The sequence below is a fragment of the Mycobacterium sp. PTI7 genome, assembly GCF_056679845.1.
In genome coordinates this window covers 1,932,689-2,048,031 of sequence record NZ_CM155252.1, presented here as the reverse complement: position 1 = coordinate 2,048,031, position 115,343 = coordinate 1,932,689, and the positions used below count along the sequence as shown (strand labels likewise).

General features: G+C 70.7%; 106 protein-coding genes and 1 riboswitch (2 of these 107 running past the window's edge). Of the genes, 49 read left to right on the top strand and 57 right to left on the bottom strand.

Translation table 11 applies throughout. The annotated features are described in order from the left end of the window. Positions 1 to 714: the 5' portion of a class I SAM-dependent methyltransferase gene (locus AC1MEY_RS09865; protein ID WP_480230463.1), read on the bottom strand. The gene continues 54 nt to the left of window position 1, outside the view; 714 of the gene's 768 nt are visible here — the first part of the coding sequence; the start codon lies at positions 712 to 714; its stop codon lies beyond the left edge, outside the window. 64 nt (positions 715 to 778) lie between these two features. Continuing rightward, positions 779 to 2,707 (bottom strand): flavin-containing monooxygenase, encoded by a 1,929-nt coding sequence (locus tag AC1MEY_RS09860; protein ID WP_480230462.1) that lies wholly within the window; start codon positions 2,705 to 2,707, stop codon positions 779 to 781. A 51-nt stretch (positions 2,708 to 2,758) separates the two neighbouring features. Here AC1MEY_RS09860 and AC1MEY_RS09855 point away from each other — a divergent pair, with 51 nt between their 5' ends. Further along, entirely contained in the window at positions 2,759 to 3,205 is a 447-nt protein-coding gene (locus tag AC1MEY_RS09855) for a hypothetical protein (protein WP_480230461.1), read from the top strand. 50 nt (positions 3,206 to 3,255) lie between these two features. Continuing rightward, positions 3,256 to 4,539: a cytochrome P450 gene (locus AC1MEY_RS09850; protein WP_480230460.1), complete on the top strand. Its 1,284-nt coding sequence runs from the start codon at positions 3,256 to 3,258 to the stop codon at positions 4,537 to 4,539. On the opposite strand, the gene AC1MEY_RS09845 is transcribed toward AC1MEY_RS09850, so the two are convergent. From AC1MEY_RS09845 to AC1MEY_RS09830, 4 genes are all read right to left on the bottom strand, one after another. Then, positions 4,536 to 5,027 (bottom strand): hypothetical protein, encoded by a 492-nt coding sequence (locus AC1MEY_RS09845; RefSeq protein ID WP_480230459.1) that lies wholly within the window; start codon positions 5,025 to 5,027, stop codon positions 4,536 to 4,538. The genes AC1MEY_RS09850 and AC1MEY_RS09845 overlap by 4 nt on opposite strands. Before the next feature lie 95 nt (positions 5,028 to 5,122). Next, positions 5,123 to 6,463: a glutamine synthetase family protein gene (locus AC1MEY_RS09840; RefSeq protein WP_480230458.1), complete on the bottom strand. Its 1,341-nt coding sequence runs from the start codon at positions 6,461 to 6,463 to the stop codon at positions 5,123 to 5,125. Between the two features lie 73 nt (positions 6,464 to 6,536). Next, the gene (locus tag AC1MEY_RS09835; protein ID WP_480230457.1) at positions 6,537 to 7,643 is read right to left on the bottom strand and encodes a glycosyltransferase; all 1,107 of its coding nucleotides are present in this window, start codon (positions 7,641 to 7,643) and stop codon (positions 6,537 to 6,539) included. 94 nt (positions 7,644 to 7,737) lie between these two features. Continuing rightward, positions 7,738 to 8,670: a dienelactone hydrolase family protein gene (locus AC1MEY_RS09830; RefSeq protein ID WP_480230456.1), complete on the bottom strand. Its 933-nt coding sequence runs from the start codon at positions 8,668 to 8,670 to the stop codon at positions 7,738 to 7,740. Positions 8,671 to 8,738: 68 nt separating this feature from the next. On the opposite strand from AC1MEY_RS09830, the gene AC1MEY_RS09825 reads away from it, so the two are divergent. The 3 genes from AC1MEY_RS09825 to AC1MEY_RS09815 all read left to right on the top strand — a co-directional run bounded on the left by AC1MEY_RS09825 (position 8,739) and on the right by AC1MEY_RS09815 (position 12,011). Further along, complete coding sequence (locus AC1MEY_RS09825; RefSeq protein ID WP_480230455.1) at positions 8,739 to 9,674, top strand: SDR family oxidoreductase; 936 nt, start codon at positions 8,739 to 8,741, stop codon at positions 9,672 to 9,674. Between the two features lie 101 nt (positions 9,675 to 9,775). Then, positions 9,776 to 11,563 (top strand): N-acyl-D-amino-acid deacylase family protein, encoded by a 1,788-nt coding sequence (locus tag AC1MEY_RS09820; RefSeq protein ID WP_480231398.1) that lies wholly within the window; start codon positions 9,776 to 9,778, stop codon positions 11,561 to 11,563. A 4-nt stretch (positions 11,564 to 11,567) separates the two neighbouring features. Further along, on the top strand, positions 11,568 to 12,011 hold the full coding sequence (locus AC1MEY_RS09815; protein ID WP_480231397.1) for a nuclear transport factor 2 family protein: 444 nt from the start codon (positions 11,568 to 11,570) through the stop codon (positions 12,009 to 12,011). 6 nt (positions 12,012 to 12,017) lie between these two features. On the opposite strand, the gene AC1MEY_RS09810 is transcribed toward AC1MEY_RS09815, so the two are convergent. The 4 genes from AC1MEY_RS09810 to bfr all read right to left on the bottom strand — a co-directional run bounded on the left by AC1MEY_RS09810 (position 12,018) and on the right by bfr (position 16,554). Then, a complete protein-coding gene (locus AC1MEY_RS09810) occupies positions 12,018 to 13,355 on the bottom strand; it encodes a type I glutamate--ammonia ligase (protein WP_480230454.1) in 1,338 nt (445 codons plus the stop codon). A gap of 29 nt (positions 13,356 to 13,384) precedes the next feature. Then, positions 13,385 to 13,867, bottom strand: coding sequence for a carboxymuconolactone decarboxylase family protein (locus AC1MEY_RS09805; RefSeq protein WP_480230453.1), 483 nt, complete (start codon positions 13,865 to 13,867; stop codon positions 13,385 to 13,387). 53 nt (positions 13,868 to 13,920) lie between these two features. Next, entirely contained in the window at positions 13,921 to 15,981 is a 2,061-nt protein-coding gene (locus AC1MEY_RS09800) for an MDR family MFS transporter (protein WP_480230452.1), read from the bottom strand. Positions 15,982 to 16,062: 81 nt separating this feature from the next. Continuing rightward, the gene (gene bfr, locus AC1MEY_RS09795; RefSeq protein WP_480230451.1) at positions 16,063 to 16,554 is read right to left on the bottom strand and encodes a bacterioferritin; all 492 of its coding nucleotides are present in this window, start codon (positions 16,552 to 16,554) and stop codon (positions 16,063 to 16,065) included. A gap of 423 nt (positions 16,555 to 16,977) precedes the next feature. On the opposite strand from bfr, the gene AC1MEY_RS09790 reads away from it, so the two are divergent. Then, the gene (locus AC1MEY_RS09790; protein ID WP_480230450.1) at positions 16,978 to 17,169 is read left to right on the top strand and encodes a (2Fe-2S)-binding protein; all 192 of its coding nucleotides are present in this window, start codon (positions 16,978 to 16,980) and stop codon (positions 17,167 to 17,169) included. A gap of 1 nt (position 17,170) precedes the next feature. Here AC1MEY_RS09790 and AC1MEY_RS09785 read toward each other — a convergent pair whose 3' ends face one another. The 3 genes from AC1MEY_RS09785 to AC1MEY_RS09775 all read right to left on the bottom strand — a co-directional run bounded on the left by AC1MEY_RS09785 (position 17,171) and on the right by AC1MEY_RS09775 (position 19,160). Further along, entirely contained in the window at positions 17,171 to 17,929 is a 759-nt protein-coding gene (locus AC1MEY_RS09785; protein ID WP_480230449.1) for an enoyl-CoA hydratase/isomerase family protein, read from the bottom strand. A gap of 80 nt (positions 17,930 to 18,009) precedes the next feature. Next, the gene (locus AC1MEY_RS09780; RefSeq protein WP_480230448.1) at positions 18,010 to 18,453 is read right to left on the bottom strand and encodes a TIGR03618 family F420-dependent PPOX class oxidoreductase; all 444 of its coding nucleotides are present in this window, start codon (positions 18,451 to 18,453) and stop codon (positions 18,010 to 18,012) included. Next, entirely contained in the window at positions 18,450 to 19,160 is a 711-nt protein-coding gene (locus AC1MEY_RS09775; protein ID WP_480230447.1) for an EthD domain-containing protein, read from the bottom strand. The genes AC1MEY_RS09780 and AC1MEY_RS09775 overlap by 4 nt, the downstream gene beginning before the upstream one ends. A gap of 61 nt (positions 19,161 to 19,221) precedes the next feature. On the opposite strand from AC1MEY_RS09775, the gene AC1MEY_RS09770 reads away from it, so the two are divergent. After that, on the top strand, positions 19,222 to 21,231 hold the full coding sequence (locus AC1MEY_RS09770; protein ID WP_480230446.1) for an FUSC family protein: 2,010 nt from the start codon (positions 19,222 to 19,224) through the stop codon (positions 21,229 to 21,231). Here AC1MEY_RS09770 and AC1MEY_RS09765 read toward each other — a convergent pair. Beyond that, complete coding sequence (locus AC1MEY_RS09765) at positions 21,209 to 21,826, bottom strand: PaaI family thioesterase (RefSeq protein WP_480230445.1); 618 nt, start codon at positions 21,824 to 21,826, stop codon at positions 21,209 to 21,211. The genes AC1MEY_RS09770 and AC1MEY_RS09765 overlap by 23 nt on opposite strands. Before the next feature lie 52 nt (positions 21,827 to 21,878). Continuing rightward, positions 21,879 to 22,448 (bottom strand): TetR/AcrR family transcriptional regulator, encoded by a 570-nt coding sequence (locus AC1MEY_RS09760; protein WP_480230444.1) that lies wholly within the window; start codon positions 22,446 to 22,448, stop codon positions 21,879 to 21,881. 204 nt (positions 22,449 to 22,652) lie between these two features. Between AC1MEY_RS09760 and AC1MEY_RS09755 the strand changes: the two genes are divergently transcribed. The 8 genes from AC1MEY_RS09755 (at position 22,653) to AC1MEY_RS09720 (ending at position 31,830) form a co-directional block, all read left to right on the top strand. Beyond that, positions 22,653 to 24,071 (top strand): allophanate hydrolase, encoded by a 1,419-nt coding sequence (locus AC1MEY_RS09755; protein ID WP_480230443.1) that lies wholly within the window; start codon positions 22,653 to 22,655, stop codon positions 24,069 to 24,071. Further along, a complete protein-coding gene (locus tag AC1MEY_RS09750) occupies positions 24,068 to 24,766 on the top strand; it encodes a cysteine hydrolase family protein (protein ID WP_480230442.1) in 699 nt (232 codons plus the stop codon). The genes AC1MEY_RS09755 and AC1MEY_RS09750 overlap by 4 nt, the downstream gene beginning before the upstream one ends. Before the next feature lie 11 nt (positions 24,767 to 24,777). Further along, positions 24,778 to 26,370, top strand: a complete 1,593-nt coding sequence (locus AC1MEY_RS09745) for a SulP family inorganic anion transporter (RefSeq protein WP_480230441.1) — start codon at positions 24,778 to 24,780, stop codon at positions 26,368 to 26,370. 276 nt (positions 26,371 to 26,646) lie between these two features. Then, positions 26,647 to 27,249, top strand: coding sequence for a TetR/AcrR family transcriptional regulator (locus AC1MEY_RS09740; protein ID WP_480230440.1), 603 nt, complete (start codon positions 26,647 to 26,649; stop codon positions 27,247 to 27,249). 13 nt (positions 27,250 to 27,262) lie between these two features. Further along, the gene (locus tag AC1MEY_RS09735) at positions 27,263 to 28,360 is read left to right on the top strand and encodes an ABC transporter permease (RefSeq protein ID WP_480230439.1); all 1,098 of its coding nucleotides are present in this window, start codon (positions 27,263 to 27,265) and stop codon (positions 28,358 to 28,360) included. Continuing rightward, entirely contained in the window at positions 28,296 to 29,963 is a 1,668-nt protein-coding gene (locus AC1MEY_RS09730) for a tetratricopeptide repeat protein (RefSeq protein ID WP_480230438.1), read from the top strand. Before AC1MEY_RS09735 ends, AC1MEY_RS09730 begins: the two co-directional genes overlap by 65 nt. 56 nt (positions 29,964 to 30,019) lie before the next feature. Next, positions 30,020 to 30,499, top strand: a complete 480-nt coding sequence (locus tag AC1MEY_RS09725) for a nucleoside deaminase (protein WP_480230437.1) — start codon at positions 30,020 to 30,022, stop codon at positions 30,497 to 30,499. Next, on the top strand, positions 30,496 to 31,830 hold the full coding sequence (locus tag AC1MEY_RS09720; RefSeq protein WP_480230436.1) for an alpha-amylase family protein: 1,335 nt from the start codon (positions 30,496 to 30,498) through the stop codon (positions 31,828 to 31,830). Before AC1MEY_RS09725 ends, AC1MEY_RS09720 begins: the two co-directional genes overlap by 4 nt. Here AC1MEY_RS09720 and AC1MEY_RS09715 read toward each other — a convergent pair. Continuing rightward, positions 31,827 to 32,261 carry a DUF1810 domain-containing protein gene (locus tag AC1MEY_RS09715; RefSeq protein ID WP_480230435.1) on the bottom strand — a complete coding sequence of 145 codons (435 nt, stop codon included), beginning with the start codon at positions 32,259 to 32,261 and terminating at the stop codon, positions 31,827 to 31,829. The genes AC1MEY_RS09720 and AC1MEY_RS09715 overlap by 4 nt on opposite strands. A gap of 98 nt (positions 32,262 to 32,359) precedes the next feature. On the opposite strand from AC1MEY_RS09715, the gene AC1MEY_RS09710 reads away from it, so the two are divergent. The 3 genes from AC1MEY_RS09710 (at position 32,360) to AC1MEY_RS09700 (ending at position 37,382) form a co-directional block, all read left to right on the top strand. Further along, positions 32,360 to 34,552: an adenylate/guanylate cyclase domain-containing protein gene (locus AC1MEY_RS09710; RefSeq protein WP_480230434.1), complete on the top strand. Its 2,193-nt coding sequence runs from the start codon at positions 32,360 to 32,362 to the stop codon at positions 34,550 to 34,552. Beyond that, positions 34,549 to 35,949 carry a mechanosensitive ion channel domain-containing protein gene (locus AC1MEY_RS09705; protein WP_480230433.1) on the top strand — a complete coding sequence of 467 codons (1,401 nt, stop codon included), beginning with the start codon at positions 34,549 to 34,551 and terminating at the stop codon, positions 35,947 to 35,949. Before AC1MEY_RS09710 ends, AC1MEY_RS09705 begins: the two co-directional genes overlap by 4 nt. Positions 35,950 to 36,389: 440 nt before the next feature. Further along, positions 36,390 to 37,382 carry an esterase family protein gene (locus AC1MEY_RS09700; RefSeq protein WP_480230432.1) on the top strand — a complete coding sequence of 331 codons (993 nt, stop codon included), beginning with the start codon at positions 36,390 to 36,392 and terminating at the stop codon, positions 37,380 to 37,382. Between the two features lie 92 nt (positions 37,383 to 37,474). Here the strand turns inward: AC1MEY_RS09700 and AC1MEY_RS09695 are convergent, their stop codons facing one another. After that, positions 37,475 to 38,242 (bottom strand): SDR family oxidoreductase, encoded by a 768-nt coding sequence (locus tag AC1MEY_RS09695; protein ID WP_480230431.1) that lies wholly within the window; start codon positions 38,240 to 38,242, stop codon positions 37,475 to 37,477. 67 nt (positions 38,243 to 38,309) lie between these two features. On the opposite strand from AC1MEY_RS09695, the gene AC1MEY_RS09690 reads away from it, so the two are divergent. From AC1MEY_RS09690 to AC1MEY_RS09635, 12 genes are all read left to right on the top strand, one after another. Next, a complete protein-coding gene (locus tag AC1MEY_RS09690) occupies positions 38,310 to 38,972 on the top strand; it encodes a VC0807 family protein (protein ID WP_480230430.1) in 663 nt (220 codons plus the stop codon). Between the two features lie 28 nt (positions 38,973 to 39,000). Further along, positions 39,001 to 41,322, top strand: a complete 2,322-nt coding sequence (lon, locus tag AC1MEY_RS09685; RefSeq protein WP_480230429.1) for an endopeptidase La — start codon at positions 39,001 to 39,003, stop codon at positions 41,320 to 41,322. 90 nt (positions 41,323 to 41,412) lie between these two features. Continuing rightward, complete coding sequence (locus tag AC1MEY_RS09680) at positions 41,413 to 42,435, top strand: LLM class flavin-dependent oxidoreductase (protein WP_480230428.1); 1,023 nt, start codon at positions 41,413 to 41,415, stop codon at positions 42,433 to 42,435. A gap of 30 nt (positions 42,436 to 42,465) precedes the next feature. After that, a complete protein-coding gene (locus tag AC1MEY_RS09675) occupies positions 42,466 to 42,654 on the top strand; it encodes a hypothetical protein (RefSeq protein ID WP_480230427.1) in 189 nt (62 codons plus the stop codon). A 53-nt stretch (positions 42,655 to 42,707) separates the two neighbouring features. Further along, on the top strand, positions 42,708 to 43,355 hold the full coding sequence (locus AC1MEY_RS09670) for an endonuclease (protein WP_480230426.1): 648 nt from the start codon (positions 42,708 to 42,710) through the stop codon (positions 43,353 to 43,355). A gap of 13 nt (positions 43,356 to 43,368) precedes the next feature. After that, the gene (locus tag AC1MEY_RS09665) at positions 43,369 to 44,115 is read left to right on the top strand and encodes a DUF72 domain-containing protein (RefSeq protein ID WP_480230425.1); all 747 of its coding nucleotides are present in this window, start codon (positions 43,369 to 43,371) and stop codon (positions 44,113 to 44,115) included. Between the two features lie 10 nt (positions 44,116 to 44,125). Continuing rightward, complete coding sequence (locus AC1MEY_RS09660) at positions 44,126 to 44,458, top strand: TfoX/Sxy family protein (protein WP_480230424.1); 333 nt, start codon at positions 44,126 to 44,128, stop codon at positions 44,456 to 44,458. 43 nt (positions 44,459 to 44,501) lie between these two features. Beyond that, positions 44,502 to 45,062, top strand: a complete 561-nt coding sequence (locus AC1MEY_RS09655) for an HhH-GDP family DNA glycosylase (RefSeq protein ID WP_480230423.1) — start codon at positions 44,502 to 44,504, stop codon at positions 45,060 to 45,062. Positions 45,063 to 45,128: 66 nt separating this feature from the next. After that, the gene (locus tag AC1MEY_RS09650) at positions 45,129 to 45,704 is read left to right on the top strand and encodes a hypothetical protein (RefSeq protein ID WP_480230422.1); all 576 of its coding nucleotides are present in this window, start codon (positions 45,129 to 45,131) and stop codon (positions 45,702 to 45,704) included. Then, positions 45,694 to 46,725 carry an endonuclease domain-containing protein gene (locus tag AC1MEY_RS09645; protein ID WP_480230421.1) on the top strand — a complete coding sequence of 344 codons (1,032 nt, stop codon included), beginning with the start codon at positions 45,694 to 45,696 and terminating at the stop codon, positions 46,723 to 46,725. The genes AC1MEY_RS09650 and AC1MEY_RS09645 overlap by 11 nt, the downstream gene beginning before the upstream one ends. Then, positions 46,722 to 47,390, top strand: coding sequence for a hypothetical protein (locus AC1MEY_RS09640; RefSeq protein WP_480230420.1), 669 nt, complete (start codon positions 46,722 to 46,724; stop codon positions 47,388 to 47,390). Before AC1MEY_RS09645 ends, AC1MEY_RS09640 begins: the two co-directional genes overlap by 4 nt. Continuing rightward, a complete protein-coding gene (locus tag AC1MEY_RS09635) occupies positions 47,387 to 50,530 on the top strand; it encodes an ATP-binding protein (RefSeq protein WP_480230419.1) in 3,144 nt (1,047 codons plus the stop codon). The genes AC1MEY_RS09640 and AC1MEY_RS09635 overlap by 4 nt, the downstream gene beginning before the upstream one ends. A 12-nt stretch (positions 50,531 to 50,542) precedes the next feature. Here AC1MEY_RS09635 and AC1MEY_RS09630 read toward each other — a convergent pair whose 3' ends face one another. The 11 genes from AC1MEY_RS09630 to AC1MEY_RS09580 form a co-directional block, all read right to left on the bottom strand. Continuing rightward, entirely contained in the window at positions 50,543 to 50,896 is a 354-nt protein-coding gene (locus AC1MEY_RS09630; protein WP_480230418.1) for a VOC family protein, read from the bottom strand. Between the two features lie 147 nt (positions 50,897 to 51,043). Further along, positions 51,044 to 52,093 (bottom strand): substrate-binding domain-containing protein, encoded by a 1,050-nt coding sequence (locus AC1MEY_RS09625; RefSeq protein ID WP_480230417.1) that lies wholly within the window; start codon positions 52,091 to 52,093, stop codon positions 51,044 to 51,046. Positions 52,094 to 52,130: 37 nt separating this feature from the next. After that, on the bottom strand, positions 52,131 to 53,177 hold the full coding sequence (locus AC1MEY_RS09620; RefSeq protein ID WP_480230416.1) for a substrate-binding domain-containing protein: 1,047 nt from the start codon (positions 53,175 to 53,177) through the stop codon (positions 52,131 to 52,133). A gap of 62 nt (positions 53,178 to 53,239) precedes the next feature. Beyond that, the gene (locus tag AC1MEY_RS09615) at positions 53,240 to 54,274 is read right to left on the bottom strand and encodes an ABC transporter permease (protein ID WP_163799396.1); all 1,035 of its coding nucleotides are present in this window, start codon (positions 54,272 to 54,274) and stop codon (positions 53,240 to 53,242) included. After that, positions 54,271 to 55,842 (bottom strand): sugar ABC transporter ATP-binding protein, encoded by a 1,572-nt coding sequence (locus AC1MEY_RS09610; protein ID WP_480230415.1) that lies wholly within the window; start codon positions 55,840 to 55,842, stop codon positions 54,271 to 54,273. The genes AC1MEY_RS09615 and AC1MEY_RS09610 overlap by 4 nt, the downstream gene beginning before the upstream one ends. Then, complete coding sequence (locus AC1MEY_RS09605) at positions 55,839 to 56,903, bottom strand: zinc-dependent alcohol dehydrogenase (protein ID WP_480230414.1); 1,065 nt, start codon at positions 56,901 to 56,903, stop codon at positions 55,839 to 55,841. The genes AC1MEY_RS09610 and AC1MEY_RS09605 overlap by 4 nt, the downstream gene beginning before the upstream one ends. Next, on the bottom strand, positions 56,897 to 57,697 hold the full coding sequence (locus AC1MEY_RS09600; RefSeq protein WP_480230413.1) for an SDR family NAD(P)-dependent oxidoreductase: 801 nt from the start codon (positions 57,695 to 57,697) through the stop codon (positions 56,897 to 56,899). The genes AC1MEY_RS09605 and AC1MEY_RS09600 overlap by 7 nt, the downstream gene beginning before the upstream one ends. A gap of 11 nt (positions 57,698 to 57,708) precedes the next feature. Next, entirely contained in the window at positions 57,709 to 58,698 is a 990-nt protein-coding gene (locus AC1MEY_RS09595) for an NAD(P)-dependent alcohol dehydrogenase (protein WP_480231396.1), read from the bottom strand. 35 nt (positions 58,699 to 58,733) lie between these two features. After that, the gene (locus AC1MEY_RS09590; protein ID WP_480230412.1) at positions 58,734 to 59,390 is read right to left on the bottom strand and encodes a ribulose phosphate epimerase; all 657 of its coding nucleotides are present in this window, start codon (positions 59,388 to 59,390) and stop codon (positions 58,734 to 58,736) included. Further along, the gene (locus AC1MEY_RS09585) at positions 59,387 to 60,883 is read right to left on the bottom strand and encodes an FGGY family carbohydrate kinase (protein WP_480230411.1); all 1,497 of its coding nucleotides are present in this window, start codon (positions 60,881 to 60,883) and stop codon (positions 59,387 to 59,389) included. Before AC1MEY_RS09585 ends, AC1MEY_RS09590 begins: the two co-directional genes overlap by 4 nt. Next, the gene (locus AC1MEY_RS09580; RefSeq protein ID WP_480230410.1) at positions 60,880 to 61,515 is read right to left on the bottom strand and encodes an SIS domain-containing protein; all 636 of its coding nucleotides are present in this window, start codon (positions 61,513 to 61,515) and stop codon (positions 60,880 to 60,882) included. The genes AC1MEY_RS09585 and AC1MEY_RS09580 overlap by 4 nt, the downstream gene beginning before the upstream one ends. Positions 61,516 to 61,678: 163 nt before the next feature. Between AC1MEY_RS09580 and AC1MEY_RS09575 the strand changes: the two genes are divergently transcribed. After that, positions 61,679 to 62,599 carry a sugar-binding transcriptional regulator gene (locus AC1MEY_RS09575; protein ID WP_480230409.1) on the top strand — a complete coding sequence of 307 codons (921 nt, stop codon included), beginning with the start codon at positions 61,679 to 61,681 and terminating at the stop codon, positions 62,597 to 62,599. A 17-nt stretch (positions 62,600 to 62,616) separates the two neighbouring features. Beyond that, a complete protein-coding gene (locus AC1MEY_RS09570; protein WP_480230408.1) occupies positions 62,617 to 63,378 on the top strand; it encodes a GolD/DthD family dehydrogenase in 762 nt (253 codons plus the stop codon). A gap of 3 nt (positions 63,379 to 63,381) precedes the next feature. On the opposite strand, the gene AC1MEY_RS09565 is transcribed toward AC1MEY_RS09570, so the two are convergent. Both AC1MEY_RS09565 and AC1MEY_RS09560 read right to left on the bottom strand, forming a co-directional pair. After that, the gene (locus AC1MEY_RS09565) at positions 63,382 to 64,857 is read right to left on the bottom strand and encodes an acetyl-CoA acetyltransferase (protein WP_480230407.1); all 1,476 of its coding nucleotides are present in this window, start codon (positions 64,855 to 64,857) and stop codon (positions 63,382 to 63,384) included. Positions 64,858 to 64,894: 37 nt separating this feature from the next. Continuing rightward, positions 64,895 to 67,303, bottom strand: a complete 2,409-nt coding sequence (locus tag AC1MEY_RS09560) for a CoA transferase (RefSeq protein WP_480230406.1) — start codon at positions 67,301 to 67,303, stop codon at positions 64,895 to 64,897. A 110-nt stretch (positions 67,304 to 67,413) separates the two neighbouring features. Between AC1MEY_RS09560 and AC1MEY_RS09555 the strand changes: the two genes are divergently transcribed. Next, the gene (locus AC1MEY_RS09555) at positions 67,414 to 68,181 is read left to right on the top strand and encodes a CPBP family intramembrane glutamic endopeptidase (RefSeq protein ID WP_480230405.1); all 768 of its coding nucleotides are present in this window, start codon (positions 67,414 to 67,416) and stop codon (positions 68,179 to 68,181) included. Between the two features lie 76 nt (positions 68,182 to 68,257). Here the strand turns inward: AC1MEY_RS09555 and AC1MEY_RS09550 are convergent, their stop codons facing one another. From AC1MEY_RS09550 to AC1MEY_RS09535, 4 genes are all read right to left on the bottom strand, one after another. Then, a complete protein-coding gene (locus AC1MEY_RS09550; protein WP_480230404.1) occupies positions 68,258 to 68,557 on the bottom strand; it encodes a GlsB/YeaQ/YmgE family stress response membrane protein in 300 nt (99 codons plus the stop codon). A 115-nt stretch (positions 68,558 to 68,672) separates the two neighbouring features. Next, on the bottom strand, positions 68,673 to 69,656 hold the full coding sequence (locus AC1MEY_RS09545) for an APA family fibronectin-binding glycoprotein (RefSeq protein ID WP_480230403.1): 984 nt from the start codon (positions 69,654 to 69,656) through the stop codon (positions 68,673 to 68,675). Positions 69,657 to 69,854: 198 nt separating this feature from the next. Further along, entirely contained in the window at positions 69,855 to 70,940 is a 1,086-nt protein-coding gene (locus tag AC1MEY_RS09540) for a sulfate/molybdate ABC transporter ATP-binding protein (protein WP_480230402.1), read from the bottom strand. Between the two features lie 6 nt (positions 70,941 to 70,946). Further along, on the bottom strand, positions 70,947 to 71,780 hold the full coding sequence (locus AC1MEY_RS09535) for an ABC transporter permease (RefSeq protein ID WP_480230401.1): 834 nt from the start codon (positions 71,778 to 71,780) through the stop codon (positions 70,947 to 70,949). A 131-nt stretch (positions 71,781 to 71,911) separates the two neighbouring features. Here AC1MEY_RS09535 and AC1MEY_RS09530 point away from each other — a divergent pair, with 131 nt between their 5' ends. The 3 genes from AC1MEY_RS09530 to AC1MEY_RS09520 all read left to right on the top strand — a co-directional run bounded on the left by AC1MEY_RS09530 (position 71,912) and on the right by AC1MEY_RS09520 (position 75,117). Then, complete coding sequence (locus AC1MEY_RS09530; RefSeq protein ID WP_480230400.1) at positions 71,912 to 72,586, top strand: SDR family oxidoreductase; 675 nt, start codon at positions 71,912 to 71,914, stop codon at positions 72,584 to 72,586. Positions 72,587 to 72,661: 75 nt separating this feature from the next. Continuing rightward, positions 72,662 to 73,591 (top strand): LLM class F420-dependent oxidoreductase, encoded by a 930-nt coding sequence (locus AC1MEY_RS09525; RefSeq protein WP_480230399.1) that lies wholly within the window; start codon positions 72,662 to 72,664, stop codon positions 73,589 to 73,591. A gap of 146 nt (positions 73,592 to 73,737) precedes the next feature. Then, complete coding sequence (locus AC1MEY_RS09520) at positions 73,738 to 75,117, top strand: NAD(P)/FAD-dependent oxidoreductase (RefSeq protein ID WP_480230398.1); 1,380 nt, start codon at positions 73,738 to 73,740, stop codon at positions 75,115 to 75,117. A gap of 13 nt (positions 75,118 to 75,130) precedes the next feature. On the opposite strand, the gene AC1MEY_RS09515 is transcribed toward AC1MEY_RS09520, so the two are convergent. From AC1MEY_RS09515 to AC1MEY_RS09480, 8 genes are all read right to left on the bottom strand, one after another. Then, entirely contained in the window at positions 75,131 to 75,757 is a 627-nt protein-coding gene (locus tag AC1MEY_RS09515) for an urease accessory protein UreD (protein WP_480230397.1), read from the bottom strand. Continuing rightward, positions 75,758 to 76,432, bottom strand: a complete 675-nt coding sequence (ureG, locus tag AC1MEY_RS09510) for an urease accessory protein UreG (RefSeq protein WP_480230396.1) — start codon at positions 76,430 to 76,432, stop codon at positions 75,758 to 75,760. Positions 76,433 to 76,442: 10 nt separating this feature from the next. Continuing rightward, positions 76,443 to 77,078: an urease accessory protein UreF gene (locus AC1MEY_RS09505; protein ID WP_480230395.1), complete on the bottom strand. Its 636-nt coding sequence runs from the start codon at positions 77,076 to 77,078 to the stop codon at positions 76,443 to 76,445. After that, positions 77,078 to 78,799, bottom strand: coding sequence for an urease subunit alpha (locus tag AC1MEY_RS09500; RefSeq protein WP_480230394.1), 1,722 nt, complete (start codon positions 78,797 to 78,799; stop codon positions 77,078 to 77,080). Before AC1MEY_RS09500 ends, AC1MEY_RS09505 begins: the two co-directional genes overlap by 1 nt. 28 nt (positions 78,800 to 78,827) lie before the next feature. After that, complete coding sequence (locus AC1MEY_RS09495) at positions 78,828 to 79,139, bottom strand: urease subunit beta (protein ID WP_480231395.1); 312 nt, start codon at positions 79,137 to 79,139, stop codon at positions 78,828 to 78,830. Positions 79,140 to 79,182: 43 nt separating this feature from the next. Beyond that, on the bottom strand, positions 79,183 to 79,485 hold the full coding sequence (locus AC1MEY_RS09490; RefSeq protein WP_480230393.1) for an urease subunit gamma: 303 nt from the start codon (positions 79,483 to 79,485) through the stop codon (positions 79,183 to 79,185). A 122-nt stretch (positions 79,486 to 79,607) separates the two neighbouring features. After that, positions 79,608 to 80,012 (bottom strand): PaaI family thioesterase, encoded by a 405-nt coding sequence (locus tag AC1MEY_RS09485; RefSeq protein ID WP_480231394.1) that lies wholly within the window; start codon positions 80,010 to 80,012, stop codon positions 79,608 to 79,610. A gap of 207 nt (positions 80,013 to 80,219) precedes the next feature. Then, positions 80,220 to 80,999 (bottom strand): iron reductase, encoded by a 780-nt coding sequence (locus tag AC1MEY_RS09480; protein WP_480230392.1) that lies wholly within the window; start codon positions 80,997 to 80,999, stop codon positions 80,220 to 80,222. A 211-nt stretch (positions 81,000 to 81,210) separates the two neighbouring features. Here AC1MEY_RS09480 and AC1MEY_RS09475 point away from each other — a divergent pair, with 211 nt between their 5' ends. From AC1MEY_RS09475 to AC1MEY_RS09435, 9 genes are all read left to right on the top strand, one after another. Continuing rightward, positions 81,211 to 81,624, top strand: a complete 414-nt coding sequence (locus AC1MEY_RS09475) for a BlaI/MecI/CopY family transcriptional regulator (RefSeq protein WP_480230391.1) — start codon at positions 81,211 to 81,213, stop codon at positions 81,622 to 81,624. A 14-nt stretch (positions 81,625 to 81,638) separates the two neighbouring features. Continuing rightward, complete coding sequence (locus AC1MEY_RS09470) at positions 81,639 to 82,592, top strand: M56 family metallopeptidase (protein ID WP_480230390.1); 954 nt, start codon at positions 81,639 to 81,641, stop codon at positions 82,590 to 82,592. Positions 82,593 to 82,647: 55 nt separating this feature from the next. Next, positions 82,648 to 84,102, top strand: coding sequence for an NADP-dependent phosphogluconate dehydrogenase (gene gndA, locus AC1MEY_RS09465; RefSeq protein ID WP_480230389.1), 1,455 nt, complete (start codon positions 82,648 to 82,650; stop codon positions 84,100 to 84,102). A gap of 107 nt (positions 84,103 to 84,209) precedes the next feature. Beyond that, entirely contained in the window at positions 84,210 to 85,646 is a 1,437-nt protein-coding gene (locus tag AC1MEY_RS09460; RefSeq protein WP_480230388.1) for a GuaB1 family IMP dehydrogenase-related protein, read from the top strand. A gap of 215 nt (positions 85,647 to 85,861) precedes the next feature. After that, positions 85,862 to 87,253 (top strand): hemolysin family protein, encoded by a 1,392-nt coding sequence (locus AC1MEY_RS09455; protein WP_480230387.1) that lies wholly within the window; start codon positions 85,862 to 85,864, stop codon positions 87,251 to 87,253. After that, the gene (locus AC1MEY_RS09450) at positions 87,250 to 88,302 is read left to right on the top strand and encodes a hemolysin family protein (RefSeq protein ID WP_480230386.1); all 1,053 of its coding nucleotides are present in this window, start codon (positions 87,250 to 87,252) and stop codon (positions 88,300 to 88,302) included. Before AC1MEY_RS09455 ends, AC1MEY_RS09450 begins: the two co-directional genes overlap by 4 nt. Beyond that, positions 88,295 to 89,188: a 3-methyladenine DNA glycosylase gene (locus tag AC1MEY_RS09445; protein WP_480230385.1), complete on the top strand. Its 894-nt coding sequence runs from the start codon at positions 88,295 to 88,297 to the stop codon at positions 89,186 to 89,188. The genes AC1MEY_RS09450 and AC1MEY_RS09445 overlap by 8 nt, the downstream gene beginning before the upstream one ends. 49 nt (positions 89,189 to 89,237) lie before the next feature. Next, entirely contained in the window at positions 89,238 to 91,460 is a 2,223-nt protein-coding gene (locus AC1MEY_RS09440; RefSeq protein ID WP_480230384.1) for a malate synthase G, read from the top strand. Between the two features lie 82 nt (positions 91,461 to 91,542). Continuing rightward, positions 91,543 to 93,690 carry a VWA domain-containing protein gene (locus tag AC1MEY_RS09435; protein ID WP_480230383.1) on the top strand — a complete coding sequence of 716 codons (2,148 nt, stop codon included), beginning with the start codon at positions 91,543 to 91,545 and terminating at the stop codon, positions 93,688 to 93,690. Between the two features lie 103 nt (positions 93,691 to 93,793). Here AC1MEY_RS09435 and gcvP read toward each other — a convergent pair whose 3' ends face one another. The 12 genes from gcvP to AC1MEY_RS09375 form a co-directional block, all read right to left on the bottom strand. Further along, positions 93,794 to 96,625: an aminomethyl-transferring glycine dehydrogenase gene (gcvP, locus tag AC1MEY_RS09430; RefSeq protein WP_480231393.1), complete on the bottom strand. Its 2,832-nt coding sequence runs from the start codon at positions 96,623 to 96,625 to the stop codon at positions 93,794 to 93,796. A gap of 245 nt (positions 96,626 to 96,870) precedes the next feature. Next, positions 96,871 to 96,968, bottom strand: a riboswitch (glycine riboswitch). A 43-nt stretch (positions 96,969 to 97,011) separates the two neighbouring features. After that, a complete protein-coding gene (locus AC1MEY_RS09425; protein ID WP_480230382.1) occupies positions 97,012 to 97,635 on the bottom strand; it encodes a MerR family transcriptional regulator in 624 nt (207 codons plus the stop codon). Between the two features lie 230 nt (positions 97,636 to 97,865). Then, the gene (locus AC1MEY_RS09420; RefSeq protein WP_480230381.1) at positions 97,866 to 98,360 is read right to left on the bottom strand and encodes a bifunctional nuclease family protein; all 495 of its coding nucleotides are present in this window, start codon (positions 98,358 to 98,360) and stop codon (positions 97,866 to 97,868) included. Positions 98,361 to 98,408: 48 nt separating this feature from the next. After that, entirely contained in the window at positions 98,409 to 99,143 is a 735-nt protein-coding gene (ftsR, locus tag AC1MEY_RS09415; RefSeq protein WP_480230380.1) for a transcriptional regulator FtsR, read from the bottom strand. Further along, positions 99,143 to 99,574: a glycogen accumulation regulator GarA gene (garA, locus tag AC1MEY_RS09410; protein ID WP_480231392.1), complete on the bottom strand. Its 432-nt coding sequence runs from the start codon at positions 99,572 to 99,574 to the stop codon at positions 99,143 to 99,145. Before garA ends, ftsR begins: the two co-directional genes overlap by 1 nt. A gap of 169 nt (positions 99,575 to 99,743) precedes the next feature. After that, complete coding sequence (gene gcvH, locus AC1MEY_RS09405; protein WP_480230379.1) at positions 99,744 to 100,139, bottom strand: glycine cleavage system protein GcvH; 396 nt, start codon at positions 100,137 to 100,139, stop codon at positions 99,744 to 99,746. A 46-nt stretch (positions 100,140 to 100,185) separates the two neighbouring features. Then, complete coding sequence (locus AC1MEY_RS09400) at positions 100,186 to 101,040, bottom strand: DUF881 domain-containing protein (protein WP_480231391.1); 855 nt, start codon at positions 101,038 to 101,040, stop codon at positions 100,186 to 100,188. A gap of 2 nt (positions 101,041 to 101,042) precedes the next feature. Beyond that, positions 101,043 to 101,375, bottom strand: coding sequence for a small basic family protein (locus AC1MEY_RS09395; RefSeq protein ID WP_480230378.1), 333 nt, complete (start codon positions 101,373 to 101,375; stop codon positions 101,043 to 101,045). Between the two features lie 63 nt (positions 101,376 to 101,438). Then, on the bottom strand, positions 101,439 to 102,338 hold the full coding sequence (locus AC1MEY_RS09390) for a DUF881 domain-containing protein (protein ID WP_480230377.1): 900 nt from the start codon (positions 102,336 to 102,338) through the stop codon (positions 101,439 to 101,441). A 3-nt stretch (positions 102,339 to 102,341) separates the two neighbouring features. Further along, entirely contained in the window at positions 102,342 to 102,983 is a 642-nt protein-coding gene (locus tag AC1MEY_RS09385) for a CDP-alcohol phosphatidyltransferase family protein (RefSeq protein WP_480230376.1), read from the bottom strand. Positions 102,984 to 102,993: 10 nt separating this feature from the next. Further along, positions 102,994 to 105,276, bottom strand: a complete 2,283-nt coding sequence (gene secA2, locus AC1MEY_RS09380) for an accessory Sec system translocase SecA2 (protein WP_480231390.1) — start codon at positions 105,274 to 105,276, stop codon at positions 102,994 to 102,996. A gap of 84 nt (positions 105,277 to 105,360) precedes the next feature. Continuing rightward, entirely contained in the window at positions 105,361 to 106,215 is an 855-nt protein-coding gene (locus AC1MEY_RS09375; RefSeq protein WP_480230375.1) for a GNAT family N-acetyltransferase, read from the bottom strand. Between the two features lie 145 nt (positions 106,216 to 106,360). Here AC1MEY_RS09375 and AC1MEY_RS09370 point away from each other — a divergent pair, with 145 nt between their 5' ends. Genes AC1MEY_RS09370 through AC1MEY_RS09360 form a run of 3 tightly spaced genes read left to right on the top strand, consistent with a single transcriptional unit; the run spans position 106,361 to position 112,209 of the window. After that, positions 106,361 to 108,271 (top strand): ABC transporter ATP-binding protein/permease, encoded by a 1,911-nt coding sequence (locus AC1MEY_RS09370; protein ID WP_480230374.1) that lies wholly within the window; start codon positions 106,361 to 106,363, stop codon positions 108,269 to 108,271. Between the two features lie 51 nt (positions 108,272 to 108,322). Next, positions 108,323 to 110,242 carry an ABC transporter ATP-binding protein/permease gene (locus tag AC1MEY_RS09365; protein WP_480231389.1) on the top strand — a complete coding sequence of 640 codons (1,920 nt, stop codon included), beginning with the start codon at positions 108,323 to 108,325 and terminating at the stop codon, positions 110,240 to 110,242. A 26-nt stretch (positions 110,243 to 110,268) separates the two neighbouring features. Further along, entirely contained in the window at positions 110,269 to 112,209 is a 1,941-nt protein-coding gene (locus tag AC1MEY_RS09360) for an ABC transporter ATP-binding protein/permease (RefSeq protein WP_480230373.1), read from the top strand. Between the two features lie 56 nt (positions 112,210 to 112,265). On the opposite strand, the gene AC1MEY_RS09355 is transcribed toward AC1MEY_RS09360, so the two are convergent. Genes AC1MEY_RS09355 through AC1MEY_RS09345 form a run of 3 tightly spaced genes read right to left on the bottom strand, consistent with a single transcriptional unit; the run spans position 112,266 to position 115,015 of the window. Next, positions 112,266 to 113,783 (bottom strand): FAD-binding protein, encoded by a 1,518-nt coding sequence (locus AC1MEY_RS09355; protein ID WP_480230372.1) that lies wholly within the window; start codon positions 113,781 to 113,783, stop codon positions 112,266 to 112,268. Further along, a complete protein-coding gene (locus AC1MEY_RS09350; RefSeq protein WP_480230371.1) occupies positions 113,780 to 114,274 on the bottom strand; it encodes a VOC family protein in 495 nt (164 codons plus the stop codon). Before AC1MEY_RS09350 ends, AC1MEY_RS09355 begins: the two co-directional genes overlap by 4 nt. 45 nt (positions 114,275 to 114,319) lie before the next feature. Beyond that, positions 114,320 to 115,015: a TetR/AcrR family transcriptional regulator gene (locus AC1MEY_RS09345; RefSeq protein WP_480230370.1), complete on the bottom strand. Its 696-nt coding sequence runs from the start codon at positions 115,013 to 115,015 to the stop codon at positions 114,320 to 114,322. A gap of 106 nt (positions 115,016 to 115,121) precedes the next feature. Between AC1MEY_RS09345 and AC1MEY_RS09340 the strand changes: the two genes are divergently transcribed. Next, a protein-coding gene (locus AC1MEY_RS09340) for a PNPOx family protein (protein ID WP_480230369.1) crosses the window boundary here: on the top strand, positions 115,122 to 115,343 show its 5' portion. Its footprint extends 243 nt past the window's final position; only the first 222 of its 465 coding nucleotides appear in the window; the start codon lies at positions 115,122 to 115,124; the stop codon falls past the right edge of the window.

Below are 115,343 nucleotides of genomic sequence, written 5' to 3'. Positions count from 1 at the left end.
GGCGACCGGTTCGTAGGCGTCGACGAGGTCGGCGACGAACCGGTTGCGGTCCGCGGGTGCGAGGCGGTCGGTCCAGGCGGTGCAGCCGACCCCGCACCAGCGTTCGAAGTCCTCGCGGGAGCCGAAGTCCCATTCGCGATCGGTGACGGTCAGCCGCCGGACGGTGAACCCGGCACCGGCGGCGAGGTCGCCGAAACGGTCCGGCTCGGCGTGCACGAACGGAGCGGTGACGCCGTCGAACTCCCGCGCCCACCGCTGCCGGCGGCACACGTCCATCGCGGTCGCCTCGAGGCTGGGCCGCGGGCCGGCGCAGACCATCTGGACGGTGGCCCGGCCCGCGGGCTTCAGCACCGCCGCCATCCGTGCCAGCGCCTCGTCCTGCTGCGGCACCCAGTGCAGCGCGTTGAAGGACACCGCGACGTCGAAGCACGCCGCGAACGGCAACGACCGCGCGTCGCCGGCGACATAGGCCGCAGGCCGGGGGCCCACCGGGCCGGCGGCTGCGGCCGCGACCATCCGTGGGGAGGCGTCGACGCCGACGGCGATGCCCCCGCGGAGTCGATCGGCGATCAGCCGCGTGAGAAAGCCGTCGCCGCAGCCGATGTCGAGGACCCACTCCCCCGGATCGATCACCAGGTCGGCCAGCGCATCGGTGATCATCGCCCGCTGCAGGCCGCTCACCTCCGCGTAGTCGCGCCCGCTCCAGTCCACCACCCGGCCCAGTCAACGCCATCGGCGTCCCGCGCGCAGCGGAGGCCCGCTCACTCGACGACCGCGCTCACTCCACGACGAAGTCGCCCGGGTCGAGTGTCCGGGTCCACGTCCAGTAGTCGACGAGCCGCCACGGGCTCAGCGTGTAGACCTCGCCGTGGGCGTTCTTGTAGAAGGAGTGCTCGACCGACGGGTGCGCCCAGACCATCGTGGCCATCTCCTCCTGGCTGCGGCGCACCCAGTCGTCGCACCGTTCCCGAGACGGCTCCATCGACCGGTGCCCGCCATCGATGAGGAACTCGAGACACTGCGTGATGTACCGCATCTGGCACTCGGAATGGAAGATCAGGCTGCCGCCGCTGGCGAGGTTCGTCCCGGGGCCGTACATGCAGAACAGGTTGGGATAGCCGGGCACCGTGATCCCCAGGTAGGCGACCGGACGCTCCCCCCACCGGGACGCGAGGTCGGCGCCGTCGCGTCCGGTGATCGCCATCGGCCACAGCACCCGGTTGGCCTCGAAGCCGGTGGCGTAGACGATGACGTCCACCGGGTGCCGCTCGCCGTCCTCGGTGATCACCGCGTCGGGCTCGATCCTGGTGATCGGGGTGCGGACCAGGTCGACGTCGTCGCGCGTCAGCGTGGCGAGCCAGCTGCCGTTGTCCTGCAGCGTCCGCTTGCCGGTGGCCGGGTAGTCGGGCACGACCTTGGCGGCCAGGTCCGGGTCGTCGCCGATCTGGCCGGTGATCCAGTCGGTGAACATCAGCCGGGTGATCTCGTTGATCTCGCTGACAGCGCGGGTCTGGTCGGGATAGTCGGGGTCGACGCGGGCCGCGGCGAGACCCTTGTCGCAGCCCGGCCAGAACAGCAGGAAGCGGTACCACCTGCCGTAGAACGGGAGATGGCGCAGCGCCCACCGGACGCCGGGTCCCACCTCCGCGTGGTAGTTCGGGTTCGGGAACATCCACTGCGCGGTCCGCTGGAACACGGTGAGGTGCTCGACGTCGTCGGCGATGGCGGGCGCGATCTGGAACCCGCTGGCCCCCGCGCCGATCATCGCCACCCGCCGTCCACGCAGGTCCACCGAGTGGTCCCACTCGGCCGAGTGAAATGCCTTACCCGCGAACGTGTCCCGACCCGGCAGGTCCGGCACCCTGGGCCGGTTGAGTTGACCGACGGCGCTGATCACCGCCCGCGCGGTGAGGTCGGTGACCGTGCCGTCGCGGTCGACGGTCGTCACCGTCCAGGTCGCGCTCGCGTCGTCCCACCGAGCCGCGGTCACCTCGGTCTCCCACCGGACGTGCGGGCCGATGCCGTGGCGTGCCATCACGCCCTCGAAGTACGCCTGCAGTTCGGGCTGCTCGGCGAAGTAGTGCGTCCACTGGTCGCTGGGCTCGAAGCTGTAGCAGTAGAAGTGGTTTCCGACGTCGACGCGGGCGCCGGGGTAGGTGTTCTGGTACCAGGTGCCGCCCACGCCGGCGTTGCGCTCCACGATGGTGAAGGGGATGCCCGCCTCCTTCAGCCGGATCCCCGCCAGCAGACCCGATTCCCCGCACCCGATGACGACGACCGGGAAGTCGGCGCGTGCGGCGGCGTCCGGTGGCGGCCCCGCGGCCCGTACGTCGCGACCGTCGAGTTCCATCTCCTCGAGCAGCATCGGCACGTACTCGTCGGGCACGGGTTCGCAGACCAGCCACTCCATCATCTCCTTGAGGAGATCCGGACCGATCGGCTCGGGTTCGGGACAGCCGCGGTCGCGGTAGTCGCGGATCACGTCGAGCGCGAGGCTGCGTGCGGCGGCCTTGTCGTCCTCCGACATGTAGCCCTGCACCTCGTTGAGGAATAGGCCCGCGGGCTTCAGCGCACCGCGGATCAGGCCCGGATCGCCCGACACGTGCACCAGCGACAGCAGCAGTGTCGGGATGCTGACGTCGAGCAGCGCCTCGGCGATCGCCTCGTCGGAATCCGTAAACGGTTGTCCGGCATGTGGGTTGCGCACCGCTTGAGTGCTATCACGTTTTCAGGCCCCCCGGGCGGGTATCTGGCATCGATGACCGAGTCAGCCCGCGACGATCTGCCCGCAGACCACGACCGCAAACTGCCCGACGACATCTCCGACGAGACCGTCGAGGCGGTCGGCGCGGTGTCCGAGGCGCTCGAATGGGTCGAACGCGCCCGCGGACACCTCTACTCCTTCCATCAGTTGATGGGCCACGCCGACCTCGCGCTGGGCGATGCCTGCGACAAGCTGCGCGACGCCGGGCACCCCGAGGTGGCGGACCGGCTCGAGACGGAGATGGTGGGACGCAACGTGCTCCCCGGGCGGTGGACGTTCCAGATCGTGGAGGACTTCGACGACGGGTACTGGTCCGCCTTCCGCGACCACGAGCGTCGGGTGCGCGACGAACTGCAGGAGGGCCACCGCCACGTCTTCGAGGCCCGGATGAAGGAGGACCGGCGCAGCCACGGTCGCGCCGGACACGAGGGCACGCCCTGACGAGGCGCTAGGCTCGTCGCATCTGGTCCTTCGACGATGAAGGGGTCGACGTGGGAATCACGACCCGTGTCAACGGTGCGGTGCCGCCGAACGTTTCGCGCGAGGACGTCAACCTCGGTTCGTGGGACTTCTGGGCGCTCGACGACGACCTGCGCGAGGGTGCGTTCGCCACCCTGCGCCGCGAGGATCCGGTGTCGCTGCACCCCGAGTTCGTCCAGGACGGGTTCGAGGGTGGCCGCGGCCACTGGGCGGTGACCCGGTACGACGACGTCTTCTACGCCAGCCGGCACCCGGAGATCTTCAGCTCCGCGCAGGGCATCACGATCGGTGACCAGACGCCGGAACTCACCGAGTACTTCGGCTCGATGATCGCGATGGACGACCCGCGGCACACCCGGCTGCGCAACATCGTGCGCAGCGCCTTCACCCCCCGCGTGCTCGCGCTGATCGAGGACTCCGTGCGCGATCGCGCGCGCCGCCTCGTCGCCGACATGGTGACCAACCACCCCGACGGCCGCGGTGAGCTGGTGTCCGAACTCGCGGGTCCGCTGCCGCTGCAGATCATCTGCGACATGATGGGCATCCCCGAGGACGACCACGACCGGATCTTCCACTGGACCAACGTCATCCTCGGTTTCGGCGATCCGGACATCACCACCGACTTCGACGAGTTCTTCCGCGTGGCCATGGACATCGGCGCCTACGCGACCGCGCTGGCCGAGGACCGTCGCGCCCATCCCGGTGACGACCTCACCACCAGCCTGGTGGTGGCCGATCTCGACGGGGAACGCCTGACCTCCAGCGAGGTGGCGTCGTTCTTCATCCTGCTCGTCGTCGCAGGCAACGAGACCACCCGCAACGCCATCAGCCACGGCGTGCTGGCGCTGAGCCGCCACCCCGGGGAGCGTGACGCGTGGTGGGCCGACTACGACGCGATCGCCCCGACGGCGGTCGAGGAGATCGTCCGCTGGGCGTCACCGGTCAGCTACATGCGGCGCACGGTCACCCGGGACGTCGAACTCAGCGGCGTGCGCCTGGGCGTCGGCGACAAGGTGACCCTCTGGTACGGCTCGGCGAACCGCGACGAGTCCACGTTCGCCGATCCGTGGACGTTCGACGTGACGCGCCACCCCAACCCGCACGTCGGGTTCGGCGGCGGCGGCGCCCACTTCTGTCTCGGCGCGAACCTCGCCCGCCGCGAGATCACCGTGGCATTCGAGGAACTGCACCGCCAGCTGCCCGACATCGCCGCCGTGGAGGAACCCGACCGTCTCCAGTCGGCGTTCATCCACGGAATCAAGCGACTTCCGGTCAGCTGGACGCCGCTCGGTTAGCGGCCGGGCCGGCCGTCCGCGTGCCGACCCTGGACGTCCTGCACCCGGGGGTCGTTCGCGTCGACGCCGTCGCGCACGGTGACGCGACCGTTGTCGTCGATGCGGTCGTTCTGGTCGATGCGGTCGCGATCGGCGGCGTCGGAGGCCTTGACGCGGGGATCGAGGGAATCGGCGTGCTCGCGACGCTCGTCGAGGTCGGTGCGCGCGGAGTCGACCACCTCGCGGTGACTGCTGGCGCGGTCCCGCAGACGGGCCGCCTCGGCGGCCTTGGCCTCGGCCTCGGCGGCGGCGGCTCGCGCCTTCGCCTCGGTCTCGGCGGCGATGGCCTCGCGCTTCTCGAGCCGCTGGCCCTCGACGTGCACCTCCTCGCGGATGCGATCGGCCTCGGCGGCGCGCTTGCGGTGGGTGGCCTTGCGAGCGAGCAGCGCGGCGACCAGGATCACCGCCAGGACGACGACGGCGATGATGATCCAGGTGGTGGTCGTCATGGCGACTCCTTCGATCGGTGGCACGCCAGCAAGGTATTGACGCACCGGACGATTTCGAGTGCCCGATGGGGACGCCGCTCAAACGTCGGCGGGCCTTACGACCTGCTCAGGTAGCGGTTCCGCTCCCAGTCACTGACGTGCGCGGAGTACTCGATCCACTCGCTGCGGGCGATCGCGGCGAAGTCCAGCACCGACTCCTCGCCGAGGATCTCCCCGATCGTGTCGTCCTGCGTCGCCAACGCGATCGCCACGCCCAGCGACTCGGGCAGCGCCGTGCCGGTGCCGTACAGGTTGCCGCCCTCCGCGAGCGGCGGTCGGCGACCCGCCTCGAGGCCCGCCACCACGGCGGCGAGCGCACTCGCGACGAGCCAGTAGGGGTTCGCGTCGGCGCCGCCGGTGCGCAACTCGATGCGGGTGGCCTCCGGCGCGTCCTCGATGAGCGACCGGACGGCCGCGCTGCGGTTGTCGCGGCTCCACGTGACCGTGGCCGGCGCGAAGGAGTCGGGGACGAACCGGCGGTAGGCGTTCACCGAGTGCGCACCGAACAGCGTTATCGACGGAAGGTGCTCTAGGAGTCCGGCGATGGCGTGCAGCGCGACGTCGTTCTCGTTGCCCCGGTCGGCGGCGAAAGCCGGTCGGCCGTCCCGCCACAGCGAGAGGTGCAGGTGTCCCGAACTCCCCGAGTGGCCGGAGAACGGCTTGGGCATGAAGGTGGCGAGCTTGCCGTGCCTGCGGGCCACCTCCTTGGCGGCGTACTTCAGCCGCGCGCTGTCGTCGGCGGCCTCGAGGGCATCGGTGTAGACGAGGTTCGCCTCGACCTGGCCGGGGCCGTACTCGGTGTGCACGCCCTCGAGCCGGGTGAACGCGCCGAGCGTCTCCTGCAGGTCGGAGAGGATGGGGTCGAGCGCGTTCGCGTTCTCCAACGAGTAGGCGTGGACGTCGTCCTGGAACGGGGTGCCGTCCGGCTCGAGCAGGTAGAACTCGAGTTCCACGCCGATCTTCGCCGTGTATCCCAGCGAACCGAGCCGGGCCAGCACCCGTTTCAGCACGCCCCGGGGGTCCAGCGGCGACGGTATCCCGCCGTGCCGCACGACGTCGGAGATGACGTGTCCCGCCTCCGGACGCCACGGCAGCGGCCGGAACGTCGCGAGGTCGGGAACGGCCTGGACGTCGGGATAGCCGGTGTCCCAATTGGTCTCGCGTAGCGAGTCGATCACCGTTCCGTCGGCGTTCCAGCTCAGCGCCGCCTCGCAGAACGCGAACCCGCCTCCGCGGGCGCGGGTGAGGAAGCTCGCGGCCGGGATCCGCTTGCCCGCGGCGTGACCGAACGGGTCACTCCAGGCCACCTCGATCTCGCGCAGCGCGCCCTCGTCGAGCAGGCGGACCAGTTCGAGTTCGGCGCCCGACGGGCTGCGGCGGTCCACGGTCTGCGTCATGGCCGGACTGTATGGCCGGCCCGACGACCACACCACCCCTCGGGTCAGCACGAGCGGAAGGGCCGAGGGCTGGTCAGCCGGCGCCGAGCGCGCTCAGCATCCCGGCGGCGGACCGGGGCCAGGGGAACTCCTCGGCACGCCGGCGCGCGTTCACCCGGCGCAGCCGCTCGGGCACGCCGACGACCCCGGCGACGGCGCGCGCGATCGCACCGGGATCGTTCTCGGCCGCCACGCCGCCGTCGGTGGCCACCAGTTCGGCCAGCGCGGACGTCTTCGACACGACCGCGGGGGTGCCGCACGCGAGCGCCTCGAGGGCGGCCAGGCCGAACGTCTCGTGCGGGCCGGGGGCCAGGGCGACGTCGGCCGACGCGAGCATGGTGGCCACGGTGTCGCGGCAGCCGACGTATCCGGCGAAGTCGACCGGCAGGCCCGCGGCCCGGCGCTCCAGACGCGCCCGCAGGGGCCCCTCCCCGACCACCAGCAGCCGGACGTCCATGCCGGAATCACGCAGAGCGGCAACGGTGTCGATGCTGCGGTGCACGTGCTTTTCCACCGAGAGCCTGCCGCAGTGCACCAGCAGCGTCTGCTCGGGCGCGGCCCACCTGGCCCGCTCGGCGGTGCTGTGTCGCCGTGGGTGGAACTGGTCGAGGTCGACCCCGAGCGGAACCGTCGTCACGTTGCGCGCCCCGATCCGGTCGAACTCCGCGCGGGCGAACCCGGTGGTGCACACGACGGCGTCGTAGTCGGCGGCGGTACGGCGGTTCGCGAGGTCGGCCACCGCCCGGGCCAGCGGGTGCGGCAGCACCTGCCCGACGAGGCGGTCGAGGCGTTCGTGGGAGATCATCACCGTCGGCACGCCGTGCGCGCGACCCCACCGGCCGAGCGAGCGCAGCGTGAGCCGGTCGCTGACCTCGAGGGCGTCGGGGGCGAGGCGTTCGAGCAGGTCGGCGACGGGGCCGGGATGCACCGCACGGTAGCCGCCGGTGAGCGGAATGAGCCGCGCGGGCAACGAGATCCGCCGCACCCCCGAGGGCAGGTGCCGTTCGTCGCTCGCCGGGCCCGGGACGATCAGGTACACCTCGTGGCCGGCCGCGCAGTACTCCGCGCCCAACCGGTCGACGGCCGTCCGCAGACCGCCCGAACGTGGGCCGTAGAAGTTGGCCACCTGCACGACCCGCATGTCCGTCCATCGAATGCGGTGCGCGTGTGCGGGCGTCGACGGCGGGTCGACGGCGGGCTGAACGGGTGACGAATAGGCGTCGCCGGCCGCGAAGCTAGCCGACGTGCTGGGTGAGCCAGCCCTGGACGCGCTGCCACGCGTCGGCGGCGGCGGTCGGGTCGTAGCGCTGCCCCGTGTCGTTGAAGAAGGCGTGGTCGGCACCGGGCTCGACGAAGAGTTCGTGCACCATGCCCGCGGCGGTCAGCGCCTGTTCGGCGGCCTCGCGGGTGGCGTTCACACGGGCGTCCTTCTCGCCGTAGAAGCCCAGCACCGCGGCCTGGCGCGACCCCTCGAGCCTGGCGCCGTCGGGCAGCGGACCGTAGAACGGGAACGCCGCGGCCAGTTGCGGTTCGCCCGCGGCCAGCAGCTGCCAGACCAGCCCGCCGCCCATGCAGAAGCCGATCGCGGCGAGCTTCACGCCCGGTGCGCGGCGGGCCACCTCGCCGAGGCCCGAGCGCAGATCGGCGGTGAACTGGTCGGGCGTGATCGCGCTCAGCGCCGCCGTCGCCTTGGCGGGATCGTCGAACGCGGCCGTACCGCCCTGGCCCGACAGCAGGTCGATCGCGAGCGCGGAGTAGCCGATGCCGGCGAGGCGGCCGGCCACCGACTGGGCCCACTCGGTCAGGCCCTTGTTCTCGTGGATGACGAGCAGCGCGCCCTTGGGGGTCGCCGCGGGGGCCCACACGCCCCGGAGTTCGCCGGCCGGGCCGGCCCACGTGACCGGTTCGGTGGCGACCGCGGTGTCGGCGCCGGGCGCCGGGCCGGTGGCGGCGGGCGTCGTCGGAGCCGACGTCGGGGACGAGGTCTCGGAGTCGCTCGAGGCCGCGGGCTGTCCACGGTCCCCACCGCACGCGGTGATGAGGGCACCGGCGGCGGTGGCGCCGACGCCGATCAGCGCCATCCGGCGTAGGGCCTCGCGGCGGGACATCAACCCGTCGACGTGGTCGGTGGCGATCTCCTCGGCGATGTAGCGCTGCAGCGGGGTCACCTCCGCGAGTATGCACGGGTCTGACCAACTGCTGCTGAAAACGGGTCCCGACAGCGAATACTGTCCGGATGGCCCACCCCTCCCTCGTCGCGACGACACCGGACCTCGGTGGCCGCGTCGCGGTGGTCGCCGGTGCGACGCGGGGCGCGGGGCGGGGCATCGCGGCTGCGCTGGGCGAGGCGGGTGCCACGGTCGTCTGCACGGGCCGCACCAGCGAGACGGTGTCGATGGTGTCGGACTACGACCGGCCCGAGACCATCGAGGAGACGGCGCGCCTCGTGACCGAGCTGGGTGGTGTCGGCATCCCGATCGCCGTCGACCACCTCGACACCGGGCAGGTCAAGGCGCTCGCCGACCGGTTGCGGGCCGAGTTCGGCGCCATCGACGTGCTGGTCAACGACCTGTGGGGTGCGGAGATCCTCAAGGGTCCGCCACCGTCCTGGAACCGGCCGATCTGGGAGCACGACCTCGCCGACGGGCTCCGCATCCTGCGCCTCGGCGTGGAGACCCACCTGATCACCTCGCACTGCCTGCTGCCGCTGATGGTGTCGAAACCGGGTGGTCTGCTGGTCGAGGTGACCGACGGGACCGCCGAGTTCAACGCGAACCACTACCGCGTCTCCGCGTTCTACGACCTGGCGAAGGTGTCGGTGAACCGGTTGGCCTACAGCCAGGGACACGACCTGGCCGAGTACGGCGCGACGGCGGTGTCGGTCACCCCGGGGTGGTTGCGCTCGGAGATGATGCTGGCGAATTACGGTGTCACCGAGGCCGATTGGACGATGGCGATGGACCACGGCCGGACCGACGGCTACCCGGTGGCGCCACCGGGCTTCGAGGCGTCGGAGACGCCGAGGTTCGTCGGCCGCGGCGTGGTCGCGCTCGCCGCGGACCCCCGACGGGGACGGTGGAACCAGCGGTCGGTGTCGTCGGCGGCGCTGGCCCAGGTGTACGGGTTCACCGACACCGACGGCCGGCAACCGGACGCCTGGGCCGAGCAGTAGTCCGACCGGACCCGCACCGCTGTAGACAAAACCCGAGAAGTGTTCACGATGTCGTTGACAGCGCAGGCCGTGCGCGGTCGAATGAGCGGGTGACCCCCGCAGTGAGCTACGACACCATCATCCGCAACGGCCTCTGGTTCGACGGCACCGGCGGCCCCTCGGCCGTGCGCAACCTCGGGATCCGCGACGGCCACGTCGTCGCCATCTCCGCCGACGACCTCGACGCGACCGGCTGCCCGAACGTCGTCGACGCCGCAGGCAAGTGGGTGCTGCCCGGGCTGCTCGACATCCACACCCACTACGACGTCGAGGTCCTCGTCGGGCCCGCGCTCGCCGAGTCGCTGCGCCACGGGGTCACGACCATCATGCTCGGCTCGTGCTCGCTGTCGACCATCCACGTCGACGGCACCGACGCCGGTGACCTCTTCGGCCGGGTCGAGGCGATCCCCCGCGAGCACGTCATCGACGCCGTGGACCGGCACAAGACGTGGACGTCGTGCGACGAGTACGTCGACGCGCTCGAGGATCGGCCGCTCGGCCCCAACCTCGCCGCCTTCATCGGCCACTCCGACATGCGCACGGCCGTCATGGGCCTGGACCGGGCCACCCGCAAGGAGGTCCGGCCGACGCGCGCCGAGCAGGCCCGCATGGAACAGATGCTCGACGAGGCGCTGCGGGCCGGCTTCGTGGGCATGTCGTCACAGCAGCTGCTGTTCGACAAGATCGACGGCGACGTCTGCCGGTCGCGCACGCTGCCGTCGACGTACGCCAGGGCACGCGAGCTGCGGCGCCTGAAGTCGTTGCTGCGCAAGACCGGTCGCATCCTGCAGTCGGGTCCCGACATCCAGAACCCGATCAACCTGGGGTCGCAACTGCTGCAGTCGGTGGGGATCGTCCGCAATCCGCTCAAGACGAGCCTGCTGTCGGCGGCCGACGTGAAGTCCAACCCCTACGCCATCATGCTGATGGGCCCGCTGTCCCGGTTCGTCAACACCCTCGGCGGCAACTTCCGGTGGCAGCACCTGCCGGTCCCGTTCGAGGTCTACGCCGACGGGATCGACCTCGTGGTGTTCGAGGAGTTCGGCGCCGGGGCCGCGGCGCTGCACCTCGCCGACGAGGTCGCCCGCAACGACCTGATGCGCGACGAGGAGTACCGCCGCCGGTTCCGGAAGGACTACGAGAGCAAGTTCGGCCTGCGGGTGTGGCACCGGGACTTCTTCGACGCCCACATCTCCGAGTGCCCGGACGCCGACCTCGTCGGTCTGTCGTTCGGCGAGGTCGGCGACCGGCGCGGGCTGCACCCCGTCGACGCCTTCCTCGACCTGGTGCTCGAGCATGGCAAGGCGCTGCGCTGGCACACCACCATCTCCAACCACCGTCCCGAGGTGCTCAAGAAGATGGCCCGCGAGCCGGGCATCCAGATGGGCTTCTCCGATGCCGGTGCGCACCTGCGCAACATGGCGTTCTACAACATGGGGCTGCGCCTGCTGCGCCACGTCCGCGACGCCCAGTCGGCAGGCACCCCGTTCATGACCATCGAGGCCGCGGTGCACCGCCTGACCGGTGAACTCGCCGACTGGTACCGCCTCGACGCCGGGCACCTGCGCATCGGCGACCGGGCCGACATCGCGATCATCGATCCCGAGCGCCTCGACGACTCACTCGACGCCTACGCCGAGGAACCCGTCGAGGAGTACGGCGGACTGTCCCGCATGGTCAACCGCAACGACGACACCGTCACCGCCGTGTTCGTCGGCGGCAGACAGGTGTTCGCCTCGGGCGTGCCGACGGAGGTGGTCGGCCGCGAACGCACGGGACGGTTCCTGCGCGCCGCGCACCGGGTGCCCGCGCTGCCCACCCAGCAGGACGAGCTCACCCGTGTCGGCTGACGCGATCGCCGTTCGGGACGTGGTGCACGGCCTCTGGGAGGCACTGTCGGCGCGGGACTGGGACGGCGTCCGGGCCCACCTCTCCGACGACTGCATCTACCTCGACGTCCCCGTCGGCCCGGCGGCGGCCGCCAAGGGGCCCGAGGACATCGTCAAGCGGCTCAAGATCGGACTGGAACCGCTGGCGTCCTACGAGAACTTCAGCGGGCTGCTCGTCGACGACGGCAGCACCGCGATGTACGAGCACCACGAGGAATGGCATTGGCGCAGCGGCGAATCCGCGGTGCTGAACTTCGTGTCGGTGCACCGCGTCGTCGACGGCAAGGTCACGCTGTGGAAGGACTACTGGGACATGGGGGCACTGGCCAACCATGCGCCGCCCAGTTGGCTCGAGGACTTCGCGAACGCCGACATGTCGTGGGTCTACGACGCGACCGGCGAGGTCTGACCCCGTCTAGACGCTCCACGCCATCCGGAACCTGTCCGCGAGTTCCTCGGGCGTCAGCTGCCCGTACGTGTCGGACTCGTACCGCCGGACGGCGACGGTCGCGTCGACCGCCGCGTCGCCCAGGATTCCGCGCATCGTCGCCGAGGCGTCGAGCGCGTCGACGATCTCGCGCTGCGCCGACGGGAGTTCGGTGATCCCGGCCGTCCTGCGCTGCTCGTCGGACAGGTCGGCGGGATCCACCGTGACCTCCCCCGGCACCGACAGCCCGCGTTCGATCCCGTCGAGGGCCAGACCGAGGATGGCCGCCGACGCCAGGTACGGGTTGGCCGACGGATCCACGATCTTGACCTCGACGTTCGCGCCGTGCGGGTTGCCCGGCCCGCCGGTCAGGAACCGGATCGCCGCCTCCCGGTTCTCGGTGCCCCAGCACAGCGTCGCCCCCGACCAGTGTCCGGGCTGGATGCGCAGCCCCGACAGGATGGATCCGCTGAGCACGCCCTGTGCGGCAGGCAGGCCGTCGAGCAGTCCGGCGATCGCCGATTCGCCCTCCGGCGTCAACCCGCTCGCGCCGGTCCCGCCGGAGAAGATCGGCTGCTCGTCGCGCTGCAGCGAGAAGTGCTGGTGCGCACCGGATCCGACGGCGCCGGCGAACGGCACCGGGGACAGGCTGACCCGCACGCCGTGGTTTCGGGCCACCCGCGCGACGACGATCTTGGCCAGCACCAGCGCGTCGGCCGCGGCCACGGGGGTGCGCGGCCCGAGTGAGATCTCGAACTGGCTGGCGCCGTACTCCGGGTGCAGCTGTTCGATCAGCACGCCCGCCGACGCCGCGGCCTCGGTGACCTCCCGTACGAAGCCCTCGAACTCCAGGACGCCGGCCAGGCCGTACTGCGCCCACAGGTGCGAGGGAAGGCGGCTGCCGTCGGGCGCGACGAGGACGAACTCCATCTCGTGGCCGACGAGCGCCGTGAATCCCGCTGTGGCCAAACGTTCCTCGACGCGCCGCAGCACGCCACGGGTGCAGTACGGGTCGGGTGTGCCGGACTGGTCGAAGAACGAGCCGGGCGCCCAGGCCAGTCCGTTGCCGAGCAGGTGCAGCTCCTCGACGTCGATGCGGATCCGGCGATCCCCGACGACGCCGGTGTCGGGGCCGAACACGATGCCGCTCTGGTCGATGGCGAAGACGTGCCAGACCGGGCTGGCACCCAGTCCGGGATCGGCGAACGAGCCGATGCGGTGTACCGGAACGGTCTTGGCGTGGATCAATCCCGCGGGATTGACCACCGTGCCGAGGATCGTGGAGACGTCGTGGGTCTTCAGGTCGGCGACGCGGTTGGCTGACATCCGGCCATTGTGCCGGTTGCGGCGGCCGGTTACAGCGTGATCTTGCAGGCCTGTCCGATGTCGAGGGTGCGCAGCATGCGCCCCATGCCTATCCACATGGCGCACGACAGGGCGAGGTCGGTGAGCAGCTCGTCGCTGAGCTGGGCACGGCAGCGCTCCCAGAAGTCCTCGTCGTCGCGCAGCGCGGTGTGGTCGGTGGCGAAGCGCTCCGCGAACTCCGCGGCGACGCGTTCCTGGTCGTCGTACCCGGGCCACGTGCGCCATTCGGCGGCGTGGTCGTACAGATCCTCGTCGACACCGGCCGCCAGACCGTCGGCGTCGCGGGTGTTCTGACAGACCACGCACTCGTTGTCGAGGGCGATCACCATGCGGGCGAGTTCGCGGACCCGCATCGGGAGGCGGTTCTTGGTGTAGACCGCGTGGGTGAATCCGGCCATGGCGGTGCCGATGTCGGGTGACTGCACGATCCAGGCGGCGGCGTCGTCGGCGGCGAAGTTCCCAATCCGGCTCATGGTCGGATGGTACGCCCGCCGCGGCCGAAGTGGAACACGTTCTAGTTTCCCGGTCAGCGCGACGCCGCCAGCGCTCCCCTGTCGTCGGTCCAGTCGCGCTGCACCAGCATGCGGTAGGCGATCCGCTCGACGGCTGCCTCCACCTCGAGGCGGTCGGGACTGCCCTCGAACGTGGGTGACTGCGCGAGCTTCTCGACGATGCGGCCGACGAGTCCGGCCGACACGGCGTCGACCCGCGTGGCGCCGGCCTGGGTCAACCACAGCTTGCCGCCGGTGCCCAGCGCCAGCCCGTCGGCGACGACGCGGTCGAAGGTGGGCTCGACGACCTCGTAGGGCACTCGCAGCCGCTCGGCGATGGCGGTCAGCGATGCCGACCCGAACACCTGGTTGTGCCGGTAGATCTGCAGCAGCGCCCACAGTTGGGCGACGTCGAGGTCGCAGCCCGGTTCCGCGGCGAGACTGCGCAACCGGATGTCCGGCGAGTCGCGGAACATCCTGCCGACGGCCACCTCGAGGATCTTCTCCGCCGAGTCGCCGGTGGGCATGCCGAACCCCTCGCCGAGGTCGGTGGCGGCGGTGGCGTCCATCTCGCGCAGCGGCACCTCCTTGAGGAACAGCGACACGACGAAGCCGACGATCGCGACCGGCACCGCGCAGAGGAACACCGTGCCGAGCGAGTCGGCGTAGGCCGCGACGATGGGTGCGGCCATCTCGGGTGGCAGGGCACGGAGTGCCTGCGGCGATTCGGCCGCGTTCGGCGGGGCGCCGCCGGCGAGCAGCGCCGGCCCGATGCGCGAGGCCAGGAAGTTGGCGAACAGGGACCCGAAGATGGCGGCGCCGAAGGAACTTCCGATGGTGCGGAAGAAGGTGACGCCGGACGTCGCCACGCCGAGGTCGGTGAAGCTCGAGGTGTTCTGCACCACGAGGACCAGCACCTGCATGCACAGCCCGATGCCGGTGCCGAGGGCGAACAGATAGGCCGACTGCTGCCAGGTGGGCGTGCCTGCGTCCATGCCCGACAGCAGCAGGAAGGCCACCGCCATGATGGCGGTGCCCGCGACGGGGAACACCTTGTAGCGGCCGGTGCGGCCCACGATGTTGCCGCTGCCGATCGAGGTGATCAGCATGCCGGCGACCATGGGCAGCGTGCGCAGGCCGGACTCGGTGGCCGAGACGCCGTCGACGAACTGCATGAAGGTGGGCAGGAACGTGAGCGCGCCGAGCATCGCGAAGCCGACGATGAAGCCGAGGATGCAGCAGACCGTGAACACCGGGCTGCGGAACAGGCGGATCGGCAGGATCGGTTCGGCCGCCCTGGTCTCGACCCGCACGAAGACGGCGAGCGCGACGGCCGACGCGACGAACAGCCCGATGATCATCGGCGACGTCCAGGCGTATTCGCCGCCGCCCCAGCTGGTGGCCAGGGTGAGGCCGGACGCCGCGAGCCCGACGAACAGGATGCCCGCGTAGTCGATGACGGGCCGCACGGTCCTCGTCAGGGACGGGATGGCGGCGATGCCGACGAGGAGCACCACGATGCCGATGGGCACGTTGATCCAGAACGCCCATCGCCACGTCAGGTGGTCGGTGAAGAATCCGCCGAGCAGGGGCCCGATGACGGTGGTGACGCCGAAGACCGCGCCGAGCGCGCCCTGGTAGCGGCCGCGTTCGCGCAGCGGGATGACCTCGCCGATCACGGCCATGGCGGTGACCATGATCGCGCCGCCGCCGATGCCCTGCAGGGCGCGGGCCGCGACGAGCACCGTCATCGATCCGGCCAGACCACACAGCACCGAGCCGAGCAGGAAGAACAGGATCGACGCGCAGAACACGGCCTTGCGGCCGAACAGGTCGCCGAGCTTGCCCACGATGGCGGTGGCGATCGTCGAGGCCAGCAGGTAGCTCGTCACCACCCAGGACTGGTGTCCCGCACCGCCGAGGTCGGCGACGACGGTGGGCAGTGCCGTCGCGACGATCGTCTGGTCGAGCGCGGCGAGCAGCATGCCGAGCAGCACGCCCACGAAGATGAAGTTGCGGCGCTGCGGACTGATCAGCGCGTTGGCCGACTCCGGGTCCGCGACCGAGGACCCGCCCGTCGTCACCGGACTCGCCATGCACGCCTCCCGACGTTCCCGGTGCGCTCGGGTGAGCGCACCGAGAACTATATCGTTAGGCGAGCTAAAAGAGTTACCGGGTTACTCGCTGTTGCTGCCCGGGGGGCGCGAGACGCACTGTGCGGCGTACAGCTGCTCGCCGAGCTTGTCCATCAACTGCAGCTGGGTCTCGAGGTAGTCGATGTGCTTCTCCTCGTCGGCCAGGATCATCTCCAGCAGCGAGGCGCTGGTCTGGTCCTCCTTGGCCCGGCACATGGTGACGCCCGGCCGCAGCCGTGCCACCACCTCGTACTCGATGGCGAGGTCGGACTCGAACTGCTCACGCAGGGTCTGTCCCACCCGCAGCGAGAACAGCCGCTGGTAGTTGGGCAGCCCGTCCAGGAGCAGGATCCGATCGGTGACGGCCTCGGCGTGACGCATCTCCTCGAAGGACTCGTCGCGCGTGTGATTCGCCAGTTCGGTGAATCCCCAATTCTCCTGCATCTTCGAATGCAGGAAATACTGGTTGATCGCCGTGAGTTCACTCGTCAATTGCTCGTTGAGCAGCTTCAGGACTTCTGGATCGCCTTGCATTGATCGCTCCTTGGGCGCGAGCCGGGCTGGGCGTCGGCGCCGAGATCGTCGGTTCGTCAGAGACTGTCTGACGTCCTCAATCTAGTGCACCGCGGCGCGTCCGACAGCACGGATCGCCGGACATTTCTACCGATTGACGTGCGGCGTTGGTTAGGCATACCTCGGAGTTCGGCGCCTTTCGCCCTAGGCTCTGGACTGGCTACCCTAAGTAAGGTTAGACTGGGCTAAGTCCAAGACAGCGGCCTCACCGTGCGGTGCCGGGCGCGTTCGAGCAGAGGCGGTGGCGGTGAACGGGTGTCGTATTCATGCCATTCCGGCCGCCATTCGTGGGCGCCATTCGTCCGCCATTCCGGCAACGCCTGAATTCGCGAATTCCACCGCTGTCCCCCGCCGTTCCGCGCCGTCGCCGGATCAGGCCGGCTGATGTTCGTCTGCCTCTGCACCGGGGTCACCAGCCAGGTGGTCACCGACCTGGTGGCGTCCGGCGCGTCGACCTCGCGTCAGATCGCCGACGCCTGCGGGGCGGGCTCCGATTGCGGGCGCTGCCGACGGACGGTCCGCGCGATCATCGCCGCGTCGGCGACGCGGGAGTGCCCGCTGCACGCCGCGAGCTGACTCAGTCGGACTTCCGGTCGGCGAACTCGGCGAGCGCCTCGGCGTTCGCCATGCTGCCGAGGAGCACCTCGAACTGCGCGTACTCCCGCTTGGCCGCCGCGGCGATCTCGTCACGCATCGGGTCGACGATCGTCTGCTTCACCGCCATCAGGCTCGGAATCGACCTCGCGGCAAGCACTTTGGCATGCCGGTCGGTCTCGGCGAGCAGGTCGTCGGGTTCGCACACCTTCCACGCCAGGCCCATCCGTAGCGCCTCGTCGGCGCCCACCCACTCCGACGACAGCAGCATCCACGCCGCGTTCTGCCTGCCGATCAACTGCGGCAGCAGATAGGACGACGCCGCCTCCGGCGCCACCCCCAGGCTGGTGAAGGGGCACTTCAGCCGGGCCGTCGACGACATGAAGACCAGGTCGGCATAGCCGAGGATCGTCGCGCCGATGCCGACGCCGAGACCGTTCACCGCGAGGATCAGCGGTTTCCGCAGCGCCGTCAGCGCCTCGATCATGCCGGGGAAGCCGTGCTTGCCCGACGTGAACTCCGGATCGGTGATGCGGGCCTGCATCTCGACGAGGTCGTTGCCCGCCGAGAACGCGCGGCCGGTGCCGGTGAGCACCACGACCGCCACGGCCGGGTCCGCGTCCGCCTCGAGCAGTGCGTCGGTGGTGGCGTCGTAGAGGGCCTCGTTGAACGCGTTGAGCGCCTCGGGGCGGTTCAGGGTGAGGGTGCGTACGCCGTCGGCGTCGTGGGTGGCTACGAGCACGTCAGCAGCGTAGATGGTCAGCTGGGGCGAGCGGAGCGACGGGGGATCATCACCGGGGCGAGCGGAGCGACGGGGGATGGTCAGCCAGTGCCGTAGATGCGCGTGGGTGCGATGAGGACCACGGTGCGGCGCTGCTCGGCCATCGTGGCGTCGTAGGACTCCCAGTCGTCGTGGGTGCCGCCCGCGGCGGTGAACACCTCGCGCAGCAGCAGTCGCAGCGCGTCGGGTCCGTCGAGCCAGGGCTGGGGATCGTCCGGGCCGGCGAGTTCGGCGGTGCCCTCGACCGTCGCGAAGCGCCAGCCGCCGCGGAACGTCACGGCGGTCTGCGGGCGCGCCCGCAGGTTGGCGAGCTTGACCTTGCCGTAGGTGACGAACGCCAGCACGTCTTCGCCCGACGAGGGATGCGGGACCACGCCGGCGTTGATCAGCGACGCCTGGATCGTCTGGTCGGCCCGCAGCGTGGCGACGACGGCGAGTCCGTTGTCGGCAGCGGCCAGTGCGTGGGCGTCGTGGAGGGTGGTCACGATGATGGCTCCTGGCTGAAGGGGGTGCGGAGGAGGTAGCGGCTGGTGGGGATGGTGTCGACGTTCTCATTGGCGCCGAATGCCGCGGTGCTGGCCATCATGCGGGTCATCCGGTGGTCGAGGTCGGCGTCGTCGGCCGCCCCGAAGAACGCGTGCAGGTCGCCGGTGGCCTCGATCGGGAAGTTCTCCTCGACGACGGCGGACACGACGGGTGCGCCCGGGGTGAGCGCCCTGACGACGGTGTTCTGGACGTAGCCGAACGTGGACTGCGTGGCGAGCGCGACGGGCGTGTGGTCGGAGTGCCAACGCGTCAGCCAGGTTTCGGCGTCCATCGACTCCGGCCGCCGCAGCAGCGCGACGTTGGCGAAGCCCGGGGTGCGGTCGCCGAGCACGTCGGGGGGCGGCAGCGGCACCGATTCGGTCACCAGGTACGCGGCCATCGAGTCGCCCTCGCGGCCGAGGAGGTCGAGCACCGCGGCGAGCTGCCCGCCGTAGTACTGCTGCGTCCACACCGTCACCAGCGCCACCACCGGCGGCTCGAGGGTCGTCAACGTCATCAGCGAGTTCCGCACGGCGTCGTCGCGGACGTTGACCGCCAGCCCGGGCACGCCGAGGTCGAGCACCTCCCCCGCGACCTCCGACCGCAGGCGCGTGCACCACGCCTCGTCGGCCTCCGAACGTCCGAGTGTGACGACCACCTTTTCCACGACTCGAACCTACTCACCGGGGAAGATGGGCGGCGACGCGTGGTCAAGGTAGAAAGAAGCCGTGATCAGAGGTCTGGCAGTGCGCCCGGCCGCGCCGGATGCCGGCGCGGTGATCCGGAGCCTGCTGGGCGTTGCCGTGGTCGTCGGTCTGGGCCTGTATCTGCTCGGCCCCGCGGCGGCGCTGGCGGCGGGCGGTGCGGCGGCCATCGCGGGAGCGGCGGCGCTGCAGGACAGTCCGCACGGCCGCTTCCCCATCGTCATCGGGGTGTCCTTCGCGATGGGAGCCGCGGTCCTGCTCGGGGCCTCCACGTCGTACTACTGGCTGCTCTTCGTCGCCGCGGTCACCGCCGGCTGCTTCCTCGCCGGGCTCGCCTGGGCGGCGGGACGCAACGCGGGCCTGCTGTCCGCCGCGGGCTGCGTGCTGCTGGTGGTGGCGCCCCCCACGGCGCCGACGTGGTCGGGGGTCATCGGATCGACCGCACTGGCCATCGTCGGCGGGCTGGCGCAGGCGGCGCTGATCGCGCTGTGGCCGCGCCGGCGGTGGCAGGTGCAGCGGCAGGCGCTCACCGTCGCGTACCGGTCGCTGGCCGCCGACGCGCGTGCCCTCGCCGCGGACCCCAGCGGTGAGATCGCGGCCGCGCCGCTGCACCGGCTGCGGGAGACGTTCACCTTCACTCCGGAGCAGGCCGTGCGTCATCCGCTCGCCTACCGGGCCTGGTACAAGCTGCCGGAGCGGATCGGCGTGACGCTGGCGGCGCTGGCGGGCAGGTCCACCGTCGATCCCGGGCTGTCGCCGATCCTCGCCGCGGCGGCCGAGGTGCTCGACGCCGTCGCACGTCCCACCCGGGCCAACGCCAAGGTGACCGGCTACGCGATGGGACGGTTCGACGCGGTCGCGGCCGGTGCGTCCGAGCTGGAGACGCCGCTGATCCGCCGCCTCTCGGCGCAGCTGCGGGACGCCGCGGCGCTGCGCTATGGCGAGGCCGCCCCGGATGCCGCCGAGCTGGCGCAGGTCCGTCGGCCGGGACTGGCGGGCACGCTCGACCAGGCCGGCTCGTTGATTCGCGACCAGCTGAGCGCCGATTCACCGGTGATGCGGCACGCGATCCGGCTCTCGGTCGCCGCGGGCGCCGGCGTCGCGATCGCGCGCGTGGCCGAGGTGGCCCAGGGCTACTGGATTCCGCTGACCATCGTGATGGTGCTGCGGCCCGAGACCGCGCACACGTACACGCGGTGTGTGGGACGGGTGGCGGGCATCGCGATCGGCGTGGCCGTCGCGACGCTGATCACGCTGGTGCTGCATCCCGCCGGACCGTTCGCCGCGTTGTGCGGCGTGGTGCTGCTCGGCGCGGTCTACGCCGTCGCGGGCCGCGGCTACGTGGTGGTGACGGCGGCGCTGGCGGCGTGTCTGGTGTTCCTCGTCGACGTGTCGGGCGTCGCCGGGCTGGCGACGATGGGCGACAGGGTGCTCGCCGCGTTGATCGGCGGCGTGCTCGCCGTGCTGGCGCACGTCGCGTTGCCCGACCGCACCTCGGTCCGGCTGCGGCAGCGGGCCGGCGAACTGCTCAAGGCCGAGATCGACTACGCCGCAACGGTGCTGCGGGCATCGGTGCACGACGTCGAGCGGCCGGGTGAGCAGATGTCGGCGGCGTGGGAGCGCGCCCTGCGGGCCAGGGCCGCGTTCGAGGAGTCGGCCGCGACGGGCCTGATGGACGATCGGCAGTTGCGCCGCTGGCTCAGCTCCTACCGCGCGGGGCTCAATGCGGTCACCGCGGCGTGCGCCGCGCTCGAGGCCAACCTGCCCGCCCGCCGCGCGGCCGAGACGAGCACCGCGCTGGCGAGTGCGGTCGACGAGTACGTCGAGGCGCTGCGCGGCGACCCGCAGACCGCCGGACTGGCGTGGACGCTCGACGTCTCGGCGCTGACCGCCGCCGTCGGGCGGGTGCGCTCCGAACTCACCAACGTCGACGACGCCTCGGCCCGGGTGCTGCTGGCCGAGATCGAGGCCGTCACCGAGCATCTGGTGCAGATCGGCGAACTCCAGCGCGTCAGCGAGCCCACTTCGGGGTGATGAACACGCCCTCGGCCTCGACGGTGACCCCGTCGGCGTCCGAGAGGTGGCCGACCGCGAAGGTCTTGACGCCCTCGGTGCGGACGATCCGCGCCTCGACGTGCAGGTCCCCCAGCGGCGTCGTGCGCAGGTAGCGCATCGAGATGGTGCCGGTGAGCCGCGGGGACTCCGCGCTGCTGGCGGCCTCCCCCAGCACGTGGTCCAGGATCAGCGCCGACACCCCGCCGTGGACGTGTCCGGGTGGCCCCTCGTAGGCCGCGCCGAGGTGGAAGTCGGCGGCCTTGCCGCCATCGGCCGTCCGGTGCAGCACCAGGGGCGGCGCGATCGGGTTGCGCAGGCCGATCACCGGGTTGCCCCACGGCATCTGACCCCCCTCGGCGATCCGCACGCCGAACGGCCCGTCGAGTTGCCTGCTGCGCAGCCGCGCGGTCGCCGCGTCGATCTCGGCCTTGGCCACCGCGACGACGTCGGCGTCGACCTCGGTGCGGATGGTGGCGTCGATCAGGTCCCGCACCGACTCGGTGAGCGGGCCGAAGACGGCGCGCAGGCGCTCGACGTCGGCGGAATCCAGGTTTGCGACGGTGAACTCGACCACGGCTGCACTAGAACACGTTCTAGGCGGCGGTGTCGAGTCACCCCACGCGGGGTCACGCCTGCGACGGCGCCTCGTCGAGGAGGAGTTGCCGCACGACGGGCCGCGCCCACCGGATCAGCTCGTCGTGGCTGAGCATCGCGACGGCGGGGTTGGCCAGGACGTAGCGCGTGGTGGCCAGCCCGATGATGAACGCGCCCATGAGTCCCGCGCGCTGGGCCGGATGGTCGGGCGTGACGGCCGCCAGCGCCGGGGCCACCTGCGTGGCGAACACCGTGCGCATCGTGTCCGCGGCGGTCGGGCTGGTCATCGCCGCGCGCAGCAGTGCGACGAACGTGGTGTCGTCCTCCCAGACGGCGAAGAACTTGGGGAGCAGCACGTCGGCCACCTCGTCGGGGTGCACGCCGGTGAGGTCGGGCAGGTCGAGCGTGAACTCGGCCGCCGCGGCGAAGAGGTCCTGCTTGCTGCCGAAGTACCGGATCACCAGCGCGGCGTCCACCCCGACGTCGGCCGCGATGGCGCGCAGCGTCGCGCGGTCGTACCCGTCGGTGCCGAACCGCTGTCGTGCGGCGGCGAGGATCTGGGCTCGGGTGTCCGCGGCGTTGCGGGCTCTGGTGGCGGCCATGCCACCAGGATAAGTCACCCGTCGTTGACACTCCCGGAGGCCGGCCCCGGTCACCTTCTTTCCGCGAGCAGTCGCGAACTCCCCTGTTTCGGGCCGAATGGGGGGAGTTGACGTCTGCTCGCGGGAGAACTCGCGGGTGTGACCTAACAGGAACGACACACAACCGTCCCGAGATCGGCATGAACGTGCTGACAATCAACGGGTATGACTCGTGACGCCCGTGGGCCGTCCATAGGCCCATCGGTCGCCGAGATCCTGGCCTCCCACGCGAGCGGCACGGGTTCGCCGACGAAGACCGCGACCCGGGTGGCCGACGCGATCGCGGCCCGGGGCGACGACGGCACCTGGCTGTCCACCGTGCCGCGCGAGCGACTCCTCGCCGCGGCCGCCGAGATCGAGGACCGGCCCGGCGCCAGGACGCTGCCGCTCTACGGGGTGCCGTTCGGCGTCAAGGACAGCATCGACGTCGAGGGCGTGCCGACCACGCTGTCGTGTCCGGACTACGCATACGTCGCCGCGGCGACGGCGCCGGCCGTCCAGCGACTGCTCGACGCCGGTGCGCTGTACGTCGGCAAGACCAACCTCGACCAGTTCGCCACCGGACTCAACGGCACCCGGACCCCGTACACCGTGCCGCGCAGCGTGTTCGGCGGCGAGATGATCTCGGGCGGTTCGAGTTCCGGTTCCGCGCTGGCCGTCGCGCTCGGCCAGGTGCCGTTCGCCGTCGCCACCGACACCGCGGGATCCGGCCGGGTGCCCGCCGCGCTCAACGGCGTCGTCGGGGTCAAGCCGTCGCGCGGGCTGATCAGCACCGTGGGCCTCGTCCCGGCGTGCAAGTCGCTGGACTGCCTCAGCGTGATGGCCGGCAGCATCGACGACGCCGACCGGGCCCTCGACGTGATGATCGCCCGCGACGACGCCGACCCATGGTCGCGCGACCGCGGCCCGCGCCACGACGGCGCCCCCATCCGGGTGGGCCTGCCGCCGGTCGGCGATCTGGAGTTCTTCGGCGACACCGACATGCGCGACGCACACCTCGGGTTCCGCGACCACCTGGCGAAGCTCGTAACGCCCACCGAGGTGTCGCTGCAGCCGTTCCTGGCCGCCGGCACGCTGCTCTACCAGGGGCCGTGGGTGGCCGAACGCCTCGTCGAGTTCGGCGACTTCCTCGCCGAGCACCCCGGATCCATCCATCCGGTGGTACGCGACATCCTGCGCAGCGGCGAGAAGTACACGGCCGTGGACGCTTTCGCGGCCCTGCAGCGACTCAAGGAACTCACCGCCGAGGTCGGCCGGATCTGGGAGCACCTCGACGTGCTCGTCGTACCGACGATCGGGACCACCTTCACCGTCGGCGAGGTGCTCGCCAACCCCATCGGCTGCAACACGATGCTCGGGCACTACACCCACTTCGGCAACCTGCTCGACCTGATCGGCGTCGCGGTGCCGCTCGGGGTCACCGCGGGCGGGCGGCCCTATTCGGCGATGCTGCTCGGCCCGGCGCTCGGCGACGACACCGTCCTGCAACTCGCCGCCCGCATCCTCGACGAGCCGCGCTCCCGCCCGGCCGGCCGGGACGCGACGACGTCGCCGTCCACCAGCGCACTCCAGGAGCTCCCGTGACACCGACCATCACCGTGCCCGCCGAGCCGTCGCCATTCACGCTCGACCCGGCGCGGACAGCGCTCCTCGTCATCGACATGCAGCGGGACTTCCTGCTGCCAGGGGGATTCGGCGAGAGCCTGGGCAACGACGTCAGTCGACTGCTCGAGGTGGTTCCGCCGCTGGCGGCGCTCATCGCGGCCGCCCGCCAGGCCGGCGTGATGGTGATCCACACGCGGGAGGGCCACTCCCCCGACCTCTCGGACTGCCCGCCCGCCAAGCTCACCCGCGGCGCGCCGTCGCACCGCATCGGCGACGCGGGGAAGTACGGACGGATCCTCATCCGCGGCGAGTACGGCCACGACATCGTCGACGAGCTCGCCCCGATCGACGGCGAAGTGGTCATCGACAAGCCGGGCAAGGGCGCGTTCTACGCCACCGAACTGTCCGACGTCCTGACCGCCGCCGGCATCACGTCGCTGCTCGTCACCGGCGTCACCACCGAGGTCTGCGTGCACACCACCACCCGCGAGGCCAACGACCGGGGCTACGAGTGCCTCGTCGTATCCGATTGCTGCGGTTCGTACTTCGCCGACTTCCACCGCGTCGGGCTCGAGATGATCAAGGCGCAGGGCGGCATCTTCGGCTGGGTCGCCGACAGCGCCGCCGTCACCCCCGTGCTCCGGCAACTCGCCACGTCTCCGTCACTGCCCTGAGAGGACCCGCCATGTCGACCGAGATCAGCGATCCGCCGGTGGAGCCGGCCGCCGAGAAGCCCACGTCGATCCCGTGGTGGACGCGCGGCGACACCAACGCGTTCTTCGGGCTCGGGTTCAACATCCTGGTCAACGTCCTCACGCTGACCGGCCTGATGATCGGGGTGGTCAACGTGCCGGCCGGCGACGTGCTGGGCACCGTGCTGCCCGCGCTCGGCGTCGCGCTGATCCTCGGCAATCTGTACTACACGTTCCTCGCCCGTCGCCTGGCATCGCGCGAAAACCGTTCGGACGTCACGGCTCTGCCGTACGGGCCGAGTGTGCCGCACATGTTCATCGTCGTCTTCGTCGTGATGCTGCCGGTCTACCTGAACACCGACGACGCGATGGCGGCCTGGCAGGCCGGACTGGCATGGGCGTTCATGATCGGCATCATCGTGATGATCGGCGCGTTCGTCGGCCCGTACGTCCGCAAGCTCACGCCGCGCGCGGCGATGCTCGGCACGCTGGCGGGCATCTCGATCACGTTCATCTCGATGCGTCCGGCCGCGCAGATGTGGGAGGTGGCCTGGATCGGGCTGCCCGTCCTCGCGATCATCCTGATCGGTTTCTTCACCGACGTGAAGCTGCCCTTCGGCATTCCGATCGGCCTCGCCGCGCTGCTCGTCGGCACCGCGATCGGATGGATCGGCGGCTACATGTCGGCACCCGACGTGAGCCAGGCGGTCTCCGACATCGCGATCGGCGTGCCCGACCTCCGCATCGACATGCTGCTGTCCGGCCTGTCCAACCTCGCTCCCCTGCTCGGCACCGCCATCCCGCTGGGCGTCTACAACTTCACCGAGGCGATGAGCAACGTAGAGAGCGCCGCGGCCGCCGGCGACGACTACAACCTGCGCAGCGTGCTGCTCGCCGACGGTGCGGGCGCAGTGATCGGCTCGGCGTTCGGGTCGCCGTTCCCGCCCGCGGTGTACATCGGCCACCCCGGCTGGAAGGACGCCGGCGGTCGCGCGGGGTATTCGCTCGCCAGCGGCGTGGTCATCGGAATCCTCTGCTTCGTCGGGCTGTTCGGCGTGCTCGACGCGCTGCTGCCGGTGCCGGCGATCGTGCCGATCCTGCTCTACATCGGCCTGCTCATCGGTGCCCAGGCGTTCCAGGCGGTGCCGCGCCTGCACGCGGTGGCGGTGGTCGCGGCCATCCTGCCCAACCTCGCCCAGTGGGCGCACGGGCTGATCGACAACGCTCTCAACGCGGCCGGGACGTCGGCCACCGAGGTCGGCATGGAGGCGCTCAACGGCGCGGGCGTCGTCTACGAGGGACTCAAGACGCTCGGCGAGGGCGCGGTGCTGGTCGGCCTCGTGCTCGGCACGATGGTGACGTTCATCCTGGAGAAGAAGTTCCTGTACGCGGCGATCGCGTCGGCCGTCGGTGCGCTGCTGTCGTTCATCGGCCTGATCCACGCCCCCGCCGTCGCGTGGGCCGCCAATCCCGCGGTGGCGCTCGGCTACCTGTTCTTCGGTCTCGTCTGCGTGCTGTTCTGGTTCCTGCCCGGCGCGCGCGAGCCCGTCGTGGTCGACGAGTCGGACATCGTCGCCGGCCACTAGCCCCCCTCGTTCCTCCCGCGAGCAGACGTCAACTCCCCTCCTTCACCGCAATCGAGGGGAGTTCACGTCTTTTCGCGGGGAACAGGGACGGCCACCGTCCTCCCGCGAGCAGACGTCAACTCCCCTGTTTCACCGCGATTGAGGGGAGTTCACTGGAGCCGCGAAGCGGACTGCTCGCCGGAGATGGGCGACGGGGGTCACACGGGCCCGAACACGTGCCATAGATCATCTATGTTTTCGTGGTCAAGTGTCTACGAACGGTCGTAGACTCGGTGCATGGCAGCCAGGACGAACAGCGTGGACCCCCGCGCCGAACGCGTTCGCGCGCTGCTGCGCGACGCCGCGTTCGACCTCGCCCACGAGCGACCCGTCGACCGGATCACCGTCGCCGACGTGGTGGCCCGCGCAGGTGTGAGCCGCCAGGCGTTCTATCAGCACTTCGCCGACCGCGACGATGCGGTCGGCTCGGCCTTCGACGTGGCCTTCGCCGCGGCGACGGCCGACATCGACGGCGAGCCCCGCGAGCGCATCCTGCGCATCTTCGACCGGGCCGCCGACCACCGCGCGATGTATCACAACGTCGTGCCCAGCGCGGTGACCCAGCGGGTGGTGACGGCGTTCCGCGCCGCACTCCTGCCCGCATGCGAGGAGATGGCACGGCGGGCCATGCCCGTCCTCGGCCCCGTGTCGGCGCCCAGGCCCGACGCGGTCAGCCGGTTCCTCGTCGGCGGCTTCCAGGAAGTACTGCGCTCCTGGATGGCCGACGACGACGCCACCGACCTCCGGGCGCGGGTGACCGCGGCGCTCGACACCGTCGACGCGCTGATCGGCCGTCCCGTCAGCCTCGACCACCACCACCACGACGACACGACCAAGTAGAGAGGCCCACACCATGGGCAAGCACCACACCCCCGCGGACACGACCGCGGCCGCGCCGAACCGTCCGTCGCGCAACGACGTTCGCAAGATGGCGCTCGTCATGGCGGCGCTGGCCGTGTTCGTCATCGCCATGATCGCGAGCTACTCCGGCGCCTTCGCCAAGCCCACGCTGCACCACCTGAACGTCGCGGTGGCCGGCCCGCACCAGCTCGTCGACGGCCTGCGTGGTCAGGACACCCTGACGGTCACGCCCGTCGCCGACGAGGCCGCCGCCCGCGCCCAGGTCTACGAACGCCGCGCCGACGCCGCGTTCGTCGTGCCGGCACCCGGGCGCCTCGACGTCCTGGTCGCCGGTGGCGGCGGCCGCAGCGTCGCCAACGCGGCCCAGACCGTCGGGCAGGGCGTGGCGGAGAAGGCCGGCCTGGTCGCCACCGTCACCGACGTCGCCCCGCCCACGGCGGCCGACCCCCAGGGCACGGTCGTGTTCTACGCCGTCATCTTCCTGTCGATCGGCGCATCGGTGGGCGCGACCGTGTTCAACCGGATGATGGGCAGCGTGCGGCACGCCACCACGCTGGCCTGGCGGACGCTGAGCCTGGCCGCCTACTCGGCCGTGCTGGCCGGCGGCGTCACGCTCTACGTCGACGTCATCCTCGGCGCGCTGACCGGCCACACCTGGCAGCTGTTCGGCGCACTGTTCCTCTACGCGTTGGCCGTCGCGGGTGCGGTCACCGGAGTGGCCGCCGCCTTCGGCACCATCGCCTCGGCCACCCTGACGGGGTTCCTGGTGATCGTGGGCAACGCCGCCGCCGCGGGCCCGGTGGGACTGCCGCTGCTGTCGGGCTTCTACGTGGCGTTCAACGCGATCGTTCCGCAGGGATCGGGCGTCGCACTGCTGCGCAGCGTCGAGTACTTCGGCGGCCACGGCGCGGTGACCCCGCTGGTGACGCTCGGCGTCTGGGCGGCGGTCGGCTGCGCCCTCGCCGTCGGCGCGACGGCGATCCGATCCGGAGCGCTGCGGTCGGCGCTCAATTATCGTGCTGGACGTGACGACACCGACGGCCGCGACCGAGCCGTACTACGACCTCGGGTCACATCACCGGCCGATTGACACCCCTGCGCCGGAGGCGCAGACCTGGTTCGACCGCGGGCTGGTGTGGGCGTACGCGTTCAACCACGAAGAGGCGATCGCCTGCTTCGAGCGGGCGCTCGACCTCGACCCCGACCTCGCGATCGCCCGCTGGGGCATCGCGTACGCGATCGGACCCAACTACAACAAGGCGTGGGAGGCGTTCGACCCGGCCGACCGCGCGCAGTCGCTGGACCGGGCCCGCCAGGAACTCGAACTCGCCGGCCGCGGCCGCGCGTCGGACGCCGAACGGGACCTGATCTCCGCTCTGGGATCGCGCTTCTCGACCGACGACCCGTCCGACGTCGACGCGCTGGCGGCCGCGCACACCACCTACGCCGACGCGATGCTGACCCTCGTCGACCGTCACCCCGGCGACGTCGACGTCCAGGCACTGGCCGCCGACGCCCTGCTCAACGTCACCGCCTGGGCGCTGTGGAACGCCACCGGCGATCCCGCGCCGGGGTCGCGGGTGCTCGAGGCGAAGGCCATCCTCGAGAAGGCGCTGAGCACGCCCGCGGGCCGCCAGCATCCCGGCGTCCTGCACCTGTACATCCACGCGATGGAGATGTCCGCCCACCCCGAGGAGGCGCTGCCCGCCGCGGACCTGCTGCGCGGCCTGGTGCCCGACGCGGGACACCTGCAGCACATGCCGAGCCACATCGACGTGCTGTGCGGCGACTACCGCAGCTCCATCGTCGCCAACCAGACGGCCGTCCGCGCCGACCGCCGCTTCGTCGAACGCTCCGGGCCGTTCAACTTCTACTCGCTCTACCGGGCGCACGACCTGCACTTCATCGTGTACTCCGCGATGTTCGAGGGGCAGTACGCCACCGCGCTGGCCGCCGCGGGTGAACTCGCCGCGCAGCTGACGCCCGACCTGCTGGCGGTCGAGTCGCCCCCGATGGCCAACTGGCTCGAGGCGTTCGTGCCGTTGCGGATCCACGTGCTGGTCCGGTTCGGCCGGTGGGCCGACCTGATCGCCGAGCCCCTGCCCGAGGACACCGACCTGTACTGCACCACCGCGGCCACCGTCCACTACGGCCGCGGCGTGGCCCACGCCGCCACCGGCGACCTGACCGCCGCCCGCGCCGAACGGGAGGCCTTCGCCGCCTCCTACGAGCGCGTCCCCGAGTCCCGCTACCTGTTCAACAACACCAGCCGCGACATCCTCGCAATCGCGGCCGCCATGCTCGACGGTGAGATCGCCTATCGGGCAGGCGCATTCGACGACGCGTTCGCCGCGCTCCGGCGGGCCATCGACCTCGACGACGCACTGCCCTACGACGAACCGTGGGGCTGGATGCAACCCACCCGGCACGCCTACGGGGCGCTGCTGCTCGAACAGGACAGGGTCGAGGAGGCCGCGGCGGTGTACGCCGCCGACCTCGGCCTGGACCCGACGCTGACCCGGTCCTGCCAGCACCCCGGCAACGTGTGGAGCCTGCACGGCTACCACGAATGTCTGACCCGGCTGGGCCGCGACGCCGAGGCGGCCGTCATCGGCAAGCAGCTCGAGATTGCGACCGCACGCGCCGACGTGCCGGTCGTCGCCTCCTGCGCCTGTCGGCTGGACGTGACCTGACGGGGCTGCGGTGACGCCGGGAGGTCGTCGCACCCCGCCTGCGTAAACTCGCGGTGGTGTCGATCACCGCCCGCGATTTGGAACATCTGCGCCGCTGCGTGGAGCTGGCACGCGAGGCCCTCGACGACGGCGACGAGCCGTTCGGCTCACTGCTGGTCGACGCCGACGGGGTCGTCCGCTTCGAGGACCGCAACCGCGTCAAGGACGGCGACGCGACACGGCACCCGGAGTTCGCGATCGCCCGCTGGGCGGTGGCGAACCTCGCGCCGGTGCAACGCGTTCGGGCCACCGTCTACACCTCCGGCGAACACTGCCCGATGTGTGCGGCGGCGCACGGCTGGGTAGGTCTGGGCCGCGTGGTGTATGCCGCGTCGTCCGAACAGCTGATCGCCTGGCAGGCCGAGTGGGGCACCACCCCGGCACCGGTCGTGCCGCTGCCGATCACCGCCGTCGCCCCCAAGGTGCCGGTGGACGGACCCGCCCTCGAACTCGAGGCGGACATGAAGGCGCTCTACGAGGAGAAGTTCAAGGCATGAATAAGTCTTCGCGCGAGCCCGACTGGGTCCGGCACGCCATCTGGTGGCAGGTCTACCCGCTGGGGTTCGTCGGTGCCTTCCCCGCCGATCCCGCGCCCACCGCCGACGAGCACCGGCTCGACCGCGTCACCGCCTGGCTCGACCACCCGGTGTCGCTCGGCGCGTCCGGCGTGGCACTCGGACCGGTGTTCGCCTCGCGCACCCACGGATACGACACCACCGACCACCTCCGCATCGATCCGCGTCTCGGCGACGACGCCGACTTCGACCGGCTGATCGCCGAGGCGCACGGACGCGGTCTGCGCGTGCTGCTCGACGGGGTGTTCAACCACGTCGGCACCGACTTCGCGAAGTACCGCGAGGCGCTCGAGGGCGGCCCGGACCACCCGTCGTCGGCGTGGTTCCGGTTGCGGGGCAAGCAGTCCCGGTTCGAGACGTTCGAGGGCCACGACGGTCTCATCGCGCTCAACCACGACAGCCCCGAGGTGATCGACTACGTCGCGGACGTCATGTCGCACTGGCTGGCCCGCGGCGCGGACGGGTGGCGGCTCGACGCGGCGTACGCCGTGCCCGACCGGTTCTGGGCGGCCGTGCTCCCCAAGGTGCGGCGCGACCACCCCGACGCGTGGTTCGTCGGCGAGGTCATCCACGGCGACTACGCCGCGATGGTCAGCGCGGCGACCTACGACTCGGTGACGCAGTACGAGCTGTGGAAGGCCATCTGGAGCAGCCTAAACGACGGCAACTTCCACGAACTCGACCACGCGCTGCGGCGGCACGACGAGTTCCTCGACACGTTCGTCCCCATGACCTTCGTGGGCAACCACGACGTCACCCGCATCGCCAGCAAGCTCGATGACACCCGGCACGTGGAGCACGCGCTGGCCCTGCTGTTCACGATCGCGGGCACGCCCAGCGTCTACGCGGGCGACGAGTGGGGCTACCGCGGGGTGAAGGAGGACCGCGTCGGCGGTGACGACGCCGTCCGTCCCGAATTCGACGCCGTACCACCGGAGACCAACCTCGGCGACGACGTGCGGCGCACCCACCAGCACCTGATCGGGCTGCGGCGGCGACATCCGTGGCTGTACGCCGCGCGCACCACGGCGCTGACGTTGACCAACGAGCAGTACCTCTACCGCGTCGCCGACGGCACCAACGCCCTCCTCGTCGCGCTCAACGTCGGCGACGAGACCATGCGGGTGGTGCCTGCCGAGCACGGTGGCTCCAACGGGCGCATCGTCGCCGGATCGGGCGCACCCGCCGAGGACGTCGTATCCGAGGTGACCGTCGCGCCGCACGGGTGGGCGATCATCGAGCCAGCCGACTAGTCCGACCAGGACTCCCAGATCCGCACGGTCCGCTCGTCGCGCTCGCCGGAGTAGAACCCGTCGAGCACCGCCACCACGTCGGCGTCGTCGTCGGTGGCCAACGCGAACAACGTCATCGACGACCGCAGCTTGAGGTCGTCGGGGTAGCCGAACACGTCGCGTGCCGAGGCGTCGGGCACCGCGGCCACCAGACGCGCACACTCGCGCAGCCGCGGTCCGAGCACCGGGTGCGCTGCATAGGCGACCGCCTCGGCCCGCGACCCGATGCCGTACCGATCGGCCATGCTGCTGCCGCCCAGACCGCGAGCCTGCGGGAACACGAACCACATCCAATGACTTCGCTTGCGGCCCGCGCGGAGTTCGGCGAGCACGTCGTCGTAGACGCGGTGCTGCGCGGTGACGAAGCGCTGGAGCTCGTACGGATCGGCCATGCCTCCACCGTGCACGACGACGACCGCCGCGTCCACGTCCGCCGAACATTCCCTACTGACCCCGACCAGCGCGTTCCGGGCATTAGTCTGTGCAACCGATGACGACCACACAGGACGAGGCCGCCCACGTCGAGCCCGCCCGCGTCGAGCCCCCCACGGAGAGCGCCACCGCGAAGCGCAACCGCCGCCGCGTGATGTCACGCGTGAGCATCCAGTCCAAGCTGCTGGTGATGCTGCTGCTGACCTCGATCCTGTCCGCGGCGGTCGTGGGCGCCATCGGATACGAGTCGGGTCGCAGTTCCCTGCGCGCCTCGGTGTTCGACCGGCTGACCGAGATCCGCCAGTCGCAGAGCAGGCAGCTGCAGGCCGGCATCCAGGACCTCAAGAACTCGCTGGTGATCTACTCCCGCGGATCGACCGCGACGATGGCCGTCAACGCGTTCACCGACGGCTTCGACCAGCTGGGCCCGTCGACCATCACTCCCGCTCAGCAGCAGTCGCTGGTGGACTACTACACCAACCAGTTCGCCAGGGACGAGTTCAAGGAGAGCGGCAACCAGGTCGACGTGGCGTCGCTGCTTCCCGACTCGAACGCGGAACGCTACCTGCAGGCCTACTACACGGCGCCGTTCTCGAACTGGGAGCAGGCGGTCCGGTTCGACGACGCCCGTGACGGCAGCGCCTGGTCGGCCGCCAACGCCCGGTTCAACGAGTTCTTCCGGGAGATCGTGCAGCGCTTCGAATTCGAGGACGCCATGCTGCTCGACACCCGGGGGAACATCGTCTACAGCGCCTACAAGGGCGTCGACCTCGGCACCAACATCCTGACCGGACCGTACAAGGGCGGCGCGCTCACCGGCGCGTACATGGATGCGCTGGAGTCCAACACCGTCGACTACGTCGGCATCACCGACTTCAGCAAGTACCTCCCCGCCGACGAGCCGACCGCATGGTTCACCTCCCCCGTCGGGACCGAGGGCAACGTGACGGGCGTTCTGGCACTGCAGTTCCCGATCTCGAAGATCAACCGCCTCATGACGATGGACCAGCGCTGGGAGGAGTCCGGCATGGGGACCACCGGCGAGACGTTCATCGTCGGCCCCGACGATCTGATGCGATCGGACTCGAGGCTCTTCATCGAGGACCGCGACGCGTACAAGCGCGACGTCGTCGACGCGGGAACGCCGCCCGACGTCGCCGACGAGGCCATCGCCCGCAACGGCACGACACTGGTGCAGCCGGTGCCGACCGAGGCGACCAAGTTCGCCCAGCGCGGCCAGAAGGGCACGCTGGTGGCCGACGACTACCTGGGGCACGAGACGCTGCAGGCGTACGCGCCCGCGGACATACCCGGTCTGCGGTGGAACGTGATCGCCAAGATCGACACCGCCGAGGCGTTCGCGCCGGTGTCGGCGTTCACCAAGACGCTGGTGCTGTGGACGGTCGGAATCATCTTCACGGTCTGCATCGCGGCGATGCTGCTGGCACGGCTGTTCGTTCGGCCCATCCGACGCCTCGAGAGCGGGGCGCAGCGGATCAGCTCGGGCGACTACGGGGCCACCGTGCCGGTGGCCTCCCGCGACGAATTCGGTGACCTCACCGTGGCGTTCAACGACATGAGCCGCAACCTCGCCATCAAGGAGGACCTGCTCAACGAGCAGCGGCGGGAGAACGACCGGCTGATGCTGTCCCTGATGCCCGAGCAGGTGGTCGCCCGGTACCGCGACGGCGAGGAGACCATCGCCCAGGACCATCAGGACGTCACGGTGATCTTCGCCGACATCGTCGGACTCGACGAACTCTCCGCGGACCTCACGTCCGACGAGTCGCTGGCCATCGTCAACCGACTCGTCCGCCAGTTCGACGCCGCGGCGGAGAGCCTCGGCATCGAGCGGGTGCGCACCCTGCGCAACGGCTACCTGGCCAGCTGCGGTCTGAACGTGCCGCGCATCGACAACGTCCGCCGCACCGTGGACTTCGCCTTGGAGATGAACCGGATCGTCAACCGGTTCAACGGCGAGAACGGTCACTCGCTGCGACTGCGCGCCGGCATCGACACCGGCACCGTCAGCAGCGGTCTGGTGGGCCGGTCCAGCCTGGCCTACGACATGTGGGGAGCGGCGGTGGATCTGGCCTACCAGGTGCAGAGCGGCTCGCCACAACCCGGCGTCTACGTCACCACCGACGTGTACGACGCGATGCGCGACACCCGGCAGTTCACGGCCGCGGGCGAGATCTCCGTCGACGGTGACGCTCGACCGATCTGGCGGCTCGCGGAGCGGCAGTCGTGACCAGCGTGGTCGACGCGCCGTGGTTCTACTGGGCCGTCGGCGTCGCGATCGGCCTACCGGTCGGACTAGTGGTCCTCACCGAACTGCGGGTGGCGCTGACCCGGCGCGGCAGCTCGCTCGCCCGTCCGGTCGGCCTGATCCGCAACTACATCCTGCCGCTGGCCGCGCTGCTGCTCCTGCTCGTCAAGGCCACCGAGGTGTCGGCCGAGGCGACCCCCGTGCGGATCGTCTCGACGGTGTTCGGGTTCGTGGTGCTGGTGCTGCTGCTGTCCGGGCTGAACGCGACCCTGTTCCAGGGCGCACCGGAAGGCTCCTGGCGACAACGCATCCCGTCGATCTTCCTCGACGTCGCCCGGTTCCTGGTGATCGCGGTCGGCCTGGCGATCATCTTCTCCTACATCTGGGGCGCCAACGTCGGCGGACTGTTCACCGCGCTCGGCATCTCGTCGATCGTCCTGGGCCTGACGCTGCAGAACTCCGTCGGCCAGATCATCTCCGGGCTGCTGCTGCTCTTCGAGCAGCCGTTCCGAATCGGCGACTGGGTGGACACGCCGTCGGCGCGCGGCCGGGTGGTCGAGGTGAATTGGCGTGCGACGCACATCGATACGGGCAGCGGCCTGCACATCATCCCGAATTCGGTGCTCGCGAACGCCTCGTTCGCGAACCTCAGCAGACCCGCGGGTGAGCACTCCATCTCGGTCGAGACGGAGTTCGGTCCCGACGATCCCCCCGACGACGTGTGCCGGCTGCTGATCACGGTCGCCCGGACGCTGCCCCACCTGCGCCCGGGCGCCGCACCGACCAGCGTGGTGACCGGTGCGGGCACCTACACGACGACGATCCCGGTGACCTCCCCCGCCGACGGCAGCGGGGCACGGGCGACGTTCCTGCGCTGGACCTGGTACGCCGCCCGGCGGGCCGGCCTCAAGCTCGACGGGGTCGAGGACGGCTTCGGCTCGGCGCAGCGGCTGGAGACGTCGCTGCGGATCATCGCACCGACGTTGCGGCTCAGCCACACCGATCAGCAGCTGCTGCTGCCGCACGTCCGGATCACCCGCTACGGCGCCGACGAGACCATCCAGTCCCCCGGGCAGGTGCCCAAGCGGATGACGTTCATCGTCAACGGCCGCGTGCGCCTCGTCGCGGCGGCCGACGACGGCGCGCTGGTGCCCGTGCGGATCGTCGACGAGGGCGACTTCATCGGGTCGACGACGCTGACCCGCGAGCCGGTGCGGTCGGGCGCCTACGCGGTGGACGAGGTGACCGTGCTGCAGATCGAACGCGAGCACATGGAGGCACTGGTGATGCGAAAGCCGCTGCTGCTGCAGGAGATCGGCCGCACCATCGAGGAGCGCAGCGACGAGGTCCGGCGCGCGCTGGCCGCCGCCACCGACTAGGCCGGCTCCGCCGGTCGTTTGCTGGAATCGCACGGCGGCGCCGTCGCGCGGGAGTGGACGTCCCGGCCTGCCCCGCCGAACTCCGCACCGCGGCCGGCCTCGCCCGCGCAGCACGCCCATCGCGCGGATCTCGTGAAAGTCGCCGCGATGCGCGCTGACTCGTCGCCCGATGACGTCCGCCACCGTGGCCTCGCGCGCCCGCAGACGCCGAGAAGAACACGAGCGACTCATGCCGGCGAGACCTCGTGAGTCACATCGACACCACTGGTCACACCCCCGATCGGCCGTCCTGGTCTCGACGTCGAGTCGGAATCGTTAGCCAACCGCGATGTCACACGCGGCGTCGCCGCGCGGGTCGAACCACACCGACGTGATTCACTCATCTCCGATAAGCAACGGAGATTGCTTGAAGGACATAGGAAGGCAGGTCGGTTGCCGTTATGAAGTTCATCGGAAAGATTCGTGGGACGTGGTTGCGTCGGATGGCGGTCCTCGCCGTCACGGTGTCCGCGTTGCCCGCCCTGATCGGCTTGGCGGGAGGGTCGGCAACCGCAGGCGCATTCTCGCGACCGGGCCTCCCCGTCGAGTACCTCGACGTGTTCTCACCGTCGATGAACCGCAACATCAAGGTGCAGTTCCAGGGCGGCGGCCCCAACGCCGTCTACCTCCTGGACGGGCTGCGTGCGCAGGACGACTTCAACGGCTGGGACATCAACACCGCCGCATTCGAGTGGTATTACGACTCGGGCCTGTCGACGGTGATGCCCGTCGGCGGTCAGTCCAGCTTCTACACCGACTGGTACCGCCCGTCGGAGGGCAACGGCCAGGACTACACCTACAAGTGGGAGACGTTCCTGACCCAGGAGCTGCCCGCCTACCTGGAGTCCAACAAGGGCGTGTCGCAGACCGGCAACGCCGTCGTCGGCCTGTCGATGGCCGGCGGCACCGCGCTGACCTACTCCATCTACCACCCGCAGCAGTTCATCTACGCCGCATCGCTGTCCGGCTTCCTCAACCCCTCCGAGGGATGGTGGCCGATGCTGATCGGGCTGGCGATGAACGATGCCGGCGGATACAACGCCGAGAGCATGTGGGGACCGTCCAGTGACCCGGCGTGGAAGCGCAACGACCCGATGGTGAACATGGGCCAACTGGTCGCGAACAACACCCGAGTCTGGATCTACTGCGGCACCGGAACCCCGTCGGACCTCGACGGCGCCGGCGGCGGCAACATGATGGCCGCGCAGTTCCTCGAGGGGTTCACGCTGCGCACCAACCTGACCTTCCGCGACAACTACGTGGCCGCGGGCGGCACCAACGGCGTGTTCAACTTCCCGGCCGCCGGGACGCACAGCTGGGGATACTGGGGCCAGCAGCTGCAGATGATGAAGCCGGACATCCAGCGGGTCCTCGGGGCGCAAGCCGTCGCCTAGACCCACCGGCACGACCAGGGAGCCTGTCGCACACCCCCCGCGGCAGGCTCCCTTCGTGCGTGGACGGCCTCGTCAGACCCCCACCGGCATCGTCAGCCCTGCACCGTCGGGCGGATCGTCATGTCACCGATCTCGACGTCACGGGGCTGCTCGACGGCGAAGGCGATGGCCCGAGCGACCGCCGCGGGTGCGAGCCCGAACGAGTCCATGCTGGAACGGATCTGGGCCCGCAGGTCGAGGTCGTCGATCGAACCGTCGAGTTCGGTGTTGACGAACCCCGGCGAGATCGACGTCGTCCGGATGACGCCGTCGGTGGACTCCTGCCGCAGCGCCTCCATGACGGTCCGGACCGCGTTCTTGGTCGCGGCGTAGACACCCATGTCCGGCACGATCTTCAGACCGGCCGTCGACACCGTCGTCACGAAGTGACCGAATCCCTGCCGACGGAACACCGGTGTGGCGGCACTGATCCCGTACAGCACGCCGCTCACGTTGACGTCGAGCATCGCCGTCCACCCCGCGACGTCGCCGTCGGCGAGCGGGCCGATCCGGCTGATGCCGGCGTTGCTCACCAGCACGTCGAGCGTGCCGAACTCGTCGACGGCCCGGTCGACCAGTCCGTCGAGATCCTCCCGTCGCGTCACGTCGGTTCGCACCGTCACCACCCGAACCCCGTCGCCCCGCAGGTCCGCCGCGATCTCGTCGAGCCGATCCGTGCGGCGGGCACCGAGTACCAGGAGCGCGCCCCGGGCGCCGAGGAGGCGCGCCGTGGCCTCGCCGATGCCGCTGCTCGCTCCCGTGATCGCGACCACCTTGCCAGTGATGCCGTCCTGAATCGCGTTGTCGTCCACGAGCGTCACGACACCGCGGGCCGGCCGGCTATTCCCTGACAGCCAAAGCACAGGCCCTGCTCATACCGTCGGAACGGTGATCGAATTGGACCGGAAGCCCCGGAGGTCCCTGCCACCGGTGGTCCACACGGTGCTCGTGGACGTGGCGCCCCCGCTGGTCGCCTACTACGGCCTGCGCGCGGCGGGTTTGTCCGAGTACGTCGCACTGATCACCGCGACCGTGGTGTCGGGCGTGCGCGTCGGGTACGGCGTCGTGCGGACCCGCCGCCTCGACCCCTTCGCCGCCTACCTCCTGATGACCTTCGGCCTGTCGCTGGCCGTGGGACTGGCCACCACCAATCCGACGACGATCCTCGTCGGCAACACGCTGGTCAACGGTGTCGGCGGACTCGTATTCCTGGGCAGCTGCGTGGTCGGCACGCCATTGACGCAGGTCGTCGGCGAGCGGTTCCAAGACCCTGCCGACGCCGTACCGACCGCGATCGAGGCGGCCCGCGCCCGGCGTGTCCACGTTGCGCTCTCGGCGATGTGGGGCATCGGTCTGCTCGCCGAGGTGGTTGCGCGGTTGGTGGTCATCGCGCACCTGTCGGTGGACGCCGCCAACGCCGTGAACTCGGCCATCACGCTGCCGGTGATCGGCGTGCTGGTGCTGGCCACCGTCGTCGTCGGCCGCAGGACCGCCGCGCCGGCGGCGGCGCCCGGCCGGGCCGGGGAACAATCCGACGCCCCCGAGGGTTGAGCGCATCAGGTTCAACTTTGGAGGATTGATGGCTGAAGCTATCTCAGTGCCCGTGCTCTTCGTCAGCGAGCCGATCGTGCTGCCCGGAATGGTGGTGCCGGTCGAACTCGACGACGCCGCCCGCGCCGCGGTCGACGCCGCTCAGGCGAGCGAGTCCGGAAAGCTGCTCATCGCACCGCGTCTCGACGACCGCTACCCCACCTACGGCGTCCTCGCCTCGATCGTCCAGGTCGGGCGGGTGCCCGGTGGTGGCGCCGCCGCAGTCGTGCGCGGCGAGGTGCGCGCTCACATCGGGTCGGGTACCACCGGACCGGGTGCGGCGCTCTGGGTGGAGGTGACCGAGGTCGAGAACACGCCGGTCGACGACGCCGTCAAGGCGCTCGCCGCGGAGTACAAGAAGCTGCTGCTGGCGATGCTGCAGCGTCGTGAGGCGTGGCAGATCGTCGACGTGGTCAACAAGATCAGCGATCCGTCGGCGCTGGCCGACACGGCCGGTTACGCCGCCTACCTGACCGACGTGCAGAAGCGTCAGCTCCTCGAGACCGAGGACGTCGGCGAGCGGCTGCGCGTGCTGGTCGAGTGGACCGGCGAGCACCTGGCCGAGACCGAGGTGAACGACAAGATCGCCGAGGACGTCCGCGCCGGAATGGACAAGCAGCAGAAGGAATTCCTGCTGCGCCAGCAGCTCGCCGCCATCCGCAAGGAACTCGGCGAGGGCGAGCCCGAGGGGTCCGACGACTACCGGGCCCGCGTCGAGGCCGCCGAGCTGCCGGAGAAGGTCCGCGAGGCCGCGATGCGCGAGGTCGGCAAGCTGGAGCGCTCGAGCGACCAGAGCCCCGAGGGTGGCTGGATCCGGACCTGGCTGGACACCGTCCTGGACCTGCCGTGGAACGTGCGCACGGACGATTCGACGGATCTGGCGGGAGCCCGCGAGATCCTCGACGCCGACCACCACGGGCTGGACGACGTGAAGGACCGCATCGTCGAGTACCTGGCGGTGCGGGCCCGACGTACCCAGCGCGGCATGGCGGTCGTCGGTGGGCGTGGGTCCGGTGCCGTGATGGTGCTGGCGGGCCCTCCCGGCGTCGGCAAGACGTCGCTGGGTGAATCCGTCGCCCGCGCACTGGGTCGCAAGTTCGTGCGCGTCGCCCTGGGTGGCGTCCGCGACGAGGCCGAGATCCGCGGTCACCGGCGTACCTACGTCGGCGCGCTGCCGGGCCGGCTGGTCCGTGCGATCGGCGAGGCCGGCTCGATGAACCCCGTCGTGCTGCTCGACGAGATCGACAAGGTGGGTTCGGACTACCGCGGTGATCCGAGTGCGGCGCTGCTGGAGGTCCTGGACCCGGCGCAGAACCACACGTTCCGCGATCACTACCTGGACCTCGACCTGGATCTGTCCGACGTGGTGTTCCTGGCGACGGCCAACGTCATCGAGAACATCCCGCAGGCGCTCCTGGACCGCATGGAGCTGGTGCAGATCGACGGCTACACCGAGGACGACAAGGTGGCCATCGCTCGGGACTACCTGCTGCCCCGGCAGACCGAGCGTGCCGCGCTGACGTCCGACGAGGTGACCGTCACCGACGCCGCGCTGCACAAGATCGCGGCCGACTACACCCGCGAGCCGGGGGTGCGGCAGTTCGAGCGGCTGCTGGCCAAGGCGTTGCGCAAGGCGACCACGAAGCTCGCCGAGGGTGGCGACTCGTTGACCATCGACGAGCCCGACCTGGTTGCGTACCTGGGGCGTCCGAGGTTCACCCCGGAGTCCGACGAGCGCACCGCGGTGCCGGGCGTGGCGACCGGTCTGGCCGTGACGGGTCTGGGCGGCGACGTGCTCTTCATCGAGGCGAACTCGAACGAGGGTGACGCGGGACTGCAGCTGACCGGTCAGCTGGGCGACGTGATGAAGGAGTCGGCGCAGATCGCGCTGTCCTACGTCCGCGCACACGCCGAGCAGTTGGGCGTGGACCCGAAGGCGCTGGATCGCCAGATCCACGTGCACTTCCCGGCCGGCGCGGTGCCCAAGGACGGTCCGTCCGCGGGCGTCACGATGGTGACGGCGCTGGTGTCGATGGCGACCGGCCGCAAGGTGCGCGGTGACGTCGGCATGACCGGTGAGGTCACGCTGAACGGCCGGGTGCTGCCCATCGGCGGCGTCAAGCAGAAGCTGCTGGCGGCGCAACGGGCCGGGCTGAAGACAGTCTTCATCCCGCAGCGCAACGAGCCCGACCTGGACGAGGTGCCCGCCGAGGTGCTCGCCGCGGTCGACGTCCGGCCGATGACCGACGTGGCGGAGATCGTCGCGCTGGCCCTCGAGCCGGTGACCGAGGCCGCGACCGTCGCTGCCTGACAACCGAATACCGCGAGCAGACGCAAGTGTGCGCAATCGACCGGCGTGTCGAGCACACTTGCGTCTGCTCGCGCACTGGAGAGTGAGCACATGCCACGACGCGGAGAACCGTTGCGCAAGCTCGGGTTCCTGACGATCGGCCGGTTCGACGCCGCCGACCCGGGACCGGGGATCGAGGAGACGCTTCAGACCATCGAGCGGGCCGAGGCGCTGGGCTTCGACAGCGTGTGGCTGCGTGACCGTCACCTGCAACCCGGGATCTCCTCACCCGTCGCGATCATGGCCGCCGCGAGCCAGCGCACCAGCCGCATCGAACTGGGCACGGCCGTCATCCCGCTGGGCCTGGAGAACCCGTTCCGCCTCGCCGAGGACCTGGCGACCGTCGATGTCATATCCGGGGGACGCGTCAACCCCGGCGTCTCGGTGGGCACGCCCATGATGTACGAGCACTACAAGACCGCCCTCTACCCCGAATCCCATGACGTGCAAGACTTCTCGAAGGAGCGGGTGCTGCGCCTGCTGCGCTGCCTGCGCGGCGAGCCCGTCAGCGACTTCTCCGGCACGGTCGGCATCGAGCAGTTCACCGACCGCATCCAGCCGCACTCCCCCGGCCTGGCCGACCGCGTCTGGTACGGCGGCGGACTGGAATCGGCGAGGTGGGCCGGTGAGCAGGGGATCAACTACCTCACCAGCTCGGTGGTCAGCACCGAGGGCAGCGAGTCGCGCGACTTCGCCACCATCCAGGGCGAGCAGATCGACGCGTTCCGTGCGCACCATCCGCGGCCCGACGCGGCGCGGGTGTCCCAGGGCCTGGTGGTGATCCCCACCGACTCGGCGACCGACGACCAGATCCGGCGCTACCGCGAGTACGCCGCGAGCCGCTTCGAGCGCACCACGGCGCCGCAGGGTCCCCGGGGCATGCTGTTCTCCCCCGACTACGTCGGCACGTCCGACGAACTCGCCGACCGGCTCTTCGACCACGCGGGCTTCCAGCGCGCCGACGAGGTGGCCTTCGCCCTGCCGTTCTCGTTCGGGCCCGACGACTACACCCAGATCGTCGACGATCTGGCCCGCCACCTCGGACCGCGACTGGGGTGGCAACCTGCCGCGTGACAAACGCCGCCGAGCGGGTATCACGGCGCCGTGAAGTTCTTCCTCGAGGTCGACCTACCCGAAACACCCGACGCCCACGCCGAACTCGGCCGGCTCCTACACGGCTGGGCCGACGAGATCGCCGATCTCGGTGAGCTGGTGCCCGGCGACAAACAGGACGTCTACGACGCCGAGCACACCCGGATCGGTTCCTGGTCGGTCGACGCCGTGGCCGAGTGAGCCCGTCGGCGCGCAAGGAGTTTGTCCGCGTGGGGCGCGGGTAGGCAGCCACCGTGCCGAAAGACCAGACGACCGCCAAGGACACCGCGTCGCGGCTGCTGAAGAAGGCCGGCACCACGTACGCCGCCGAGGCGGGCATCACGCTCAAGGACGCCCCGATGCCGCTGTTCCAGCTGCTGACGCTGTGCATGCTGGCGAGCAAGCCCATCGATGCCGGCATCGCCGTCGCCGCCGCACGCGAGCTGTCCCACGCGGGGATCCGGACCCCCGACTCGGTGCTCGACGCCGATCGCTCGACGATGATCGAGGCGTTCGGACGCGCGAGTTATGCACGCTACGACGAGAGTTCGGCGACCCGGCTCGTCGAGATGGCCGAGGCCGTCCGCGACGAGTACGGCGGCGACCTCCGCAGGCTCGCCGAGGCCGCCGGAAACGACACGGCGACGGCCGCGAAGCTGCTGCAGCGCTTCAAGGGCATCGGCGAGACGGGCAGCGACATCTTCCTGCGCGAGGTGCAGGACACCTGGACGTGGGTGCGCCCCTACTTCGACGACCGCGCCATGGCGGCCGCCCGTCGGCTCGGCCTGCCCACCGACCCAGTCGAACTCGGTAAGCTCGCGGGTCGACGGAACGCCGAACTGGCCGCGGCGCTGGTGCGCGCCTCACTCGACGACGACGTCCGCGACGCCGTCTCCTCCTGAGGGCACCGCTGCGGTGACCGTCCGGATCGGTACCTCCGGGTGGTCCTACGACCACTGGGACGGCGTCCTGTACCCACCCGGGCTGCCCGTCGCACGCCGTCTCGCGCGCTACGTCCAGGAGTTCGACACGGTCGAACTCAACGCGAGCTTCTACCGGTGGCCGAAGGACGCGACCTTCGAGGGGTGGCGGCACCGGTTGCCCGACGGCTTCACCATGACCGTGAAGGCGCACCGCGGACTCACGCACTTCCGCCGGCTGCGCGACCCGGAACCGTGGGTCGAGCGGTTCGAACGCTGCTGGCGCGCACTCGGCGACCGCCGCGAGGCACTCCTGGTGCAGCTGCATCCGGCGATCGACCGCACCGACGACTCCGTCGGACTGCTCGACCGGTTCCTCGGCGTGATGCCCGACTGGATCCCCGTCGCCGTGGAGTTCCGCCATCCGTCGTGGGACGTCCCGGAGGTCTACGAACTGCTCGAACGTCACGGCGCCGCCTACGTGGTCACCAGTGGTCACGGCCTGCCCCTCGTCCCGAGGGCCACCAGCCGGCTGGTCTACGTGCGGACGCACGGCCCGGATGACAGGTTGTACGCGGGCTCCTACACCGACGACGCGCTCCGGTGGTGGGCCGACCGCATCGGCGAGTGGCAGGACCAGGGTCGCGACGTGCTCGTCTACTTCAACAACGACGGCGAGGGCAACGCCGTGCGCAACGCGTGCACCTTGAAGGAGCTGCTCGGCGGGGTGCTGCCGACCTAGAATTCCGACCGTGGCGTACGACGACGACCTCGCCAACCGCATCCGGGCACTCCTCGCAGCCGAACGTGGCGTCGAGGAGAAGCGGATGTTCGGCGGGCTGGCCTTCCTGGTCGACGGGCACATGGCCGTCGCGGCCAGCGGGCGGGGCGGGCTGATGGTCCGGGTCCCGCCCGCCGACGCCGAGGAGCTGCTGTCCCGGGACCACGTCGCGCCGATGACGATGGCGGGCCGCGAGACGCGCGGATGGCTGCTCGTCGGCGACGACGGGCTGCGCACGACCCGCCGGCTGGCGGCCTGGGTCGCGCGCGGAGTCCAGTGCGCGAAGGGTCTGCCGCCCAGGTAGTCCGCCCGTTTCGGTGCCGGGACCCCGGGGTAGCCGACGTGGGATGAGGGACTCCAGAGACGCCGTACGTCGGCCGTTCGGTGCGTCACGCCGGACCTACGCCCAGCAGGGCGGGATCCGGCTGCGGGACAGGCCGGGCCCGATCTTCCAGCTCCTGATCCTCGCGCTGCTGGCCGGCAAACCGGTCGCAGCCGACGTCGCCGCGCGCGCCGCACGGCACCTGTTCCGGGCGGGTTTCCGATCGCCGCGCGCCGTGCTCGACGGCGACCGCGACCGTGCCGTGCTGGCCCTGCACCGCGCGGGCTATGCGCGCGAGGACGACGGCTCCGCGAGCCGTCTGCGCGACGTCGCACGGCGGGTCCGCGACGAGTTCGACGGCGATCTGCGCAACCTCCGCACCCGGTCCGGTCAGGATCCGGACCGGCTGGCCGACGAGGTGATGACGTTCGACGGCGTCGGTCGCCGGGGTGCGCAGGTCTTCCTGCGGGAGATCCAAGCGGTGTGGCCGTGGGTGCGCGACCGCACCCACGAATCGGTGTCCGCCGGGATGTTCGAGCACGGGCCGTCCGATGCCGACGAAGGGCCACCGCCCACCGACCGGTAGGTCCCGGGTGTGCGGGCGCGCGGACGTTCCGGCAGGCTTGACCGCGAGATGGCTGTCCTGAGACGAATGGCGACCGCTGGCGTCGCACTGCTGACCCTCGGCTGTTCCGGTCCGGTGACCGACACCGGTGAACCGCCTCCGACGACGAGCACCAGCGTCACGCCGCCGCCACCGCCGCCGCAGCCGAGCCCGACGCGTCTGGTGAACGGCTTCGACTACGCCGCCCGGGTGAACGGCGACACCGCGTACTACTTCACCAGCCCGAGCGGCCGCTGGCAGTGCGCCATCATCCCGCGGGTCACGGCCGGCTGCCAGACCGCCGCCCAGTCGGCGCTCGGCGTCACGGGTGCACCGTCGAGCGTGCCCGGCGCGGACGGCGAACCGGCGACCCCGAACGTCATCGAGGTGCCCCGAGAGGCCGAGCCGCGGTTCAGTGCGGTGACGAACCCGGGTTTCGGTCTGGCCGGTGCGACGGCCGTCGTCCTGCCGTTCGACCGCGTGCTGTCGGTGGCCGGCTTCCGGTGCAACGTCCAGGAGGCGACGGGGGTGTCGTGCATGTCGGACAAGACCACCCGCGGCTTCACGTTCTCGGCGGAGGGGTTCACGTGGGAGTACGTCGACGTGCCCGTCGATGCGCCATGAGCGCGCTCTGACCGTCGGGGTGACCGTTCCGCGGACGTGGTCGGGACTGCCGGTCGCCGGGGTCGTGCGCGTCGTCGGCGTCGGCCGGGACGAACTCGCGGTGGCGCTCGGCGCCGCGCCGGCCGACGCACCCGCGGTGATCGGCTGCCGGGTCGGTGCGGGGCAGTCCGCCGCCGACGTGGTCGACGCCGTCATCGCCCACCTCGGGTCGGTGGCCGCCGCGCTGTTCCCCGCCTGGCTGCCCGGCGCCGACCAGGTCGACGGCGCCGGTCGCGTGGATCGCGGTCTGGTGCGGCGCCGCGCGCTGGCCCTCGCGTCGACCACCGACCACTACGGTCCCTTCGTCGCCGCGCTCGCCGACGCCGCGCTGGTGGGCCGCCCGGTCGCCGGTACGTTCCCGCCCGAGATCCGGCTCCGCGGCCTCACCCGGATCCTGCGCGCCGCCTACGGTCGCGACGGTCTGGTGCTGCTGCTCGAGGCCGCCGACGCGGCCGTCGCCACGGCCGGCGCCTGGCTCGCCGATCACGGCGGTGTCGGCGTCTGGCTCCTCGGCGCCGCCGTCGACCGCGTCGCCGCGGCGGCACCCGACCTGCCCGAGTTCGTCGGGCGGCTGACGCGCGACGAGCAGGCCGCCGCGCCCGCCCTCGACTTCCCCGCCGTCGCCGGCCGACCGCACCCGCTGAGCGCCGCCGAGACGCGGCTCGAGAGCCACCTGCGCCACCTGCCCTGGGGGCGGGACCGCGTGTGGAACCAGGTGCACCGAACCCATCCCCTGGCGCCGCCGATGCGCGTGGACCTGATGTGGCCGGACGCCCGGTGCGTCGTCGAGATCGACGGACCGGACCACCGCGGCATCCTCAAGTACGCCGACGACCGGCGACGGGACAACTCCCTCGTGCTCGACGGGTATGCAGTATTGAGGTTCACCAACGACGAGATCCTCGGCGACGCACCACGCGTCCTGCACGTGATCGAGCGCCTCGTGACCACCCGACGACCGCAGAAAGGTGCTGCTCAGTGAGCGTCCACCCCGACGAGTTGACCGGTAACGAGCAGGCGGTACTGCTCGTCCTGATGGCCGAGTGCCGTCCGGTGCCCAACCCCGAACTGAGGGATCTGGGGCCCGAACTCACGAAGGATCAGCGCGACAAGCTGCTGCGCAAGGACCTCATCGAGGTGCGGCCGGGCCGGCCGATGGTGATCGAACTCGCCGACAAGGGGTGGCGCATGTGCCGCGCCATCATCGGCACCGACGCCCCGGCAGGGGTGACCGGGCAGAAGCGGGCGCTCTACACGGTGCTCAAGGCGCTCGACCGGCACTTGGCCGACGACGACCTCGCGCTGGCCGACGTCATCCGGCCCGCCGGGAGTCCGCAGGCCCCCGCGTCCACGCCACCAAGTCCACCGCCACCGTCAGCGCACGCAGACGGCACCGGCGGACGGGTCCGCGACGCCTACTCCCGGTTGGCCACCCGGCCCGGCGGCTGGGTGCGGCTGGCCGACCTCCGGAACGCACTCGCCGACGTCGCACGCGCGGACGTCGACGCGGCGCTGCGCGACCTGCTCCGGGCGCGAGAGGCCAGCCTGATCCCGGAGGAGAACCAGAAGGCCATCACCGGTGCGGACGATGCCGCGGCCATCCTGATCGGCGGAGAGAAGAACCATCTGATGGCGATCCAGGCATGATCGACGACCGCCGGCGCACGGCACTGCGCGAGCTGCGGCTCAACTGGGTCGAGACGCTCGACGACATCTGGCACCCGCAGGACTCGCACGTCTCGGGCCTGCACGACGATGCCCTGGCCGACGTGCTGGCGGCGGTCGAGGACGCCGAACGCCAGGAGCAGTCCAGTCCGATCGGGGTCGCACTGCGCGGCCGGGCGGGGTCGGGCAAGACACACCTCCTCGGCCACGTCCGGCACCGCGTGCAGGCCGCAGGCGGGTTCTTCTTCATGGTGCAGCTGCTGGACGCGACGAACTTCTGGCAGTCCACGCGTGGCGGCATCATGGACAGCCTGGGCAGGCCCGGCCTGGTCCGCGACACCCAGCTCAAGGACCTCATCTGGCAGCTCGAGCAGATCGCGCACGTCTCCCGCGCGGCTCGGCGCGCCCTGATCGGCGACGAGGACCTCACCCCGGGCATCCTCGACGAGTTCGTCGAGGCCCTGACCAAGGCCCGCGGCGTCACCGTGCGCAACTGCAGGCACACGCTGCGCGCCCTGGTGCTGGTCGCCTCCACCGACCCCGATCTGCAGGACATCGGCGAGGCGTTCCTCGGGTCGGGCGGCGACATCGACGCCGAGGAGCGGGCCCGGTGGGGTCTGCGCACCAACGACCGGACCGCCCAGCAGACGGTGGCCGAGATCTCGCGGCTGGTCGCCCTCGCCGGACCCGCGGTGCTCGCGATCGACCAGATCGACACGCTGCTGGCGCAGGCGAACTCCGGCACCGGCGCCGACGACGTGGCACTCGACGACAGCCGCAACCTCGAACACGTCGCGCACGGCCTGATGAGCGTCAAGGAGGCGATGCGACGCACCGTCGCGGTCGTCGCCTGCCTGCCGAGTGTCTGGGAACTGATCCGCAGCAAGGCGACCGCCACCGTGGCCGACCGGTTCCGCGAGACGGCCGTGCTGGAGCGGCTGCCCACCGCGAACGTGGGCCGCGCGATGCTCGAGCGCAGGTTCGACGCCCGGTACCGGACCGTGGACTTCACCCCGCCGTACCCCACCTGGCCGATCCTCCCGTCGGCGTTCGACGACGCCACGGACTACACGCCGCGCCGGCTCCTGCAGCGCGCCGACGAACACGTCCGCGCCTGCCTGCGGGCCGACGAGGTGGTCGAGCTCGCCCACCTCGCCGACGACGCGCCGACGCCCGTGGTCGACCCGGAGCCGACGCCACCGGTGGTCGACGAGGAGCTGGACCGCCGGTTCGCCGAGTACCGGCGACGGGCGGCCGTGGCATCGGCACTCGACCCCGACGGCGAGGACACCGCGGTGCCCACACTGCTCGCGGCCGGCCTCACCGCGTGGATCGCCGAACGCGGGTCGGCCGACCAGACCTTCCGGACCGACCCGCCACCGGGGCGGGTGGTGGCCCTGCACGCACGGCTGCGGCAGAGCCTGGACGCCGCCACCGAGGACGAGCGGCACTGGTCGTTCCGGGCGATCGCCCACGGACACGCCCGCGCGGTGCAGACGCGAATCCAGAAAGCCTGGGAGGCAACGGGAATCGCCTCGGACCCGGACCGGCGACGGCTGGTGCTGCTGCGCAACGTCCCGTGGCCCAGCGGCGCCAAGACGTCCGCCCTGATCGACGACATCACCTCCGCGGGTGCGGTCACGCTTCCCGTCGGCGAGGACGATCTGCGCACGCTGTCGGCGCTGCGCGACCTGATCGACGAAGGTCATCCGGATCTCCAGGAGTGGCTGCGGCGACGCCAGCCCGCCCACGGCACCACGCTGTTGCGGGCCGCACTCGCGGACGTGGCCGGCGACGCTCCCCCGGCACCCGAGCCCGCCCCGGAAACGCCCACCGCCGCACCGCAACCGAGCATCCCGGCGTACCCGTCGGTCACCGCGTCGCCCGACGAGCTGCCGCTCGGCGTCGACGCCACGGGACGGCCGCTGTCGGTGCATCTGGCCGCCCTGCGCAAGCACACCGCGATCTTCGCCGGGTCCGGCTCGGGCAAGACGGTGCTGATCCGCCGGCTGGTCGAGGAGTGCGCACTGCGCGGCGTCTCGTCGATCGTGCTGGATCCCAACAACGACCTGTCCCGGCTCGGACGACCGTGGCCGCAGACGCCGGACGGCTGGAACCCGGCCGACGACGGCCGCGCCGCGGACTACTTCGCCGACACCGAGGTGGTGGTGTGGACCCCGCGCAAGAACTCCGGACGGCCGCTGTCGTTCCAGCCGCTCCCCGACTTCGCCGGTGTCCGCGACAGCGACGAGGAGTTCGAGGAGGCCGTCGACTCGGCGGTGTCGGCGCTGGAGTCCCGGGCACTCATCACCGGCAACACCGCGAAGGCGATGCAGTCGCGGGCGGTGCTGAAGGTGGCGCTCCGGTACTACGCCCGCCGCGCGGAACCGGCGACGCTACCCGGCTTCATCGCGATGCTCGGCGACCTGCCCGACGGGGTCAGCGAACTCCCCCGGGGGCCGAAGCTGGCCGAGGAACTGTCGGGGAACCTGCACGCCGCCATGGTCAACGACCCGCTGTTCGGGGGCCGCGGCGCGTCCGCCGATCCCGGTGCGCTGCTGACGCCGTCGCCGGGTCGCCGCGCGCGCGTGTCGGTGATCAACATGGCGGGGCTCACCACCGAGGAGCAGCGGGAGGGCTTCGTCAACCAACTGCAGATGGCCCTGTTCTCCTGGATCAAACGCCATCCCGCGGCGGACCGCCCGCTCGGCGGCCTGCTGGTGATGGACGAGGCGCAGAACTTCGCGCCGTCGGACCGCTACACGGCCAGCACCCGCAGCACCCTCGCGCTGGTGTCGCAGGCCCGCAAGTACGGCCTGGGCCTGGTGTTCGCCACGCAAGCGCCGCGGGGCCTGCACAACTTCATCCCGGGCAACGCGACCACCCAGTTCTACGGTCTGCTGAACTCGCAGGCGCAGATCACCGTGGCCCGCGAGATGGCCCGGGCCAAGGGCGGTGAGGTGCCCAACATCAGCAAGCTGCGGGCAGGCAACTTCTACGTGGCGTTGGAGGGCAACGCCTTTCACGAGGTCCGGACGCCGTGGTGCCTGTCGCACCATCCGCAGAGTCCGCCCACCGCCGACGAGGTGCTCGACCTCGCGCGCGGCGGTCCGGGCGCCTGAGCGGTCGCGCGGTCAGTACTCGACGCGGAAGCCGCCGATCATGCGGACGAGGTTGCCGTCGGGGTCGGTGAGCGTCGACAGCTGGACGCCCTTGTTCACGTCCTCGACGTCGCCGGGCGAGAGGCCCGCCGCGCGGGCACCCTCGACGTGGGCCGCGAGATCGTCGACGGCGACGTTGACAAGCCCGGAGCCGGCGCGCTGCTCGTCGACGAACACCTGCACCCACCCGCCGGGCACCACCTGCCACTCGACGAGCGGCGGCATGGGGTTGTTGTCGGCCGGGCGGCCGAACAGCTTGGCGTACCACGCACCCGACACCTCGATGTCGGATACGGGGACGACGGCCAGCACGTGTTCGAAGGACACGGTCCATCCTCTCGTCGGGTTGTCAGGGGTAGACCGCCGCCGGCGGTGGAACTCATCGCGGACGGAAGTGGGCCCCGTGTCCGCATCCTGTCGAATGCGCACACGGGGCCCACGGTCGCCCCGGCGAGAGCCTGCCGGAACCCTCGGTCAGGGCTGCTTCTGCCCCGGGATGCCCTCGTAGGCGATGTCGCCCGTCTCGAGGTTCTTCTTCGTCAGGTCCACCAGTCCGTCGAGGAACTGCTGGCGCTCGGTCACGACGTGCTGGATGGCCACGTCGACGTTGTCCTTCGTGATCGCCGGCATCACGTACACCGGCTCGGTGTTCACCTGCTCGCCCTTGACCAGGGCGTTGGCCACGGCCAGGCCCGCGGACAGTTCCACGGTGCCGTTCTGCAGCGACGTGCCGATGAACTCGCCGCTCTTGACGGCGTTGAGGCCGTCCTCGATGCCGTCGATGCCGACGATCGGCACGTCGGTGCGGTTGGCCTCCTTGAGTGCCTGCAGCGCACCGAGACCCATGTCGTCGTTCTGGGCGACGACGCCGTTGATCTGCGGTCCGAAGCTGGAGATCCAGTTCTTCGTCTTGTTGACGGCTTCGTCGCGCTTCCAGTTCGCGGTGTCCTTGGCGAGCACCTTGATGTCGGGGTACTTGGCGAGGACGTTGTCGATGCCCTTGCCGCGGTTGATCTCACCGGAGCCGCCGAGCGGGCCCTGCAGGATCACGATGTTGCCGCGGCCGTTGAGCCGGTCGGCCATCATCTGCATCTCCTGCTCACCGGCGGCGACGTCGTCGGGCTGCACGTTGCCCGCGAGGTCCGGGGTGTCCAGCGCCGCGTTCACGGCGAGCAGCGGAATGCCCTTCTCCTTGGCCGAGGCCACCTGCGGGGCCAGCGAATCCGCCTGCACCGGAACGACGATGATCGCCTTGACGCCCTGGTTGATCAGCGAGTCGACCTGGCCGGCCTGGGTGGACACGTCGTTGTTGGCCGAGTTCCAGACCAGCTCGATGTCGTTGGCCTTGGCGTAGGCCTCCATGCCCTCCTTGCCGGCGGTGATGAACGAACTCATGTCGTACACCGTCACGCCGATGCGGGTGGTGTCGCTGTTGGCCTCGGTATCGCCTGCGCCGCAGGCGGTCATGGTCAGTCCGAGGGCGCCTGCCGCGGCGATCGCCCCAATTCTGGTGAACAGTCTCATCTGATCGATCTCACTTCCTGATGGGTGGAATGGGTGGTCACGGCTGCTTCTGGCCGGGGATGCCCTCGTAGGCGATGTCGCCGGTCTTGAGGTTCTGCGTGGTCAGCTCGGTCAGGCCGTCGAGGAACTTCTGTCGTTCGGTCACCACGTGCTCGATGGCGACGTCGACGTTGTCCTTCGTGATCGCCGGCATGATGTACACCGGCTCCTTGTTGACCTGCTCGCCCTTGGCGAGCGCGTTGGCGACGGCGAGTCCGGCGGACAGCTCGACGGTGCCGTTCTGCAGCGACGTGCCGATGAACTCACCGCTCTTGACGGCGTTCAGGCCGTCCTCGATGCCGTCGATGCCCACGATCGGCACGGTGCGTCCGGACTCCTTGAGCGCCTGCAGTGCACCGAGACCCATGTCGTCGTTCTCGGCCACCACACCGTTGATCTGGTCACCGAAACCGGAGATCCAGTTCTTCGTCTTGTTGACGGCCTCGTCGCGCTTCCAGTTGGCGGTGTCCATGGCGAGCACCTTGATGTCCGGGTACTTGCGAAGGACGTTGTTGATTCCCTCGGTGCGCTGGAGTTCACCGGATTGGCCCAACGGACCCTGCAGGACCACGACGTTGCCGCGGCCGCCGAGGGCGTCGGCCATCATCTGCATTTCCTGCTCACCGGCGGCGACGTCGTCGGGCTGCACGTTGCCTGCGATCTCCTTGCTGTCGAGCGCCGCGTTGACCGGGACCAGCGGGATGTTCTTGGCCTTGGCCGAGGCGACCTGCGGTCCGAGTGAATCGGCCTGCACGGGAACGACGATGATCGCGTCGACACCCTGGTTGATCATCGAGTCGACCTGGTTGGCCTGGGTGGACACGTCGAGGTTGGCGGAGTTCCACACCAGCTCGATGTCGTTGTCCTTCGCGTACTGGTCCATGCCTTCCTTGCCGGCGGTGATGAACGAACTCATGTCGTACACCGAGACGCCGACGCGGGTGGTGTCGCTGTTGGCCTCGGTGTCACCCGCCCCGCACGCCGTCATGCCGAAGCCCAGCACGGTGGCCGAGGCAACCGCGAACATCTTCGTTCCCAGTCTCATCTGTGTTCTCTTTCCTTCGGTGGGGTTGGTTCCAAAACTTCGGTGGCCCGGCGCGCGGGCGGTCACGTTCGCCGTCGCGAGGACCAGACGTCCACGGCCACGGCGGCGACGATGAGGACGCCCTTGATCACGTCCTGCCAGTAGGCGGGTACGACGAGGATGTCGAGGCCGTTGTTCAGGGTCTGAATGATGAACAGGCCCAACACCGTTCCCCAGATGGTGCCGCGGCCGCCCATCAGGCTCGCGCCGCCGATGACGACGGCGGCGATCGCGTCCAGCTCGTAGCCCTGGCCCAGGTTCGGCGGGCCGGAGATGACGCGCGACGCCAGCATGACGCCGGAGATTCCGGCGAGCAGGCCGGACAGGGCGTAGACGCTGAACAGCACGTTCTTGGCGTTGATGCCCGCGATCTCGGCGGCGTTGCGGTTGCCGCCGACGGCGTAGACGCGCATGCCGTAGGTGGTCCGCTTCATCACGACCGCCAGCACGACGATGCCGAGGATCATGACGAGCACCGGGATGGTCAGCCCGAGCACCTTGGTGTTGGCGATGGACCCGAACTCGGCGGGCAGACCGTTGATCGGGGCGCCGCCGCCGATGACGTACGCCAGGCCCGAGCCGGCCGTCAACGTACCCAGTGTCGCGATGAACGGTGGAACGTTGATGCGCGAGACCAGGATCCCGTTCACCGAGCCGACGACCAGGCCGACCAGCATGGCGACCGAGACCGTCATCCACACCTGGCCCGGGTTCGCCTTGGCGGTCGCGGCACCGGCCATCGCCGACACCGCGATGACGCTGCCCACCGACAGGTCGATGCCGCCGGTGAGGACGACGAGCGTCTGCCCGAGGGCGATGAGCGCGAAGGGCGCCGCGGCGACGAGGATGGTGACCAGGTTGTCGACGGTGCCGAATCGCGCGCTGCGGTAACTGAAGTACGCGATGACCAGCAGCATGATGATGACCATCGAGTACCGCAGCGCGATGCCGCCGAGCCATTCCCGGGAGAACAGCTTGACCGGTTCCCCGGTGATCGGCGACGTCACGACGGTCTTGGACGACTCCGGTGCGTCCTCGGTGTCGAGTGGGGTGCTCACTGTGCTGCCTCCGATGAATCAGGCCGAGCGTCGGCCGTCGGGGTTGGGGTGCCATCGACGTGCCGGGGCCCGTCGAGTGCGGTGGCCATCCGGAACACGGATTCCTGGACCGCCGGGTGATCGAGGGCGTCGCGGTCGAGTTCGCCGACGAACGCGCCCTCTCGCATGACGAACGCCCGGTGTGACAGCCCGATGATCTCGGGCATGTCCGAGGACGCCATCACGACGGCCATGCCGGCCTCGGCGAACTCGGTGATGATGCGGTAGATCTCGCTGCGGGCGCCGACGTCGACGCCGCGCGTCGGCTCGTCGAGCAGCAGCACGTTGACGTCACCGGTGAGCCACCGGGCCAGCACCACCTTCTGCTGGTTGCCGCCCGACAGCGTGCCGACGAGCTGACCCAGACCGCTGCTGCGGAGCCGGACCGACTGCATGACGTCCGACACGGCCTTCGACCGCGACTTGCCGCGCAGCCAGCCCGCCACGCTGAACGACGACAACCGCGGCAGCGAACCGTTGTCCAGCACGCTCATCGACAGCACGACGCCCGAGATCTTGCGGTCCTCGGGCACCATGGCCATGCCCTCGGTGATGGCGGCTGCGGGCGAATTGCGCTTCACGGAGCGGCCGCGGACCACGATGTCGCCGGCCGAGGTGTGCCTGGCGCCGAAGATGGCCTCCAGGAGTTCGGTTCGGCCCGCACCGACGAGGCCTGCCAGACCGAGGATCTCACCGGCCCGCACCGAGAACGACACGGGCTCCGACGCACCGTCGACGCGCAGGTCCCGCACCTCGAGGACGGCCTCCGACGTCGGGGGGACCCGCGACGGGAACAGTGCGTCGAGTTCGCGCCCGATCATTGCGGTGACGATGTCGTCGTCGGTGACGCGGTCGATGGTCTCGTCGAGGATCAGGCCGCCGTCGCGCAGCACCACCACGCGGTCGGCGATGGCGCGGATCTCGGCCATCTTGTGGGTGGTGTAGACCATGGCGACACCGTGCTCGCGGAGCCGGCGCACGATCTTGTAGAGACCCTCGACCTCCCGCTCGGAGATGGCCGACGTGGGCTCGTCGAGCATGACCACGCGTGCGCCGGTGCGGGCGGCCTTGACGATCTCGACGATCTGCCGCAGGCCCACGGGCAGGCTGCCCATGCGTGCGGTGGGTGGGATGGCGACGTCGAACACCGCGAGCGTGTCCTCGGCCTCGCTGATCATGGCGCGTCGGTTGAGGAACGGCCCGACCGTGAGTTCCCGTCCCACGAACAGGTTCTCGTAGACGGTCATGTCCTCGATCGAGGCGAGCTCCTGGGGCACGATGGCCACGCCGTGGCGCACCGCGTCGCGGGTGTTGCCCGGCGCGAGGTGGGCGCCCTGCACGGTGACGGTGCCGGAGTCGGCGGTGTACTGGCCGCTCACGATCTTCATCAGCGTCGACTTGCCCGCGCCGTTCTCACCGGCCAGTGCGGTCACCGTGCCCGGGGCCAGGTTCAGCGTGATGCCCTTGAGCACCGGGACGCCGCCGAAGCTCTTGCTGATGTCGGCGCATTCGAGCACTGTCTCGGTCACGAGGAACCTCCCGCGCGGATGAGTACCTTGACGTTCTCCGGATCCGCCGAAGCGGTGAACGCCTCGGGGGCGTGATCGAGGTCGAACTCGGCGCTGACGATCTCACCGACGGGCACGGTGCCCGAGCGCAGCAGGTCGATCGCCGCCTCGAAGTCCTCCCGCACGTACATCAGGTTGCCCACCAGGGCGAGTTCCCGGTCCTGAATGAGGTTGAGCGGCACGCTCACCGGGCCCTCGGCCACGCCGACGACCATGATCGCGCCGCCCTTGTCGACGAGGTCGACGGCCTGGGCCACCGAACTCTCGCGGGACACGCAGTCGATGACCACCGCCGCGGGTCCGCCGAGCAGGTCCAGTGCCCGGGCCACCGCGTCGTCGGCGGTCGGGTCGAAGGTGCCCACCGCACCGAGGCGTTCGGCGCGGGCGCGCTTGGAGTCGAGCAGGTCGGCCACCACGACGCGCGCACCCGCGTGCCGCGCGGCGAGCAACGCGAACAGGCCGATCGGGCCCGCACCGATGACGACGACGGCACGGTCGCGCAGGTCGCCGACCAGCTCGGCGGCACGGCGCACCGTGTGCACCGGGGTCGCCAGCGGCTCGATCAGGATCGCGCGCACGTCGTCGAGGTCGTCGGGGATCGGCACCAGCCGGTCGGTGGCGACGGTGAACGAGTCGGCCAGCGCACCGGGTGTCTGGCAGCCGAACACCAGGAGGTCGCGGCAGATGTTGTACCGACCGGCGACGCACTGCGTGCAGTGTCCGCAGGCGAGATTGGGTTCGAGCGCCACGCGGCGGCCCACCCAGTCCTGGTCGACGCCATCGCCCACGGCCTCGACGACGCCGACGGCCTCGTGTCCGGGGCGGTAGGGCAGGTCGATGAACGGGTGGCGGCCGCAGGCAGCGTGCAGGTCCGACCCGCACACGCCGACGAGCGTCGTGTCGACCCTGGCCTCCCCCGCCGCGGGATCGGCGCGGGGCACGGTCTCGAACACCACGTCGTCGAGGGCGTTGACGACGACGCGCCTGATGGTGGTGACGTCGGCGACGGTGGGCGTCACCATGCGGTGTACCCGCCGTCGGCCACCAGCACGGAGCCGGTGATGAACGATGCGGCGTCGCTGGCGAGGAACACCACGCTGGGCGCGATCTCCTCGGGCATCGCGTACCGCTGCTGCGGTGCGTCGTCGATCCAGTGCCGCTTGAGGTCGGGCCGGTCGACCGGCGCCATCTCGGTCTTGCAGTAGCCCGGCGCGACGGCGTTCACCCGGATGCCGAGCGGCGCCCATTCCGCGGCAAGCGATTTGGTGAGGTGGTGCACGGCGGCCTTGGACGCGTTGTACGCGGGCTGCATCTGCGGGCGGTTGACGATCAGCCCCGACATCGAGCCGATGTTCACCACCGAACCGCTGCCGCGCTCGCGCATGTGGGCGCCCACCGCGAGCGAACACGCCCACAGGGCCTTCACGTTCAGGTCGAACACGTCGTCCCACTGCTGCTCGGTGACGTCCCACGACTCGGCGTGATAGCAGGTGCCCGCGTTGTTGACCAGGATGTCGACGTGGCCGAGCGCCGCGATGGCCTCGGCGGTCATCCGCGCGACGTCGTCGGCGCGGGTGATGTCGGCGGTGATCGGGTGGAAGACGTGGCCCTGCTCCGCGGCCTCCGCGACGACGACGTCGTTGCGTTCGCCGCTGCGCCCCGCGATCGCCACGGTGGCCCCGGCCTCGGCGAGGCCGAAGGCGAAGGCCTTGCCCAGACCCTGGTTTCCACCGGTCACCAGGGCGGTGCGGCCGGTCAGGTCGAAGGGGGACGTCTTGGTCGCGCTCGCTGCGCCGGTCTGTGTCGCGGTTGTCACTGGAAGCTCACTCAATTCGGACGGACGATGGACTTGAGGCTGTCGGGGTCGGTGTCGCTCTCGAGGGCGTCGGCGGCGTGCTCGAGGTCGTAGCGACCGGTGACCATCGCGTCGAGGTCGACGGCCCCGCTGGCCACCAGATGGATTGCGGCCGGCCAGGTGTCGGTGTACCGGAACACCCCGGTGACGGTGATCTCGAGGTTCTGGATGTGGCTGACGGGCAGCGCGTACTCGTCGGCGCCCATGCCGACCAGCACGACGCGTCCGGCGGGTCCCACCGCCTTGATGCCGGCGACCACGGCCACGGGAACGCCGCTGGCGTCGATGAAGGCGTCCACGGGGTCGATCGACGAGACGTCGTCGGTCATCGGGTCCAGCGCCTCGGTGGCGCCGAACCGCAGCGCGCCCTCACGCCGCGACGCGACGGGATCGCTGACGACGATGCGGGCCGCGCCGAACGCCCGCGCGGCCTGCGCGCAGATGACCCCGATCGGGCCTGCGCCGGCGATCAGCACCGAGGTGCCCGGCGCGACACCGGCCTTGCGCATCGTGGTGATCGCGACCGACAGCGGTTCGAGCAGGGCGGCGGCCTCGTCCGACATCGAGTCCGGCACGGGGTGGGCCATGTCGTCGTCGATGGTGACGTAGCGGCAGAACGCGCCGTCGACGGGCGGTGTGGCGTAGAACTTCATCTCCGGGCACAGGTTGTAGCGGCCCGCCGTGCACTGCGTGCACCGCCGGCACGGGTGCTGCGGTTCCACGGCGACGCGTTGGCCGATGCGGCCCGGGTCGACGCCGTCGCCCACCGCGGCGATCCGGCCGGACAGCTCGTGGCCGAGGATCATCGGTTCGTCGACCACGAAGTCGCCGATCCGGCCGTGCCGGTAGTAGTGCACGTCGGAGCCGCAGACGCCGACCGCGGCGACCTCGACGAGGACCTCGCGCGGTCCGGGTGCCGGCACGGGCCGGTCCTCGATGCGCAGGGTCTCGACCCCCGTCATGACGCTGGCCCGCATGGTGTCGGGCAATGTGTCGGTCACGTCGCTTCCCTTCGGTTGGAGTTCAGTAGTGCGCGGCCGACGACCATCTGCTCGACGCCGGCCGTCATGCACAGTGGCGCAATGTCTTCGGTGACGCCGCCGTCCACCATCACGGGCAGTTCGGGGTGCCCGATGGTGCACGCGGTGACGAGGTTCAACCGCGCGATGCGGCACCGGTCGGAGGTACCCGGCTCGATCAGCATCACCAGGATGCCGTCGGGCTCCGCGGGCCAGTGCGGACCGTCGGTGACGCCGTCCCACTCGTCCCACACCGTGATCCACGCGCCGGCGCCGGCGGTGCGGATCCCGTCGGCACGGCCCTCGGTGAAGGCCGCCCACGGCAGGAAGACCCGTGCGGGGCGGGTGGCCAGCACGTCGTCGAGCACGTCGTCGACGAAGTCCGCCGAGCCGATCAGGTGCACGTCGATCCGGGTGGGTGCGACGCGCTCGGCGGCGGCCGCGAGTTCGGCCAGGGTGACGCCGGCGGGCAGACCCTCGTCCGCGGCCATCACGTCGGCGTGGACGGCCATGCCTGCGCCGGCGAGCGCTGCCGCGGTGGCCACCCGGTCGTCCGGTGCGGCGGCGTACATGGAGCCGGCGATCCGGCCCGGGTAGTCGCGGTGCCACGGTGCGAGCACGGCGGGCGCGGTCATCGCCCGGCCTCCCCGTCGAGCTGGGTGAGCCGCGCCAGGTCGGCGTACCGGCCGCGCACCGCGCCGAGGTCGCGACCGGTGGTGCGCGGCGAAACCTGTGCCCGCACTGCGGGTTGCCAGCGCTTGGCGAGGTCGCGCAGGCCGCCCACGTCGCTGCCCGACGCGACGGCGGCGGCCTGCACGCAGGCGCCGCGCGCGGTGGCCTCGTCGGCGTCGAGCACGGTGATCTCGTCGCCGAGCAGGTCCGCGAGCAGCTGCAGGGTCGCCCGCGACCGGGTGCCCCCACCGACGGCGACGGGGTTGCCGCCGACGTCGACGCCGCACGCGCGCAGGTCGTCCCGCGCGCTCATCAGCGACAGCAGCGGCCCCTCGACGAACGCGCGGGCCAGTTCCTCGCGCGTCGTGTGCGAGGTGAGGTCGGCGACGGTGCCGTGGGCGTCGGGCCGGTTGGGCTTGCGCTCGCCGTCGAGGAACGGCACCAGGATCGGGCCGCGCCGGTCGCCGGCGGCGAGCGCGAGGTCGGCCAGCGTGGCCGGGTCGGTGCCCAGCAGTCCGGCCGCGACGTCGCCGACGCGGGCGGCGTTGAGCGTGCTCACCAGCGGCAGGTAGCCGCCCGTCAGGTCGGCGACCCCGTCGACCATCCCCGTCGGGTCGAAGACCGGTGCGCGAGAGGACGTGGCGACGACGCCGGAGGTGCCGATGCCGATGTACTGGTCGCCGTCGTCGAGCCCGAGGCCGAGGTAGGCGGCGTGCTGATCGCCGCCACCGGGTCCGACCACGACGTCGGCGTCGCGGATGCCGAGGGCCTCGGCGGCCGCGCCGCGCAGCGTGCCCGCGGACTCGCACGGGCCGAGGACGGTGGGCAGCAGCGCCGGCCAGTCGCGGTGACCCGCTGCGAGGCTGAGGTATTCGGGCACCCACTGTCGGGCGGCGGTGTCGAAGTAGCCGGTGCCCGACGCCTCCGAGCGGTCGGTCACCAGGGCGCCGGTCAGCCAGTAGACGAGGTAGTCGTGCGGCAGCACCATCGCCGCGGCGCGGTCCAGCATGCCGGGTTCGTGCTCGGCCATCCACGCCACCTTGGCGATGGTGAACGCTGCTGTGGGCAGCGAGCCGATGCGACGGATCCAGGGCTGGGCGCCGATGTCGTCGACCAGGCGGGCGAGGTGCGCGGCGCCGGTGGTGTCGTTCCAGAGCTTCGCGGCGCGCAGCGGGCGGCCGGCCTCGTCGAGGAGCACCAGGCCGTGGCACTGCGCGGCGACGGAGATGGCGCGCACCCGCGGCGGCGCGGCACACCGGGACAGCGCCTCGGTCGCGGCCGCGACGAACGCCGACACCCACTCGCTCGGATGTTGTTCGCTGCTCGGCGGATACGCCGGCGGGTGCGGTGCGGAACCGGTCGCGAGAAGCCTGCCGGTGACGAGGTCGCGGACCTCGACCTTGCACGACTGGGTGGACGAGTCGACGCCGAGGACGACGGATTCGGGATCGCTCATGCCGACACCACCGGGGCATCGTCGCCGGGCCTGCTGCCCCGGAAGCCGACGCCGCCGGCCGGGTGGCTGTCCACGACGTCGTCGAGGGTGTGTCCGCGCAACGCCATCGCGACGACGGCGACCGCGTCGCCCCACGCGCCGACCACCAGGGTGCTGGCGGTGGCGATCATGTCGCCGGGGTCCGCACCGGACGGCGTCGCGGGCAAGGTGGCGACGCTCGTCGCGGCTGCCGCGAACGGCGACCGGGGTGACTCGGTGACGGCGACGACGTGCACGCCGCGGGCGACCAGTCGGTCGACCAGTCGTGTGAGTTCGGCGGACTGGCCGGTCTTCGAGACGGCGAGGACGAGGTCGGTGTCGGTGATCGCGCCCATGCCGCCGTGCAGGGCGTCCATCGCGGGGAGGTACACCGCGGGCGTGCCGCACACCGACAGGAGGTGCGCGAGCCGCTCGGCCATGATGCCCGACGTCCCCGAACCGGTCGTGACGACCTTGCCCGTGATGCCGACCATCCGCCGTGCGACGTCGACGACACCGGGCTCAGCGGAGCCGACGAGTGCGGCGACGGCTGCGGACTCGCGCCGCAGGACCGTTCCCGCCACGGAGGCGAGCGCCGTGTCGTCCATGCCCATGCGTGTCAGATCTCCGGTGTGGTGCGGCGCGCTCGTGTCGTGCCGGAAGCTGTCGAATCGTTGTGACTTGGATCATGCAACCCCTATGCTCATATGTCAACGCCGCTGCACATATGTGCAGCCGGCCGGTGGAGTGCTGGTCAGATAGGGCGAGGAGGCCGTCGTGGGACCCGACGAGTTGTTCCAGCGCGCGGTCATCGCACGCCGCTACTACCTGGAGGGACGCACCCGGGTCCAGATCGCCGAGGAGTTCGGGCTGTCCCGGTTCAAGGTCGCGCGGATGCTCGACGAGGCCATCGAGTCCGGCATGGTCGAGATCAGGATCCACAACCCCGGATCGGTCGACGTGGAGTTGTCGACGGCACTTCAGCGGCGCTACGGCCTCGAGCACGCGTACGCCGTCGCCGCCGACACCACCAACGACGCCGACCGCGTGGACGCCGTCGCCAAGGCGATGGCCGAGCTGCTGCAGTCGATCCTCCGCGACGGCGACGTGATCGGCGTCGACTGCGGCCGCACCCTGACCAACATCGCGCCCCACCTCACGACGCTGCCCCGCTGCGACGTCGTCCAGCTCACCGGCATGGCGGGTGCCATCACGCACAGCGGCGTCGACCTGGTGCGCCGGATCAGCGAGGTCAGTGGCGGCGAGTCCTGGCCGCTGTACGCCCCGCTCGTCGTGACCGATGCCCGGACGTCCGAGAGCCTGTACGACAACCCGCAGATCCGCGAGACGGTCGCCCGCCACGAGAAGGTCACCTGCGCGATCGTCTCGGTGGGCGCGTGGGTGCCCGGCGCGTCCCAGGTGTACGGCTCGCTGGCCGAGGACGAGGCGGCGGCACTGGAGGCCGCCGGCGTCGTCGCGGAGACCTGCGCACTGCTGCTCGACGACGAGGGCGCGCGCGTCGCGGGCCTCGACGAACGCCGGATGGGGATCGACGAGGCGCTGCTGCGCGCCATCCCCACCCGGATAGCCCTGGCCACGGGCCACGAGAAGATCGCCGCCACGCGTGCCGTGCTGCGGTCCGGTCTGGTCTCGTCCCTGGTCACCGACAGCGACATCGCGGCCGCGGTGCTCGCATGACCGAGAGGACTCGAAACGTGTCAACCCCGCAGGTGGACTTCGACTTTCGACTCGACGGCAAGGTGGCCATGGTCACCGGCGCCGCATCCGGGATCGGCGCCGCGATCGCCGAGGCGCTGGCGGGCAAGGGTGCCGTGATCGCCGCGGTCGACCTCGACGGCGGCGGCGCGGAGGCCATCGCCGGCCGGCTCGACGGCTCCCGCGGCTTCGCCTGCGACGTCGCGGATCCCACGTCGGTCGACGCGACGGTGGACGCGGTGGTCGGCCACTTCGGCCGGATCGACGTCCTGGTCAACAGTGCGGGCATCGCCGCGCTGGCACCCGCCGAGGACCTGCCGCTCGACATGTGGACGCGGACCATCGCGATCAACCTCACCGGCACGTTCCTGGTGTGCCAGTCCGCGGGCAGGCACATGCTGGCGGCGGGCCGGGGCGCGATCGTCAACATGGCCTCGCAGGCGGCGACCGTCGCACTCGACCAGCACGTCGCCTACTGCGCCTCCAAGTTCGGGGTCGTCGGCGTGTCCAAGGTGCTGGCCAGTGAATGGGCGGGGCGCGGCGTGCGGGTCAACACCATCTCGCCGACCGTCGTGCTGACCGACCTGGGCATCACGGCGTGGGACAACCCGCGCGGCGACGCGCTGAAGAAGCTGATCCCGACCGGCCGGTTCGCCTATCCCGACGAGATCGCTGCGGCCGCAGTGTTCCTCGCCTCCGACGCGGCGGCGATGATCAACGGCGCCGACCTCCTCATCGACGGCGGCTACACGATCCGCTAGAGATCAGCTGAGCGCCGCCGTGCCGTCGGCCGCCACCGTCACGGTCGCGCCCGCGATGTCCTCGGCGACGCTGGCCAGCGCGTCGGACGGGTCGGTGAGCACCGCGAGCGCCCTGGTGTCGTCGGGTGTGCGGACCGCGACGAAGGCCTTCTCCGGAGCGCCCTCGCGGGTGAACGGCGTCGTCCACGTCTCCACCGTCCCGGCGCCCGCCCAGGCGCCCTCGGCCACCCGGGTGGGCTCTGCGTCGACCTCCGACTGCACGTCGTCCCAACGGAACTCGGCCGTGGGCGGCGTCGCACCGTAGAGCCCGAAGCTGTGCTTGGTCAGATAGCCGCCGTTGGCGGTGATCAGCCCGATCGAATCCGGCCGGGCGGTGAGGAGTTCCGCCATCGTGGCGATGGAGTGCGACACGTAGTCGTTCCACGGCCCGCCCGCGAAGGTCAGTCCGCCGGTGACGGTGAGTGGCCGCCGCGGATCGTCCAGGGGCAGGCCGAGTTCGCGGGCCGCCACCTGGACCGCCGACGGGAAGCAGGAGTACACGTCGACCAGATCGACGTCGTCGATGCCGACGCCCGCGAGTTCGAGCGCCCGGCGCCCGGCGATCCGGATCGCCGGCGAGCGATGGAACTCGGCCCGCTCGGCGATGAGGTACGTGTCGTGCGCGTCGGTGCCCGCGTACGGGAAGATCCAGCGGTCGCGCGGAATCCCCAGGGACGTGGCCTTCTCCGCGGACGTCAGCACCAGCGCGGCACCCTGGTCGACCATGTTGTTGGAGTTCATCAGCTTGGTGTACGGCCAGCTGACCATCCGGTTCTTCTCGCTGGGCTGCCAGACGTCCTCGGCGCTTACGGGTTCGCGGCTCCACGCGTACTCGTTGGCCGCGGCCACCTCGCTGAACCGGGCCCACAGCTCGCCGATCCGCCTCCGGTGCGCGTCGGGGGTCTCCCCCGCGTCGATCCGGACGGCCTGCTCGAACATCGGGTAGACGTAGGACGGCCGGTCCAGCTTGATGCGGATCTCCACCTCGCCCGCCATCAGGAACTGCTCGTCACCGCCAACGGGCACGGGGACCGAGTCGTCCTGCGTCGTCCAGTTCAGGCGGTCGCCGGCCGCCTTGACCCGCGTTCTGGTGCGCCACGTCTCGGCACCGGCGATGAGGACGGTGTCGAGACGGCCGGCCTGGATGTCGAGGCACGCCTGGTTCACCAGGGACTGCGGCACGTTGCCGCCGATGCTGGTGTACCGGCTCTCGGCGCCGGACGCGCCGATCCGTTGCGCCAGCAGCAGTCCCGGATTCCGGTACCGCCACGACAGCAGATTGACGATGCGCACGGAGTCCACGGCCTCGAGCACGCGCGCGTCGGCGGCTGCCCGTGCCGCCGACTCCATCAGGTCGACCGGTTCGGTCGTCGGATCGACGTCGCGCTGGGTCACCTGGCCGTAGCCGACGAGGACCGGGGTGCGGGGATCGATGGTCACGGATGGACCTTCCTGCTGGGGTGACCGGCTCGCCGGGTCACGCGGTGGGTTCGGTGGTCGAGGGTGCACCGGAGCCGGGTCCGGTGAAGAGCGCGCCCGTGGCGACCAGTGCGGCCACCTCGTCGGCCGTCATGTCGAGGACCTCGCGGCAGATCCGTTCGGTGTGCTCGCCGGGCATGGGTGCCGGGCGGAGGTCGGCGTCGGCGACGTGCCGGAACCGGGCGGGGCGGACCTCGGTGGGCATCACGACGTCGAACAGCTGGTGCGTCATCTCGCCGAACACTGCGCGGGCGGTGAGCTGCGGGTCGGCGAGCACGTCCACGGCGCGGTTCATCGGTCCGGCGGGCACGCCCGCGTCCTGCAGCGTGCGGGCGACCTCCGGGCCGTCCCGCAGCGCCGTCCACGCGGCCGCGGCGTCGACCAGATCGGTGTCGCCCGCGGGCGTTCCGGCCAGACCGATGGCCGCGGCCAGCGCCGCGCGCTGCTCGTCGGATGTCACCGAGACGACGCACCACTCGTCGTCGCCGGCGCACGGCAGGACGGCGTTCACGGCATCGTCGGCCCGCACGTCCGCGCCGGCCGCACGCGCGGCGTCGGCGACGTACGACGCGGCGAGCTGGTTGATCGCCACCTCGGCCTGCGACACGTGCACCCGTGCGGCGGTGTCGTCGCGGGCGATCAGGGCGGCCAGTGCGGCGACCGCGGTGAGCTTCGCCGCGACGTGGTCGGGAAAGATCGTGGTGGCATCGAACAGGGGCTCGTGGTGGTCGGCGGCTCCGTGGGGTCCGTCGCCGCCGGGATGACGGTCCGCCCACAGCCTGCTGACGCCCGTCGTCGCGCGTACCAGCGGCCCGTATCCCATTCGCGTGCTCCACGGCCCGGTGGCGCCGAATGCGCTGCTCTCGGCGAGCACGATGCGTGGGTTGACGGCCCGTAGTTCGTCGTGTGAGAACCCCAGTGCGGCAAGCGTTCCCGGCTTGAAGTTCGCGAACACCGCATCGGCGGACGCCACCAGGCGCCGGAACAGTGCCGCGCCCTCGGGGTGTCGCAGGTCGAGGCCGAGGCTGCGCTCGTTGCGGTGGGTCAGCGCCCACGACCTGCTCATCGGTCGGCCCGGCGGCGTCTGGCGCAGCCCGTCGGGATAGGCGGCGCTCTCCACCTTCACGACGTCCGCGCCGAGATCGGCGAAGATGCGCCCGAGTTCGCCGCCCGCGACGATGACGCCGAGGTCGAGGATCCGGATGCCGGCCAGCGGACGCGACCCCGCAGGCGCCGGGGTCACCGACGGCGTGGGTCGTGCCCGCGCCAGCCACTCCGCCCGGTCCCGTCCCGCCGCAGGTGCCGGCGCCCGGAGCCCGGCGTGCGCGCCGTCGACCACGAACGCACCGGCGGGCACCGGTATGGAGAACCCATCGGCGAACTCGACGGGGGTCAGCGCGCCGACGGTGCGGAAGTGTTCCTGCGCGAGCGCTTCCGCAGGACTCAGGACGGCGGCGACGGGCACCCCGCGCGTCTGCCCCTCGGCCACCAGTTCGGCCATCGTCCGGTCGGCGAAGCACGCGCCGATCAGGGCGTTCAGCTCGGCCGACGCGGCGTAGCGGGCGGCGATCGTCTCGAACGACGGGTCGGCGAAGCGTTCCGGCTCGCCGAGCCAGGCCCGCATGCCCCGCCACTGGCGCGCTGAGAGCAGGCAGAGCCGCACGCGCCCGTCCCGGCACGCGAACGTCGGGTAGATCTGCTGGTTGCGGGGTCTACCGCGCCACAGCTGCCCCGACGCCTTGAGACCGACGGCGGCCTGCCCCTCGGACCCGAACGGCGGGTCGAGCGACTGGACGACGGCCTCGAGGCGGGAGAGGTCCACGTGGTCGCCCCTGCCCGTGCGCAACCGCTGGTGGTGGGCGACCAGCACCGCCCAGGCCGCCTGCGCTGCCGCCGTCGCCGAGGCGATGCCGTGCGGCGGGAGGACCGGGCGCCCGACCGTCGGGCCGGACCGCGAGAGCGCCGTCGACATCGCGTAGAGCACCGAGTCGGTCGCACGCCACGAGGCGCGGGGCCCGGTGGTGCCGAAGTCGGTCACCGACAGCGTGACGAGGTGGCCGAACCTGTCGGCGAGGTCGGCCGTCGACGTCCCGAACGCCGCCAGGCCGCCGGGCGTGCCGCCGTCGACGACCACGTCGGCCTCGGCCGCGAGCGCCATCAACCGGTCGCGGTCGTCGGCGACACCGGCGTCGAGTTCGGCGCACCGCTTGTTCGCGTTGTCGAGGGCGAACGGGATGCCCACCCCGGCCACGGTCGGCGCGCGGTGGCGGGCGGGCGACCCGCCGGGTGGCTCGATCTTCAGGACGTCCGCGCCCAGATCGGCGAGCAGGCGTCCGACGCCGTCGGACCCGGCGTCACCGACGTCCAGCACGCGCAGCGAGGCCAGCAGCTGACACGTGTCAAGCATGGTGATCAGTATCGTCCAGCGGTCGCCGCGCCGGCGTCCCGGGTGGTGGTGGACCCGGCAGCGTCGCGCTGAGCTGCGGGATCGCCGCACACCCCTACACTTGAGCGGTCATGTCCGAGCCCAGCGCCGCCGTCGCGCCACCGCCGCACCCGCTGGTCGAGCAGCTGTCCGTACTGCACCACTACCGGATGTACGTCGACATCGGCGTAGTGGTCACGGTGCTGGTGGCGACCAATCTGATCGCCCACTTCACCACGCCGTGGGCCAACGTGATCACCGTTCCCCTCGCCGCGCTCGGTCTGGTGGCGCTGGTCCGGTCCCGCGGGCTCGGGTGGGCCGAGTTGGGTCTGGGTCGCGAGCACTGGAGGTCCGGCGCCGGGTACGCCCTCGCGGCGGTCGCGGTGGTGGCCACCGTGATCGCGATCGGGATCGCCCTGCCGTGGACGCGGCCGATGTTCATGAACAGTCACTACGCCTCGCTGTCGGGCGCGCTGCTGGCCTCGATGATCATCATCCCGCTGCAGACCGTGATCCCGGAGGAACTCGCGTTCCGGGGGGTCCTGCACGGCGCACTCAACCGGGCGTGGGGATTCCGCGGCGTCGCCGCCGCCGGGTCGCTGCTGTTCGGACTGTGGCACGTCGCCACGTCGATGGGACTGACGAGCAGCAACGTCGGCTTCACCCGCATCCTCGGCGGTGGCGTCGTCGGGATGGTCGCGGGCGTGGTGCTCGCGGTGATCGCGACGGGCGCCGCGGGTTTCGTGTTCACGTGGCTGCGCGGCCGCAGCGGCAGCCTGATCGCCCCGATCGCGCTGCACTGGTCGCTCAACGGCCTCGGCGCGCTGGCCGCGGCGCTGGTCTGGCACGCCTCGACCTAGGTCGCGGCTCCCGCGGTACCGCCGAGGCGGGAAGCCCGGACGCCGCGGTGCACGGCGTCCCGGCGGCCCTCCGAAATTACCTCTTGCGGACGGCTCCCACGATGGCGAGCAGGATCACGGAACCGAGAATCGCGGTGAACAGGGTGAACCACCAGCCGCCGCCTGCGGTGTCGAGGAAGAAGCTCAGCAGGAAACCGCCGATGAGGGCACCGACGATGCCGATGACGATGTTCATCAGGATGCCGGAGCCGCCGCCCTTGACGATCTTGCCCGCGATCCAGCCGGCCAGCGCACCGATGATGATGTAGCCGATCCAGCCGACGCTCGTCTGCGTCGTCGACCGTGCCAGAACCTCGGTAGCCGCGAACATGTCCATGGAAACTCCTGCCTCGTGCGGCCAGCGAGTGCTGGCTCACGTCAGGTATACCCACGGCGGGTAACGGTTAAGGCAACGAAAGGGGCACGAACGGCGACCCCTTTCGGGTCCGGGCTCAGGCCGGCGGCAGCATCTCCGGCGGCGCGTTGGTCACCGGCACCGGCACGCCGACGCCGGGACGTGGCGGCGGGGCGTTGGGGTCGGGCGGCGGCGCGTTCGGGTCCGGCGGCGCGTTGGGGTCCGGCGGCGGAGGCGGCGGCGGCGGGGTGTACGGCCGGATCGACTGGGTCAGCGCGGCGGCCGCCCCCTTGTCGACGGGGTTGTTGGCCGTTCCCAGCCACACCACGAACCACCGTTCGGGGGTGCGCTGACCGCGCGGCGCTCCGGGCGGCGGGGTGTTGCCGACGACGCCCGCCCAGATCTGACCGGTCGGCTTGGCGGCGTCGGTGAACTTCACCTCGTAGGAGGAGAAGGCGCCCGGCATGCCCGCGGCGTCGAGCGCGCCCGACTCCTGGTTGATCCGGGTGCCGGCGAACGGCATGAAGAACTCACCCATGTCCGAGGCGAGCCGAGTCGCGGCCTTGCCGTTGTCGGCTTCGGCGCCGGCGAACAGCTTGAGGTCGAGGCGGCCCAGCAGGACGCTGGTGTCGCTCGGCGACTGCTCGGTCTCCGTCGCGGGGATCTTGGTGAGAAGTGCCTGCCCGTAGGACAACTGGGTCTGGTCGGAGATCTTCCAGCCGGGGGGCACGACGTAGCTGAACCCGCCTGACGCGTTGTCGACCCGGCCCGGCTCCGGCGGCGGCGCGGGAGCCGGCGGTGGGGGTGCGTTCGGATCCACCGGTGCCGGCGGCGCGTTCGGATCGACGGGTGCGGGCGGCGGCGCGTTCGGCGCGGGCGGCGCGGCGTTGGGGTCCGCGGGCGGCGGTGGTGCGGCCGGCACCACGGGGGCCGGCGCCGGTGGCGGCGGAGGGGGCGGAACGGGTTCGGCGTTCGCGACGCCGGGCAGGACGAGTGTCACCGCGGTGGCGCCGGCCGCGGCGATGGCCAGCGTCCTGGCCAGGGCCTCGCGCCGACGGCTGCTTCGATCGGGGTGTTGCATGGGGAAGAAACTACCGTGTTACGGCCGTGACGCAAGTGTGAGTTGCTCTTAGAGTGTCGTTCTTGGAAGTTGCTGTGCGACAGATATCTACAGCGAAGCGCGGCTCGGGCGGATTGCCGGCACGGCGGTGCCCCGGCGGCCCTCCGGCGCCGGCTCTCGGTCGTGTCGGGGGTTGTATCGCGGTACGGCGCCGGTCCGTTACGGCCGCGGGTGCAGGGCGACGGCCTGCTGCTTGACGGTGAAGTACACCCGGTCCCCCGGCGCCAGCCTCAGGTCGGCCGCGGCGTCGGCCGTCACGTCCGCGGCGAGGCCCGGGGCGCCGTCTGGTTGCTCCTCGGCGCGCACCCGGATCGCGGGGCCCCGGCCGTCCAGTTCGGCGATCACCACCTCGACCGCGTTGCGCGGACTGCCGTGCGGTTCGGTCCGGTACACCGCCACGGCGGACGGCGGGAACACCGCGACCGCGCGGGCACCGTCGGCCACGGTCACGTCGCCGACCTCGCCGTGCCAGGTGCCGCCCCACCCGGTGACGAGGGCATCCGACCCCGACATCCGGCCCGCGACGAGGTTGACGCCGGCGAAGCGGGCGGCGAAGGGACTGCGCGGGGCGGCCAACACGTCGGCCACCGGACCGGACTCGACGATGCGCCCGCCCTCGAGCACGATCACGCGGTCGGCCAGCGTGACGACGTCGAGCACGTCGTGGGTGACCAGCACCGCCGACCGCTCGCCGGCGCCGAACACGCCGCGCAGCACCTTGCGCATGGCGGCGGCCACGGTCACGTCGAGGCCCGCCATCGGCTCGTCGAGGAGCAGGACGTCGGGTTCGGCGGCGAGCGCCCGGGCCAGGGCCACCCGCTGCGCCTGTCCGCCCGACAGGCGGCGGGGTGACCGATCCAGCAGGTCGGTGCCGTCGACCTCGGCGAGCCAGCGCTCCGCCGCGGCGCGAGATGCCCGGCGGCTCAACCGCTTCGTGCTGCGCGGCCCGAACGCGACGTTCGCCGCCACCGTGAGGTGTGGGAAGAGCAGCGGGTTCTGCAGCATGAGTCCGACGCGGCGGTCGTGGGTGTCGACCCGCACGCCGGAGGCCGTGTCGGTCAGCGTCCGCCCGCCCACCCGGACCGTCCCGGCGTCGGGGTGCACGACGCCGGCGATGACGTGCAGCACCGTCGACTTGCCAGCGCCGTTGGGGCCCAGCAGCGCCACCACCTCCCCCGCGGCGACCTCGAACTCCACGTCCAGCGACCGCGCCGCCACCGTGGCGCGCACCGCGATGCCGCTCACCGCCGGTCACCAGGCATTGAGGCCACCCGCCCGCAGACGCCTGCTGCCCAGCGCGATCACGACGACGGCGGCCACGGCGACCAGCAGCAGCGACAGCGCGACGGCGGCGTCCGGGTCGCTCTCCCGCTGCAGATAGATCTCCAGGGGCAGGGTGCGCGTGACGCCCTCCCGGGAGCCGGCGAACGTGAGCGTCGCGCCGAACTCCCCCAGCGACCGCGCGAAGGCCAGCACGGCGCCCGATGCCAACCCCGGCGCCAGCAGGGGCAGCGAGACCCGCCACCACACCGTCGTGGGGCGTGCGCCCAGGGTCGCCGCGACCATCTCGTAGTCCGCACCGGCGGTCCGCGCCGCACCCTCGAGGGCGATGACGAGGAACGGCAGCGACACGAACGTCTGCGCCAGCACCACCGCCGTCGTGGTGAACGCGATGCTGATGCCCGCGGCCTCCAGGTGTCGGCCGAGCAGCCCGAGCCGGCCGAACGCGTACAGCAGGGCGATGCCGCCCACGACCGGCGGCAGCACCAGCGGCAGCAGGATCAGGGGCCGCAGCCAGCGCACGGCGCGGGAGTCGTTGCGCGCCAACACCAGCGCCATCGGGACGCCGAGCACGATGCACAGGACCGTGCTCGCCGTGGCCGTCCGCAGGCTCAGTTCCAGCGCGGTCAGCGACGAGGGGCTGGTGATCAGCGATCCGAACCGGGGCCAGTTGACGCGGGCGGCGACCGCCACGAGGGGTAACACCACGAACACGGCGCCGAGGGCTGCCGGGACGTACAGCCAGCGCGGCAACCCCGCAGGCCGGATCGTCGCGGACCCGCCCGACCGGCCGCTTCGGGTCATGCGGTCAACCCTAGGACACGTCGCGGTGCCGGTTCGGCGACGTCCCGCGTGGCGAGTTTCGTCGGCTAGCTACCGTCCAGTAACATTGCCGGGAACTCGCTGGGTTCAGCGTCGAACACGAGGAGGTCGTGATGTCCGAGGTGCTTCTCACCGGTGGCGACACGGAACTTGGCCGCACCATCGCGCAGGGATACCGCGATGCCGGACACCAGGTGGTCATCACCGGTGCCCGCCGCGACGACCTCGAGGTCAACGCGAAGGAACTCGACGTCGACTACATCGTGCTGGACAACACCGACCCGTCGGCTCTGGAGTCCGTGCGGAGCCAGTACCCGCACCACCTCGACACGATCGTCAACGTGCCCGCGCCCCGGCAGGTCCTCGGTGACCCGCGCACCTACACGCTGACCGACCAGGCCGCCGCGTGGCGGTCGAACCTCGACGCCACCGTGCTGTCCGCGGTGCTCACCGTCTCGATCCTGGGCGACCAGCTGAGTTCGGGCGGCTCCATCGTCAACGTCGTGCCGGCCAACCCGGTCGAGGGCAGCGCCGAGGCGGCGATCAAGGCCGCGATGTCGAACTGGACCGCGGGGCAGGCCACCCACTTCGGCATCCGGGGCATCACCGTCAACACGGTCGCCGCGGGCAAGGGCGTCGAGCCCGGGTACGACGGCGTCGGCGACACCAGCCCGTCGGTCGCCGCCGAGATCACCCGACTCGCGCTGTTCCTCACCACGCCCGCCGCGCGGCACATCACCGGCGAGACGCTGCACGTGAGTCACGGAGCGCTCGCGCACTTCGCCTGACCGGCGGTTTATTCCCGCTTCGCGCCCAGCGAAAGGGAGCGCGAGCGCGGCCGAGCCGTGGTTATGGTCAGGTCCGTGACGATTCGACTCGGACTCCAGATCCCCAACTTCTCCTACGGCACCGGTGTCGAGGAGATGTTCCCCACCGTGCTCGCCCAGGCCCGCGAAGCCGAAGCGGCCGGCTACGACTCGGTCTTCCTGATGGACCACTTCTATCAGCTGCCCGGCCTCGGCACGCCCGACCAGCCGATGCTCGAGGCCTACACCGCCCTCGGCGCGCTCGCGGCGGCGACCGAGCGCGTGCAGCTCGGCACCCTGGTCACCGGCAACACCTACCGTCAGCCCACGCTGCTGGCCAAGGCGATCACCACGCTCGACGTGATCAGCCAGGGCCGCGCCGTCCTCGGCATCGGCACCGGCTGGTTCGAACTCGAGCACGACTCACTGGGCTACGAGTTCGGCACCTTCACCGACCGCTTCAACAAGCTCGGCGAGGCCCTCGACATCATCCTGCCGATGCTCGCCGGCGAACGGCCGACGGTGTCGGGCAAGTACTACAAGACACAGGAGGCCATGGCCGAGCCGCGCTTCCGCGACCACGTCCCGCTGATGATCGGCGGCAGCGGCGAGAAGAAGACTATCCCGTTGGCCGCCAAGCACTTCGACCACCTCAACATCATCGCGGGCTTCGACGAGCTGCCGCGCAAGCTGCAGGTGGTCAAGGAGCGCTGCGAGGAGATCGGGCGCGACCCCGCCACCCTGGAGACCAGCATGCTCGTCGTCGCCATGATCGACGAGAACGTGACCGCCGACATGATCCCCGAGGACTTCCGCCAGCAGGCGGTCTTCGGCAGCCCCGAGCAGGTCGCCGAGCAGATCAAGACCAAGGTCCTCGACGCGGGCGTCGGCGGCGTGATCCTGAGCCCGGTCACGAGCATCAACGGCTACCAGCCGGGCGGCGCCACCGCGGTCGCCGACCTCCTGAAGCCGCATCTGGGCCTGTAGGGACGGGTGCTCTCGGAGGCCGGGAGCGCAGCGACCCGAGAAGAGGAGGGGCGCGGTGTGGGATCTCACCGCGCCCCCGGGATGGCCGCCGACTAACCTGATCGTTGTATCAGTCGAAGAAGCGGAACATCGGTCTAGGAGCAGAAATGAGCCACCCCGGAGCTACGGCGTCGGATCGGCACAAGGTCGTCATCATCGGTTCGGGGTTCGGCGGGCTGAATGCCGCGAAGGCACTCAAGCGCACCGACGTCGACATCAAGCTGATCGCACGCACCACGCACCACCTGTTCCAGCCACTGCTGTACCAGGTCGCCACCGGCATCATCTCCGAGGGCGAGATCGCGCCGCCCACCCGCCTGATCCTGCGCAAGCAGGAGAACGCGCAGGTGCTGCTCGGTGACGTCACGCACGTCGACCTCGCGAACAAGACCGTCGACTCGGTCCTGCTCGGACACACCTACCGCACGCCGTACGACAGCCTCGTCATCGCGGCCGGCGCCGGACAGTCCTACTTCGGCAACGACCACTTCGCCGAGTTCGCACCCGGCATGAAGTCGATCGACGACGCGCTGGAGTTGCGCGGCCGCATCCTGGGCGCCTTCGAGCAGGCCGAACGCTCCAGCGATCCCGAGCGGCGCAAGAAGCTGCTGACGTTCGTCGTGGTCGGCGCCGGCCCCACCGGCGTCGAGATGGCGGGCCAGATCCAGGAACTCGCCGACCAGACGCTCAAGGGCAGCTTCCGGCACATCGACCCGACCGAGGCCCACGTCATCCTGCTCGACGCCGCGCCCGCCGTGCTGCCGCCCATGGGCGAGAAGCTGGGCCTCAAGGCGAAGAACCGCCTGGAGAAGATGGGCGTCGAGATCCAGCTCAACGCGATGGTCACCGACGTCGACCGCAACGGCATCACCGTCAAGGACAAGGACGGCAGCAGCCGGCGCATCGAAGCGGCCTGCAAGGTGTGGTCGGCCGGCGTGCAGGCCAGCCCGCTGGGCCGCGACCTGGCCAACCAGTCCGACACCGAGGTCGACCGGGCGGGACGCGTGAAGGTCAACCCCGACCTGTCGATCCCCGGCCACCCCAACGTGTTCGTCGTGGGCGACATGGCGTTCGTCGAGGGCGTACCGGGCATGGCGCAGGGCGCCATCCAGGGCGGCAAGTACGTCGCCAAGATCATCGACAACGAGGTGAAGGCGCGGGCACACGGCACCATGCCCAAGCCGCGCGAGCCGTTCAACTACTTCGACAAGGGCTCGATGGCCACGGTGTCGAAGTACAACGCGGTCGCCCAGGTCGGCAAGCTCGAGTTCGGCGGCTTCATCGCGTGGCTCGCCTGGCTGGGTCTGCACCTGATCTACCTGGTGGGCTTCAAGACGAAGATCGCCACGCTGCTGTCGTGGGCGGTGACGTTCCTCAGCCGCCAGCGCGGTCAGCTCACCATCACCGAGCAGCAGGCCTACGCGCGCACCAGGATCGAGGAACTCGAGGAGATCGCGGCCTCGGTTCAGGAGGAACGGGCGAGCTAGCGGGAGGGCGGCGTCACAACCGCTCCCCCTGCCACGTCGCCAGGCTTCCGCCCGCGGCGAGTTCGAGCAGGGTGCCCGCCGCGTCGAACGTGGTCTCCGGGTAGCGCAGTTCGCTGACGCACGCCCGCGGCGCCCCCAGCGCATCGTCGGCGACGGCGTCCGTGCCGAGTTCCATCCGGTGCCGCAGCAGCGGTCTGCCGTCGACGTCGGCGTGCAGCGCGGCCGACCAGAAGCCGTGCCGCTCGAAGGATCTGCCGATCTGCGCCCGTTCGCGCAGCCGCAGCCGCCCCTGCCCGGACACCGCCAGCCGCGTGTGGGTCACGTGCCGCGACCCACCGGCGACGATCGTCGGCTGCGGGTCCAGGTCGAGGTCGCCGAGCACCTCCACGTCCCAGGTCGCGTGCGACTCCGGGGTCGCCGGACCGGGTAGCGCCATCGTCGCCGCGGCGGTGCGCACGCGCAGCCGTGCGCCGGCCTCGACCACCACGCGCACCGAGATGGTGTCCCCGCCAAGCGGTGTCGCGGCGGCGGCGACCAGGTGCACGGTGTGGGCCTCGGTGCGCCGGGCGGCCAAGCCGCCGGAGCACTCGATGCGCGGCTCGCGCCCCGGTCGCGCGACGATCAGGACGTCGGAGAGCATCTACACCGACACCCGCAGCTGTGTGCGGACCCACTCCAGGACGGGTCCCGCCGTCGGATCCTCGGTCAGCGAGACGAGCACGAACGGCCGGTCGTCGCGGACCTTCGCGGCGTCGCGCCGCATCACGTCGAGGTCGGCGCCCACCATCGGCGCGAGATCGGTCTTGTTGATCACCAGCAGGTCCGAGAACGTGACGCCGGGGCCGCCCTTGCGCGGCACCTTGTCCCCACCGGCCACGTCGACGACGAAGATCTGCACGTCGATCAGCCCCGAGGAGAACGTGGCGGTCAGGTTGTCGCCGCCGGACTCGACGAGGATCAGGTCGAGGCGCGGGTTGCCGGCGACGAGGTCGTCGATCGCGTCGAGGTTGGCCGTGATGTCGTCGCGGATCGCGGTGTGCGGGCAGCCACCGGTCTGCACCGCGGCGATCCGCTCGTCGGGTAGCACGGCGTGCCGCCGCAGGAAGTCGGCGTCCTCGGTGGTGTAGATGTCGTTGGTCAGCACCGCCAGCGACAGTTCGTCGCGCAGCTGGCGGCACAGCGCCGCGACGAGCGCGGTCTTGCCCGAGCCGACGGGCCCGCCCACGCCGATGCGGAGCGGCTCGCCGGGCTCGCGTCGGCGGCGCGGCCGGTCGACGTGGACGTGCGGTTCGCCGTCGATGAGATGTGGTGGCATGCGGACTCCTTCAGGACACGAACAGGGGGCGGTCGCGTTCCACGTGTCGCTGGGCGAGCACGTCGAGCAGCGGGTCGGACAGGTCGGCGAGTTCCTTGGCCGCGACGGACGCGGTCTGTTCGCACAGGGGCGACAGCTCGAAGGTGAGGGCGGCGACGTCCCCGGGATCCAGCGCCAGCAGTCGCTGCGCGGCCGTCGCAGACCCCGTCATCGTCGTATAGGTCAGCGACAGGGCGGTCTGCTCCGGCGTCAGGTCGCCTGCCGCGCCGACGAGACCCGTCGCGACCGCGAGGTGCGGCTTGGCGCCCAGCGTCGACCAGTCGTCGTCGGGCCACACCCGCCGCGCCAGCCGGGCCAGTCCCCTGCCCTGCGCGCGGGACGCCGCCCTGGCCGCCGGCGACGGGGTCCGCGCGTCGGTCTCGGCGTCGGCGGCGGCGACGGTGAGCGACCCGGACCCGACCGCGGCGGCGATGGACGCCGACACCAGGCCGTGGGTCCGGACGCGTCGGATCAGGAAGGCGCGCAGGGTGATCAGGTCGACCACGAGACCGGCGGTGATGGCCTCCTCGACGCCGCCGGAGTGCACGTGACCGCCGGTCGGCAGCCGCGAGTCGGACAGCACCAGCAGCGTGGCGAGACCGCTCATCAGAACAGGAAGTAGCGCTGCGCCATGGGGAGTTCCACCGCGGGCTCCTCGGCCCACACCTCGCCGTCGACGTGCACGGTGAAGGTGTCGGGGTCCACCTCGATGCGGGGCAGCGCGTCGTTGAGCGGCATGTCGGACTTGCCGATCCGACGCACGTTCCCGACCGGCACCAGCCGGCGGTTCACCGCCAGGCGGTCGGCCAGGCCGTCCTCGATGGCCTGCGGCGCCACGAAGTGCACGGAGGTGGCGGCGGCCGCGGCGGGGCTCGCCCCGAACATGGGCCGCGGCAGCACGGGCTGCGGCGTGGGGATGGACGCGTTGGCGTCGCCCATCGCGGCCCAGGCGATCATGCCGCCCTTCACCACGACGTGCGGTCGGACGCCGAAGAACGCGGGCTCCCACAGCACCAGGTCGGCCAGCTTGCCGACCTCGACCGAGCCGATCTCGCGATCCATGCCGTGCGCGATCGCCGGGCAGATCGTGTACTTGGCGACGTAGCGCCGGGCGCGGTTGTTGTCGGCCCGGCCGTCGCCCTCGAGTGCGCCGCGCCTGCGCTTCATCACGTGCGCGGTCTGCCAGGTGCGCATGACCACTTCGCCGATGCGGCCCATGGCCTGCGCGTCGCTGCCGATCATCGAGATGGCGCCCATGTCGTGCAGCAGGTCCTCGGCGGCGATGGTCGACGGCCGGATGCGGCTCTCGGCGAACGCGAGATCCTCTGGCACGGAGGGGTTCAGGTGGTGGCAGACCATCAGCATGTCGAGGTGCTCGTCGAGGGTGTTGACGGTGTGCGGACGGGTCGGATTGGTGGAGCTCGGCAGGACGTTGCCGTGCGAGACCACCGTGACGATGTCGGGTGCGTGGCCGCCGCCGGCACCCTCGGTGTGGTACGCGTGGATGGCGCGACCGCCGATGGCGGCCAGGGTGTCCTCGACGAAGCCGGCCTCGTTCAGGGTGTCGCTGTGCAGGTTCACCTGTACGCCCGCGGCGTCGGCGACGGTCAGGCAGGCGTCGATCGCGGCGGGCGTGGTGCCCCAGTCCTCGTGCAGCTTGAAACCCGCTGCGCCACCGCGCAACTGCTCCCACATCGAGTCCGCCGACACCGTGTTGCCCTTGCCGAGCAGCGCCACGTTGAGCGGCCAGGTGTCGAGTGCCTCGAGCATCCGGGCGAGGTGCCAGGATCCGGGCGTGACGGTGGTGGCCTTGCTGCCCTCGGCCGGGCCGGTGCCGCCGGCGACGATCGTCGTGATGCCGCCGCCGAGCGCCTCCGGCATGATCTGCGGGCAGATCAGGTGGACGTGACAGTCGATGGCGCCCGCGGTCAGGATGCGGCCGTTGCCCGAGATGACCTCGGTGGACGGCCCGACGACGAGGTCGGGGTGCACGCCCGACATCACGTCGGGGTTGCCCGCCTTGCCGATCCCGACGATGCGGCCGTCGCGAATGCCGACGTCGGCCTTGATGATTCCCCAGTGGTCGAGGATGACCGCACCGGTGATGATCGTGTCCGGCGCGCCGTCGGCGCGGGTGGCGCGCGACTGCCCCATGGACTCTCGCAGCACCTTGCCGCCGCCGAACACGGCCTCGTCACCGGCGAGTCCCGGACCGCCGCTGCGGTCCTCGGTGATCTCGATGAGCAGGTCGGTGTCGGCGAGCCGGATCCGGTCGCCGGTGGTGGGCCCGAACAGTGCGGCGTAGCGCTCGCGGGTCAGGTCGGTCATCGGCGTCGACTCCTCGTACAGGCGCTCATCACGTGTCGAGCCTTCCCGGTGGGTTCAGTGAGAGTCCGTACACCTCTCGGCTGCCGCCCAGTGGCACCAGCGAGACATGTTGGGCGACACCGGGTTCGAAGCGCACCGCGGTGCCGGCGGGGATGTCGAGGCGGTGGCCGTGCGCTGCGGCGCGGTCGAAGTCGAGCGCGGCGTTGGCCTGCGGCAGATGCACGTGGCTGCCCACCTGCACCGGCCGGTCGCCGGTGTTGACGACGTCCATCTCGACGCGTACCGCGCCGGCGTTCAGCGGGATGTCCCCCTCGCCGAACAGCACTTCACCAGGCACGATCGATGTGCGCTGCGCCTCCGGCTGCTCGCTGGTCATCACTGCCTCACGGGATCGGGTGGTGGACGGTGACGAGCTTGGTGCCGTCGGGGAAGGTGGCCTCGACCTGGACGTCGTGCAGCATCTCGGGGATGCCGTCCATGACGTCCTCGCGGGTCAGCACGCCGCGGCCGCTGACCATGAGTTCGGCGACGGTCCGACCGTCTCGGGCACCTTCGAGGATGTGGTCGCTGATGAGGGCGACGGCCTCGGGATGGTTGAGGCGCAGACCCCGCGCCTGCCGACGGCGCGCCAGTTCCGCGGCGTACGAGAGGAGCAGGCGTTCCTGCTCGTGGGGGCTCAGACGCATAGTGCGCGATCCTGCCACGACGGGCGGGACTCGGCAGCGCGTCGATCCGCGCGGTCGTCGACGTCGGCGTCGGCGTCGCCCGGACGCGAGAGTCAGGACGGCAGCGTGGATGTCGGGAGCGGTCAGGCCTCGGGTGCGTCGGCCGGGAGGTTCTGCAGGCGCACCTGGCCACGGGCGACGAGCCTGCCGTCGGCTCCGGCGATCTCGACCATCCACAGCTGCTGGCGGCGGCCGCGGTGGATCGGCGTGGACGTCGCGGTCACGACGCCCGCGGTGATCGCGCGCAGGAAGTCAGTGTTGTTGTTGACGCCGACGACGTTGCGTCCGCCGCCCGTCGACTCCAGCCACACCCCCGCCGACACGCTCGCCACGCTCTCGACGATGGAGCAGTAGACGCCGCCGTGCACGATGCCGTGCGGCTGCAGCAGCCCGTCGTGGATCAGGAGTTCGGCGCGCACCTGGTCGGGCGTCGCCTCGAGGTACGTCAGTCCGAGGACTTCACTGAATCCGGAATCGAAGACGTTCATGCCCGAAGTCGTCACGCCCATGTTCTACACCGCTCTCGATCGTGGCGGACATGCGGGGACCCGGGAGATGCGGAAGGGCCCCGCACCGAAGTGCGGGACCCTTCCTTCGAATGGACCGGGGGTCTCTGCAGCCCTCAGGACTCCGGCTCGGTCCGGTGGTTCTATGTGGTTGTCGTCGTGCGTGTCATCAGCATAGGCAAGGCTGCCCTAATTAAGCAAGGCCTTCGTCGCAGCAGGACGGGCGGCGCCGCGAACGGGTGCGCCGAATCCGACCAGCGCGTCGAGGACGGCCTGACCCCTGCGCATGCTCGTCAGCTCGCTCGAGCCGGCGAGCAGCGGCACCTGGGTCGAGGCGCTGACCACGGCGCCGCCCACCAGGTGCCACATCGCGGCCACCGAGATGGCGCCGTCGCTGACCGCGTGCAGCGCGTCGAACAGCGGCTCGAGAGCCCGATGGCTGCGGTGTGCCACCCAGGTGGTGAGCGCGGCCTCGCTGGGCAGCGCCACGATGCGGTCACGACCGGCGGGCCTGCGGCGCATCCCCGGCCGGCCGCCGAAGTACGGGTCCTCCGGCAGTGCGCGCAGGGTCGGGTCGACGACGCCGACCCAGTCGATCGCGCCCTCGGAGTCGACGTGCACCCACAGGTTCTCCAGCCCGGTGTCCCAGGCGCGACCCTCGAGCGCGAGCAGCGGGACCACCCGGCCGACGACGACATGCGCCAGCGTCGCCGCCAGCTGCTGCGTCACCGCCGCACGGCTGTCGGTCTCGGCCGCGGCGGCGTCGAACATGACCTGGAGGCGGTCGGTGGTCAGGATCTCGGCCAGCGGCCACCATCGGCGCCGGGACAGGTCCCCCATCACCGCGACCCCGTACACCCGCGGGCACTCCGGATACAGCTCGCGGAGACGCCGGCTGGATTCGTGGAGTGGAAGCGTCCGCTTGATGGTCATGCGGGCGATCAGCGGGTCGTCGATCATGACCGTCATGGAGCCTCCTTTGGTTAGGTTAGCCTTACTATAGTGAGGCCGAAGGAGGGGGCCACCCCTTGTGACCGGACTCACAACCCGGGGAGAACTGGGTGTTCACCGGCGATCCCGACCGATCGGACCGCGCTCGGCACACGCGCACCGGACGGATACGACGCACGGTAGTAACGCCGTAGTACCCTTGAACCACTGCTCAGGAGAGTGACGGAAGATGGCCAAGTTGACGCGACTCGGGGAACTCGAACGCGAGGTGATGGACCACCTGTGGTCCACCCGCGAACCCCAGACCGTGCGCCAGGTGCACGAAGCCCTGGCGGCTAGGCGCGACCTCGCCTACACCACGATCATGACGGTCCTGCAGCGCCTCGCGAAGAAGAACCTGGTGGTTCAGCACCGCGACGACCGCGCACACCGCTACGCCCCCACCCACGGACGCGACGTCCTGGTCGCCGGACTGATGGTCGACGCGCTCGACCAAGCGGCGGACTCCGGCAGCCGGGAGGCGGCCCTCGTCCACTTCGTCGAGCGGGTCAACGCCGACGAGGCTGCGGCGCTGCGCCGGGCGCTCGCGGAACTGGAGACCAAACACACCACCGATTCGGCTGGTAATTCGGGCCTGCGCTGAGGGACACTGACAGTGTGTCCGCGCTGGCCTTCTCCCTCGTGGCGCTGGCCCTCGTCGGACCCGTGCCCGCACTGCTCGCGCGAGCATCCTGGCCGCTACGGGCACCGCGGGCCGCGATCGTGCTCTGGCAGAGCATCGCCCTGGCCGCAGTCCTCTCGGCGTTCAGTGCAGGCATCGCCATCGCCAGCCGGCTGTTCGTCCCCGGACCCGACGGCCGCCCGACGGCCACCATCACCAGCGAGATCGAGGCCCTCGGCCTGCCGATGTGGCTGCTCTACGTCGTCGTCTTCGCCCTGACCCTGATGGTCGGTGCCCGGCTGGTCGTCGCCGTGCTGCAGGTGGCGATCGCCACGCGCAGGCGCCGGGCGCACCACCGGATGATGGTCGATCTGCTCGGCACGTCCCACGACCACGCCCCGGACGTCTGTAGCAGGGCAAGCGGCCTGCGCATCCTCGACGTCGAGCAGCCGCTGGCCTACTGCCTGCCCGGTGTGCGCAGCCGCGTCGTCGTCAGCCAGGGCACGCTCACCGCGCTCACCGACAGCGAGATCGCCGCGATCCTCAGCCACGAGCAGGCGCACCTGCGCGCCCGCCACGACCTCGTGCTCGAGATGTTCACCGCCGTGCACGCCGCCTTCCCCCGCTTCGTCCGCAGCGCGAACGCCCTCGACGCCGTCCGGCTGCTCATCGAGTCGCTCGCCGACGACGCCGCCGTCCGCACCGCGGGTCCGCGGCCCCTGGCCCGCGCGCTCGTCGCCTGCGCGGCGGGTCGCACGCCCAGGGGTGCGCTCGCGGCGGGCGGACCCACCACCGTCATCCGGGTGCGGCGCCTGGGCGGCAAGCCCAACAGCGTGATCCTGGCCGCCGTCGCCTACGTCGCCGCGGCCGCCGTCCTCGTCGTCCCGACCATCGCGGTGGCCGTCCCCTGGCTGAACGAACTCACCCGACTGTTCGCCGCACTGCCCTGACGCTCGTCTGGGCCGATACTTCTCCATGCCACACGAAAACAACGAAAGGCTGCCCGTGACATCGTCGGACACCACCGCTACAGCTCAGATCGGCGTGACGGGGTTGGCGGTGATGGGCTCCAACATCGCGCGCAACTTCGCCCACCACGGCTACACCGTGGCCCTGCACAACCGCACGACCGCCAAGATCGACGCGCTGCTCGACGCGCACGGGTCCGAGGGCAACTTCGTCCGCGGCGACACCATCCCCGAGTTCCTCGCCACGCTGGAGAAGCCGCGCCGCGTGCTGATCATGGTGAAGGCCGGTGACCCCACCGACGCCGTCATCAACGAACTCGCCGACGCGATGGAGGAGGGCGACATCATCATCGATGGCGGCAACTCCCTCTTCACCGACACGATCCGCCGCGAGAAGGCGATCCGCGAGCGCGGTCTGCACTACGTCGGCGCCGGCATCTCCGGCGGCGAGGAGGGCGCGCTGAACGGGCCGTCGATCATGCCCGGCGGACCCAAGGAGTCCTACGAGTCGCTCGGCCCGCTGCTCGAGGAGATCTCCGCCCACGTCGACGGCGTGCCCTGCTGCACCCACATCGGGCCCGACGGCGCGGGACACTTCGTCAAGATGGTGCACAACGGCATCGAGTACTCCGACATGCAGCTCATCGGCGAGGCCTACCAGCTGCTGCGCGACGGCCTCGGCAAGACCGCGCCCGAGATCGCCGACATCTTCGCGGAGTGGAACAAGGGCGACCTGGACAGCTACCTGATCGAGATCACCGCCGAAGTGCTCAAGCAGACCGACGCCACGACCGGCAAGCCGCTGGTCGACGTCATCCTCGACGAGGCCGAGCAGAAGGGCACCGGCCGCTGGACGGTCAAGTCGGCCCTCGATCTCGGAGTGCCGGTGACCGGCATCGCCGAGGCCGTGTTCGCCCGCGCCCTGTCCGGTTCGGTCGCCCAGCGCAAGGCCACCACCGGACTGGCGTCGGGGAATCTGGGCGCCAAGCCGGACGACGCAGCCCAGTTCGTCGACGACGTCAGCAAGGCGCTGTACGCGTCGAAGATCATCGCCTACGCCCAGGGCTTCAACCAGATTCAGGCGGGCAGCGCCGAGTACGACTGGGACGTCACCCTCGGCGACATGGCGACCATCTGGCGTGGCGGCTGCATCATCCGCGCGAAGTTCCTCAACCGCATCAAGGAGGCGTACGACGAGAACGGCGAGCTGGCCACCCTCATCTCCGCGCCGTACTTCCGGGACGCCGTCGAGGCCGGCATCGACAGCTGGCGCCGTGTCGTGGTCAAGGCGACAGAGCTGGGCATCCCGATCCCCGGGTTCGCCTCCGCGCTGTCCTACTACGACGCGCTGCGCACCGAGCGGCTGCCCGCGGCGCTGACCCAGGGTCTGCGCGACTTCTTCGGCGCGCACACCTACGGACGCATCGACGAGGACCCGAGCAAGAAGTTCCACACCCTGTGGAGCGGAGACCGCACGCAGATCGAGGCCTGACACCCCTCCCGCGAGCAGTCGCGAACTCCCCTGTTTTGCGCCGTTTGAGGGGAGTTGGCGACTGCTCGCGGGGTAGGGCTGGTCGGTCGGAAACTAGGCTGTAGGCCATGCGTTTCCTCGAGGGCCATCGGCCGCCGTACGACCTGACCTACAACGACGTCTTCGTCGTGCCGGGGCGTTCGAACGTGACGTCCCGGTTCGACGTGGACCTCGCCACCGTCGACGGGTCCGGCACCACCATCCCGGTGGTCGTGGCGAACATGACCGCCGTGGCCGGCAGGCGGATGGCCGAGACCGTCGCGCGGCGCGGCGGCATCGTGGTGCTGCCGCAGGACCTCCCGATCGACGCCGTCCAGCACACCGTCGACTTCGTGAAGAGCCGCGACCTGGTGGCCGACACCCCGGTCCTGCTGTCGCCCGACGACTCGGTGTCCGACGCGGCGGCCCTGATCCACAAGCGTGCGCACGGCGCGGCCGTCGTCGTCGCCGACGGCCTGCCCGTCGGCCTGGTCACCGAGGCGTCGTGCGCGGGCGTCGACCGCTTCGCCCGCGTCCGCGACGTCGCGCTGAGCGACTTCGTCACCGTGCCCGTCGGCACCGCCCCGCGGGAGGTGTTCGACCGCCTCGAACACGCGCCCGTCGGTGTGGCGGTGCTCACCAGGCCCGACGGCACGGTGTCGGGCGTGCTCACCCGCACCGGGGCGATCCGGGCGGGCATCTACTCCCCCGCCGTCGACGCCGAGGGCAGGCTGCGGATCGCCGCGGCCGTCGGCATCAACGGCGACGTCGGCGCGAAGGCGCGAGCGCTGGCGGAGGCCGGCGCGGACCTGCTGGTGGTGGACACCGCCCACGGGCACCAGGAGAAGATGCTCGACGCGATCAAGGTCATCGCGTCGCTGGACCTGGGGTTGCCGCTCGCCGCGGGCAACGTCGTCTCGGCCGAGGGCACCCGCGACCTGATCAGCGCCGGCGCCTCCATCGTCAAGGTCGGCGTCGGCCCCGGCGCGATGTGCACCACCCGGATGATGACCGGCGTCGGCAGGCCGCAGTTCTCCGCGGTGGTCGAATGTGCCCACGCCGCACGGCAACTCGGCGCGCACGTGTGGGCGGACGGTGGCGTCCGGCACCCGCGCGACGTGGCCCTCGCGCTCGCGGCGGGCGCCTCCAACGTCATGATCGGCTCCTGGTTCGCCGGCACCTACGAGTCGCCGGGCGACCTGCTGACCGACCGCGACGGCCGGCTGTACAAGGAGAGCTACGGCATGGCCTCCAAGCGTGCCGTCGCCGCCCGGACCGCCTCCGACGGCGCGTTCGACCGCGCCCGCAAGGGGTTGTTCGAGGAGGGGATCAGCACCTCGCGGATGAGCCTGGACCCCGCCCGCGGCGGCGTCGAGGACCTGCTCGACCACATCACCTCGGGCGTGCGGAGCACCTGCACCTACGTCGGCGCGGCCACCTTGCCCGAACTCCACGAGAAGGTGATCCTCGGCGTGCAGTCCGCGGCGGGCTTCGCCGAGGGGCACCCGCTACCGACCGGCTGGTGAGACCGCGAATGCACCGCGGTCGAACGGGGTACGTCTCGGTTAGCATGGACCGAATCGCCGTCGATCGAAAGGGAACACGTGCCACAGGCACCCACCGAGGCCCCTGGCACCGAGAGGGACGCGGGCTGCTTGCCTGCCGACGCCCAGGAACCGACCGACGCCGAACCTTCCAGTAGGAAGCCGGGCCACGAGCCCGGCGCCCGGGTAGGTCGCGCGTGAGCCTCACCCTCACCCTGCTCAGCATCCTCGCGATCGTCGCGTTGACGGCGGGGACGGCGGTGTTCGTCGCGGCGGAGTTCTCCCTCACCGCCCTCGAGCGCAGCACCGTCGACGCCAACGCCAAGAACGGTGGCTGGCGCGACGGCGTCGTGCAGAAGGCGCACAAGTCGCTGTCCTTCCAGCTCTCCGGCGCTCAACTGGGCATCTCGATGACCACGCTGGCCACCGGCTTCCTCGCCGAACCTGTCGTCGCCCGCTTGCTGCGCGCGCCGCTGACGGCCATCCGCGTCCCCGAGAGCATGCTCGACGGCGTCGCCCTGGTCCTGGCACTGCTGATCGCCACCTCCATCTCGATGGTCTTCGGCGAACTGGTGCCCAAGAACCTGGCCGTCGCGAAGCCGGCGCCCACCGCCCGCTGGGCCGCGCCGCCGCAGTGGTGGTTCTCCCGGCTGCTCACCCCCGCGATCAACGTCACCAACGGCACCGCGAACTGGATCCTGCGCCGGCTTGGCATCGAGCCCGCCGAGGAACTCCGCTCCGCGCGCTCGCCGCAGGAACTGGTGTCGCTGGTGCGCAACTCCAAACAGAGCGGTTCCCTCGACGCCGGCACCGCCGACCTCGTCGACCGCTCCCTGAAGTTCGGTGAGCGGACCGCCGAGGAACTGATGACCCCGCGACCCAAGATCGAGTCGCTCGCCGCCGACGACACCGTCGCCGACCTCCTGATCAAGGCCATGGAGACCGGCTACTCCCGCTTCCCCATCATCGAGGGCGACCTCGACGAGACGATCGGCATCGTGCACGTCAAACAGGTGTTCTCGGTGCCGGTGGCCGACCGGTCGCGAACCACGCTCGCCGCCGTGGCGTTCCCGGTGGCGACCGTGCCGTCCACGCTCGACGGCGACTCGGTGATGACCGAGATACGCGCCAACGGTCTGCAGACGGCCCTGGTGGTCGACGAGTACGGCGGCACCGCGGGCATGGTGACCGTGGAGGACCTGATCGAGGAGATCGTCGGCGACGTCCGCGACGAGCACGACGACGCCACCCCCGACGTCGTCACGATCGACGACGGCTGGCGGATGTCGGGCCTCCTGCGCATCGACGAGGTGAGCGCGGCGACGGCCTTCCGTCCCTCCGAGGGCGAGTACGAGACGATCGGCGGGCTGGTGCTCGAGGAACTCGGGCACATCCCCGAACCCGGCGAGACCGTCGAACTCACCGAGTTCGATCCGGACGGCCCCCTCGACGATCCGATCCAGTGGCAGGCGAAGGTGATCCAGATGGACGGCAGGCGCATCGACCTGCTCGAGCTCACCGAGTTGGGCCGGCGCAGTGACCTCGTCGACCCCGAGGCCGACGACGTGGCGGAGGGCGAGCAGCCGTGACCACCGACCTCCTCGGCGTGCTGCTGACCGCCGTCCTGCTGGGCCTCAACGCCTTCTTCGTGGGCTCCGAGTTCGCGCTGATCTCGGCACGGCGCGACCGGCTGGAAGCGCTGGCCGAGCAGGGCAAGAAGAGCGCGGTGACCGTGATCCGGGCAGGCGAGCAGCTGTCGCTGATGCTGGCCGGCGCCCAACTCGGCATCACCATCTGTTCGATCCTGCTGGGCCGCGTCGGCGAGCCGGCGGTGGCGCACCTGCTGGAGATGCCGTTCGGCGCGCTGGGCATCCCCGACTCGGTCCTGCACACGGTGTCGTTCCTGATCGCGCTGGGCGTGGTCGTCACGCTGCACGTGCTGCTCGGCGAGATGGTGCCCAAGAACATCGCGATCGCGGGCCCCGAGTCGACGGCGATGCTGCTGATCCCCGTCTACCTGGTCTACATGCGCCTGGCGAAGCCGTTCATCGCGTTCTACAACTGGTGCGCCAACTCGACGCTGCGCGCGCTGGGCGTGGAACCGAAGGACGAACTCGACGTCACGGTGTCCACGGTCGAACTGTCCGAGATGATCGCCGAGTCGCTGTCCGAGGGCCTGCTCGACCCCGAGGAGCACACCCGGCTGACCCGGGCGCTGCAGATCCGCAACCGGGTGGTCAGCGACGTCGCGATCCCGCTGGCCGACATCCGTGCGGTGCCGGTCTCGGCGCCGGGGGCGGGTCCGACGGTCGCCGCGATCGAACGGGCGCTCGCCGACACCGGCTACTCGCGCTTCCCGGTGACCGACGACGCGGGCGGCTTCATCGGCTATCTGCACATCAAGGACGTGCTGTCGCTGATCAACCGTCCCGAGGCCGTGGTCGAACCGTCGATGATCCGGCCGCTGCCCACCGTGTCGGCGTCGCTGCCGCTGGCCATCGCGCTGTCCCGGCTGCGCCGCGACAACAGCCACCTGGCGCTCGTCACCACCGACGACCGGGTGACGGCGATGGTGGCGCTCGAGGACCTGGTCGAGGACCTCGTCGGGACGGTGCGTGACGGAACGCACCGTGTCTGACGTCCTCTGCCGCGCGGTCACCGTGCTGGCCGAGACGGAGTGGACGGACCGCGCCGAACTGCACCGGGCACGTGCCGAGCGGTTCGCCGGGCCGCACCGCGAGCGCGCCACGCGCGGCGAACCGCATCCGGTCTGGGACTTCCTGTTCACCTACTACAGCCTGCGTCCCCGGCAGCTGCGCCGGTGGCATCCCGGCTTCGGCACCCACCTGACCGGACCGTCTGCGCGGGCGTTCCTGCAGCGCAGCGGGTACGCGGTCACCGAGCACGGCGTCGGGGTGTCGCTCCAATACGTCGACTCGCGCATCGAGACGGTGCGCTTCATCGACGACCTGCTGCGCGCCACCGCGAGCCGGCCGGCCCGGCTCAACTGCTTCGGCTTGCACGAGTGGGCCATGGTGTACCGCGCCCCCGACGTCCGGCACGGTCAGGTACCACTGCGGCTCGGTCCCGCGGGCACCGACGAGGTGGTCGAGTCGATGCCGTTGCGCTGCAGTCACTTCGACGCGTTCCGGTTCTTCACCGACGCCGCCGCGCCCAGGAACGCGACCCCGCTGCGCCGGGCCGACCAGGTGGCCACCGAGCAGCCGGGGTGCATCCACGCGTCGATGGACCTCTACAAGTGGGCCTACAAACTGGGTCCGCTGGTGGACGCGGCCCTCGTGCTCGACTGCCTCGAACTGGCCGCCGACGCCCGCGAGATCGACATGCGGGCCAGCCCCTACGACCTGACCGACTATGGTTTCGACCCGATCGCCATCGAGACGCCCGCGGGCCGGGCCGAGTACGTGCGGGCCCAGCAGGACGTCGCGGATCGCGCGGTGCCATTGCGTGCCGCGCTGGCCGATGCATGTGACCTGCTGCTGCAGGCCGCGCGCAGCGGTTGACCGCAGTTACCCACGGGTAAGCTTGATCGACGCTTCGCAGAGGAGAGAGATGAACGAAACCACCGCCCCGGGGACCGATCGCGTGTCCGTCGGCAACCTGCGGGTTGCCAAGGTGCTGCACGACTTCATCACCAACGAGGCCCTTCCGGGCACCGGTCTGGACGCCGACAGCTTCTGGGCCGGCGTCGACAAGGTCGTCACCGACCTGACGCCGCAGAACCAGGACCTGCTCGCCCGCCGCGACGACCTGCAGGCGCAGATCGACAAGTGGCACCGCCAGCGCGTCATCGAGCCGCTCGACGTCGAGGCCTACAAGCAGTTCCTCACCGAGATCGGGTACCTGCAGCCCGAGCCCGACGACTTCACGATCACCACCTCCGGCGTCGACGACGAGATCACCACCACCGCGGGCCCGCAGCTCGTGGTGCCGATCCTCAACGCGCGGTTCGCCCTCAACGCGGCCAACGCGCGGTGGGGCTCGCTGTACGACGCGCTCTACGGCACCGACGTCATCTCCGAGGAGGACGGCGCCGAGAAGGGCACCAGCTACAACCGCGTGCGCGGCGACAAGGTGATCGCCTACGCCCGCGCCTTCCTCGACGAGGCCGTGCCGCTCGAGTCCGGCTCGTGGTCCGACGTCACCGCCGTCACCGTCGCCGACGGCCGCCTGTCGGTCGCGCTCGGCGACGACGCGACCGGACCCGCCGATGCCGCGGCGTTCGTCGGGTACCTCGGCGAACCGGATGCCCCGACCTCCGTGCTGCTCGCCCACCACGGCCTGCACGTCGAGATCCTGATCGACGCGGACTCCCCCGTCGGCTCGACCGACCAGGCCGGCATCAAGGACGTCGTGCTGGAGTCGGCGATCACCACGATCATGGACTTCGAGGACTCCGTCGCGGCGGTCGACGCCGACGACAAGGTCCTCGGCTACCGTAACTGGCTGGGCCTGAACCGCGGCGACCTGTCCGAAGAGGTCAGCAAGGGCGACAAGTCCTTCACCCGCGTGCTCAACCCCGACCGCACCTACACGACCCCCGACGGCGGGTCCGAACTGGTGCTGCCCGGCCGCAGCCTGCTGTTCGTGCGCAACGTCGGCCATCTGATGACCAACGACGCGATCGTCGACGCCGAGGGCAACGAGGTGCCCGAGGGCATCCAGGACGCGCTGTTCACCGGCCTGATCGCCGTGCACGGCCTGCGCGAGGGCACCGAGAACGACGGCGCCAACGGTCCCTACGCGAACAGCCGCACCGGCAGCGCGTACATCGTCAAGCCGAAGATGCACGGCCCCGACGAGGTCGCGTTCACCTGCGAGCTGTTCAGCCGCGTCGAGGACGTCCTGAACATCCCGCAGGGCACCCTCAAGGTCGGCATCATGGACGAGGAACGCCGCACCACGCTCAACCTGAAGGCCTGCATCAAGGCCGCGGCCGACCGGGTGGTGTTCATCAACACCGGCTTCCTCGACCGCACCGGCGACGAGATCCACACCTCGATGGAGGCGGGTCCGATGATCCGCAAGGGTGCGATGAAGAGCCAGCCGTGGATCAAGGCCTACGAGGACCAGAACGTCGACGTGGGCCTCGCGTGCGGGTTGTCCGGACGGGCGCAGATCGGCAAGGGCATGTGGGCCATGACCGACCTGATGGCCGACATGGTGGAGCAGAAGATCGGTCAGCCCAAGGCGGGCGCCACCACGGCGTGGGTGCCCTCGCCCACCGCGGCGACGCTGCACGCGATGCACTACCACCAGGTGGACGTCGCGGCGGTGCAGCAGGAGCTGGCCGGCAAGGCCCGCACCACCATCGACGAGCTGCTGACGGTCCCGCTGTCCAAGGAACTCGCGTGGGCTCCCGAGGAGATCCGCGAGGAGGTCGACAACAACTGCCAGTCGATCCTCGGGTACGTCGTGCGCTGGGTCGAGGCGGGCGTCGGCTGCTCCAAGGTGCCCGACATCCACGACGTCGCGCTGATGGAGGACCGCGCCACGCTGCGCATCTCCAGCCAGTTGCTGGCGAACTGGCTGCGGCACGGCGTGATCACCGCCGACGACGTCACGACCAGCCTGCGCCGGATGGCCGCGGTGGTGGACGAGCAGAACTCGTCGGACCGAAGCTACCTGCCGATGGCCGCCGATCCGGAGAACAGCGTCGCCTTCCAGGCTGCTCAGGAGCTGATCCTGTCCGGCGGCCAGCAGCCCAGCGGCTACACCGAGCCGATCCTGCATCGCCGCCGCCGGGAGTTCAAAGCGCGCCACCGCGGCCAGTGACTAGACTTCGGCGGAACCGGATCACGAGTCACTCCGGGCAACCCGAGGTGACCAGCGAGCACGAGGAGCACAGGGGCTAGGGATGGGCAGGCACAGCGTTCCCGACCCCGACGACTCCGACGGGCGCATCCCGGAGGTTCCCGCCGACACCGGGCCGGAGGAGTCGGGCCGCTTCGACCGGTCCGACGAAACCTTCGGCGGCGCAGGCGGATACGACTCCCCGGGGTACGACGCGCCGGTCGACGGTGACCCCGGGTCCGACCCGGTGCCGGGCGTCGAGGAGCCCGACTACCGCGACGACGCCTACTGGACCCAGCAGCGCGACGCCCGTTACGACGACTCCCCCGACGCGGTCGCGGACACCCCGCGGTTCGGTGCCGACGACCCCGACGACGGTGCCGCGGCGGACGAGAGCCCCACACGGGCCTTCGCCTCGACGCCGGCGCGCCCGACGGCGTCGGGCCCGCAGCACGGTGGCGAATGGGACGGCGGCGAGTGGACCGGCAGCCACCGCGCCATCACGCCCAAGCGTCGCGGGGTCAGCGTCAGCGTCATCGTCGCGCTCGTCACCGTCGTGGTGGTGGTGGGCGGCGTCATCGTGTGGCGCTTCCTCGGCGACGCCCTGTCCAACCGGTCGCAGGTGTCGGCCGCACGCTGCGTCGAGGGTGAGGTCGCGGTCGCGGTCACCGCCGACCCGACCATCGCCGACCAGCTGAAGACCATCGCCGACAAGTACAACGAGACCGCCGCACCGGTCGGCGACAAGTGCGTCAAGGTGGGCGTGCAGCGCGCCGACTCCGAGCAGGTGCTGGGCGGCTTCGGCCAGGCGTGGCCCGGCGAACTCGGCGATAAGCCCGCGCTGTGGGTCCCGGCCAGTTCGGTGTCGGAGGCGCGCCTCGAGACCGCCGCCGGCACGCAGGCCGTCAGCGACAGCCGCTCGCTGGTGACCTCGCCCGTCCTGCTCGCGGTCCGGCCGCAGCTCGACGCGGCGCTGGGCCGGCGGACGTGGGCGGATCTCCCCGCGCTGCAGAGCAATAGGACGTCACTCGACGCGCTGAACCTGCCCGGCTGGGGCGGCCTGCGCCTCGCGCTGCCCACCGAGGGCGACGCCGACGCGACCTACCTGGCCGCCGAGGCCGTCGCCACCGCCGCCGCACCCGACGGTGCTCCCGCGACGTCGGGCGCCTCGGCGATCGGCACGCTGATGAACGGCCAACCCGACCTCGCCGACGCGAAGCTGTCCACGGCGATGGACGCCCTGCTCGCCGGCGACGACGCGGCTGCCTCGTCGGTGCACGCCGTCGCCACCACCGAACAGCAGCTGTTCCAGCAGGGTGCCTCGCTGGCGGACGCCAAGGACAAGCTCGCCGGGTGGATGCCGTCCGGCCCGACCGCGATCGCCGACTACCCGACGGTGCTGCTCGCGGGCGACTGGCTGTCCCAGGAACAGGTCAGCGCGGCCAGCGAGTTCGCCCGCTTCCTGCGCAAGCCGGAGGCGATGACGGAGTTCGGCAACGCGGGCTTCCGCGTCGAGGGCGCGGAGCCGCCCGCCAGCGACGTCACCGACTTCGCCGAACTCGGTGCGCCGGTCGCGGTGGGCGACGCCGCCACCCGCACCACCCTGGCCGACGCGGTGGGATCACCGGCGCAGAACCCGGCCGTGACGGTCATGCTCGACCAGTCGATGAACGTCGACGAAGGCGGCCGCAGCCGCGTCGCGAACGTGACCGCGGCGCTGATCGACCGCCTCGGCGCGCTACCGCCGACCGCCGCCATGGGGCTGTGGACGTTCGACGGCGTCGCCGGCCGCAACGAAGTGCCGCTCGGACCGCTGAGCGATCCCGTCGGCGCCCAGCCGCGATCGACGGTGCTGACCGACAACCTGCGCGGGCAGGTCGCATCGGGTGGCGGCGCCGTGTCGTTCACGACCATGCGGCTGGTCTACACCGAGGCGAACGCGAACTACCGCGAGGGACAGCCGAATTCGGTGCTCGTCATCACGTCCGGTCCGCACACCGACCAGTCGCTCGACGGGCAGGGTCTGCAGGACGTCGTGCGCTCGGCGTTCCAGCAGGCGAGGCCGGTCGCGGTGAACGTCATCGACTTCGGTGGCGACCCCGACCGTGCCACGTGGGAGGCGCTGTCGCAGATCACCGGCGGCAGTTACCAGAACCTCGCCACCTCGGCGGGCCCGGAACTGCAGACCGCGCTCACCGGCGCGCTCGGCTGACCCCGGCGTCCAACCAATTCACCGCCGAACGTCGGTTACCGCCACGCTCCACCGGGGTTCGGCGTGGCGGTAACCAACGTTCGCGGGAAGGGACCCGACCGGGTCAGGCGAAGGCCTCGACCGGCGGGCACGAGCACACCAGGTTGCGGTCGCCGTACGCGCTGTCGACGCGACGCACCGGCGGCCACACCTTCGGCCGGAACGCCTTGCCCAGCGGGTAGGCGGCCTGCTCACGGGTGTACGGGTGGTTCCACTCGTCGACCAGCAGCGAGTCCGCGGTGTGCGGCGCGCCGCGCAGCGGGTTGTCGTCCACCGGCCACGCCCCGGACCCCACCTGGTCGATCTCGGCCCGGATGGCGATCATCGCCTCGCAGAACGCGTCGACCTCGCGCAGGCTCTCGCTCTCCGTCGGCTCCACCATCAGCGTCCCCGCGACGGGGAAGCTCATGGTCGGCGCGTGGAAACCGAAGTCCGCCAGGCGCTTCGCGACGTCGTCGACGGTCACGCCGGTGCTCTTCGTGATCCCGCGGAGGTCCAGGATGCACTCGTGAGCGACCATGCCGTTCTCGCCGGTGTAGAGCACCGGGTAGTACTCGTCGAGACGACGCGCGACGTAGTTCGCCGACGCGATCGCGGTCAGCGTCGCCGCCCGCAGGCCCGGCGCACCCATCATCCGGATGTACATCCACGTGATAGGCAGGATCGACGCCGAACCGTACGGCGCCGCCGACACGGTGTAGGTGTCGCTCAGCTCCTCGGCCATCGGATGGCCCGGCAGGAACGGCGCGAGGTGCGAACGCACCGTGACCGGGCCGACGCCGGGACCGCCGCCGCCGTGCGGGATGCAGAACGTCTTGTGCAGGTTCAGGTGGCTGACGTCGCCGCCGAACTTGCCCGGCCGGGCCAGCCCGACCAGCGCGTTCAGGTTGGCGCCGTCGACGTACACCTGGCCGCCCACGTCGTGCACCGCCGCGCAGATCTCGGCGACGTCGTGCTCGAACACGCCGTGCGTCGACGGGTAGGTGATCATCAGCGCCGCGACGGCGTCGGCGTGCTCGGCGATCTTGGCACGCAGGTCGTCGAGGTCCACGTCGCCGTTCTCGCGGCAGGCCACGACGACGACGCGCATGCCGGCCAGTGCGGCCGACGCGGCGTTGGTGCCGTGCGCACTCGACGGGATCAGGCAGATGTTGCGCTGGTCGTCACCGCGGCTGAGGTGGTACGCCTGGATCGCCAGCAGTCCGGCGTACTCGCCCTGCGAGCCGGCGTTGGGCTGCAGCGACACCGCGTCGTAGCCGGTGAGCTGCGTGAGCCACCCCTCGAGGTCGGAGATGAGCCGGCGCAGGCCCGGGGTGTCCGAGGCGGGCGCGAACGGGTGCTGACGGGCGAACTCGGGCCAGGTGATGGGCTCCATCTCGGCGGCCGCGTTCAGCTTCATCGTGCACGAGCCGAGCGGGATCATGCTGCGGTCCAGGGCGATGTCCTTGTCGGACAGCGACCGGAGGTAGCGCATCATCTCGGTCTCGGTGCGGTAGCGCGTGAAGGCCGGGTGCGTCAGGAACGACGACGTGCGGGTGTGGATCGCCGGGCCCGGCTGGTGCTGCCCGCCGCGGGTCGCGCCGAACGCCTCGAGCACCTTCTCGACGTGCTCGGCGGTCGTGGCCTCGTCGCACGCCACCGAGACGTGGTCGGCGTCGACGACCCAGACGTTGATGCCGCGTTCCTTGGCGGCGGCGCGCACCTCGTCGGCGCGGCCGGGGACCTTGGCCAGCACGGTGTCGAAGAAGGCGTCGTGCACCACCTCGACGTCGGCGCTGCGCAGGCCGGCGGCGATGCCGAGCGCGTTGCCGTGCACCCGGTGGGCGATCGCGGTGAGGCCGTCGGCGCCGTGGTAGCTGGCGTACATCGCGGCCATGACGGCCAGCAGGACCTGCGCGGTGCAGATGTTGCTGGTGGCCTTGTCACGCCGGATGTGCTGCTCGCGCGTCTGCAGCGCGAGGCGGTAGGCGGGGGAACCGTCGGCGTCGACCGAGACGCCGACGAGGCGGCCGGGCAGCTGCCGGGCCTGCTTGGTGTGCACGGCGAGGTAGCCCGCGTGCGGTCCGCCGAAGCCCATCGGCACGCCGAAGCGCTGGGTGGTGCCGAACGCGACGTCGGCGCCGATCTCCCCGGGAGGCGTCACCAGGGTCAGCGCGAGGAGGTCCGCCCCCACGGCGACGAGGGCACCACGCTCGTGGGCCTGGTCGACCAGCGAACTCCAGTCGATCACGGCACCGCTCGCACCGGGCAGCTGGACGATCACGCCGAAGAAGTCGCCCTCGGGCAGTCCGTCACGCAGGTCGGCCGACACGATCTCGATGCCCAGCGGCTGCGCGCGCGTCTCGATGACGGCGGCGGTCTGGCGATACACGTCGGCGTCCACGGCGAGCCGGTTCACCGAGCCCTTGGCGGCGCGGTACATCAGCGTCATCGCCTCGGCCGCAGCGGTGGCCTCGTCGAGCATCGAGGCGTTGGCGACCTCGAGGCCGGTGAGGTCCTCGACCATGGTCTGGAAGTTGAGCAGCGCCTCGAGGCGGCCCTGGCTGATCTCGGGCTGGTACGGCGTGTAGGCGGTGTACCAGGCGGGGTTCTCGAGGATGTTGCGGCGCAGCACCGGCGGGGTCAGCGTGTCGTAGTAGCCCTGCCCGATCATCGACGTCGCGACGGTGTTGGTGAGCGCCATCGCGCGCAGTTCGGCCAGTGCCTGCTCCTCGGTGGCCGGCGGCGGCAGCTGGTCCAGACCGGGGGCGAGGCCTTCACCTGTCAGCGCGTCGAGGATGCCGGCGGGCAGGGCCTTCTCGGCGAGGGTGCCGAGCGAGTCGACGCCGATGACGTTCAGCATGGTCGCGACGGCATCCGCATCGGGTCCGATGTGGCGGTCGGCGAACCGCGGCATGCGGCGCTCGTTGTCGGGGTGGGTGGCACTACCGGACACAGTGGGCCTCTTTTCGACGGTGGCCGAGGGGAAAGGGGCAGGGGAACGTGCCCAGAACCGCTCGCGGTCCTCCCCCTCTGTCGTCGACCCGAGACCGGGCGCCTGAGAGATTCGGCGACTGAGGCGTCACTGCCTCGGTGTCACGTCGCCTTTCCCCATGGGCGGGCGGACCGGGCATGCCGGTACACCGCTTTCCAGAGGCATCGGGGCCCCAGGCGGTCCTTGTGCCTGAGAGGTTGACGGAGAGGTGTTGCTCCTTCGGCGTCCGCGGCTGGCAACCACGGAACTCTCCCGCAAGGGGGACGATGCAGTGGCGAGTCTACCGGCCGAGTGCGACAGCGGTGACGTCAGCCGATCTTGCGGTCGCGTGACTTGCGGCGCGATGCCAGTTCGTCCTCGGGAGCCGCGATCGACTCGCCCCCGTCGGCACGCTCACCGGGGAAGTCGGCGATGGCGCCCGTGAGTTCCCGCATCGCGCCGGAGACGGCGATGCCGAACACGCCCTGACCGCCCTGCAGCAGGTCGACGACCTCTTCGGCCGACGTGCACTCGTAGACCGTGGTGCCGTCGGAGAACAGCGTGATGTTGGCGAGGTCCTTGACCCCGCGCTGACGCAGGTGGTCGACGGCCACGCGGATGTTGTGCAGCGAGATGCCGGTGTCCAGGAGCCGCTTGACGATCTTGAGGACCAGGATGTCCTTGAACGAGTACAGGCGCTGACTGCCGGAGCCCGCCGCGCTACGGATCGACGGCACCACCAGCGAGGTACGCGCCCAGTAGTCGAGCTGCCGGTAGGTGATGCCCGCGATCTGGCATGCGCTCGGTCCGCGGTAGCCGACGAGTTCGTCGGGCACGGAGTCGTCCGGGAACAGTCCGCCCTGCACGGGTTCGGTCACCGCCACGGGAGCCGGCGGTACCGGCTTCCCGTCTGAGGAGAGATCCAATTGCCCCTGCCGTGGCGTGTCGCCCACCGTGCATCCTCTCGCCGAATTCAAGTCGCTTCGTGCGCCGCAGCCGAGACGCAGCGCGGTGTGCTCCAAGCTCGAGTGTGTGTCGAGCATACGCTTCCGGCCATGCTGGTGACTGGCTGAAGACTGCTCGAATTATGGCTGCCCGAATGCCCGATCAGCGAAACCTGGACCGCGTGTCGACGCGTCGCCACCAGTTGAGACGCATCCGTGACAAACCCGGACGCTCCGGGTCAGGTGGCCTTGAAGTCGTCCGGCGACACGCTGTCGAGGAACTCCTTGAACTTCTCCACCTCGTCCTCGCGGACCGGGCCGGAACTCTCCTCGTCGCCCTCGTCGGGGATCAGCAGGCCGGCCTCGGCCAGCACCGCCTCCTCGACGTAGATCGGCACCCCGACGCGCAGCGCGATGGCCACCGAGTCCGACGGGCGTGCCGACACCGTGATGTCGCGGTCGAAGACCAGGTCGGCGTAGAAGGTGCCCTCCTGGAGGTCGACGATCCGGACCTCCTTGAGCGAATGCCCCAGCGCGGCAATCAGATCTCGGATCAGGTCGTGCGTCTGCGGCCGAACCGGCTCGACGCCCTGCTGTTCCAGCGCGATGGCACTGGCCTCACCCTGACCGATCCAGATCGGCAGATACCGGTCACCGTTCGACTCGCGCAACAGCAAGACCGGTTGGTTCTGCGGCTGTTCGATGCGAATGCCGACCACACGAACCTCACCCATCTGCGTATGCCCTCCGCACCCTCGGGATAGTGATGTCGAGTCTAGTCCTCAGCGTTCGAGAACGTCGCGCACCGCGGACTTGATCAGCGAGGTGTGCAACGTGATCGCCAGTGCGGCGACCTCTCTCGCCAGATCGTCCGCGCGGTCCCTGGCGCCCTCGCGCCGCGCCTTCTCGACCGGCCCGGTGATCTGCGCGATCAGGTCCGACTGTCGGTCGGCGGCCGACCGGAACGCCCGGAGGTGCCGCGGTTCGACGCCGTAGTCGGCGAGCGCCTTCGCGCACTGTGCGGTCACCACGGCGAACTCGTCGAAGAACCCCGCCGGACCCGGTTTGATGACCCCGGCCTTCACCAGCGCACCTAGGAACGCGTCGTCGACGCCGGACTTGGCGAGCAGGTCTTCCCGGCTCAAGCGCACCTGCGTGCGCGACGCCGCGACCGCGTCGGAGGAGTCCGACTCCTCGGACACCGGCACCAACCGGGGTGCTCCGTAGGCCGACCCCATCGCCGGCAGCTGACCGTCCGGCTGCTCGTCGAGCTGGGCCTTGATGACCTTGAGCGGCAGGTAGTGGTCGCGCTGCGCGGTCAGTACGAAGCGCAGCCGCGCACAGTCGTAGGCGGTGAACCGCCGGTATCCCGACGGCGTGCGCTCCGGCGTCACCAGACCCTCGGCCTCCAAGAAGCGGATCTTCGAGATCGTGACGTCCGGGAAGTCGGGTCGCAGCAGGTCCAGGACCGCCCCGATCGACATCCCGGCCAGCGCAGGGGTGTCGGGGGCGGTCATTAGCCGGCCGAGCCGCCGTCGTCGGTCTTCGGGCCGGTCAGGAAGACCAGCCGGAACTTGCCGATCTGAACCTCGTCACCGTTGGCCAGCACGGCCGAGTCGACCGGCTCGCGGTTGACGTAGGTGCCGTTGAGGCTGCCCACGTCGACGACCTGGAACTCGCCGGACTCCAGACGGAACTCCGCATGTCGGCGGCTCACCGTGACGTCGTCGAGGAAGATGTCGCTGTCGGGATGCCGACCGGCCGAGGTGGTGGCCTGGTCGAGCAGGAAGCGTGACCCGGCGTTGGGGCCGCGCTTGACGACGAGCAACGCCGAACCCGTGGGCAGGCCCTCGACGCCCGAGACCGAACCCTCGGTGCTCGTCGCGGCCGGGGCGTCCAACTCGTTGAGGAAGTCGGCACGGAAGACCGAGGTGGTCTCGACCGTCATCTCTGAGGAATCGTCTGCCGAACTGGTGTCGTTATCCGTCACCCGCTGCTCCTAACTGGCTGCTGTGGCGATGTCTGGCTGGCCGCTCGGCATTGCGGGCGACCGTCATTGGATCTACTCGACCGTACCGCGCGGCCCATGCCGGTGTGTCCACCACCGCCGGATTTCGTCATTCGTCGAGAGTGGCACGGTACCCGTCGGCGTCCAGCAAAGCCGACACGGCCTCCTCGAGCGAGGCGCCCTCGACCTGGAGGTCGATCAGCCAGCCGCCGCCGTACGGGTCGGAGTTCACCAGTTCCGGGGAGTCCGACAGATCCTCGTTGACGGCAACCACTTTCGCGGTGATGGGGGCGTACAGCTCGGACTGCGACTTCGTCGACTCGACGTTGCCGAACTCGCCGCCGGCGGTCACCTCGTCGCCCACCGACGGCAGGTCCACGAAGACCACGTCGCCCAGCGCGGCCTGCGCGTAGTCGGTGATCCCGACGCGGACGGTGTCGTCCCCGGTGACTCGGACCCACTCGTGGTCGGAGGTGTAGGACAGGTCGGACGGGGTCTCGCTCACGGCGCTCCTAGATTGTGTCGCTCGGTCTCCGCACGGCCGGCGGGAGTCACTTGCCCGGCTGAGCGTATTGGCGTGGTTTCGGTTGCCGCAAGGCGGTCACGTTGACGACGTCGGTCTGCTGCACCGACATTGTGCCGCCGACGCGTTCGACGCTGTCCATCGCCCCGCCGGGGATGTTCATCGCAGCCGCCAAGGTCGGCGGATCGCCGATCGCCAGCACCGAATAGGGCGGCGCGACGGTGACGCCGTCGACCACCAGCGCGCCGGGCGCCCCGACCACCCACGTGTCGACCCCGACCCTGATGGCATCCCCGCCGGAGCCGCTTCCCGGGTCGCTCCGCTCCTGCCCGCCGGAGCCGCTGATCTGCATGGCCTCCGCCCCCGCCGCCCGCAGCTCGTTGATCACGTCGAGCATCGTCTCCGGCGCGACGCCGGGCGCGGTGTCGCCGATGGTCAACGTCACCCCGGGCCCCGTCGCGGCGACCGTGCCGATCAGGATCGACAGCGCCGCCAACCGATCGCGCGCGTTCTGGATGGCGGCCTCGTCGTCGCTGCCGGAGGCCTGCAGGGCAGTTAGTGTCCGCTGCAGATCGGCGACCTCCGTGTTCAGCGCCGCCTCGCGCTGCTGCAGGGAGTCGAGCAGCACCAGCAGGTCGGCGGGGCGCGCCGTCTCCAGCGAGTCACCGGACTCGGTCTGCCGGGCCTGCGTGACGATCGCGATGCCGAGGACCAGGCACAGCAGGATCGCGAGCGCGCCGAACAGGATCTGCGATCGGCCGCGGCCGAGCACGCCGCCGACGCCCGCGGGCTGCAGGTCGCCGATCGGCCGGGCGTGTTCCGTGGGCGGGAGCTCGTGTCTGCCGTGGTGTTCGGCCGGCCGGTCGGACCGCTGCTCGTCCATGCTCACGCCCCGAACAGCCTGCGCCGCAGGGCCGCGGCATTGCCGAAGATCCTGATGCCCAGCACCACGATGATCGCCGTGGACAGCTGCGTGCCCACGCCGAGCTGATCCCCGACGTAGACGATGATCGCCGCGACCAGCACGTTGAACACGAACGAGATGACGAAGACCTTCGAGTCGAAGATGCGCTCCAGATAGGCGCGCAGACCGCCGAACACCGCATCGAGCGCGGCGACCACCGCGATCGGCAGGTACGGCTGGATCTCGTCGGGGACGCTGGGATGGAAGATCAGACCCAGCACGATGCCGACGACGAGCGCGACGATCCCGATCATGTACGTCCGTTCCGTTCCGGTGTCCCGGCCTGCCCTCGGGCCCTCGTCATCATCTCTCCCCCGTCACCGCGCCATCGGTGTGGCGAAGACCAGTTCCCGCACCGGGCCCGCCGGCACGGACAGGTCGTCGCCCGCCGCGACGCCGACCCCCACGCCGTACGAGGCCTCGAGCAGCCGCAGCCGCTGCAGACCGGGGCTGCGGTCGAAGACGTCCTGCATCGCGTGCGGCGGCCCGATCGCCAACACGACGTACGGGCTGGTCACGGGTTGATTGTCGACGAGGATGCCGCCGCCCGCCTGCCGGATCGTCACGTTCGGGCCGATCCGCACCCCGCCCACGGCGATCGCCTCCGCGCCGCTCACCCACAGCGAGTTCACGACCAGCTGCAGGTCGCGGTCGAGCACCACCTGCGTACTGCCCTCGACGCGCTGCTGGGAGACGTCCGACAGGTCGCTCGCCGTGCCCGGTTCGGTGGCGGTGATCGTCAGTCCCGGCCCGTAGACCGGGGTCGCCGCCGCCGTGAACTCCGCGTCGTCGAGTCCCGCGAGCAACGAACGGCCCGTGGCGTCGCCCTCGAGCCTGCTGCGCCGGTCGGCCTCCACCTCCACGGCGAGGTCGTCACGCTGCCGCGCCATATCGGCGTTGGCCGCCTCGGCCGCCCGCACCCCGTCGGCCAGGACGTGCTGCGTCTCCTCGGTCGCCGGGGCCACCGATCGGGCCTCGGCGACGGCAGTCGCCAGCACCGAGGCGACCACGAGCCCGGCCGTCAACTGCCACGCCCACTCGAACCGGCGCCGGCCCGGACGCTTCGCCGCGGCGGCCGCGTACCCGGGGTCGAGATGGTCGGACAGCAGTGCCCGCAGCAGCGACGGCACCGGGATCAGCGTCGGGGCGTCGGCCTCGTGGGCGTTGCGGCCCGCGTCCCGGCTGTACCCGCCGAGCGCCCGTTCGTCGTCCGCCATGGATCACCCCCTCGGGGTGGCCGCGACACGGGGCATCTGGCGCATCACCATGCCCACCTGGATCAGGTACAGCACGCCCGACCAGAGGTACATCGCCATGCCCCAGATCGCGAACGCCCACCCGATGGCCAGGATCACCCGGCTCCACAGCGCATCCCACTGCCCGAGCAGGATCAGCGGGAAGCCCGACATCAAGGCGAACGTCGCAGCCTTGCCGATGTAGGTCACCGGCAGCGCCGTCAGCCCGCGGCCGCGCAGCACCGGCAGCGTGCCGGCGAGCACCAGGTCGCGACCGATCAGCACCGCCACGAACCACCACGGCACCATGCCCGCCAGCGCCAGCGCCACCGGCACCGTGATCATGTAGATGCGGTCGACTGCCGGGTCCAGCAGGGCGCCCAGCCGCGAGGACTGGTTGTCGAAGAGCCGGGCGATCTTCCCGTCGGCCCAATCGGACGCTCCGCTGAACATCAGCACCGCGACCGCAGGCCCGTAGTCCTCGGTCACCAGCAGGAGGTAGAGGAAGACCGGGACCAGGACCAGCCGCAGCACGCTCAGCGCGTTGGGAATGGTGAGGACCCGATCGCCGCCACTCGCCGGACCATCTCCCCCGGTCGCTGCGCTCCTGCCCGCCGGGTCAGCCATGGCCATGAACCTAGCGGAACACCCCCGGCAGGCTCAGCGCTGCCATCGTGTCGTCCGCCAGCGGATTGTCGTGGATCATGTACGTCCACGTCGACGTGGGGCGCGCCAGCTTCGACAGGTCGAGTCCCTGCTCGTCCTCGGCGACGTTGGCGGTGTCGAAGGTCTGCTGCGCCGCCTCGATGGCGTCGGCGGCCAGCGAACCGAACGCGTCGACCGCCAGCCGGTGGAACTCGTCGAGCGGGTTCTGCCGTCCGAGGGCGCGCAGGTGGATGCTCTCCCGGATGTCGGCGAGGTAGGCCTGATGATCGGCCCACCCGCGGTCGAGGTGGTACAGCATGATCAGCCGGCAGATCCGCTCCAGGCGGTCCTCGCCGATCTGCTCGGCCAGTTCGGCGTACCGCTCCGGCGAGCGCTCCTTCAGTTCCACGCGTGCGGTGTCGGTGCGCAGGATCTTCTCGCGGCGCTCGGCGATGATCGACCGCTGCTGGGCCACCAGCTGGTTGTACCGCCAGGTATTGGCGTGCACGTCGAGCAGCTTGCCCTCCGCGACGCGCTGCGCGTGCCCGAGGAGTTGCGGCGCCTTGGCGTGCAGGATGCGGCCGTCCTCGTCGGTCTGCAGCGGCAGCTTCTGCGGCTCCAGGTTGGCGACGACCACGTCGTCCTCCCAGCTGGCGAAGAACACCGACGAACCGGGATCGCCCTGGCGTCCGGCGCGACCGCGCAGCTGGTTGTCCAGCCGCTCGGTGTGGTGGCGCCCGGTGCCGATCACGTGGAGGCCGCCGAGCTCGGCGACCGCGTCGTGGTCGGTCTCGTCGGATCCGCCGAGCCGGATGTCGGTGCCGCGGCCCGCCATCTGGGTGGACACCGTGACCTTGGCGAGCATGCCCGCCTCGGCGATGACGGCGGCCTCCTCGGCGTCGTTCTTGGCGTTCAGGACGACGGCTGGGATGCCGGCCTTGACGAGGCGCTCGTGCAGTTCCTCGGACTCGGCGACGTCGCGGGTGCCCACCAGCACGGGCTGGCCGGTGGCGTGCACCGTCTTGATGTGTTCGGCCACGGCGGCGTTGCGGGCCGCGGCGGTGATGTAGACGCGGTCCTCGTCGTCCTCGCGGACGTTCGGCGTGTTCGGCGGGATCGGGGACACGCCGAGCTTGTAGAACTGCCGCAACTGCTCGCCGGCCGCGAGCGCGGTGCCGGTCATGCCGCACACGCGCGGGTAGCGGTTGATCAGCGCCTGCACGGTGATGGTGTCGAGCACCTCGCCGGTCTCGGTGGTCTCGATTCCCTCCTTGGCCTCGACCGCCGCCTGCAGACCGTCGGGCCAACGCTGCAGCGCCGCGATCCGGCCGCGCGAGGAGTTGATCAGCTGCACCCGGCCGTCGCGGATGATGTAGTGCACGTCGCGCTGCAGCAGGACGTGCGCGTGCAGGGCCACGTTCACCTCGGTGAGGGTGGTGCTGACGTGCTCCTCCGAGTACAGGTCGATGCCGCCGAGCGCCTTCTCCAGCCTGCGGGCGCCCGTATCGGTGAGGTGCACGTTGCGGCGGTCGGAGTCGGTGTCGAAGTACGTGCGCGCGTCGGGCGAGGAGAACAGTTCGCCCACCAGCCGGATGACCTCGAGCCGCGGCGTCTCGCGGTGGGTGGTGCCGGCGAGCACCAGGGGCACCAGCGCCTCGTCGACGAGCACCGAGTCGGCCTCGTCGATCAACGCCACGTCGGGATGCGGGGAGACCAGGTCCTCGACGTCGGTGACCAGCTGATCGCGCAGTACGTCGAAGCCGATCTCGTTGACCGAGGCGTAGGTGACGTCGCAGGCGTAGGCGGCGCGCCGCTCGTCGGCGGTGGAGTCGGCGGTGATCCAGCCGACGGTCAGGCCCATCGCCTCGAGCAGCGGGCCCATCCACTCGGCGTCGCGTCGGGCCAGGTAGTCGTTGACCGAGATGACGTGCACGCTGCGCCCGCCGATCGCATAGCCTGCCGCGGCGACCGCGCCCGCGAGGGTCTTGCCCTCACCGGTCGCCATCTCCACGACGTCGCCGGCGAGCATGCGCAGCGCGCCGAGCAGCTGAACGTCGAAGGGCCGCAACGTGGTTGCCCGCTCGGATGCCTCGCGCGCGATCGCCAGGAACTGCGGGATGTCGGCCGACTCGGCGAGGTCGCCGAGTTCCAGCAGCTTGGCGGCCTTGCGCAACTTCTCGTCGTCGAGGGCCTTGGCCTTGTCGTCGAACGCCGCCGAGGCGGTCACCTGGGCGAGCGAGTCGGACTGATCCTTATCGGTGCTGGCGCCGAGCATCTTCCAGAATCGGTTGCTCACGCGCCCCGAGGTACGGGTCTTCGGCTTGGGTGCAGTCTTGGCCACGTGTCAAAGGTACGCGGCTCACCCGCCGGTCGACGGGCCCCTCGTCGCGAACCCGACGGACAGCCAGTCCGCCACCGGCCGGAAGCCGATCGTGCGGTAGATCGAGTTCGACACCGGGTTCGCGAGGTCGGTGAACAGCACGACGTCGGTCGCGCCGGACTCGCGTGCCGCGGCCGCGGCGGCCGCCGTCACCGCCGACCCGTAGCCGTGCCCGCGTTCGGCGTCGGGGGTGTACACCGGCCCGATCCGCGCGACGCCCTGCACCGGTCGGCGGACCATCGCCATGCTGACCGGCTCCCCGTCGTGGCACCACAGCTGGAAGCGCGCACCGGCGCGCAGGTAGTTCGTCACGAACGCCCGGTGCGCGACGGGCCGCGGCGCCACGCCGAAGCTCTCCACGAAGAACCGTCCCGACCAGTCGCCGAGCAGGTCGCCGTCGTCGTCGCCGTGTGGACGGGCCTCCCCCGCCACGCCGGTCGGTGCGACGAGGTCGCCGAGGACGTGCAGCCGCTCCTCGGTGGAGTCGGCGACGGTGACGCCGGTGCGGCGCTCCCACTCGGCCGCGAACGCCGCCGTCACCTCGCGGATGCCGCGCACCGAACGCAGGCCCGGGATGACGTCGGCCAGCGCGGTCACGACCGGTACGACCGCGGCGCGGGGCAGGCCGGCGCACACCAGCGGATAGGGCGGCGTCTGCACGGCCGCACCGACCACCTCTCCCCCGTCGCTCACCGTCACCAGCACCGCGTCGGCGGGCAGCTCGGGCGCGGCCAGCCCCGTGAGCTCCACGGTGTGGCCCACCGGATCGCGCTCGTAGAGCGGACACGCGAGCGCCCGGAACTCCGCCGCCGAGTCGTGTATCCGCACCTGCACGATCCCAGCTTGTACCCCGGTCGCCGACGGGTCCAACGAAATCCGCGACACGGGTCCGACCTACCCGAAAACCGAGCCGGGACAGCGCCCCGCTGAGGTAATTTCGCCCGATGGCGGGCCGACCGCCGCGAAGGAGTTCGAGGACGTGGACGGTTTCAGTTCGTCCATCGACTGGAACCACGAGGCGCTCAACTCGACCGTCTGGGTCCTGACGGCGTTCGCCGCCTCGGCGGTGGTGGTCGTCCCGGTGCTCGCGCTGCTCGGACGCGTCACCACCTGGGGACGCCAGTTCACCCGGATCAGCGGCGCCTACTTCGTCGGCCGGGCGAGCATCCCCGCGTGGCTGCAGCTCGCCGCGCTGCTGATGTCGGCGGTCGTCTCCGTGCGCATCAGCGTGCTGCAGAGCTACTACGCCAACGACCTCTTCACGTCGCTGCAGGTCGCGTTCGAGGGCGGCGCGTCGGACGACGGCTCACTGAAGTCGAGCGGCATCGACGCGTTCTGGACGTCGATGATCGTCTTCGCCGTGCTGGGCACGGTGTCGGCGGTCCGCTACCTGGTGGACCTCTATCTGACGCAGCGGTTCATCCTGCGCTGGCGGGTGTGGCTGACCCACCGCCTCGTCGACGACTGGCTCGGCGACCACGCCTACTTCCGCGGCCAGCTCGCGTCGCACCCGATCGACAACCCCGACCAGCGCATCCAGCAGGACGTCGACGTCGTCACCGCCGGCACCGGTGAACCGAACTCACCCGCCCACGGGTCGGGCAGCATGCTGCTCTTCGGCGCCATCGAGTCGGTGCTCGCCGTCGCGTCGTTCGGCGTCATCCTGTGGAACCTGTCCGGGCCGCTGACCGTGCTGAACGTGACGGTGCCCAGGGCGCTGTTCTGGATCGTCATCGGCTACGTCCTGCTCGCGACGGCCGTCGCGTTCTGGATCGGCAGGCCGTTGATCCGGCTGAGCTTCCTCGACGAGGTGCGCAACGCGAGCTTCCGGTACGCGATGATCCGGCTGAAGGACTCGGCGAGTGCGGTGGGCCTCTACCGCGGCGAGGACAGCGAACGACATCGATTGCGCCACGGGCTGTCCCAGATCGTCGTGAACTATCGCAACTGGCTCAACCGGATGGTGCTGTTCCTCGGCTGGAACGTATCGGTGAGTCAGCTGATCAACCCGCTGCCCTACATCGTCCAGGCGCAGCGCCTGTTCGCCGGCCAGATCTCCTTCGGCGACGTGATGCAATCGGCGACGGCGTTTCTCGCCATCCACGAGTCGCTGTCCTTCTTCCGCAACGCCTATGACGCGTTCGCGAGCTACCGCGCCGCGCTGATGCGGCTCGACGGTCTGAAGGACACCATCGACCGCGCGGGCGCGTCGGCCGGGCTCGTCGCGGCCGACTCCGGTGCCGACGGCGTCCGCCTCGACGACGTCGACGTCCGCACACCCGACGGCGCGCCGCTGATCCGCTCGCTGAGCCTGGCCATCGACCCGGGCGGCAGCCTGGTCGTCACCGGACCCTCCGGCGCCGGCAAGACGGTCCTGCTGCAGAGCCTCGCCGGGTTGTGGCCGCACGCCTCCGGCGCGGTGCGCTTACCGATCGGCGAGGCCGGTGACCGCGAGACGATGTTCCTGTCCCAGCTGCCCTACCTCCCGCTGGGCGACCTGCGGGCGGCCGCCTCCTACCCGTGCCCCGACGGCAGCGTGAGCGACGCCGAGGTGCAGCGGGCGTTGCTCAAGGTGGCCTTACCTCACCTGGTGATCCGAACTCGCGAGGTCCGCGACTGGGGCAAGTTGCTGTCGGTCGGAGAGCAGCAGCGGCTCGCGTTCGCACGGATCCTGCTCACCGGACCCAGGGCCGTCTTCCTCGACGAGTCGACCTCGGCGATGGACGAGGGACTCGAGTTGATGCTCTACCAGCTGCTGCGAGCGGAGCTGCCGGACGCGATCGTGGTGAGTGTGAGCCATCGCGAAACCGTCGAACGTCACCACGATCAGCAGTTGGAGTTGCTGGGCGACGGCGCGTGGCGCCTGGTGCGGCTCGCCACGACCAGTTGAACCCTCCGCGCGGCTGACTGCGGAATGTCGGAGTACCTTGCCGGGGTGGACATGTTCACCGCGACGCTCGACTGGCGTACCGAAATTTGGACCTCGCTGGTCTGGATCGTCAAGGGCTGGGCAATGGCGTCGGTGGCGACCCTTGTCGTCCTGTACTCGATCGGGCGCTTCACCCAATGGGGCCGGCAATTCTGGCGGATCACAGGCGACTACTTCAAGGGCCCTGAGAGCATTAGGGTCTGGGCGTGGCTCGCGACGCTGATGCTGTCGGTCATCGCCGGGGTGCGACTAACGGTGCTGTTCAGCTTTCAAAGTAGCGACATGTCCACGAGCTTCCAGGTGGTGGCCTCGGGACTGGCTGGTGGCGATGACGCCGTCCGGCAGTCCGGCGGCGACGGCTTCTGGTTGTCGATCCAAGTCTTCGCCGTGCTCGCGATCCTGCACATCTCGCGGATCATGCTCGACCTGTTCATCACCCAGCGCTTCATGCTCGCCTGGCGCGCATGGCTCACCGACCGGCTTACCGGTGACTGGCTCGAGGGCAGGGCCTACTACCGTGGCCGGTTCATCGACGACACCATCGACAACCCCGACCAGCGCATTCAAGCCGATATCGACAGTTTCACTGCGGGAGTCGGTTCGCTGCCCAACACGCCCAACAACACGTCGGGGGCGACACTACTGTTCGGCGCGGTCGATTCGATCGCATCGATGATCTCGTTCACCGCGATCCTGTGGAACCTGTCTGGGCCGCTGACGCTCCCCTTCGTCGGGGTCAACGTGCCGCGCGCCATGTTCTGGTTGCTGATCGGGTACGTCCTCTTCGCGACCGTGATCGCGTTCTGGATCGGCCGGCCGATCATCTGGCTGTCGTTCAACAACGAGAAGTTCAACGCCGCCTTCCGCTATGCCCTGGTGCGTCTGCGCGACGCCGCCGAGGCGGTGGCCTTCTACCGTGGCGAGACGGCCGAACGATCCGCGCTGCGGCAACGATTCTCGCTGGTGGTCGGCAACTACAAGCGGTACATCAACCGCATGATCGGGTTCTACGGCTGGAACCTGTCGATGGACCAGGCCATCACACTGCTGCCGTACCTAGTGCAATTCCACCGCTTCTTCAACGGCGAAATCAAGCTCGGCGACTTGAGTCAGACCGCTATTGCCTTCGGCAATATCCAGAGCGGGCTGTCCTTCTTCCGGAATGTCTACGACCAGTTCGCCGGGTACCAGGCGGTCATCATCCGTCTGCACGGCCTCGTCCTCGCCAACGAGGAGGCCCGCGAGCTCCCCGAGATCGAGCTGGAGGCGTGCGTCGAGGGCACCGTTCAGTTGAAGAACGTGGAGGTGCGAACCCCCGACGGCAGGCAGCTGATCAATCCGCTGAGCCTCCATCTCGATCCCGGTGAGTCGCTGGTGATCACGGGTGCGTCGGGCAGCGGCAAGACCACGCTGCTGCGCAGCGTCGGGCGGCTGTGGCCGTTCGCCACCGGCACCATGAAGTGCCCGTGCGAGACGAACGCGACGATGTTCCTCTCGCAGCTGCCCTACGTCCCGCTGGGAGATCTGCGCGCGGTGGTGTCCTACCCGTGCGAGGAGGGCACCCTCACCGACGCGCAGGTCCACGACGCGCTGAACAAGGTCGCCCTGCCGCACCTGATCGAGCGCCTCGACGAGGTGCTCGACTGGGCCAAGGTGCTGTCCCCCGGTGAGCAGCAGCGCATCGCGTTCGCGCGCATCCTGCTCACCAAGCCCAAGGCCGTCTTCCTCGACGAGTCCACCTCGGCGCTCGACGAGGGTCTGGAGATGACGCTGTACCGCCTGGTGCGCGGCGAGCTGCCCGACATCATCCTGGTCAGCGTCAGCCACCGCAGCACCGTCGAGCAGCACCACTCCCGGCGGCTGCGACTGCACGGTGGCGGCGAGTGGTCCCTGGAGGACGTCGGTAAACAGTTCTCGACGACCACGTCGTGACGGCTCGCCGGGAGTAGCTTCCCGGCATGGAGATGTTCACCCCGTCGCTGGACTGGGGTAGCGAGGTCCTCGGCTCGCTGCGGTGGATCGCCAAGGCCTGGCTGATCAGTGCGGTCGCGACGGTGGCGGTGCTCGCGCTGGTCGTGCGGTGCACCACCTGGGGGCGGCAGTTCTGGCGCGTGACGGGCGCGTACTTCGTTGGGCGGCAGGCCGTCACGGTGTGGGCGCTGCTCGGCGTCCTGATGCTGTCGGTGATGGTGTCGGTGCGGATGGACGTCCTGTTCAGCTACTACGCCAACGACCAGTTCACCGCGCTGCAGGTGGCGTTCGAGGGCAGCGGCGCCGGTAACGACGCCGTCCGGGCGTCCGGCGTGCGGGGCTTCTGGCAGTCGATCGTCATCTTCGCGATGCTGGTCACCGCCGACCTCGTCCGAACGCTCGGCGACCTCTACCTCATGCAGTTCTTCATCGTCCGGTGGCGGGTGTGGCTGACCCACCGGCTCACCGGCGACTGGCTCGACGGCGGCGCCTACTACCGCGGCCGCTTCCTCCCCGACCCGATCGACAACCCCGATCAGCGCATCCAGCACGACGTCGACGTCTTCACCACCGGCACCGGCCCGGAGACCAACACCCCGACCGTCGCGACGTCGCAGACGCTGCTGTTCGGATCGGTGTACGCGGTGGTGTCGGTGGTCGCGTTCACGCCGATCCTGTGGAATCTGGCCGGGCCGTTGACGATCCTGGGCGTGACGGTGCCGAAGGCACTGTTCTGGATCGCGCTGCTCTACGTCGCCGTCACCACCGTGGTGGCGATCTGGATCGGCAGACCCATCATCGGGCTGAGCTTTCGCAACGAGGCGACCAACGCGGCGTTCCGGTACGCACTGGTGCGGGTGCGCGACGCGGCGGAGGCCGTCGGCCTGTACCGCGGCGAACGCGTCGAGCGCGTCACGCTGGCGGAGCGGTTCAGCAGGGTCATCGAGAACTACCGCCGCTTCGTGCTGCGGGGCGTGGCGTTCCTCGGATGGAACCGGTCGGTCAGCCAGATCATCGACCCGCTGCCGTTGATCGTCCAGGCGCCGCGGCTGTTCGCCGGCGAACTGAACCTGGGCGACGTCACGCAGTCGTCGAGCGCGTTCGCGTCGGTCACCAACTCGCTCAGCTTCTTTCGCGCGGTCTACGACGCGTTCGCGAGCTACCGGGCCGCCATCATCCGCCTCGACGGGCTGGTCACCGCCAACGCGGAGGCGAGGTCGCTGCCCCGTCTGACGGTGGAGGACGGTGCCGACGGCGGCGTCGAGCTGGTCGACGTCCGAGTGACCTCACCCGCTGGCCTGGTGCTGGCCGACGGCCTCGACGTCCGGTTGGCGCCCGGTGACTCACTGGTGGTGACCGGCCCGTCGGGCTCGGGCAAGACCACGCTGTTGCGCAGCATCACCGGGCTGTGGCCTCGCGCCTCGGGGACGGTTCGGCTGCCCGGCGATCGCGGCGGGACGATGTTCCTCTCGCAGCTGCCGTACGCGCCGCTGGGCGCTCTGCGCGACGTCGTCTGCTACCCGGAGGACCGGGATGCGTTCGGCGACGCGGACATTCGTGACGCGCTGCGCGCGGTGGCGCTGGAGCACCTCGCCGATCGCCTCGACGAGGCGGCCGACTGGTCCTTCGCGCTCTCCCCCGGCGAGCAGCAGCGCATCGCGTTCGCGCGCGTGCTGCTCGCCCGGCCCCGCGCGGTGTTCCTCGACGAGGCGACGTCCGCGCTCGACGAGGGTCAGGAGTTCGAGCTGTATCGGACGCTGCGCAGCCGGCTGCCCGACTGCGTCGTCGTCAGCGTCAGCCACCGGCCCGCCGTCGAGCGCCACCACGCCCGCCGGCTCGAACTGCTGGGCGGCGGCGCTTGGCACCTCACGACCCTCGCCCCGCCCCTCCCCCGCGAGCCGGTCACCCTCCCCCGCGAGCAGACGTAAGTGTGCGCAGAAACCCGGCGTGTCGCGCACACTTACGTCTGCTCGCGGGAGGATCCCTACTGCGCAGGGGTGGAGGTGGCGCTCGCGCGGGCTCGGGTGGCGGCGTGCGCGCCGGCGCGACGACCGAAGAACGAGCCCTCGCCGAGCTGGGTACCGCTGGCGTATCCCTTGCCGTCCTGCGCGATGTTCGCCGCACACGCCCCGGCGGCGTAGAGCCCGGGGACGACCGTGCCGTCGCTGCGCGTGACCTCGCCGTCGACGGACACCGTCAATCCGCCCATCGTGAACCCCGAGTACATGGCGACGCCCAGCGACAGGTCGAACGCCGCCCACGGGCCGGTGTCCTGTGCCGCAACGTAATCCGGGTGCTTGTGGAAGTCGGGATCCTCGCCGGCGGCGGCGTGGGCGTTGTAGCGGTCGAGCGTCGCGGCGAGGTTCCCGGCGGGCAGGCCGAGCGCGGTCTCCATCTCGGCGATCGTCTCCCAGCCGTCGATGAACTTGATCAGCGGCATGTCCGGCATCTGCATGTGCGCCTCGTCGACGACGAGATACGCCTGCTGATCGGGCTGTTCGAGGACGAACGCCGACGTCCGTGAGTGGTAGGAGTCCTCGGCGACGAAGCGCTCGCCCCGATTGTTGACGATCACACCGGTCAGCAGGATCTCCGGCGGATACGCCGCGGCGGTGATGAACAGGCCGTCGAGGTTCTTCGCCTCGCCACCGGCCGAGACGCCCAGCCGGATGCCGAGGCCGTCGTCGTGCGGGTTGCCCAAGATGTAGGGCTCGACTTCGCCGTGGTGCTTGGTCTTTCGCTTCTGGCCCAGAGCAGGCGTGTGTTCGGCGACCATCGCCGGGTTCATCGCGAAGCCGCCCGCGGCGATGACGACGGATCCCGCGCGAATCGACCCGCTCTCGCCGAAGTTCTTCCACCGCACGCCGACCACCGCGCCGGTGTCGTCGGTGATGAGGTGGGTGACACCGGTCTCGTACCGGGTGGTGACGCCCAGTTCGGCGGCACGGTTCACGAGCAGCTGGATGACCATGTCGGCGCCGCCGAGTTCACCGGGCACCGGCACCGAGTGTCCGCGTGGCGCAGGAGCGGCCTGCTCGGAGAACGGCCACACCTTCTCGTTTCCGGTGTAGGACAGGCCCTCCGTGCCGGGCGGGACGACGACCTTGCCCTTCCAGTAGGTGCGCTCGAACTGGAAGCCGAGGCTCTCGAGCCAGTCGAAGTGCTCGACGCTCTGGTCGCAGTACAGGCGGATCTTCTCGTGGTCGGGATCCTGGGCGACCGCGACGAGGTAGTCGTACATCGCGTCGGCGGTGTCCTCGTGCCCGGTGGCCTTCTGCACCGCGGTGCCGCCGCCGAGGTAGAAGTGCCCGCCGGCCATGGAGGACGTCCCGCCGGCGGCGGCGGCGCGTTCGAGGACGAGCACGTCGGCTCCGGCCGCCGCGGCGCTGACCGCGGCGCACCCGCCGGCGATGCCGAACCCGACGACGATCACGTCGGGCCGGTCCTCGGACCAGTCGTCGACGGTGCCGGCGTCGATGGTCTCCGGGATGTCAGTGCTCACAACTGCTCCTGCTTCACGTAGTCGAAGAACTTCTGGATGTCGGGTGGGATGTATGCCAACTCGACGCAGGGGACGCCGGCGTCCGCGGCCGCGAGGTAGGCGAACTGCATGCCGCCGGGCATGGTGCCGCGGCCGATCACGTCCACGCCGTCGCGTTCGGCGTCGGCGACCATGGCGTCGAACGCCTCGGTGTCCGCGGCGGCGACGCACACGTGGTGCAGGCCGGCGCCGGACTCGGCGAGGAAGTCGGAGTAGACGCCGCGTCCGGTCACCGGCTGGATCACCTCGAGTTGGGTGTCGCCCGCGTACGAGAACGACACGTGCGCGGTGAAGTCGGCGGGCGCGCCGCGGTAGGTACACGCCTCCGGCGCGAAGTGCACGTCGCTCATCCGCACCCACGTGCGCGCACCGAGCGTGGCGCTCAGTGCGGCCTCGGTGACGTCCAGGTCGTGGGTGACCCACGCGATCTGGACAGGTGTCTGATTGAGCATCACCCCGAGGATATCGCTCAGCCCACCCGCTGGCTAGAACGTGTTCTAGTTCTGCGCGTCGGGCGGCGCGGTCAGCAGGACGATCAGCAGCCGGAGCTGACCGTCGAACACCGCATCGGCGTCGGTGAACGTGTCGGCGCCGTACTGCCCGAACACCTCGAGGCTGATGGCGCCGACCAGACCGCCCCACAGCGTCAGGCACTTCATCACCGCGGCGTCGTCGCCCGCGAAGCCGAATTCGTCGCGAAGACCGTCGAAGTCCGTCGACGTCGACCCCCCGACGGCGATCGCGGACGACGGGATCTCCCCTGCCACAATGCCTTCGGCGATCGTGCCGAACAGTGATCCGACCACGCGGGTGCCGGGGCCGACGGTCCGCTCGGACGGTGCGTGGTAGCCGGGAACCGGGCTGCCGTAGAGCAGCGCCCACCGCGCGGGATCCCCGAGCGCCCACGCGCGGGCGGCGCGAGCCTGAGCGGTCAGCCGGGCACGCCAGTCGACCGCGTCACCGCCGGCCTCGTCGACGGCGTCCGCGAGGTCGGTGTACGCGTCGATCAGCAGCAGGGTCAGGAGGTCGTCGCGGCTGGCGACGTAGCGGTACACCGCCGACGACACCATCCCGAGTTCGCGGGCGATCGCCCGCAGGGACAGTCCCGCCGCGCCGTCGGTGGCGAGGTGGGCGCGGCCGACCTCAACGATGTCGCGTTCGATGCGCTCCCGCGTGTCCTGACGCTTACCCATCGACGCAGTCTCGCATATCGCGAGAGCGCTGCTCTTGTTTCAATCCCCTCGACGTGTCATGCTCGATCAGAGAGCAGCGCTCTCGAAATCCGACTGAAGGAGTCCCATGACCACGACCAGCAGATACGACCGTCCGAACCGAGCGGCGCGACTCCTCAACGGCGCCTTCCGACTCCTGGCGGAGGCCGGTGTCGGCATCGCGGGCACCCGGGCGCTACGGATGCGCGGCCGCACGTCCGGCCAGATGCGCGGGGTCGTCGTCAACCTCCTCGAGGTCGACGGCCGCCGCTACCTGGTGTCACCGCGCGGCAACACGCAGTGGGCACGC

Bases quoted from the DNA above. Each gene is read 5' to 3' on its own strand.
- AC1MEY_RS09350 (WP_480230371.1), bottom strand. From the start codon at position 114,274: ATGCTCAATCAGACACCTGTCCAGATCGCGTGGGTCACCCACGACCTG.
- AC1MEY_RS09655 (WP_480230423.1), top strand. From the start codon at position 44,502: ATGAGGGACTCCAGAGACGCCGTACGTCGGCCGTTCGGTGCGTCACGC.
- AC1MEY_RS09590 (WP_480230412.1), bottom strand. From the start codon at position 59,390: ATGACCGCGCCCGCCGTGCTCGCACCGTGGCACCGCGACTACCCGGGC.
- AC1MEY_RS09440 (WP_480230384.1), top strand. From the start codon at position 89,238: ATGAACGAAACCACCGCCCCGGGGACCGATCGCGTGTCCGTCGGCAAC.
- bfr (WP_480230451.1), bottom strand. From the start codon at position 16,554: ATGCAAGGCGATCCAGAAGTCCTGAAGCTGCTCAACGAGCAATTGACG.
- AC1MEY_RS09635 (WP_480230419.1), top strand. From the start codon at position 47,387: ATGATCGACGACCGCCGGCGCACGGCACTGCGCGAGCTGCGGCTCAAC.
- AC1MEY_RS09395 (WP_480230378.1), bottom strand. From the start codon at position 101,375: ATGATCGGGATCGTCGCGCTCGTCGTCGGCATCGTGCTGGGTCTGATC.
- AC1MEY_RS09385 (WP_480230376.1), bottom strand. From the start codon at position 102,983: ATGGCTGACCCGGCGGGCAGGAGCGCAGCGACCGGGGGAGATGGTCCG.
- lon (WP_480230429.1), top strand. From the start codon at position 39,001: ATGGCTGAAGCTATCTCAGTGCCCGTGCTCTTCGTCAGCGAGCCGATC.
- AC1MEY_RS09790 (WP_480230450.1), top strand. From the start codon at position 16,978: ATGTTCGTCTGCCTCTGCACCGGGGTCACCAGCCAGGTGGTCACCGAC.
- AC1MEY_RS09515 (WP_480230397.1), bottom strand. From the start codon at position 75,757: ATGCTCTCCGACGTCCTGATCGTCGCGCGACCGGGGCGCGAGCCGCGC.
- AC1MEY_RS09555 (WP_480230405.1), top strand. From the start codon at position 67,414: ATGTCCGAGCCCAGCGCCGCCGTCGCGCCACCGCCGCACCCGCTGGTC.
- AC1MEY_RS09825 (WP_480230455.1), top strand. From the start codon at position 8,739: ATGGCCCACCCCTCCCTCGTCGCGACGACACCGGACCTCGGTGGCCGC.
- ureG (WP_480230396.1), bottom strand. From the start codon at position 76,432: ATGCCACCACATCTCATCGACGGCGAACCGCACGTCCACGTCGACCGG.
- AC1MEY_RS09650 (WP_480230422.1), top strand. From the start codon at position 45,129: ATGGCGACCGCTGGCGTCGCACTGCTGACCCTCGGCTGTTCCGGTCCG.
- AC1MEY_RS09700 (WP_480230432.1), top strand. From the start codon at position 36,390: ATGAAGTTCATCGGAAAGATTCGTGGGACGTGGTTGCGTCGGATGGCG.
- AC1MEY_RS09710 (WP_480230434.1), top strand. From the start codon at position 32,360: ATGACGACCACACAGGACGAGGCCGCCCACGTCGAGCCCGCCCGCGTC.
- AC1MEY_RS09625 (WP_480230417.1), bottom strand. From the start codon at position 52,093: ATGAGACTGTTCACCAGAATTGGGGCGATCGCCGCGGCAGGCGCCCTC.
- gcvP (WP_480231393.1), bottom strand. From the start codon at position 96,625: ATGCCGCGGTTCGCCGACCGCCACATCGGACCCGATGCGGATGCCGTC.
- AC1MEY_RS09475 (WP_480230391.1), top strand. From the start codon at position 81,211: ATGGCCAAGTTGACGCGACTCGGGGAACTCGAACGCGAGGTGATGGAC.
- AC1MEY_RS09490 (WP_480230393.1), bottom strand. From the start codon at position 79,485: ATGCGTCTGAGCCCCCACGAGCAGGAACGCCTGCTCCTCTCGTACGCC.
- AC1MEY_RS09855 (WP_480230461.1), top strand. From the start codon at position 2,759: ATGACCGAGTCAGCCCGCGACGATCTGCCCGCAGACCACGACCGCAAA.
- AC1MEY_RS09800 (WP_480230452.1), bottom strand. From the start codon at position 15,981: ATGGCGAGTCCGGTGACGACGGGCGGGTCCTCGGTCGCGGACCCGGAG.
- AC1MEY_RS09530 (WP_480230400.1), top strand. From the start codon at position 71,912: ATGTCCGAGGTGCTTCTCACCGGTGGCGACACGGAACTTGGCCGCACC.
- AC1MEY_RS09520 (WP_480230398.1), top strand. From the start codon at position 73,738: ATGAGCCACCCCGGAGCTACGGCGTCGGATCGGCACAAGGTCGTCATC.
- AC1MEY_RS09620 (WP_480230416.1), bottom strand. From the start codon at position 53,177: ATGAGACTGGGAACGAAGATGTTCGCGGTTGCCTCGGCCACCGTGCTG.
- garA (WP_480231392.1), bottom strand. From the start codon at position 99,574: ATGACGGTCGAGACCACCTCGGTCTTCCGTGCCGACTTCCTCAACGAG.
- AC1MEY_RS09755 (WP_480230443.1), top strand. From the start codon at position 22,653: ATGACTCGTGACGCCCGTGGGCCGTCCATAGGCCCATCGGTCGCCGAG.
- AC1MEY_RS09535 (WP_480230401.1), bottom strand. From the start codon at position 71,780: ATGACCCGAAGCGGCCGGTCGGGCGGGTCCGCGACGATCCGGCCTGCG.
- AC1MEY_RS09365 (WP_480231389.1), top strand. From the start codon at position 108,323: ATGTTCACCGCGACGCTCGACTGGCGTACCGAAATTTGGACCTCGCTG.
- AC1MEY_RS09560 (WP_480230406.1), bottom strand. From the start codon at position 67,303: ATGCTTGACACGTGTCAGCTGCTGGCCTCGCTGCGCGTGCTGGACGTC.
- AC1MEY_RS09390 (WP_480230377.1), bottom strand. From the start codon at position 102,338: ATGGCGGACGACGAACGGGCGCTCGGCGGGTACAGCCGGGACGCGGGC.
- AC1MEY_RS09805 (WP_480230453.1), bottom strand. From the start codon at position 13,867: ATGAGCCGGATTGGGAACTTCGCCGCCGACGACGCCGCCGCCTGGATC.
- secA2 (WP_480231390.1), bottom strand. From the start codon at position 105,276: ATGCTCGGCGCCAGCACCGATAAGGATCAGTCCGACTCGCTCGCCCAG.
- AC1MEY_RS09810 (WP_480230454.1), bottom strand. From the start codon at position 13,355: ATGTCAGCCAACCGCGTCGCCGACCTGAAGACCCACGACGTCTCCACG.
- AC1MEY_RS09485 (WP_480231394.1), bottom strand. From the start codon at position 80,012: ATGAACGTCTTCGATTCCGGATTCAGTGAAGTCCTCGGACTGACGTAC.
- AC1MEY_RS09745 (WP_480230441.1), top strand. From the start codon at position 24,778: ATGTCGACCGAGATCAGCGATCCGCCGGTGGAGCCGGCCGCCGAGAAG.
- AC1MEY_RS09760 (WP_480230444.1), bottom strand. From the start codon at position 22,448: ATGGCCGCCACCAGAGCCCGCAACGCCGCGGACACCCGAGCCCAGATC.
- AC1MEY_RS09645 (WP_480230421.1), top strand. From the start codon at position 45,694: ATGCGCCATGAGCGCGCTCTGACCGTCGGGGTGACCGTTCCGCGGACG.
- AC1MEY_RS09345 (WP_480230370.1), bottom strand. From the start codon at position 115,015: ATGGGTAAGCGTCAGGACACGCGGGAGCGCATCGAACGCGACATCGTT.
- AC1MEY_RS09735 (WP_480230439.1), top strand. From the start codon at position 27,263: ATGGGCAAGCACCACACCCCCGCGGACACGACCGCGGCCGCGCCGAAC.
- AC1MEY_RS09845 (WP_480230459.1), bottom strand. From the start codon at position 5,027: ATGACGACCACCACCTGGATCATCATCGCCGTCGTCGTCCTGGCGGTG.
- AC1MEY_RS09400 (WP_480231391.1), bottom strand. From the start codon at position 101,040: ATGGACGAGCAGCGGTCCGACCGGCCGGCCGAACACCACGGCAGACAC.
- AC1MEY_RS09740 (WP_480230440.1), top strand. From the start codon at position 26,647: ATGGCAGCCAGGACGAACAGCGTGGACCCCCGCGCCGAACGCGTTCGC.
- AC1MEY_RS09500 (WP_480230394.1), bottom strand. From the start codon at position 78,799: ATGACCGACCTGACCCGCGAGCGCTACGCCGCACTGTTCGGGCCCACC.
- AC1MEY_RS09720 (WP_480230436.1), top strand. From the start codon at position 30,496: ATGAATAAGTCTTCGCGCGAGCCCGACTGGGTCCGGCACGCCATCTGG.
- AC1MEY_RS09480 (WP_480230392.1), bottom strand. From the start codon at position 80,999: ATGACGGTCATGATCGACGACCCGCTGATCGCCCGCATGACCATCAAG.
- AC1MEY_RS09680 (WP_480230428.1), top strand. From the start codon at position 41,413: ATGCCACGACGCGGAGAACCGTTGCGCAAGCTCGGGTTCCTGACGATC.
- AC1MEY_RS09715 (WP_480230435.1), bottom strand. From the start codon at position 32,261: ATGGCCGATCCGTACGAGCTCCAGCGCTTCGTCACCGCGCAGCACCGC.
- AC1MEY_RS09585 (WP_480230411.1), bottom strand. From the start codon at position 60,883: ATGAGCGATCCCGAATCCGTCGTCCTCGGCGTCGACTCGTCCACCCAG.
- AC1MEY_RS09840 (WP_480230458.1), bottom strand. From the start codon at position 6,463: ATGACGCAGACCGTGGACCGCCGCAGCCCGTCGGGCGCCGAACTCGAA.
- AC1MEY_RS09580 (WP_480230410.1), bottom strand. From the start codon at position 61,515: ATGGGCATGGACGACACGGCGCTCGCCTCCGTGGCGGGAACGGTCCTG.
- AC1MEY_RS09460 (WP_480230388.1), top strand. From the start codon at position 84,210: ATGCGTTTCCTCGAGGGCCATCGGCCGCCGTACGACCTGACCTACAAC.
- AC1MEY_RS09545 (WP_480230403.1), bottom strand. From the start codon at position 69,656: ATGCAACACCCCGATCGAAGCAGCCGTCGGCGCGAGGCCCTGGCCAGG.
- AC1MEY_RS09605 (WP_480230414.1), bottom strand. From the start codon at position 56,903: ATGGTGACGCCCACCGTCGCCGACGTCACCACCATCAGGCGCGTCGTC.
- ftsR (WP_480230380.1), bottom strand. From the start codon at position 99,143: ATGACCGCCCCCGACACCCCTGCGCTGGCCGGGATGTCGATCGGGGCG.
- AC1MEY_RS09360 (WP_480230373.1), top strand. From the start codon at position 110,269: ATGGAGATGTTCACCCCGTCGCTGGACTGGGGTAGCGAGGTCCTCGGC.
- AC1MEY_RS09420 (WP_480230381.1), bottom strand. From the start codon at position 98,360: ATGGGTGAGGTTCGTGTGGTCGGCATTCGCATCGAACAGCCGCAGAAC.
- AC1MEY_RS09550 (WP_480230404.1), bottom strand. From the start codon at position 68,557: ATGGACATGTTCGCGGCTACCGAGGTTCTGGCACGGTCGACGACGCAG.
- AC1MEY_RS09595 (WP_480231396.1), bottom strand. From the start codon at position 58,698: ATGACGGGGGTCGAGACCCTGCGCATCGAGGACCGGCCCGTGCCGGCA.
- AC1MEY_RS09505 (WP_480230395.1), bottom strand. From the start codon at position 77,078: ATGAGCGGTCTCGCCACGCTGCTGGTGCTGTCCGACTCGCGGCTGCCG.
- AC1MEY_RS09435 (WP_480230383.1), top strand. From the start codon at position 91,543: ATGGGCAGGCACAGCGTTCCCGACCCCGACGACTCCGACGGGCGCATC.
- AC1MEY_RS09835 (WP_480230457.1), bottom strand. From the start codon at position 7,643: ATGCGGGTCGTGCAGGTGGCCAACTTCTACGGCCCACGTTCGGGCGGT.